This is a genomic window from Shewanella sp. Koi 1 (genome assembly GCF_052907445.1).
Map to the genome: position 1 here is coordinate 3,109,273 of NZ_JBREJM010000001.1, position 115,343 is coordinate 3,224,615.

Sequence of the window (115,343 nt, forward strand, 5' to 3'; positions counted from 1 at the left end):
TCGAGCGCGCTATCATTCAGCACCCTGCGGGTCCGCTGGATTTTAGTTTTCTGGCGCCCAAAAGCCTCGAAGCCGTTAAAACCCCGTCCAATCAAACCGTGATTATCGATCCAAGTCATGCCAGCGATAAGTTGGTGCCACTGGAGGTGATGACCAAAAAATATATCAGCCATGCCTTAAGGATCACGGGCGGTAAACTCTATGGCCCGGGCGGCGCAGCCGAATTGCTGGATATCAATGCCAATACTCTACGCAGTAAAATGAAGAAGCTAGGGATTGTTTAACGCATTGATAAGAAATGGATAGTCATGAAAAAGGCCACAATACTGTGGCCTTTGATGAATGCACTTTTTAACGCACTCCCTCGTCAGACTTAGAAGAAATAACGAATACCAACGGCATAGTTATTATCTTGCAGATCTTCGTAGGCTTTATCGTCCATATCGCTGAAATCGATTTTGGCTTCGGCATACATGATGGTGTCGCGGCTATAGCGATAATGCAGGCCTAGCACGGCAAACTGACGCGTCCATTTGCCTTGGATAGCGGTGTTTTCATCGGTGTCCAAATCCTGATAAGTCAGCAATAGGCTAGGTACGAATCCGTTGTCATAGTGGTAAGCGACAATAAATTCGGCGCCAGTTGAGTCGTAAAGCTCCCCACCCACTAACTCGTTTTGCTCACTCTTATGGGCGTTAAACCCCACATACAGGCCGTCGGCATCACGACCCGGCGCATATTGATAAAAGCTGCCGTATTGGGCACCGATACCGATGATTTGGTTGGTATTATCGACGTCTTTACCCGCAAGATTGCCGGTGAAGTCACCACGGTTAAAGCCCGCTAACACCTTAAATTTATCGGTGAAGTAGTAAGTGGCACTCGCCCCATAGCTAGGATCGAAGCTCAGCTCAGAACCATCGTTTAAGGCGTTGCCTAAATTGTCATAAAGCGCCACATCGCTATTTTGCTTAGAAGCGTATTGCACCGCGATATGCAGATTGCCAAAGGTATTACGGTATTGCAGCGCCGCATCCGCACGCCCCGCGCCGGTGAGGCCGCCATCGCCGAAGGTATAAGCACCGACAGACCAACCGGTAAAGGCATTGAGTACGTCAGTGGTGTAAGCCACATCGTAATAAGCCCCCCACTGCTTACCAAAGGTGAGCGAACCCCATTTGTCGTGCGACATGCCGACATAACCTAAACGATTAAAGAGAAAATCTGAGGTTTTTGAAGCCGATAACTGACCGCCACCTTGACCTTGGGTATAGATCAGACCATCGTCACTGGTGACCATGTTAATGCCCCATTCGGTATGGGCAAAGGAGCGCCAGCCGTTTTTCTCTTGGCGGTCGAAACGAAATCCCACGCGGGAAAAGTTATCAATTACTGAGGTTTCGTGGCCATCGTTTAACGCCGCAAAGCCTAGCCAACCCATCATATTGACGCTATTGGTTTGATCGTTATACAGCTCGACCGCTTGAGTTGTACCAGTGAGCAGCACCGCGGGGATCATCACTGCAAGCAATTTCTTTTTCATATCATCTACACCTTTTAATTCAGCTAAACGATATATAATCATATGATTTAATTGGCTTATTATATTCTCCAGCCAACACACAGCAGTTTGCATGCCACGGCGCAGAAAATCTGAATTTCAGGGTGTTTTTTAGAAGTGGATCCGGCAATCACGAAATATCGTGATTGGCGGCAATTAAATATCGCGGAATATATTAAATATCGTTACTAGATCGCGAGCATTAGCGACAGTTTGATTACATTTGTGTCATCAAACTTGAGCGGGTACTTTACTCGCTCGACGTCTAGGCGTAGCGGATTTAGCGGCCGTCGATTTAGCCGCGGTAGTTTTAGCGGCCGAGCTTCCGACTGCTGCGTTTTTAGTGCCGGATTTTTTCCATCCAGCGCCTTTACCTCCAGCTTTTCGATAGCCGGGCTTTTTCGTTGCTGCACGCTTAAAGCCCTGCCCTTTTAAGCCATTGAGGGCTGAGGGTAATTGAGCGCCCGCATTTTCGATTAAGTTATTTAGCGTACCCAGCAGCGGCTGCATAAAGCCTTGATATGAGATTTCTTTATGGCAGATACCGTTTAGACTTGCCTCCCACAGCGCCGTCATATCGGGTGTCGTGGCGCTAAGGGGTAAGCTATTGATCAAGCCCTTGCCCACCTCAGTGGCCACAATCGACTTGCCCTGACGCTGAATAAAGCCCCGTTTAAACAGCAGTTCAATAATGCCTGCGCGAGTCGCTTCTGTGCCTAAGCCATCGGTTTCCTTTAAAATTTTGCGGATCTCAGGGTCAGTCACATAACGGTTAATCCCCGTCATCGCACTCAACAAGGTCGCATCGGTAAAGGCTTTGGGAGGTTGAGTTTGCTTCTCGACCAATTCACCTTGGTGACAATGAAGAACTTGTCCTAAGGTAAGAGGCGGTAACTGACCAAGATATTCCCCTTCCTCTGTGTCCTTGTCGCCTTGCGCAAAACTCGCTGCGGATGATGCGTCCTTTCGTTCGTTATCTTCTCTGGCAAACAGTTGTTTCCAGCCGAGTGACTTATCCTGTTTTGCCTTAGTTTTAAAAAGGCCACCTTCGATCGTCACCTCGACTACGGTTTCACTGTAGCAATAGGCGGGGTAAAACTGCGCCAAATACTGTCGAGCAATATGCAGATAAAGCTGCCTTTCCCGCTGGCTTAAACCAGCTAGATTGGGCTGTTTTTCCGTTGGAATAATGGCGTGGTGAGCATCAACTTTTTTATCATCCCACGCCTTAGATTTAAGCCGAGGATTGGGCGCCTCAGCGTGTGCGACTAACTCGGGCGCACCGCCCATAATGGCCGCTAATACCCCGTTTGCAAGCCCATGCTGCTCTGTGGGCAAATAACGACTGTCTGAGCGTGGATAAGTGATCAGCTTATGGCGCTCGTATAAGCTCTGGCAGGTATCGAGCACGTCCTTCGCGCTCATACCAAAGCGCTTGGCGGCGTCAATTTGCAGCGCCGATAGACTGTAGGGTAAAGGCGGATTCTGCTGCTTATCCTTAGTGCTTAACTGGGTCACTTTGGCGGGTCTATCGGTGATCCGGCGCACTACATTTTGCGCTAGGCCCTTAGCAAGCACGCGCCCTTCCTCATCCATATAAGGCAAGCAGGCTTCGCTAGGTTGCCACTTCGCCGTGAACGCCTGATCTTTGTCCGTCACTAAGTGAGCCAAAACCTCATAAAATGGTTTAGATTGGAAATTCGCGATTTCCTCATCGCGGCGCACAATAAGCCCAAGCAGCGGGGTCTGTACTCGACCGACCGATAGTACGCCCTGATAACCGACCTTTTTCCCTTGAATGGTGTAGGCCCGCGTCATATTCATGCCATAGAGCCAATCGGCGCGGCTTCTGGCAAGTGCCGAGGTCGACAAAGGAATAAACTCACGGTTACTACGAAGTTGCGACAAGGCACGCTTCACCGCCTGCGGGTTTAAGTCGCTAATAAGGAGTCGCTGCGTTTGCTGTAATTTATCGCCCGTCACGCCCAAATAGGCGATCACTTCATCAACCAATAACTGCCCTTCTCTGTCGGGATCGCCCGCATTCACTAGCGTATCGGCCTGCTTCACCAGCTTTTTAAGTACTGTGAGTTGGCTGCGGGTCGCGGCCTTAGGTTTAAGCTGCCACTTATCAGGCACTATGGGTAAATGCTCAAACTTCCACGATTTAAATTCGGGATTATAGGCATCGGGCTCGGCCTGTTCGAGCAAGTGCCCCACACACCAAGACACACAGTTACCTTGGGCGTCTTCAATAAACCCGTCACCTTTTTTGTGGGGTTTAGGCAGCACATCGGCGATTGCACGCCCAAGGCTTGGTTTTTCAGCAATATAGAGGATCATATCTACATTAAATACTGGATATAATTACAGTGTAATTTAGCCCAAAGCAGACAAGAGTGCAAACCGCCGTTTTACCTCGAGGGCCGATTTAACTCGCTCTGCGGTAACGAAACACTAAAGCTGTGTAAATTTAGTTGAGAATAATTCTCATCTAAACCTAGAATCCCTTGCATCCGTTACGAGGAATTGAGAACAAGAGATGAATACACTGACCTTGCCCTGTCATGCGAAACCCGCCTTTAAGCCAGCGCTAGTATTAAGATTCAATCAATTAATGCTCTTTAATAGCTTATTGTTATTGGCGTTAAGTCTGCTTTGTGAAATGGGACTAAAAAGCTTGGGGCTTGAGGCGTCTTTATTCTCTTGGGCTTTTATCCTGTTTCTACCTGTGGCCGTGAGCCTGTCTTTGCTATTAAAACATAGCGTTAGCCGCCGCAGTCTGGCATGGCTATTCGGACTATGGATGCTGCTATGGCTGGTGATGTAAGCCCCGGTTTAAGCCTAAACCCACACTTATATCTGCTTAGGTCAAATAAAGAGTTCTAACTCCACACTCCTTGTCTCACCTTTCTCCTACATCCCTACAGTCAAACGCAGCTCGAAACCTAGCGAATTAACGCGTCGTTAAATCCCCCATCAGTAAAGCCACCAAATAAAGAACGTTAAATTATCAATTATTTAACAACTTTAGCTATGAAGCGGCTTAAAAAGCCGTTATGTTGAAGCTCTTGGGCGTGCGCACACGTCTTAACCTTAGGCCAAATTGGCCGTTTAGTACCCAAACTTACAAGCAAATATCTTAAAAACTCTGCAAAAACAACAGAATATTGGAGTTGAATTATATGAATGAGATTGTTAATGCGGTCAACAATATCGTTTGGAGCCCCGCGCTCGTTTATCTTTGCCTCGGTGTAGGACTCTTTTTCTCCCTGCGCTCACGTTTCTTACAGTTACGCCATTTACCCGAAATGATCCGTTTAATGTTTGATGGCAAGAGCACTGATGCTGGTGTGTCTTCCTTCCAAGCCTTAGCCATGACCTTAGCGGGTCGTGTGGGAACCGGTAACATTGCCGGTGTCGCCACTGCGATTACCTTCGGCGGCCCAGGTGCATTGTTTTGGATGTGGATGGTGGCGTTTCTTGGCGCCAGCTCCGCATTCGTCGAATCCACCTTAGGCCAAGTCTACAAAGAAAAAATCAACGGAGAGTACCGCGGCGGCCCCGCCTTTTACATTGAAAAAGGCTTAGGCATGAAGTGGTACGCTTGGACATTTGCTATTGCGACCATTTTTGCCTGCGGGATTTTACTGCCAGGCGTACAAGCCAACTCGATTGGTTCGAGCCTAAAAACCGCCTTCGATATCGACCCTAACGTCACCGCCGCTATTCTCGCTATGCTGTTAGGTTTCATTATCTTTGGTGGCGTTAAACGTATTGCCCACTTCGCCAGTACCGTAGTGCCCTTTATGGCACTGGGTTATATCATCGTCGCCTGCGTGATTATTGCCCTTAACATTGGTCAGCTGCCCGATATTATTATGTTGATCCTAAAAAGCGCCTTCGGGCTCGATGCGGGCTTTGGTGCGATTCTCGGTCTTGCGATTATGTGGGGGGTAAAACGTGGTATTTACTCAAACGAAGCAGGCCAAGGAACTGGGCCACACGCCTCTTCTGCCGCAGCCGTAAGTCATCCTGCCAAACAAGGTTTAGTGCAAGCCTTCTCAGTATATGTCGATACCCTGTTCGTCTGTTCAGCCACCGGTTTTATGTTGCTGATCACAGGCCTATATAATGTGCAAGGCCCAGATGGCGCCGCGCTTTATACTGGGATTGCGGGCGTCGCAGCAGGCCCAGGTTATGTGCAAACCGCAATGGAAAGCATGATGCCAGGCTTTGGTAATATGTTCGTTGCCGTCGCGCTGTTCTTCTTCGCCTTCACCACCATTGTGGCCTACTACTATATTGCCGAAACCAACATCGCCTATATCAATCGCAAGGCGAATCGTCCTTGGCTCACAGTGGTGCTAAAAGTGGTGCTGATGGCGTCAACTGTCTATGGCACAGTGAAAACCGCCGATTTGGCCTGGGGCATGGGTGACATTGGTGTGGGCCTAATGGCGTGGCTAAACATTATCGCCATTATTCTGCTGCAACGTATCGCCTTTACTTGCCTTACGGATTACGAGTCGCAACAAAAACAAGGGGTTGAGCCGTTATTCGATCCTGAAAAGCTCGGTATTCCCCATGCAGACTATTGGGTTGAGCGCAAGAATGCGCAGGATGAGCCAGCGCAGAGTCAATCCCGCGAAACTCCTAAGATCTCCTAAGGATTGAAACTCCTAACAAAAAAGCCAGTGACTCATCACTGGCTTTTTTGTTGTGCTTTTTAAGATGTGCCCGCTTAACGCCAAGCACACTCTTTTATCTTAAGAATTTCATCTTATGGATGGCAAACGTTGTGTAACTCTAAGTTAGTGCCAATGTCTTTATTACGATCAGCTTTGGCATCGTCGTTACGTAACTGAGTTAAGTGGTCGAGGTAAGATTGGTCAACATCGTTAGTGATGTAGTGACCGTCGAACACTGAGGTTTCGAAACGTTTGATCTCTGGGTTTTCCATTCTCACCGCTTCAACCAGATCCGGCAGATTTTGGAAGATAATGCCATCGGCGCCAATCAGCTTAGCAATTTCATCGGCATCACGACCGTGGGCAATCAGCTCATTCGAGGTTGGCATATCGATGCCGTAAACGTTTGGGAAACGGATTTCCGGTGCCGCCGAGGCAAAGTACACTTTCTTCGCACCTGCTTCACGCGCCATCTCAATGATTTGCTCTGAGGTGGTACCACGAACGATAGAGTCATCCACTAACAGCACGTTCTTACCTTTAAACTCAGTGTTGATGGCATTGAGTTTACGGCGTACCGATTTTTTACGCTCCTGTTGACCAGGCATAATAAAGGTACGGCCGATATAACGGTTCTTCACAAAACCTTGGCGGTAAGGTAAGTCCATGCAGCGGGCGATTTCTAATGCGATATCGCATGAAGTTTCAGGAATCGGGATCACCACGTCGATATCATGGTCGTACCATTCTTTTTTGATCTTTTCACCCAGCTTGGCACCCATGTTCACGCGGCTGGCATAAACAGAGACATTGTCGATAGTCGAATCAGGACGCGCAAAATACACGAATTCGAAGATACAAGGTGAGTAGCTTGGCTCTTTGGCGCACTGGCGAGTGTAAAGCTGGCCATCTAAAGAGATATAAATCGCTTCGCCTGGCGCCACATCGCGCATCACTTCAAAACCCACGGCATCGAGCGCGACGCTCTCAGAGGCCACCATGTACTCAGTACCGGTTGGAGTTTCGTGCTTACCTAATACCAGTGGACGAATACCGAAAGGATCGCGGAAGGCCACCAGACCTTGGCCGATAATCATGGCCACTACCGCATAGGCGCCACGGGCTTGCTCGTGCACTTTAGCGATAGTGTCGAACACTTCGTCAGGCGTCAGCATTAAACTTGTGGTTTTTTGCAGCTCATCGGCCAGCAGGTTTAATAATACTTCGGAGTCGGATGTGGTGTTCACATGGCGACGCTTTTTGATCAGGCCTTCAGCTAATTCAACCGTGTTGGTTAAGTTACCGTTATGGGCTAATGAAATCCCAAATGGCGAGTTAACATAGAAAGGCTGCGCTTCTGACGCGCTGGAACTGCCTGCAGTAGGATAACGTACGTGGCCAATACCTGCATTACCCTGTAGGCGCTGCATGTGTTTGACTTCAAATACATCTTTGACCAGACCATTGGCTTTACGTAGTCTGAAAGCACCACGATCAACGGTCACAATACCTGCCGCATCCTGACCTCTGTGCTGAAGCACGGTCAGTGCGTCATAAATGGTCTGATTAACCGATGATTGGCCAACTATTCCGACGATACCACACATGGGTAAGCTTCCTCATTGTAAGATGTTCTATGCCCTTTCATGTTGAAATATAAGTAAAAGACGAAGTAAATCCCCAGCCATACGGCTTAAGTGCTTCATCTCAGTGTTGAGTCCGAACCTTGGGCTTTGGGCTCAACCTTACTTATCCTCCATCACTTAGGATAAATTTATTGTCTTTTTTATAGTTTGGGTACAAAGCTGGAGGTGTTTTCCAAATAGTGAAAGAACCATTGGATCACAACGCCAAATTCGGGCACTAGTACAGAGTCCTTCCACCATTGGGTGTTGGGTGAGCCTGTAAAAGCATCCATAAAAAACAGCAGCGCGCTGACGATCAGAGCGCCCCTAATGGCACCGAAACACAGACCTAAGAGTCTGTCAGTGCCTGATAATCCGGTTTTAACCACTAATTGCCCAATGATGTAATTGATGAGGGCGCCGAGTATTAAGGTGGTGATAAAAAGAATAGCAATGGAGACCCCATTGCGTAGCACCTCATCGTTCATTTGCGTGAGATAAACGGCGAGGTCTTGGTAAAATTGGCTGGCAACAAAGAAAGCCGCGAACCATACCACTAACGACATGGCTTCTTTGGCAAATCCGCGGATCAGACTGATAAGAGTCGATAACCCGATAACGAAGATGATAGCGTAATCAATCCAAACCATTGAGATGGCTTTCCAGCATAGGCTTTAAGACGGCGCGATTCTACCAGAGACTGAAACGATTCTCACCCCTAGAGAGGTAAATAAATTATTTCAGCCCCTGCTGAATAGCATTAAGATTCCAAGGGATTAAAAGGCACAATTCGGCCTTTCAAACGGGTTAGACTTTCAATTTCTTCCTGCATTTTCTTGAGCTTAGCTTCGGAAACATCCGGCCCCACAAACACTTTTGTCAATACGCCATCCTTAGGCGTGTCTGGAATTGTGTACGCCTTGTAACCACTTTTACGTAACTGCGCCACCAGCGCTTTTACGTTGGCGGCATTGCTAAATGCGCCTAGTTGCAGGGTAAGTCCAGGTTTTAATGAATCGCGGCTCACCACTTTGATGCCATCGTCTTTGGCAGGTTTTGCAGATTCTGTTTTCGCGGTTTCGACTTTAGGTTTGTCCGCTTTCGCCACGACGGTTGGCTTGGGTTCTGGCTTTTTGGTCTCAGTTTTAGCGGGAGCCGGCTTTGGCGTCTCTTTCTTCGGCTCGGCCTTAGCGGTCTCGGTTTTCACCGGCTCTTTCACTTCAGGTTTGGTTTCTGCTTTTGCCGTCTGTGGTTTGGCTTGCTCCTTCACCGCTTCCGCTTTAGGTTCGACTTTTGCTGCAGGCGTGTCTTTGACGTCAGTATTGACCGCCTGCGCTAACGCCGCCTCATCATTCGGAGAGGCCTCTTCGGGAATGGCACCTTCGCCATCCACATCCTGAGTGGACAACACCTCAAACATATCATCGGCGTTTTGCTGCGCTATCGCGGCAGGACGCAGGGGAATTTCGGCAAATTGTTCCTCTTGGCGGTCCTTCTTGCCATCTAAAATATCCGGCAGAAAAATCACTCCGAGGGCGACCAGCACCACAGTGCCGACTAATCGATTATGAAACTGGCTAGACAAAACGGTTATCCTGCTTAAAGAGAGACTTAAAACCTGCCACAGTGTAAAAGGAGCCAAACACAATTACCACATCATCGGGCTGAATTTGCGCTTTTAATGCCGTCCATGCCGCGGCGATATCGTCAAACTCATGGGCCTTAGTGTCTTGTGCTAAGGTTTGGCGCAGCAGGCTTGCATTCGCGCCGCGCTCACCCTGTAAACTCACTAAGTACCAAGTATCGATTAAGGGCGAAACCACAGGCAATACGCCTGCAATGTCCTTATCCTTTAGCATGCCACACAGGGCAAACACTCGCTTCCCCGTCACCATTGGCGTGAGCTGCTTGACTAAAAAGCGCGCCGCATGGGGATTGTGCGCCACATCGAGTAAAATCAGCGGCTGCTCGTTAACTTGCTCTAAACGCCCGGTTAAGCGCGCGCTGCTGATGCCTTTGGCAATGATATCGGCAGCAATATGCGGCCAGCCATGCTCAACAATCGCAATCACAGTCGCAGCGTTCGGTAATGGCAGTGTAGGTAAACTCAGCTGCTTAAGGGTCAATACTTGACCTTGGTAATCCCACGTCTGGCCATCTTGCTGGTAACTAAACTCCTCGCCCACACGATAGAGCTTGGCGCCAACATCTTGGGCGACATCATTGACCGTATGGGGTAAGTTAGGCTCACCAACAATCGCGGGGCGACCTTGGCGAAAAATACCCGCCTTTTCACGACCTACCAGCTCGCGGGTATTGCCCAAATACGCCTCGTGGTCTAAATCGACGGACGTCACCACGCTGATATCGGCATCAATCATGTTGGTGGCATCCAAACGACCGCCAAGACCGACTTCTAAGATCACCACATCCAACTTGGCTGCTTTAAACAGAATTAAGCCAGCCAAGGTGGCATATTCGAAGAAAGTCAGCGAAATCTCACCGCGCGCCGCCTCAATCTGTTCAAAGGCCGCGACAAAGGCTTCATCGCTGGCATCTTGACCGTTAATGCGCACCCTTTCGTTGTATTTGAGCATATGGGGCGAGCTGTAAACGCCCACCGTCAGCCCTGATAAACGCAGGATATTCTCGAGCATGGCGCAGGTGGTGCCTTTGCCATTGGTGCCCCCTACTGTGACCACTTTACTGGGGCCGAGATCCAATAAATCCAGGCGCGCGGCAACCTTTGAAACCCGGGTTAATCCCATATCGATTTCGGTTGGGTGAATCGATAATAAATAATCAAGCCATTGTGCCAATAGTGCATTCGCACTCGGCACAGTTAAGGCTGTCTGTTCAGTCGGGGCTGTGGTCATCTGTTCTTTCCTTCCTTCGATACGCACTTCACTTAATCGGCAAAGCGGCGATTAATCCAGCATAAACAATGGCCCTAAAGCCAACTTAGGCAGTTGATACTGCTCGGGATATGTCACATCGACTAAATAGAGCCCATTGGGTTTGGCAGTGGCCGCCGCTTGATTGCGATCTTTAAGCGCCAGTAAATCCGCCATCCAGGTCAATGGTTGGTTGCCTAGGCCAATTTCCAGCAAGGAGCCGACAATGTTTCGCACCATATGGTGTAAGAAGGCATTAGCAGAAATATCGACAATCACATACATGCCCTGACGGGTCACTCTAACGCTGTGCACATTGCGAAATGGGGTTTTCGATTGGCATTGAATCGCGCGAAAACTGGTAAAGTCCTGCTCACCGAGCAGCGCCTGCGCCGCAACATGCATTTTATCGGCGTCGATATCACCGTGGTAATGGCTCACGCCGTGACGCAGGATCCCGGGGCGAAAATTATGATTGTAAATCACATAGCGATAACGTCTGGCCGTGGCTGAAAAGCGGGCATGGAAACTGTCATCCACCTCTTTGGCCCAGCGAACGGCGATATTATCGGGCAAATTGGCATTCACACCTAAGGTCCAAGCGCCTTCGTTACGTATGGCATTAGTCTCGAAATGCACCACCTGCCCCGTTGCATGAACGCCGGCATCGGTTCGTCCCGCACAGAACAAGCTGATGGGTTCGTTCGCCACCTTAGATAAGGCTTGTTCTAATTGCCCTTGTACTGAATCGACTTCGGCTTGACGCTGCCAACCGAAATAACCACTGCCGTCATATTCAATACCTAATGCAATCCGCATCCACACATCCTCACAGTTAATTTAGCGGCGCATTTTATCACAGCAGCCCACAAAAAAAACGGCGCTCTGCGCGCCGTTAGTGTGAAATCAAGCCCCTTAGGGATTAGCCCATCTCTTTAAGTAAACGAGCCGCTTCTTCTTGCTGACGCTCGTTACCGTCGATTTGGACTTCCCGTAGCAATGCTTTGGCACTGTCGCTATCATCGATTTCGATATAGGCGCGGGCTAAATCGAGCTTGGCATTGACTGAGTTTTCCTCATCGTCCACGTCGATCATGGCGGCATCGCCAATCAGGGCGCCCACATCGCTCATCTCCACATCCATTTCGGGATAGAGATCTGTCTCTGTGTTGTCCTGCTCGGCATCGTTAAGCAGTTTTTCGATATCGATATAACCATGCTCGTTTTGGAAGTTAGTTAAATCATGCTCTGGAACAAACTTCTTCGACTTGCGAGATTCCTGCGCATCGAGGGCCGCTAGGGCCTCGTCGACGGTGAGCGTATGCTCGTCATCGAGGGCAAAGCTGTCCTCAGGGGTTAATATCTCTTCCTCTTCGAGCTCGGTATTGGTGCTAAAGGCGGCAAGTACGCTATCATCGCTTAAATCAACATCATCAGTATCGTCTTTTAAATCGAACTCGCGGCCTAAATCCAGCTCATCGTCGAGATTAAACTCAGTGCTCGAAGTTGTATTTTTGGCATCAACCTCTGGCTGAGTATCTGGCGCAAACTCTAGCGGTTTACGCGACGTGCCCTGCACTGGTACCGGATCTAAAGGCAAATCGGTGTCAGGTTTGACCGGCGTTTTCGCTTCAGGCGTAGGCGCAAAATTCAGTTCGGTATCCCAATCGAGAACATGGGGATCTTTAGTCTTGTTGGCCTTTAAGTCATTGAAGAAAGATGACTCTTTTTCCTTCGCACTCGCGGCGGCGGCCACGGCAGATGCGGCGACAGCGGCACCAAGAGCAGGTGCGATATCGTCAGTATCTTCATCAAAGCCTGTAAACTTAGGCTCTGTGGCTGCGTCATCGGCACTGTTATCCGAACTGTCTTGGTTATCCGCAATCTCTTCGCTCAGTTCGAAGGTATCGTCCGTGCCATCAATGGCATGGGCGGCACCAATGCCCTTGAGTAAATCTTCTTCCTCGTCTTTTTCTTCTGGCTCGACATGGGTGGTTTCTAAGTCGAAGTTAAAGTCGTCGGCATCCGCCTCGGCTTGTTCAGGCACATCGAACTCGGCTAATAAAGAATCGAGGTCGTCCTCTGCCGTCGACAAGTCTTCAGGTAATGCGGCTTCGAGTTCGGCGGCGATTTCATCGCGCTCAAGGGCGGCTTCAGCGTGAGTCATATCCTCGGCAACGGTATCGTCGACAACGGCCTCTTCGATGAGCGCTTCTTGCGTGTTAAAGCCTGCCAATAACTGGTCGAGATCTTCATCGCTCGTTGGTAAGTTTGGAGCGAGTTCATCATCCAACTCGGCGGCAATGGCCGCTGCGACTTCAGGATCGGGCTGCGCTGGAGCATCTAGGCCCGCGAGTAGCGCATCGATATCGTCGGATTCACTTACGCCAATGTCAGTTAAGTCGGCATCAAGCTCGGCGGCAATTTCATCGCTTAAATCGGGTTCGGGCGCGGCGGGTTTATCAAAATCTGCCAGTAAAGCATCAATATCATCGGTTTGCGCGACGCCCAACTCGGCTAAGTCATCGTCCAATTCGGCGGCGATTTCATCACCGAGATCATCAGCAGTTTCTGCTGGCGCCTTGTCATAATCGGTCAATAAGGCATCGAGATCCGCATCGGCAGGTTCTTTCACCTCTGGCTGATTAAAGCCTGCGAGTAACGCATCGATATCGTCGTCGGCTGGCACAGCGTCGTTTTCAAGCTCGGTGTCCAGCTCTGTGGCTAAGTCAGCGCCTAGCCCAGAATCTAACTCGGCGGCAATCGCGGCGGCTAAATCTTCATCCTCTGTATCTGGCGCAGTTTCAGCAGGTAAATCGAAACCGGCTAATTCGTCGAGTTCGTCGAGCCCTTCAGCTGTGGCTTGAGCCTCCTGCGGGGTCTCTTCTTCATCAGAGCCTAATCCGGCCAGCAGTGCATCGAGGTCTTCTTCCTCAATAATATTGCCAGATGCGACTTTCTCTTCGGCAAAGGCTTCGGCTTCCTCTTGGTCACCCATGGCCTCTGCCCAGAGATCGTCCAGAGACTGGCCTTCATCCTCTTCAAATTGTGGTTCAGGTTCAGTGCTCACACCTAGGTCAATAAACATTTCTGATGCCATGTCCATCTGTTCATGGCTATCGGTCATTTCCTGCTCGGGTTGCAGATCGACACTGCCGACATCGAGTAAGCTGTCGATCGAATCAGCATGGTCAGTATCTAGATGCACCGCCATGTCGCTGAGATCGTCATCATCCATCGCCAGCACAGACGCACTCGCCACGCCAGCCGCACCCGCGGCCATCATCGCCGCCTGCTGTGCTTCTAGCTCGCGGCGCTCTTTATTGCGTTTACGGCGTAATAGCCAGAAAACGAGCACCAGTAGCAATAATGCGGGGATCACCGCCGCCGCAACGAGGAGCAGCGGATTACTCATCAGGTTACGCCACAGATCATCGGGCTCTGCGGGCATGGCAGGCTCGTCTGTCGTCGCGGTCTCTGGCGTTTGTGCGGCCTCAACCTCGGCTTTAAGTGCAAGGTTTTGCTTCTTACTGGCCTGTAGGGTTTCTTCTAATACCGCAATCTGTTGATTTAATTCTTCAACCTTGGCTTTGAGTGTCTCAACATCGGTATTTCTCACCGCGAGTTGATCTTGCGCTCTGGCTAACTCATCGGTCAGGGATAAATTCTTGCTCTCCGCCGCTTCGAGGCGTGCATTGACATCCGAACTCACCATCTTAGGCGCGGTTGGCGTCGCAGCCACTTCGGTATTGGTCACTTTCGCCGCTTCGGGCTTCACCTCGGCCTTAGGTGGCGTCTCCACCTTAGGTTTAGGCTGTGCGACTGTCTGAGTCGGTGCAGCTGGCTTAGTCGCAGGTTTGGTTTCTGCCTTAGGCGTGGCTTTAACACCAGAACGAGCCTGCTTGTCGCTGCGCTCGGCGCGGGCAATGGCCAGACTATTGGGGATGGCGAGCATCACTTCTTTCGAAGGGATCAGCAAAATCATGCCACGTTCGAGGCTGTTATAACTGTCGGAGTTAAACGCATGGGGGTTAGCATCAAATACTGCGGCCATCACTTGATAAACGCTGACACTGGCATCGGGACGGACTTTTTGCGCAATACTCCAGAAAGTGTCCTTAGAGGTCGTTGGTCCATATTGATGATTGACCTGACGGATCTGTCCGTCTGGTCCCATGATTTTTAAAGGTTTTATTTTGGGAGTATCAGCAGCTATCGCAGGATCAATAAAAGAGGTCGTGGAAGAAACAGCTAAAACGGTGGCCATCAGGCCCACAAGATACGAAGTGCGAAATTTCATCAATCCTTCCCTTTGAAGCGCTATTTAAGTTATCTCGCTGATAACAGGCTTTAGGCAATTGTATTTATTGAGATTACTATAAACTAGAAATCCCAGCCCTGCTACTGTTCACAATTGTAAAACAAAAAAAGCCTGCTGGCAGCAGGCTTTTTCACTGGGCATCAATTGCTACTTAAGACTTAGTAATAATCTCTCACTAAAATCTCGGCAATTTGCACACTGTTTAAGGCTGCGCCTTTACGAATATTATCCGACACCACCCAAAGGTTAATACCGTGAGAATGGGAAATATCCTTACGTACACGACCCACATAAACAGGATCGGTACCCGCTGCATGGGTTACAGCCGTTGGATATTCGTCATCGGATTCGAACAATACCACTCCTTCGGTATCGCGCAGTAAAGCTTTAATATCTTCTGCATCCGCAGGTTGACGCGTCTCGATATGTACGGCTTCTGAGTGACCATAGAAGACTGGCACACGCACGGCCGTTGCGTTGACGAGGATTTCGTCATCACCGAAAATCTTCTGGGTTTCCCAGACCATTTTCATTTCTTCTTTGGTGTAGCCGTTATCCATAAATTTATCGATTTGCGGCAATACGTTAAACGCGATTTGCTTTGGATAAACTTCAGCATCAGCAGGCAGACCTTGCAGCAACTTAGTGCATTGTTTTGCCAGCTCTTCAATCGCCTTTTTACCTGTACCAGAGACTGACTGATAAGTCGCAACGTTAATACGGCTGATACCGTAAGTATCGTAAATCGGTTTTAGTGCCACCAGCATTTGGATGGTCGAGCAGTTCGGGTTAGCGATGATGTTACGATTGCGGAAATCGGCAATCGCATGGGGATTAACCTCAGGCACAACCAATGGAATATCAATGTCGTAGCGGAAGTGAGAGGTGTTATCGATCACCACACAACCCGCTTCAGCGGCGATAGGCGCCCACTTGGCCGAGACATCGCCACCAGCAGAGAAGAAGCCTAACTGTGCTTGACTCCAATCGAAGGTTTCGACGTCCAAAATGGTAACTTGTTTGCCATGGAAGCTGACCGTTTCACCGGCGCTACGGCTACTGGCTAAAGGATATAAGTTCGCAACCGGGAAGTTACGCTCTTCGAGGATCTCAATCATAGTTTGACCCACTGCGCCCGATGCACCTAAAACGACAACATTAAATTCCTGCGACATAATTACCGACCGACTCCTGAAAAACCTAAATTGGACAACCAATCTACCTCAGATTGGCCGTGATAAGCCAGCGCCAATGCACTAAATTCGCGTCTATGTTTGTGATTTTTTCTCATAGTGTCGAAGCCATTCGACCTTGCAAAGCCATTTCGGAATACGGCATCGTCATCACGCAGGTCGTAGACGAATCTTGCGAGTTGTAATAGGGCTTTTTCATCGGGAGTTTGTTCGAGCTCGACCGCCTTAAAATGAAATGGCGGCAAGAGCTCGGATAAGCGTCTGGTGGCCGGAATGGCTAACAACTCACACAACTTTTGGTACAGCATAAAAGTGCCACGGGCCTTACCTTCTAAGCTGTAACCGGCGATATGCGGGGTCGCAAACTCAGCAAAAGGCACCAGCTCCGGCATGGGATTCGGTTCCCCTTCCCATACATCGAGCACCAATTTAAGGTCATCCCTTTGCTGCTTAACCTTAATTAAGGCTTGATTATCAATCACGTCACCACGGCAGCAGTTCACCAGCCAGGTATTGGGTTTAAGACTCATCAGGCGCGCTTCATCGAATAAATGCAGCGTCTTATGCTCGCCAGTGCGAGTGATGGGCACATGTAAGCTGATGATATCCGCTTGGTGTAATAGGGTCTCAAGGCTCACGAAATGACGGGGATCGCCTTCGGCCGCTTTGATGGGGTCATTGAGTAATACCTTAATGCCGTAGGCTTCGAGGCATTTGGCCGTCGCGCTACCAGTATTGCCCGCGCCGACAATCCCTACGACTTTGCCCTTGAGCGGCGAGTTAAACCGCGCCGCCAGTTCTAACATCGCAATAAAGGCAAACTCCCCGACAGCGGTCGCATTACAGCCGGGCGCATTCGAAAAGGGAATACCACGCCCAGCAAGGTAAGCCAGATCCACATGGTCCGTCCCTATGGTGGCGCTGCCGACAAACTTAAGTTTTGGATTGGCATCTAACAATGCAGCATTGACTCGGGTGACCGAACGCACCAGTAGCACATCGGCATCTTGCACCTGCTCAGGCGTTAGCATGCGGCCATTGACTGGAATTATCTCGCCTAACGCCCCAAATAAGGGTTCGACATAGGGCATATTTTCATCGACAACAATCTTCATGGGGACCTTTCTGATAAAAATGGGCTAGAGAGTGAGTAGCCAAGGATTCTAGCAAGACTCTGATCATAAACCCAATCCCTGAGTCGCATTATGCCAATCGTATTTAAAATGTGTTCATTCAGCGGGAGCTACAAGCATTCCATTCCCTCGTTACATTGACTTAAAAGGGAATAACCATTTCTGCATCAATTCGCCTTGGATTGAGATGCCGGAGAGGCTCTGAACAGAATTAGATATTTAATGTGATTGGTATTTCTGAATTTCAACCAATAAAAAAGGAAGCCTGAGCTTCCTTTTTTAACAAAAATAATGGCTTACTTATATTTACGCATCACTAATGTTGCGTTAGTGCCACCAAAACCAAAGCTGTTGCTCATCACAGTGTTTAGCTCTGCATCGCGGTATTCACGCACGATTGGCATGTCTTTCGCGGCTTCATCTAAGTTATCGATGTTGATGCTTGGAGCAATAAAGCTGTTTTCCATCATGATCAAGCTGTAGATGGCTTCGTGTACACCCGCCGCGCCTAAGGCATGGCCAGTCATAGACTTAGTCGATGCAACTGGTGGGCACTTGTCTTTAAAGACTTCACGCAGAGCTTCTAACTCACGCACGTCACCAACTGGGGTAGAAGTACCGTGGGTGTTGATGTAATCAATTGGCGTGTCCACATCGGCCAGAGCCATTTGCATACAACGCACCGCACCTTCGCCAGACGGAGCAACCATGTCGTAACCGTCTGATGATGCGCCATAACCAATCACTTCAGCGTAAATCTTCGCGCCACGAGCCAGAGCGTGCTCTAACTCTTCAACGATTAAGATACCGCCACCGCCAGAGATCACGAAACCATCACGGTCCGCATCATAGGTACGAGAAGCTTTTTCTGGAGTCTCGTTGTATTTAGTCGACAGTGCGCCCATCGCATCGAAGCCCATAGTCAGGGTCCAATCCACTTCTTCCGAACCGCCCGCAAACACCATATCTTGCTTACCCATTTGGATAAGTTCAACGGCGTGACCGATACAGTGAGCACTGGTCGCACAGGCAGAACTGATTGAGTAGTTCATGCCTTTGATTTTGAAGGGGGTTGCCAAACACGCGCTGGCCGTGCTCGACATAATGCGTGGCACGATATAAGGACCCACGCGTTTTACGCCTTTTTCGCGCAGAATATCCGCAGCTTGAACTTGGTTAGAAGACGAAGCGCCGCCTGTGCCCACAATCAAACCTACACGAGGATTTGAATACTGCTCTTCAGTTAACTGAGCATCCTTAATGGCTTCTTGCATTGCAATGTAAGCATATGCCGCAGCATCGCCCATAAAACGCAGCGCTTTACGGTCAATCAGCTCAGAAGGATCTAATTTGATATTGCCCCATACATGACTGCGTAGTTGCATTTCTTCAAACTGAGCGGAATGTGTAATACCACTACGGCCCGCTTTAAGTGACTCAGTCACTTCTTGCTTGTTATTACCGATACTTGAAACAACACCCATTCCGGTGATCACGACTCTTTTCATTTTATTGCTATCCATTGTGTACATGTCAGTACCTACTTTTTGCTGAGCCAATAGTATCTGTTTTGCTTCAATTAAGTGGTCAGCTTTCCATAAAGGCGGGTAAAATAATGCCCAATATGAGACTGAGAGTATATTTCTTTGACTGCTAAGCCCCAAAAATCTTGCCAATTTAAGCGTGATTACCCGCAATTGATCAACCTTTATCCCCCATGCGCGTTGACTACTGCACAGTCTCTGGACAATTTAACTCGCCTTCGACTCTCCCGCTTAACGACGCCATCAGCCCAACTCGGTCAGGGACTGTGCGTCATGGGACAATGGGGATTAGGCGATGGACTCGAGCTGCTCTCTCTACTACAACACTGGCAAACGCAGACTCAAAGCAACACACGGCTGTTAGTCAAAGTGTTTGAGCCCAATCCCATTAACGATTACGAACTTAAATTACTTTGGGATCAATCGCAAAGCTTAATTTCCACGCCTCATTTACAACCGATTGCCAATGCCTTACTTAAGGCAAAACCTGCACGCATTATAGGGTGCCAGAGATTAATTTTTGATGACGGCCGTATCACGGTCGATTTGCATTTTGGCGACCTGCAAACCTCACTCACCAATTTGCCCCACAGCGCTGCTCATCCCATTCGGCAATGGCTGGTTTTACCGCATTTGGCATCGCATTTAAATGGCAAGCAAGTCTGGCAAATGGCCCGTTTGAGTACCGATGATGTCCAGCTGATTGGGATCAATTTGGCTGAAACCTTGAAGCAGCTTGCCCACAGCAGTGGCTTTAGCACGCTTAACGTCAGCCAAGATGCCTTAAATGGTGATGCAAGTGACACACTGCCAAGCCAGATTATCACCGATGAGATTTTGCTCCATGAGCGCAAACTGCTACGCCAGCAAGCCGATACTGCTCAGGCATTTACCCCAAAACCCGCAGCGCTCACCGCTAAAGATCATCCTGTTGCCATCGTCGGTGGCGGACTGGCATCAGCGAACCTAATGCTATCCCTTGCCGAACGAGGCCAAAGTAGCACATTGTTTTGTAAGGATAATGAGTTAGGTCAAGGTGCATCCGGCAATCGCCAAGGGGCGATTTATCCCCTACTCACACCTGAAAATGATGAACTGAGTCGTTTTTTCCAACAGGCATTTTTGTTCAGCCGCCGCCGCATCGAGGCGCTGAGCCATGCGTCGATGATGGAGACAGACGCCGCCCCTACTGTTACCGCGATTTCCCATGACTTTTGTGGGGTATTGCAAACGGGTCATGATGAGCGCAGCCAACAACGGTTGGATAAAATCATCCAAAGTCAGGACTGGCCGGCGGAAATCGCCTACGCCGTGGATGCGAATGAAGCCAACGAAATTGCTCAAATAGGGATTGATAAGGCTGGATTTTTTTATCCCCTCGGAGGCTGGGTATGCCCATTTGAATACGCCAAAGCCGCGGTGGATAAGGCCTCGCAGCTTGCCAATGTGCAGTGCCATTTCAATACCGAGATCACCGAAATTGAATGTGATGCAAAGGCTTGGTATCTCCACAGTCAAGGCCAGCGTTTTGGACCATTCCGCCAACTCGTGCTCGCCAATGGCGCACAGCTCACCCAATTTTCGGCCAGTGAGCGATTACAGATAAGTCCGTTTCGCGGCCAAGTGAGCCACGTCCCCGCCCAATTTAAGCTGAGCCAATTGGCGACAGTGTTATGCGCCAACGGTTACCTCACGCCGAGTCATCAAGGCTTGCATTGCCTCGGCGCCAGTTATGTCAAAGCGGCAGAACACTTCGATTTTTGCCCGCAGGAGCAACGGGAAAACCTCGGAAAAATGCAAGAAAGCTACCCCAACCAAGCCTGGGTTGACGATATCGACATCAGCGGCAATAGCGCCCGTGTCGGCGTGCGGATGGTGACGCGGGATCATTTCCCCATGATGGGCTGTGCGCCCGATGTGGCTGAAATATTGGCGCGCTATGAACAGCAGCAACTCAATCAGCAGCAGGCCGAACAAAGCAAGCATTATTGGCAAACGACCCCGGCTCCGATCCTCGATGGCCTTTATATCCTGGGTGGCTTAGGGTCGCGGGGATTAAGCTCTGGTCCCTTAGCGGCCGAATGTTTGGCTGCACAATTAACCGGTGAGCCGCTGCCACTGGATTGGCCCACCTTAAATAAACTCAACCCCAATCGGATGTGGTTACGCAAATTAGTAAAGGGTAAAGCACTTTAGTAAAGAGCGCTTTAGTAAAGAGCGGATTGAGTGGAACTAGTTAATTAAAACAAAAATTTACAATAGAATACTAATCAGGCTTGTATCTTACCCCCCCATGATTGGCAGCCCAAAACAAAAAGGATTAAGCAGTGCTTAATCCTTTTTTGTATTTCAACTGAGCATTGAGCGTTAACCCTAGAGCGAAGAACCCTGCTTAGTGGTTTTTACTCTGGTGCGATTATTGTTGTCGCGGCTTTGACGGATCAAGGCATCACCATCAAACTCGGTTTGAGCTGATAGCTGCTCGCGATGGGCTTTCGCCAATCTATCGTAAAGCAGTACGTTCACCGAGGCCGCCAGATTCATGCACCCTACCGTAGGCACATACACCACGGCATCGGCTCTATCGATAATCTCTTGGCCAATGGTGCCATCCTCTGGGCCAAACACATAAAAGGCTTTCTCGGGATGCACAAACTCAGGTAAGGGTGTTGCCCCTAGGACTAAATCCACGCACACCAGCTTAGTGTCAGAGGGGAGCGCATTGAGTAAAGAGGCCACCCCAGTTAACGGAATGCGCTCGGCGGCGCTCTGCGTATCGGCATTATATTGCTGCGGCCCACGGGCGGCATACTCATAGCGTTTGCCCGTGTAGAACACCGCATCGACACCATAACAACCCGAAGCGCGCATAATGCCGCCCACATTGGTCGGGGTTTTCGGATTGACTAGACCGATATAAACCGCTTGCTTCGCCTCAGGTTTTGCCATGGCATCAACCGAAGTCGTCGTGGATGTACTCATCAATTAGGCCGCTAAATGACTAACAATCTTGCAATGCAATTGTGTCCACGCCGCTTCCACTAATGCAAAATCGGCATCATTTAATTCTTGGCGCGCGAGGGCTAAACAGTCGGTCATTTTTTCGAGCAAGGCTGCTAGCGTGCTCTCGCCTTCGTCTTCGAGTTGCGATAACACCACCGCCACATGCCCTTGCAGATAACCACAGGCAAATAAGGCGTCATCATCACCATGACTCACTACAGACTCAATCCACTGTTCTAGTGCTTCTTCATACTGCTCTAACATCGGGTCAAACTCTCCAATAACGTATTTCGCCCAAATGGCCGTTGGCCCCTCGGTGCTATAAATCTGAATAGTCGGGGTTGGCCACCTGATACATCACATAATCATGGTAACCCGTCGTCACTTTGTAATAGCCACAAAGCTCACGATCTAATTGAGGGTCGCCACTATCCACAATTAAGGGGCGTCCTTCAAGTGCTTTTAGCTTAGTTTTTGTGGCGAGGATAATAATATTGTCCTTACCGAGGCGGCGGATAAGCTCTGGCGACAACTGCTGGTTGCCACGACCGAGAATATGCCCCTGCCCGCCAATCAAGGTAATAACCAGTTTTGCCGGCTTATCTTGGGTAAAGTCGAGTAACTGCTTGGCGGTTAAATCACTCGCTACTAAGGTTTTATCTTGGATCAGATCAACCCCCAACAGGGTGTTATCGAGGCCAAGCTCTTCCATCACAAAGGCGACCGTGCTGCCCGAACCCATAATGTACAGCTCGTCTTCCATCTGCTGGATAACATCGGCGGCAATGTCGGCGAGCACAAGCTCATCGACTTCTTTTCCGCCCATCTTCACCGCTTGCACATAACGGGGTTCTGCAGGCACTAACAGCTCACCAAACCGTTTGGCTCGCACCGTGCCTTGGCGAAAGGCCACTTCATCAATATCCATCACATCGGCGCTCATCAGGCTGACTAACTCACCTTCGAGCAGCATTTTCACGACCATGCCCGCAGCATGGGGGGTGATACCGTAAACGCCCGAATGGATTTTTACCCCAGCCGGCACACCAAGCACGGGTAATTTATCGTCGATAACGGCTTGTTCAAACACGCTATACACATCGCGCGCCGTGCCATCGCCCCCCGCAAACAGTAATAAATCTAACGGTTCATCAAGCAAGGTACGCACAACGGCTTGCGTGTCTATCGCTTGAGTTTTATCCGGAGTTTGATACACCACACGGGTGTTAAAACCTAAGGCGTTGGCGGCATCCTCCCCCATCACCCCTGAGGCGGTTATGATTTCGATATCATTGGCAAAAGGGGCAATCACTTCTAAGGCTTGCATCATACGCTTTATCGCCTTGGGCTCGGCACCTAAGGCGAGTGCCTGCTCGGCCACGCCATCGCTGCCCTTAAGACCCACACTACCACCTAAACCCGCCAGTGGATTGATGACTAAGCCTAAACGAAACCGGATCACCTTAACCTCTCTTGTTAATTATTCTAGTTTTTACAATGAGTTACTTTCACAATCAATATAAGCTTATGCAGCAACTGCTTGCGCCCTATCCTTAGGGATCAAAAATACCGCTAACATGGCCGCAAAGGCACAGGCCGCCGCAAATACCCAAGACCATACAGCACCGCTACCATCACCCCAGATATAACCGCAAATCCACGTTCCGAGTGCGCCGCCAACCCCAAAGCTTAAGCTGGCATACAGGGCTTGTCCTTGACTGCGATGACTGGCATCAAAATGACGGTGCACAAACTGAATCGAGGCCGCATGGGTCAAACCGAAGGTGAACGCATGCAGCACTTGGCTTAAGCCCAGCAATAACATGCTCTCAACGCCAAAGGCGACCAGCAACCAGCGCACGGCGGTCATAGCGATACTGACGACAAGCAAGGTATTGACGCCATAACGTCCAAGCAAGCGAGGCGCAAACATAAACATCACGATTTCGGCCATTGCACCGAGGGCGACAAAAATCCCCGCGGCCGCTTCGGTGTAACCCGCCTGCTTAAGGTAGAGCACAAAGAAACCGTAAAAAGGCCCAGCGCTCATCTGTAATAACATCGCCGACACCATGAACCACAGAATGGGCTTAGTCCATTTTAGCGGCTGCCGCTCCTGCCCCTGAGGGCGGACGGCACGATTCGCAGGCAACGGCAAGGCACTGACCAGCATCCCAGTAAACAAGGCTAAACCAATATAAGGCAACACCTCAGTACCCCATTGGCCGATGGCAAAACCGGCACCGACCACTAAGCAGATATAGCCAATGCTGCCAAAGCTGCGGATTTGTCCATAGCGGCTGGCATTTTCACCTAAGGTTTCGAGGGTGATCACCTCAAGCTGTGCCAAAATCGCGTTCCAGAAAAAGGTATACAGCGCAAGGCTCAGCGCCATATACATAAAGCCACCGTGGTAGAAGAAACTCAAATACGCCAGCATCGCGGCGCCCGCGCCCATCTTCACCAATTCGGAGCGCATGCCAGTGCGATCGGCCACCTTAGCCCACACATTGGGTGCCACGATTCGGGTCGCCATTAAAATCGCCAGCAAAAAACCGATTTCTTGAGGGTTAAATCCACGGTTTTCGAAGAAGACCCCAAGGTAAGGGATCATAGTGCCGAGAATTGAAAAGAAGAAAAAATAACAGGCACATAGCCAGCGTAACTGCTGGCTTGTGCTAGAGATTGTTGGCATTAACGCATTCCATTTATTACACAGCCGCTATGCATCTTTATTCCATGCAGACTGTCTCATTCATCGCGCCTATCTCATGCCGAGAATCGGTGTATGACTGCAAACATCCTGATTTTGAGCTCTGTGTCTTAACAGATGATCCATCAACACAATCGCCAGCATAGCTTCGGCGATCGGTACCGCGCGGATCCCGACACAGGGGTCGTGACGACCTTTAGTCACCACTTCCGCCATTTCACCTTGGGCCGTCATGCTTTGGCCCGGCACACTGATACTCGAGGTCGGTTTTAATGCAATATGGGCGACAATGGGTTGGCCCGACGAAATGCCGCCAAGTATGCCACCGGCATGATTTGATTCAAAACCCAGCGGCGACATTAAATCGCGACCTTCCGAGCCCTTTTGCGTGACAACGCCAAAACCATCGCCGATTTCAACGCCTTTTACCGCGTTTATGCCCATTAAGGCATGGGCGATATCGGCATCGAGCCTATCGAACACAGGTTCGCCCAGTCCAACAGGAACGCCAGTCGCTACCACAGAGATTTTGGCGCCAATGGAATCACCGGATTTTTTCAGCTCGCGCATATATTCATCTAGCGCCTCGAGCTTACTCGCATCGGGGAAGAAAAAGGCATTCTGCTCGATTTGACTAAAATCGAGGGTCTCGGCACTAATCGGTCCAAGTTGAGACATATAGCCTTGGATATTAATGCCATGCACTTGTTTTAAATACTTTTTCGCCACAGCACCCGCAGCGACCCGCATAGCGGTTTCGCGGGCCGATGAGCGGCCACCGCCACGGTAATCACGCAGACCATACTTTTGCTGATAGGTGTAATCGGCGTGTCCTGGACGGAATAAATCTTTGATATTGGAGTAATCTTGGCTGCGCTGATCGGTGTTTTCGATCAGAAGCCCAATGGAGGTGCCTGTGGTTTTGCCTTCAAACACACCGGATAAGATCCTAACTTCATCAGGCTCACGGCGCGCGGTGGTATAACGGGATGTGCCAGGACGACGGCGGTCTAAATCATGCTGCATATCGGCTTCGGTGAGTTCGAGCCCTGGAGGGCAACCATCAATAATACAACCGAGTGCCACACCGTGACTTTCACCAAAGGTAGTCACCACAAAATTTTGACCAATACTGTTTCCAGACATCCGCTTTTTACACCTTAAATGATTTACTTATCGCTCCGCGCCCAGCAATGGCTGGACAATTCTTTTTCCCGCTGCAAGCCTAACTGGCAGCGGGAAAAGACTCAACCTAATTTATGTGCTTATTGTGATTATTGCGCGTCACGATAAATAGCAAAAAGCGATTGATGTTCGACCAGTTGATCGCGAGTCAGCACAAACACACCGTCACCGCCGTGTTCAAAACTAATCCAAGTAAAAGGCACTTCAGGGAATTGCTCCATCAGATGCACCATAGAGTTACCCACCTCAACCACTAAAATCCCTGTTGGTGTCAGGTATTGGGCTGCATTCGCTAAAATACGTTTGGTTAAATCGAGGCCGTCACGACCCGAAGCTAAACCAATCGCAGGCTCATGGTGGTATTCATCTGGCATATCGCCGATATCTTCTTCGTCAACATAGGGCGGATTAGAGACAATCAAATCATATTGTGGACCTTCTGGAATGGCTGAAAACAGATCCGATTGCATCGGGAAAACTCTGTCCATCACCCCTAAGGTTTCAACGTTGATTTGCGCCACATCGAGGGCATCTTCACTGATATCCAGCGCATCAACCTCGGCCTCATCAAATTCGTAAGCACAGGCAATCGCGATACAACCACTGCCAGTACATAAATCTAAAATACGATTAACGGGTTTGCCGTATAACCAAGGAGCAAAGCGATTGGCAATCATCTCGGCGATAGGTGAACGTGGTACCAATACGCGCTCATCCACATAGAATTCAAGCCCTGCAAAGCGCGCTTTATTGGTTAAATAAGGCACTGGCAAACGTTCACGTACGCGGCGTATGATCAGCTCGACGATTTTGTGTTTTTCGCTGCTGGTTAAGTTACTTAAAATCACCTGTTGGCCGATTTCTTCGGGCAAGTGCAGCGCATGAAACACTAGGGCGATGGCCTCATCCCACGCGTTATCCGTCCCGTGGCCATAGTACACATTGGCATCATTAAAGCGGCTCACCGCCCAACGCAACATGTCACCTATGGTGCGTAACTCTGTCACAGCTTCATCTACAAAGATCTTATCCAAAACGCTCTCCCGCTTGTTTGTTCGCAAACATTGTAACTGAACTCTATTCAGAAACCATAGGATTCAATAGAATACCCGCCATGAATAAAGACGATGATAAAGAAGGCATGGCGATGTTTTCGGCGCTGATCGAGGGGATAAAACCTATCGCCCAAGATAAGCGGCATTTTCGCACGCCCCTAAAAACCAAACAGGAAATTGAACTGAAAGAGCAGCAACTGCATGCTAACAGTTATTTCTCAGATACTTATCAACCTCTGCTGCCCGTTCAGGGGCCAATGCGTTGGCTCGATGAGGGTGTCGATAGTCTCGAGCTTAAACGCTTAAGACGCGGCGATTACCAACCGGATTTATTGCTGGACTTACACGGTTACCGCCAATCAGAGGCTAAACTCGAGCTCGCGGCGCTTATCCAAGCCTGCGTAAAACAGCAGAGCCAATGTTGTTGTGTGATGCACGGTTACGGCACTGGCATACTAAAACAGCAGGTGCCTATGTGGTTGGTGCAACATCCGATGGTAAAAGCGTTTCATCAGGCCCCAAAAGAATGGGGGGGCGATGCGGCGCTGCTGGTGCTTATCGATATTGGCGATCAACCACATCGACGTTAATGGACGTATTTATCCTCTAAAAAACAAAGGGCCCACTAATGTGAGCCCTTTGTTTTATCGAAGAAGTTAACTAATGCTGTGGGGCGCATGTTGCCAAACAATACTGGCCTGCTCGGCATGTTTATCTATCAGAGTAATTCCCGAGGTGGCAAACAAGGGCGGCTCAACACCCGCGACTAGCTCGCTAACCAAATAGCCTAAGAGTGGCATATGGGAAATCACCAGCACTTTATCGGCCTTGTACAATTCGGCATAGGCAACAATTAAAGCGGCTACATTGGCGGGATCGCCTGACGGCACTAAATCATCCACGACCAGCCATTTGCGAGGCTCGGGGAAATGTTGACTCAATTCCTGCCAGGTTTGCTGCGCACGTAAATAAGGGCTGACCAAAACAAGATCAAAATCGCTGACACTTCGGGCTAACCAGTTACTCATCAAGACAGTATGGTGTCTTCCTAAATCGGTAAGCGTCCTGTCCCTATCCGACTGAGCATTAAATCCAGCGTCACCATGTCGCATCAAAAATAGCTGCATACTTCTCTCGCTACCCACACTTGTTTTTGTTTTATCCCAATTGTAGCCCTAAAATGGATTTCAACAAACCTTGTAAGGGTTAATCTTTAGTCGATAAACACAAGAGATATTTGCCAAAAACCATTAAGACTATCAATATATAACAAGCTATCGTTACCGGAGTGTCTCTTTGCAAGCCTCTCAGTCTATTTACAAAAGTCCAAACGATCATCGTCAGTACCGTTATCTCGTGTTAGATAATGCCCTCAGGGTATTATTGGTCGAAGATTTGGACGCCAGCCAAGCCGCCGCTTCCATGGCGGTGGCCGTAGGACATTTTGATGATCCTGTGGATAGACCCGGTATGGCACATTTTTTAGAGCATATGCTCTTTTTAGGCACTGAAAAATTCCCCGACTCCGGCGAATATCATGCCTTTATCAATCAGCATGGCGGCAGTAATAATGCGTGGACCGGCACAGAGCACACCAATTTCTTTTTTACCATCAACGCCGACGTTTTTGCCGACTCCCTAGACAGATTTAGCCAATTCTTTATCGCCCCCAAGTTTGACCTCGACCTGGTCGATAGGGAGCGCCAAGCGATTGAATCTGAATTTAGTTTAAAGCTGAAGGACGACATCCGCCGCACCTATCAAGTGCTTAAAGAAACCGTCAATCAACAGCATCCGTTTTCGAAATTTTCTGTCGGCAATTTAGTCACCCTTGGCGGAGAACAGGCACAGGTCAGAAGCGAGCTATTGGCGTTTTATCAAAGCCATTACAGTGCCAATTTAATGACGCTCTGTTTAGTCGCCCCGATGCCGTTAGATGACCTTCAAGCACTTGCGGTCGAATATTTCAGTGCGGTCCGCAACTTAAACTTAGTCAAACAGTATCCTGATGTGCCGCTGTTTTCAGAAAATGAACTGCTTAAGCAAATCAATATTGTCCCTTTAAAGGAACAAAAGCGTTTAAGTATCAGTTTTAACTTCCCTGGCATCGATCACTACTACAAACGCAAGCCGCTGACCTACATTAGCCATATCCTGGGTAATGAGAGTAAGGGTAGCCTACTGTCGTATCTTAAAGAACAGGGTTTAGTGAATAATCTCTCCGCGGGCGGCGGAGTCAATGGCTATAACTTCAAGGACTACAGCATAGGTCTGCAACTGACCGACAAAGGCGTGGCCAATATTGACGATATCGTGTGCAGCTGCTTTGAATATATCGAACTGATAAAAAACCAAGGCCTTGAGGATTGGCGCTATCTAGAACGAGCAAACCTGCTCAAGATGGCATTTCGCTATCAGGAGCAGGTGAAATCCCTCGATTTAGCCAGCCACTTAAGCATCAACATGCACCACTACGAAGTGGAAGACTTAGTCTTTGGTGACTATCGCATGGATGGCTTAGATATTAGCGAAACCCTTGAGCTATTGAGCTTAATGACGCCGCAAAATATGCGCTTGCAACTCATCGCACAGTCCGTAAAGACTGACCGCAAAGCCAATTGGTACCATACGCCATATCAGGTCTTACTGATAAAACCCGAATCCCTTGCCCGTTGGCAAGTGACACAAATTCGCCCTGAGTTGCAATTGCCCGCAGCCAATCCCTTTATCGTGGCTGACTCCATTGCGCGCCCCGATAAAAGTGAAGTCGCCGTGCCTGTGATTGTCGCTGAATCAACGGGATACCGGATTTGGCATAAAAAAGACGATGAGTTTAATGTCCCGAAAGGCCATATGTATCTATCGCTTGATTCGGAACAGGCGAGTAAAACTCCAAAACATGCTGCCCTCACCCGCTTATACGTTGAGATGTTGCTCGATTACTTGACTGAGCCGACTTACCAAGCGGAAGTCGCTGGACTTAGTTATAACATTTACCCTCATCAGGGCGGGATCACACTGCATCTATCTGGCTTTACGGGTAATCAAGAAACGCTGTTAGCCCTACTGATCCAAAAGGCGAGAGAACGTAATTTCACCGAAGAAAGGTTTGCGTTAATTAAATCTCAGCTGCTGCGTAGCTGGCAAAACCTAGCACAAGCCAAACCGATTTCGCAGCTATTCACGAGCTTGACCGCCACACTGCAAAAACGCAGTTACGAGCCTGCACGTATGGCGCAGATGCTTGAAAATATCACCTTAAATGATCTGCATAACCATGTACGCGCCTTTTACGAAAAGATTTACCTTGAAGGGCTGATTTACGGCGATTGGCTAGTGTCAGAGGCGCAAGCCTTAGGAAAACGACTGGAGCATATCTTGTCCCTAGTCTCTAGCCCAAGCGCAGAGTCGACCCGTGAATTAATCAACTTAACCGGGCAAGGCACTCTCCTTCGGGAATTGGCGATAGACCATCAAGACAGTGCGATTATTGTTTATTATCAATCAGCTATAGCAACACCTGAAAAAATGGCGCTGTTTAGCTTGCTCAACCACACTATGTCTTCGACCTTCTTCCATGAGTTACGTACCGAAAAACAATTGGGCTACATGGTCGGCACAGGTTATCTGCCACTCAATCGCCATCCGGGACTCATTTTCTATATTCAATCCCCGACAACGGGACCGCTGCATTTATTAGAGGCAATCGATGAATTTATCGCGGACTTTAATTATGCCGTGATGCAAATTACCAATGAAGAATGGGAAAGCACTAAACAGGGACTCATCAATCAAGTGATGGAGCATGATGCTAACCTAAAAACCCGTGGCCAGCGTTATTGGGTGAGCGTAGGCAATCGTGATTATCAGTTTAATCAGCGTGAATTAGTGGTCGCAGAAATCAACAAACTCACTCGCCCAGATCTTATTAAGTTTATGATGCGAAAAATGCGCACTAAGCATAGCGATAGATTGGTGCTTTTTAGCACAGGTTCTGCCCATGCGGCCCAGTCAGCGCTCAAATCAGAGAATATGATTACCGATCTTAAACTCTTTAAACAAGACACTGAAAAGTTCAATTTTTAGGCTGCAGTCTCAAATTAGATCATGAATTGAGAGTTTGAACTAAACAAACAAAAGCGCTGTGTTACGGGTTTTACCTAGTCGTATCTCTTGTCTTTGTATAAAAATTTGATGCAAAACGCGGTCAATCCTCTTGATAGATGAAAAAGGATGCAAAATCCAACGCCATCTATCTGCAATCAAAAGGATTTTTTACATTCTCACTTTTGACAAAAGCAAGTATTTCTGGAAAAGTGATGTAACACAATTGTTTCATGGCATCCTCGGACAATACTAAGAACAGCACTATGCCAAAAGCACTACTACAAATTTTCCTCTTGCTTACGCTTGCATTCTTCTCTTGTGTGCAAGCACAAGAACTTCCTATTGCACTGAAAACTGAATCCTATGGTGTTCCCGAAGGCTTGTCACAAAGTACCATCACATCTGTAGTAGAAGACACCGATGGCTACATATGGATAGGAACATTAAACGGATTAAACCGATTCGATGGAGAAGAATTTAAGCACTTTTTTACAAATGACCACTCTGGTTTATCCAGCTCATTTATTCAAAGTTTGCTATTCGATAATGGAACATTATTTGTCGGTACTGATAATGGTCTGAACATATACAACTCGGACTTAGAGACCTTTGAAAAATATCCAGACATTAATGAAGCAATTTGGTCAATAAATGATAATGGCGATGTTTATACAATTAGCACTAAAGACACATTAATCGAACTAGATAAAAAAAGCCTAAAGATAGAGAAACAATATAAAAATGACACATTTAATTTTGTGAAGAAGGCTATAAAAACAACTGATGGTTACATAGTAAGAAATCATGATGGAAAAATATTTTTCACTGATAAAAACAATAAATCAGATGTTTTATCTAAAAACTCCACCGATATTGAAATATCTCCGATTGGAATACTAGAGCTTTCACCTAATGGCCAATATCGAGTAATCTCAAAGAAAGTACCATTAACAAAACAACTCAAAGATGAACTCACCTCAATTAGTCACAACCAACTGTTAAGAACAAACTCTAAAACCCTTGATGTCGAAACTATTGGGTTTACACCGGAAAATATTACTTCCGCCATTAGAAAAACATACCGAACAAACAATTACATACTAATCCCTTCATTAGGCATGGGATTCACCCTAGTAAGAGACAATAGAAACCTTGTAAAATCTTTAGTAGAACCCCATGGTAATATATGGTCTATTTCAACTTTAGATAACAACGGATTAGCCATATCTGATGATAGTTCAGAAATAAAAATATACGACAACAAGTTTAACTTAGATAAAGTTATCAAAACAAATACCAATGGGCCTAAATATATTACATCTACAAATAGTTCCATTATATATGGTGGGTATAATGGACTATTCAAATTTGACAGCGATATAACGACTAAATTAATTAATTCAAACATAACTACATTGTTAAAAACAAAGAACTCAGACAAGTTGATTGCAGTGACTGACAATGCTGAAATCTTTACATTTACATTACCAGAAACTGACAGTTATACAAAATACACATTAAAAAACAAACACCCTGTATTCCAAGCATTAAAAAATGACTCCAATGGGTTATTACTAGCTACACAAGGTGGCCTGCTCTTAATCGACAACGATGGCATAGAGAAAAATATATTTAACGAAGACTTTGTTTATTGTATTTCAGAGACGAAAAATGAATATATTTTTGGCACAAGAACAGCTATTTTTTCCACGAAGAAGAGCAATTTAGAAACACGTTTAATTTTTAGTTCAAATAAGCCTATATACTCCATTGCGACAGATGGTAACGATTTTATTGCATCATCTATTAGTGAATTAATTATAAGATACAACAATATATTTTATACATTATCGACGGCAGATGGAAGCCAAGACGAATACAATAATCAAAGTGGATTATTTAGTGATGGTATATTTTATTTTGGTGGCATTTCAGGAGTAAGCGCCATAAATAAAGATGAATTATTATCTTACCTTAAGGGAAACCCAATCGAGTCAAAAATCAGTGAATTATTAGTATTCAACAAGCCAGTAAATATTGATGGTAAAATATTAACAAAAAGCATATCAAAACTAGATAGAATAGAGTTAAAATATTCAGACTACCCATTTACAATAAAGTTCAACTCTCCAAAATCAAGCAACAAAAACATTGAATATTATTATAACTTAAAAGGTCTCAGTGACTCTTGGATGCCTGCGACAACAGGAGTTAATTCTGCAACATACACTAATCTTTCACATGGTGAATATGTATTTAATGTGTATGGTGAAAATCCAGTCACAAAGGAGAAAGGGCCAACAACATCTATTCGAATACATATAACCCCACCCTGGTGGCTTTCTAGCATAGCAAAAACAGTATACATTTCTCTTACAGTATTAATTGTTTTCTTCATTTTTAGGGCCGTTTTAAGAAAACGAGAAATCCAACGCCAAATTGCATTAAGTGAAGAACGTCTAAAGCTTTCTTTATGGGGAAGTGGCGATGAAATGTGGGACTGGGATATTGAGACCGGCAATATTTTCCGTTCGAATATTTGGGGGGCATTGGAATTCCCGAGGGATGGTCACCGTTCTGGCAACAGTGATGAAGAAAGTAATATTCACCCCATGGATCAAGAACGTGTAAGAGAAGCACTCAATAAACACTTCTACGGTGAAACCGATCATTTTGAAGCAGCATATAGAGTTAAAGGCAAAGATGATAGTTGGATCTGGATCCTAGACCGAGCGAAAATCGTAGAAAGAGACGATAAAGACAATGCGCTACGAATGACGGGGACAATTAAAAACATCAGCCAGTTCAAGCAAAAGGAAGAACAATTAAAACTGTTCGAAAAAGCCATTGAAAATATTTCCGAAGGTATGTTTATTCTCGACAGTGAATATCGATTTGTTGAGGTGAACGAAGCGTGTTGTAGAATTTCTCAGCGTAATCGAACTGATTTTATCGGTAATCTGCTTACCTTCGATTTGTATCCGGAGTCCTTTACTAATCAAATTCGTACCATGCTAAAACAACAAGGTCGTTGGGCCAGCGAAGTTGAAGCTAGCCGTGGTGACAAAAGCCATTTCCATATGGAACTCACAATTGACGCCATTTACGATGAATTAGGTGAATTATCGCATTACGTTGGGGTATTTTCTGATATATCAAGACGTAAACAACAAGAAGAAGAGCTTCGTAAACTCACCAACAATGACCTATTAACGGGTCTGCCCAATCGATCAAACTTGCAAGTCACATTAGGAAACTTAGTTAATAAAGAAATTACCCATGCCTTAATGGTACTCGACCTCGACAATTTTAAGCGTATCAATGACTCATTAGGCCATCAAATTGGTGATCAGTTACTCAAACTCGTGTCCGTCAGAATTAAGTCTGTTGTTCCTAAAAATACCAGCATCTATCGCTTAGGCGGCGATGAGTTTGCGATTGTCCTCGATAAAACATCTGACATTAGCGCCTGTGCAGCGATTGCAGGACGTGTCATTGAAGCCTTTAAAACTATGTTTGAAATCGGCCATGAGCAGCTGGTTTTGGGCGTGAGTATTGGTATTGTTTTCTACCCTGAAGATGAACAGAGTGAACAAGCACTTCTGAGAAAAGCAGATATTGCTATGTACCATGCTAAATCTGCTGGCGGTAATTGTTACCAATTCTACTCAGAATCCCTTAACCAACATGCGATTAAACAATTAGAAATTGAAAACCTAATTCGTGAAGGATTAAAAGAAGATTTATTTGAGGTGTATTATCAACCCAAAGTCGATCTTAAAAGTGGTCACGTCGCGGGAATGGAGGCCTTAGTCCGTTTAAATCATCCCACCCGGGGACTGGTCCCACCAAATGATTTTATTCCCCTTGCAGAAGAAAATGGTCTCATTATCGAAATCGGTGAAATTGTGCTGAGGAAAGCCTGTTTTGCAGCGCAGAAATGGCGTGAACAAGGGCTCTTTAAAGGAAGAGTCGCCGTCAATTTATCGTCACGTCAGTTTGCCCTACCCGACCTACAACAAAGAATAGAATCTATTTTACGCTTGACACAATTACCTGCCTCCCACTTGGAACTTGAAATCACCGAGGGGACGGTTATTAAGCAGCCAGAAATGGCCATAACCGTTATGCAGCAATTAGCGAAGATGGGGGTTAGTCTAGCGTTAGATGACTTCGGTACGGGTTATTCCTCACTGTCTTACTTAAAACGATTCCCAATTCATACGCTAAAAATCGATAAAGCCTTTGTCGATGATATTGATAAATCGGACCGAGATTTGAAGATGGTCGATTCGATCATTACCATCGCTCACAATATGGGTCTGTCGGTTGTCGGTGAAGGTGTTGAGCAAACCGCGCAGCTAAATATCCTACGAGCCCTTAATTGCGAAGAAATACAAGGTTATATCTTTAGCAAAGCGATAAATGAAACCGAATTTACTCAGTTGCTGCAAGATGATCGGAGTAAATTCATGCCCCACCACAACATTATCTGATCATTACATTATCTCTCAATCAGTAGTTTGAAACATTGGCACAACATCTGCAATGAGGTGTTCAGTGTCAAAAAATAAAACATTATCAACTACCCTGAGAGATAAAATGATGAAAGGAATTCTAACTGCTGCAGCATTACTGTCTACCATTGGCTTTACGGCACATACCCCTCAAGTTGAAACCGCGGCAGTTCCTAATGTCCGCTTTAACCCTGTAGAAGTGGCTTCTGTACCAAACGTGCGCTTTAAGCCTGTAGAAGTGGCTTCTGTACCAAACGTACGATTTAAGCCTGTAGAAGTGGCTTCTGTGCCAAACGTACGCTTTAAGCCTGTAGAAGTGGCTTCTGTGCCAAACGTGCGCTTTAAGCCTGTAGAAGTGGCTTCTGTACCAAACGTGCGCTTTAAGCCTGTAGAAGTGGCTTCTGTACCAAACGTGCGCTTTAAGCCTGTAGAAGTGGCTTCTGTGCCAAACGTGCGCTTTAAGCCTGTAGAAATGGCTTCTGTGCCAAACGTGCGCTTTAAGCCTGTGGAAGTGGCTTCTGTGCCAAACGTGCGCTTTAAGCCTGTGGAAGTGGCTTCTGTGCCAAACGTACGCTTTAAGCCTGTAGAAGTGGCTTCTGTGCCAAACGTACGCTTCTCAGAAACCACTTTGGCTTAATCGGTTTAATAAATTTTAGAGACAAGGAGCTGATCATGATTAACTCACTCAAAAAAGCACTTGGTTTCGCAAAGCCTGTTCGTAAAAAAGTGAAATTACCAGAAGGCTTAAACCACCTAGAAGTGATCCCAGCCAAAGGTTGGTGGAATTAATTCCACTTTAAGCGGAAATATGCCGTTTACAGAGCCTAGAGCCATTTTGCTAGCGCGCGGCCTAGGCCAATAAAAAAGGAGCTTAATGCTCCTTTTTTATTGGCCGCATTTACGAAAAACCATATACATTAAGCGGTTAGTCTAACGTCAGAAGTCTGGCGCATTCTGCTTAACGCAATACGTTTATGGGAAGAAAACAGTGGAAACGCTAAGGGACCAAGTATAAATCCCATTACAGCCCAATAGCTTACCGATAGTCCTGCTCTAAAAGCCGCAACACCAAAACACCAGGAACAACTCACAGACAAGGCGACAACGATATAAAACATGAATCCCACAGCAACCTCTTTATCGGCTAACTCACGATAGTGCAAATCAAAAAATAGCAGTTCTCAATACAAATAAACTCTAAGCAAGACTACTTATCTGCACTAATCAACATCTACATACACGGCGTCACGGCACAACTGCCGTAAATAGGCACGCCATAATACAAGATCCATCTGACAAATGTGAACATTTTTTAGGCAAAATTTAGCCAAGAGGCAATAAAAAAGCGGCATCGAATTGCCGCTTTTTTAACCAATACCTATTTATGTACCTAGAAGAAACGAGTCTTTTCTGCCGCCATCGCCTTAAGACGTGGACATGGCTCAAATCGGTCGCCGTATTGAGCCTGATAACGTTCCAGTATGCTCACTAAATTATCGGCCCCTAGAGTATCGATATAGTGGAATGGGCCACCCAAGAATGGTGGGAAACCAATACCGAAGATAGCGCCAATATCACCATCGCGCGGTGAAGCAATAATGCTGTCATCTAAACAACGTACCGCTTCATTGAGCATTTGCACGACACAACGTTCCGCTACCGCGCTCATTTCTTTATCGAGACCCGGTTTTATACCTAATACGCCATATACACTTTCATCTACGGCTTTCTTCTTGCTCGACGCTTTATTGCCAGCTGCATATTGATAGAAACCTTTGCCATTTTTACGGCCTTTTCTATCATCGCTCAGTAACTTATCGAAGGCAGCAGGCGCTTTAAAGCGCTCACCCAGTTCTTTTTCAAGGATTGGAGCGATTTTAGCACCGACATCAATACCCACTTCATCGAGCAGAGTGATAGGGCCAACGGGGAAACCGAACTTCACTAAGGCTTTGTCTAAGTGCTCAATACTCTGCCCTTCCAGCAGTAATTGCGCAGCTTCGTTCATGTAAAGCGCAAGGATACGGTTAACATAAAAACCCGCACCGTCTTGTACCACGATTGGCGTTTTACCCTGTTTGCGAGCAAACGCCACTGTGGTGGCAATCGTCTCAGGAGACGTTTTCGCATGGGCAATGACCTCCACCAGCGGCATTTTTTCTACGGGTGAGAAATAATGTAAGCCAATCACATTTTCAGGACGGCTGGCCGCTTGTGCAATTTGACCAATGGGTAAAGATGAGGTGTTAGATGCAAAAATCGTGTGCTCACCGCATTCACGCTCAATATCTTTAACCATCTGATGTTTGAGCGCTAAATCCTCAAATACGGCTTCAACAACAATATCAGCGTCCTTAACGCCTTTATACTCGGTCGTCGTTGTCATCAGTGCCATTAAATTGTCGCGAACGGCTGGCGTCATATGACGACGTTTAACGCCTTTATCCAATAACTTATAGGCGTAAGAAAGCGCATTGCTTAAGCCCTTTTCGTTAATGTCTTTTACCCGTGCAGGAATTTTAGCCTTAGTCGTCGTGACCGAAGCAATACCACCTCCCATCAAACCGCCACCTAAGATCACGGCTTTTTTGACTTTACGTGGTGTCGCCCCTTCGGCGCCTGTTTCTTTCTTCATCTCTGTCGTGGCAAAGAAAATACTGCGCAGCGCCTCTGATTCTTTCGACACCACCAGCTCTGCAAAATGGCTGGCTTCCACCTCAAGCCCTTTCTGCATTCCCTTAGCCATACCTTGGCGCACACAATCAATAATTTTGGCCGGCGCAGGATAGTTGCCTTGGGTTTTCTTAGCGACTTGCTTGGCGGCTTGATCGAAAATAATGTTACGACCGAATCCTGTGCCTTCGAGTAATTGATTGACCAGCGATTTTTTAACTGGTTTCGCCGTACGCTTACCCGCAAGCGCCATCTCCACTGCGGTTTGCAGTAAAATAGTCTGTGGTACTACGTCGTTAACTAAACCCATCTTTAACGCTTGTTTCGGACGAATTTGTTTACCCGTCAACATCATATCCAGTGCAGTAGTGATCCCCACTAAACGAGGCAAACGCTGAGTACCGCCGCCACCGGGTAATAAACCGAGTTGCACTTCGGGGACGCCCAGCATGGTCTTGCCATCATCACTACACACACGTTGATGACAGGCGAGCGCAAGCTCTAAACCGCCCCCCAAACAGGCGCCATGTATCGCGGCAACCACAGGGATATTCAAGGCTTCTAGCTCGTTAAACACCACATGCCCTTGCTGGGATAAGGCTTTCGCATCGCCCGCCGTTTGGCAAGCATCGAGCATAGAGATATCCGCCCCAGCGACGAAGGAGTCTTTTTTACCCGAAATCAGCACTAGGCCACGGATACTGCTATCGCGTTTTATCTCAGACAGGATCTCACTGATCTCAGGGCCAAATTCAGCCTTGAGGGTATTCATGGTTTCGCCGGGTACGTCCATTGTTAGAATGGCGATACCGTCTTCACGGCGGGTTAAATTAAATGTCTTTTCCATCGCCATTACTCCACTTCCACAATCATTGCAGCCCCTAAACCACCCGCAGCACAGGCCGTTGCCAGACCCGTTCCGCCGCCCCGACGTTTAAGCTCACGGCAAACCTGAGTGATTAAACGTGTGCCTGTGGCCGCAAATGGATGGCCGTAAGCTAAAGAACCACCAAGCACATTAAATTTGCTCATATCGATTTCACCAATAGCACGATTACGCCCTAATTTTTCTTCGGCAAATTTTTTGGAGGCAAACATCTGCATGTTGGCTAAGGTTTGTGCCGCGAAAGCTTCATGCATTTCGATAAGAGTTAAATCTTCTAATTCCATGCCGGCGCGCTTTAATGCCAATGGCGTTGCATAGGATGGCCCCATCAGCATGTCTTGCCAGACATCAATCGCGGTAAATGCGTAGCTCTTAATGTAACCAATAGGTTGATAACCTAAGGCTTTAGCACGACCTTCGCTCATCAAAATGATCGCCGAGGCACCATCGGTCAGCGGCGTACTGTTTGCGGCCGTCACGCTGCCATGCTTTTTATCGAAAGCGGGACGCAGTTTAGCGTAAGAGCTTAAATCGGAGTTTTCACGAATGTTATTATCGCGCTCGATAAACTGTTTGTAAGGGGGAACATGGGCCACCATCACTTCGTCACGTAGATGACCTGAAGCCCAGGTTTCACTCGCCAGCGTGTGGGAGCGGTGCGCCAACGCATCTTGGTCGGCGCGGCTGATATTATAGGTCTTGGCCATTTGCTCTGCGGTTTGTCCCATAGACAATCCGGTAGAATACTCAGCAACGGCAGGCGGCACAGGCAGTAAATCTTTAATGCCTAAACGGCGGAAAATTTGTAACTTTTGGCCAAAGCTGCGGGCTTTATTCAGATCGACTAAGGCATGGGCAAGTTTTTTAGATACCCCAATAGGCAATACCGATGAGGAGTCGGCGCCGCCGGCAATACCAATCTCGATATTGCCGGTCATGATTGACTCGGCCACATTCACCGCAGATTGGAAACTGGTCGCACAAGCACGGGTCACGCTGTAGGCATCGGTTGACACATCCATGCCCGTTCCTAACACAATTTCACGGGCAATGTTCGGTGCCGCAGGCATTTGTACCACCTGACCATACACCAATTGCTCAATCAACTTAGGATCCAGTTCGCTACGGGCCAGCAGCTCGTTAACCACCATTTTGCCCATATCGAGCGCCGACACACCGTGGAATGCGGTCGCCTGTTTCGCAAATGGCGTTCTTAAGCCCGCCACAATGGCGATACGCTCACCCTTTGCGTTAGTTACCTGTTGTCTATCACTCATTTGTCACCCTCTTTATGTGCGCTATCGCTGAGAGATTTCAGGCGGCGCTATCGATTTCCATGTTTGCCCTGCTGTTTGGCACCAAAAAAGCCTAATAACAGGTCTGACCATTAAAGTGTGATCTGATTCTAACTTCTTGTCAGCAAGTTTTAAACACCTGTTTGTTTTTTTAACACTAGCCAAACCCTTAGGGAATTCTTTACCATATTCGTTGTCTATAGCCCACACACGTATTTTCAATCGATATTTTCAACCTAAAAAACGAGTAGCATCATGCCTTTGAGTCGCTTCCACGCATTACGCACTTACCTAAATAAGGTTGTTTTAGGGCAGCCAGTTTTGACCGAAAACCTGCTCATTGCCCTCATTGCCAATGGCCATTTATTAGTAGAAGGCCCACCAGGTCTTGCTAAAACCCGTGCGGTTAAAGCCCTCTGCGATGGTGTTGAAGGGGATTTCCACCGGATCCAATTTACCCCTGACCTACTGCCAGCCGACCTTACGGGTACGGATATCTATCGCTCACAAACTGGTACCTTTGAATTTGAAGCGGGCCCGATTTTCCACAACCTGATCCTCGCCGATGAAATCAACCGCGCTCCAGCTAAGGTGCAGTCTGCGTTATTAGAGGCCATGGCCGAAGGTCAAGTGACCGTAGGTAAAAACAGTTATAAGTTGCCGCCACTCTTCCTCGTAATGGCAACTCAAAACCCCTTAGAAAACGAAGGCACTTATCCGCTGCCCGAAGCCCAGCTCGACCGCTTTTTAATGCACCTGAATTTAGATTATCCAAGCGGTGACACTGAAATCGAAATTCTGCGCCAATCCCGCCAAGAAGCACTCACCCATGAGTTGCCGACTGCGGAACCCATTGCCCAGGCCGATATTTTTGCCGCCCGAGATGAAGCGATGGAAATCTATCTCGCCGAACCGCTAGAGAAATACATAGTCGAAATCATTATGGCGACCCGCCAACCCGCGCGTTACAGCGACGAGCTGGCAAAATGGTTAGAGTACGGTGTGAGCCCTCGCGCGACCATTTCGCTTGAGCGCTGCGCCCGTGCCAGAGCCTGGTTACACGAGCGCGATTTTGTCTCTCCCGAGGATATTCAAGCCGTTGCGCCCAATGTGTTAAGACACAGACTGCTGCTGAGTTATCAAGCGCAGGCCGAGGGTGTCAGCCGCGACCAAGTGATCAACCATATTTTGACTCAGGTCGCAGTCCCTTAATCTCAGAACATAGTCTGGATACGCGGCTGATAAATCCTAGGTAACTGAATCGCTTTGTATGAGTAGCTTTGAATGAATAACAGTGTGCTAAACGCATCTCTACACGGTGATGGCAATCCACATGGCTTGCCATTATTTGCCGACGGGCTGCATTTAACCGAGAAAGAACTGCTCGCCTGCCAGACGATTGCGCGGGCTATTCCTGAGCGCCACAGCCGGGCACGTGCCAATATGGCGGGGCATCGCAGCAGTTTAATCAAAGGCCGCGGGATGGAATTTGCCGAAGTGCGCCATTATCAACAGGGCGACGATGTACGCACTATTGATTGGCGCGTGACCGCCCGCACTGGGCAAACCCACACTAAGCTATTTATTGAGGAGCGCGAGCGCCCTATTCTGCTGTTGCTCGATTTAAGCCAGAGCCTGTATTTTGGCTCGAGTTTGTTGCTGCAATCGGTACAAGCGGGGCATTTAGCGACCACGTTAGGTTGGAATGCAATCAATCATGGTGACAGACTCGGCGCCTTAATCGCCTGCGAGTCGGAGCATCTAGAGTTAAAACCCCGCAGTCGCCGCCAAGGGATTTTACAGCTCATTTCAGGCCTGCGCCGAGTGCACGAGCAACAACTCAATCAGCTCGGCAGTCATCCACGGGATCCAGACCATATCCTGCGCGCCTGCCAGCGCTTGCAGCGGATCGCGAAACCGGGCTCATTGATTTGGATCATCACAGATGGCAGCCATTTTACGCCGCAATGTATCGCGCCGCTGACAGAACTGAAGCGCCATTGTGATATTGGCGCTTATCTGGTGACCGACCCTCTCAGGCAGGGCAGCCTCAACTTACCCAAGCAGTTTAGTTTGCCAGTTCGCGAAGGGGACCAAGATTTAGTGCTGACTCGCGACAGTTATCAAGCATGGCTTGGGCAGCAACAACAGCAGCAAAATGACTTTATCGCCATGATGCAAAAGCTGAAGGTGCGTACCCAATTTATCGACGCGGGTTTACCCCTCGCGCAGCAGCTAGCCTTACTGCAATAACAGCACGGCAAATAAGTGAGTAATAGTAGACAGTGCAACATAAAGCATAAGTGAGTCCTAAGCGTGAACCCACAAACTCTAAATCCAGCCTTGGATAAGGCTGCCACGCCAAATCCCGCTTTGGCGGATTTACAAGATATTATTCTCCCCGACCCGATTGGGGCTTGGCCATGGGCCATAGGTTATTGGTTAGCACTCGCTATCCTGTTAGTTTTGTTGATTGCCGCAATTCTTTGGCTCAAAAAACGTGCCGCCTACTTAGCGCCTAAAAAAGCCGCCCAAGGTTTATTTGCAGCACTTGATCCTCATTCGGCCCAGTATCCCTCTGAGGTGAATCAGCTATTAAAGCGCACCGCCTTAAGTTATTTGCCAAGGGAAGTGATAGCGAAACTCGATGGCCCCGCGTGGGCAAACTGGTTAGATAGCCATTTGCCCGCAAAGCAGCGCGGCCGCATTGGGCCATTATTGGATAAACGCCACCAGGCTAAACCACTGAGCGCCGAAGAGGCCATTGAGTTACAGGCCCTCGCCCGCAGTTGGTTTGCCTCAAAAGCCAAATTAAGCGCACCGATAATGCACACTTTATCGAGCCAGTCCTCATCTTCGTCGGCAGCAGTAACACCGGCTCCAGCTAAGCCTGCGGAGGAGCAATGTTAACAGTCGCATGGCCTTTGGCATTGATTTTACTGCCTTTACCTTTTATTTTTTGGCGTCGCCAAACGGTGCAAGCCGAAGGTGGCCGCCTGCAATTGCCCGGTATTAGTCAGACGGGCAAGGCCAATATCACTAGCCACAGCCGCCAAAGCCGCAAGCGCTATTGGTTGATGTGGAGCTTGTTAGTGCTTGCTATCGCCCGCCCACAATGGCTTGGCGATCCGATTGAACTACCAAGCCAAGGGCGGGATCTGATGCTGGCGGTGGACTTATCCGGCAGTATGCAGATTGAAGATATGGTGATTAACGGCAAAGTTGTCGACCGTTTTACCCTGATCCAACACGTGGTCAGTGAGTTTATTGAGCGTCGCAAAGGCGATCGTATCGGTTTGATTTTATTTGCCGATCACGCTTATCTACAGGCGCCACTCACCCAAGATAGACGCTCTGTTGCCCAGTTCTTAAAGGAGGCGCAGATTGGCCTTGTCGGTAAACAAACGGCGATTGGCGAGTCGATTGCGCTCGCGGTCAAGCGCTTCGATAAAATGGATGAGAGTAACAGAGTCTTGATTTTATTGACTGACGGTTCAAATAACGCCGGTAATATCGATCCTGAGCAAGCGGCCCAAATCGCCGCTAATCGCAAAGTGACGATTTATACCGTGGGCGTGGGTGCCGATGTCATGGAAAGACGCACCCTGTTTGGTCGTGAGCGCGTCAATCCGTCGATGGATCTCGATGAAAACCAACTCAAGCATATTGCCGATGTTACCCATGGCCGCTATTTCCGCGCCCGCAACAGCCAAGAGCTGGAACAGATTTATCAAGAAATTGACAAACTGGAGCCCGTGAGTCGCGATCAACTCAGCTATCGTCCTCAAGCGGAGCTATTCTATTGGCCGCTCGCCCTCGCGCTGCTCACCAGCATTTGGATAGCCTTAGGTCAGTTATCACTGTTTTCGCGGACTAAAAACCCTGTTCCAGCAGCAACACCACGGGGGGATGTTCGTTAATGAGCCTGCATTTTATTCGTCCAGAATGGTTACTCGCCCTGTTGCCACTTGCCATCATCCTGTGGGCGCTATGGCGTCAACACCAGAGTAACAGTGCTTGGAATCGCTATATTGCGCCGCATTTGGCTAAAATATTGGTCACAGAGGGCACGCAAAAATCCCGTCGACCGCTGCATATCTTGGCTTTCACTTGGGTGATTGCCACCTTAGCCTTAGCTGGGCCGGCGCTCAATAAGCAAACCTTGCCGGTTTTTGCCGCCGAGCAAGGTCGAGTGTTGGTAATGGACATGTCCGTCTCCATGTTTGCCACCGATCTGGCGCCCAACCGTTTAACCCAAACCAAGTTTCGAGCGACGGATTTGCTCCGCGGCTTAAAAGAAGGCGAAACTGGCCTTATCGCCTTCGCTGGCGATGCCTTTACCATAAGCCCGCTCACCCGAGACACGGGCACGCTGCTTAATTTATTGCCCACTTTAAGCCCTGACATTATGCCCGTGTTGGGCTCAAACCTAGCGGCCGCGCTAACCCAAGCTAAAAATCTACTGGCACAGGGCGGACACCTGCGCGGCGATATTATTGTGATGACAGATGGCATCACCCCGAGGCAATTCGATGAGGCTAACTCGGCCTTAGCCGGTAGCCAATATCGGCTCGCGATTATGGGATTTGGTAGCCCCCAAGGCGCGCCCATCCGCTTACCCGATGGCCAATTACAGCGCGACAGCAGCAATGAAGTCGTTGTCGCCAAAACCGACTTTGGCTTACTGCAAAAATTAGCCGATAACCATAATGGCATCATGATCCCCAATCGTGCCGATGGTCAGGATTTAGCACAGTTGCAACATTGGTTGAGTGACAGTGGCGATGCCAAAGCCACGGATCTCGATGGAGAAACCTGGCAGGATCTCGGCCCTTACCTCGCCTTACTCTTACTCATCCCTGCCCTGCTGAGCTTTAGGCAAGGCATGCTCGCCAACTGGCTGCTGATGGGATTGGGCGGTCTATTGCTCAGTGCTGCGCCGCAAAACGCCCATGCCAGCGCATGGGACTCGCTCTGGCACACCCAAGAGCAACAGGCGATGCAGGCCTATCAAGCCGAGGATTACGCTAATGCCGCTCAAAAATTCGAGACGCCCCAATGGCAAGGCGCGGCGCAGTACAAGGCGGGCGAGTACGAACAGGCGTTAAAAAGCTTTGAGCAAGATAGCTCAGCCAATGGCCTTTACAACCAAGGCAACGCGCTGATGCAACTCGGTAAACCCGACAAAGCCAAGGAACGTTATCAGGCCGCACTCGACAAGCAGCCCGAGTTCCCACAGGCCAAAGCCAACCTTGAGTTAGCAGAGAAATTGCTGAACCAGCAGCAGTCGCAGCAAAATGCTGACAATCAAGATAAGCAGTCTCAAGGCGAGCAAAACCAACAGGGACAGAACCAGAACGATCAGATGCAGGGACAAAACCAGCAGCAGGGAGACCAACAATCCTCGCAAAACGACCAAGCTCAAGATCAGTCTCAAGAGCAGCAGTCCCAACAGCAAAATAATCCCGATCAAGCGGACGAAAAACCGTCTCAGGAGCAAAACGCCTCATCACAGCAGAATGATCCTGAGCAAGGCGCACAAGATAAACAGCAAGCGAGTGATGAAAACGCCAAGCAAGATCAGCAAGATGCACAGCAGGAACAACAGCAGGCCGAGCAACAAGCTAATCAGCAAAACGGCGCCGATAACAATGCTGAAGATAAAGAAGATCCAGCCAGCAACGAGGCCACAATGCAGGCAAAGGTCGAGGATGATAAGTCCAACGCCGAGCAAGAACAGCAACAGGCCGTAGCGCAAAAAGCGGATAAAGAGAAACAGGCGCAGGCGGATAAAAAACCAGATACCGCAATTGAGTCTGTTGAAGCGCCGCCGAGTAACAGCGAGCCTTTGCCCGCGGAGATGCAGCGAGCACTGCGGGGCGTGAGTGAAGATCCACAGGTGTTGCTGCGTAATAAGATGCAACTCGAATATCAAAAACGCCGCCAAAATGGCCAAATATCAAGGGATAACGAACAGTGGTGATCAGACAATTTTTTATCCTCCTTACGCTTTGCATCGCGGTCATTCAACCCGCCTTTGCCCTGAGCAAACTCGAGGCGTCGGTCGATCGCAATCCGGTGATGGAGGGAGAGTACTTTGTGCTCAATGTCAGTGCCGACGATGAGGTCGACACGGGTAAACTCGATACTTCCATCCTGCTCAAGGATTTTATCGTGGGTCGCACCAGCGTGAGTCGCAGCACCCAGATAATGAACTTCGATGCGGTCAAAGAAACCCGCTGGCAAGTGCTGCTTGCCCCAAAGCAAAAGGGCCAACTGACCATCCCATCCTTTAGCATTGATGGCGTCAGCTCCGCCGAAATTCCCCTCAGGGTAGTCGAAGCGGGCGCACAACCAGAGCAAGCCAAGAACCTGTTTATCGATGCCAAAGTCTCGACGGATGAGGCCTACGTCGGCCAGCTTATTACCTATAAAGTAAAGCTTTATCTTGCGGTCGAACTGCAACGCGGCGTGCTCAATGCCCCGGTTATCGAAGGCGCGCAGATTAAACAAATCGGTGAAGACAAAGATGGCTCAGAGATCATCGAAGGCCGTCGTTACCGCGTGATTGAGCGCACCTATGGCATCATTCCTGACTTACCCGGCCAAGTGAACATCAAAGGCGCGACCTTTTCTGGCGATGTATTAGTGGAATCCCAGCGCCGTGGCGGCATGTTTGGTTTTAACGAGAGCCGGCCAATGCAAGCTGGCGCGCCTTCCTTAAGCATTCAAGTCGAACCTGCGCCAACGAGCTTCCAAGGCCAATGGCTTGTGGCCGATTTAGTAGCCTTAAAAGAAAGTTTTCCTGAGGATGTAAAAGAGTTTACCGTCGGTAGCCCCATCACCCGCACGCTCACCTTATTGGCCTCCAATGCCGATGAGAATAGCCTGCCAGATATCGCGCAAAACCTGCCGCCTGAGCTCAAATCCTATCCCGAAAAGCCTCAGCGCCAGAGCTTTGTGCGCGACGCGCAGATAGTGTCACAGTACAGCATTACCTCGGCCATCGTCCCCAGTAAGGCGGGCACTTTTACCTTGCCCGAAGTGAAAGTACCTTGGTGGAATCCGCATCTTAAACGCCAAGAAATGGCGACCCTGCCCGCCCGCACCATTCAAGTAAAAGGTGGCGCCGTGGTCGATACACCCATCGAACCCAACTGGCAGGCAAATACCAGCACGAACAGTGAAAGTCATTGGAGCGCGAATCTGTTCGCCCTGCTGTGGCTGGTGACATTAGTTGCTTGGGCCGTCACTTTTGTCGCTTGGCGACGTGCGCTGAAGCGCCAAACAACAGTCAATACATCAGTAACAGCGCAACCGCTCGTTCTTAGTACTGGCCTTAAGGGCTTAGAGCAAGCCTGCGCTAAAGGTAATGTCAGTGATATTTTGCAGCAATTGCAGCAATACTATAGTGAGCAGGCCGCTCGCCCTATGACGCTCGATAAAATTGCCGCGCAGTCGAGCGAGTTAGCAGAGGCGATTCGTCAGTTGCAAGCCTTAGCCTACGGCGGCAAAGCCAATAGCGACGCCCAACTGGCAAGCGCAGTAAAAGCATTGTTAAGCGCGGTGAAAAGCGGCAAGTTACACCCCATGGCGCAGCAATCCACGCCATTACGCCCGTTGAATCCCAATGGCTAAACACGACGGATAAATCGACGCACAGCTTAATCAAATAAGTAAGGTGTAATCTTTTGAATCGTAAAATAAAAAGAAAATATCGAAAAAATGTTTGCTAACTGGCGAAAGAAATCCGTCGAGCCTGCGGTCTCTTCTGACATGCTGAGCAAACAACGACGATACAACAGCCTAGTCAAGGCGCTGCACGCCGATATCTTCCGCTATGCCTTTTGGTTATGCGGCGATAAGCAGGTGGCAGAGGACATCACCCAAGAAACCTTCTTACGGGCATGGCGCTCTTTAGATTCCCTACAGGATGATAAAGCGGCGAAGGCTTGGCTGATCACGATTTTGAGGCGCGAAAATGCCCGTCGATTCGAGCGCAAACAATTTGATTACGCCGATGTCGAACAAGACAGCTTAGAAGATCACATTGCCTCCAGCACGGAAGAGCAAACCGAGCAGTACTGGTTAAGGCGACAAATCGCTAAGCTGGATATTGAATATCGGGAGCCCCTATTGCTGCAGTTAATCGGTGGCTTTAGCGGTGATGAAATTGCCCAGCTCTTGGACTTAAACCGCAACACTGTCATGACGCGCTTATTTCGGGCGAGGAACCAATTGAAAGAACTACTTGAGAAAACCGATGTGAGAGGTCAATCCAATGGATGAGCTTAAATTTAGGCGTCAAGCTTATGAAGATCCTCATAATCAAGATCCCGAGTTTGTTGCGCAAATGCAGGAGAATGCCGAATATCAGGCGTTCGTCGCAGAGCTTAAGGGCCTCGATGCCAAAATCACTCATGCGTTAAAAGTGGATGTGCCAGAGGACTTGGCCGACAAACTTATTCTGCGCCAACAATTGCAGCAGCACCATAAACAGCGCCGTCAAACGGGCTTTTTAGTCGCCATGGCCGCGTCGATTGCCTTTATTGTGGGGATCAGTTTCAGTTTATTGCGCTTAGGTCCAGTCGATTTAGCCGAGCATGCCTTAGCCCATGTTTACCATGAAGGCGTAGCCTTGCAGGTGGACCAAAATGTCAACTTTAGCCAAGTGAACGCGCAGCTCGCCTCCTTGAAACACTTAGAGCATGCCAAATTTACCGGGCAACCAGGCAAGGTCTATTACACCTCTTACTGTGATTTTCAAGGGGTTAAGAGTCTGCACTTAGTGCTGCAAGCTGAAAAGGGTAAAGTGACTCTGTTTATTGTGCCCATCGAAAAACGCATGGTGCTGGATAACACCTTTGCCGATGGTAAATATCAAGGCATGGGCTTTGAGGCCGGTGATGCATACATTTTGCTTGTGGGTGAAGATCAGACAGACCTTAGCTTTGTAAAAGACGAAATCAAGAACACCTTTATCTAACCTATTAATAGTAAACCCTTTCTGTTATCGACCTCCGATCTTTTATCATGCTCGGAGGTCGGATTTCGATCACATCTTTATCTACTAATGGGTTCTTGCTCAAACATCTGGTAGCATGCTTGCCACTTTGAATAATAACAAAATGGGATAAAGACAATATGACGATTGAAACCCCGATTTTAATCACATTTGTTGGCTATTTAGTATTGATGATGGGCATAGGATTTTGGGCTTACCGTGCCACCGATACTGTTGATGATTATATTTTAGGCGGCCGTAAAATGGGCCCCGCCGTGACCGCGCTCAGCGTGGGCGCCTCCGATATGTCAGGCTGGTTGCTCTTAGGCTTACCTGGCGCCGTTTACTTAGGCGGCTTAGGCGAAGCATGGATTGGGATTGGCTTGGTTGTCGGCGCTTGGCTTAACTGGTTGTTTGTGGCCAAACGCCTGCGCATTTACACCCAATTAGCGGATAACGCCCTCACCCTGCCCGACTTCTTCGAGAAGCGCTTTCACGATAAACAGGGTTACCTCAAACTCGTCTCTGCGGTCACGATTCTGGTGTTTTTCACCTTCTATGCTTCCTCTGGCATGGTGGGCGGCGCCATTCTGTTCGAAAAAGTCTTCGGCCTCGATTACAACGTTGCCTTAGTGATTGGCTCAGCCATCATTGTGGGTTACACCTTTATTGGCGGTTTTTTTGCCGTGAGTTGGACCGACTTCTTTCAAGGCTGTTTAATGTTGATAGCCCTGCTGATCATCCCCTTTGCGGTGTTCTCGCACCCCGAGAGCCATGCGGGAATTGAGTCTATCGACCCAGCCATGTTGGCACTGATCAGTGACAAAACCACAGTGATTGGCTTGTTATCACTGCTCGCATGGGGACTGGGTTATTTCGGTCAACCCCATATTTTGTCGCGCTTTATGGCTATTGGCAGCGCCGATGCACTGCCGCTGTCACGCCGTATCGCCATGAGCTGGATGATGTTATCTCTCATCGGCGCGTTAGCCACAGGATTAGCGGGTTCACTGTATTTTGCCAATCAACCCTTGGCCAATGCCGAAACCGTGTTTATTCATTTAGCCCAAGCCGCCTTTAACCCTTGGATTGGCGGATTACTGATCGCCGCAATTCTGTCGGCCATTATGAGTACCATTGATTCGCAGTTGTTAGTGTGTTCGAGCGTGATCACCGAGGACTTTTATCGCAAGTGGTTACGCCCTCAAGCCGACGATCGCGAGCTGATGATGGTAGGTCGTATGGGCGTGCTGGCCATTGCCGTGATCGCGGGGATCATTGCCCTGAATCCTGAAAGCAGTGTATTAAGCCTAGTCAGTTATGCTTGGGCAGGTTTTGGTGCCGCCTTCGGTCCTGTCGTACTGCTATCACTCTTCTGGAAGCAGTACAGCCGTAACGGAGCGATTGCGACCATTATCGTCGGCGCATTAACCGTGGTAATTTGGAAACAACTGTCTGGTGGGATCTTCAACCTGTACGAAATTTTACCCGGATTTGTGTTTGCGATTATTGCTGGTGTCATCGTCAGTAAAATGTCACGCCCTGCCGAAGCCATTACCGCAGAATTTGAGCAATTTAAATCCGCGTTATAACAGATAATTTTCTGTCCCTAATTGTAAAAAGCGTACATGTGTACGCTTTTTACAAATTGTTTAAATTTATTAACCTCCTTCTCGTTACAAAACATTAACCTCAATTAAAACTTCCCTCTCCAATAAAAACCAAAGATACCAAGCATCTGGCCAGACCATTCGTTCATGCTAAAGTACGATCCCGTTTTAATTAACTGTTAATTAACAAATTTTAAATCTGGTCGGACTTGTTGAGGTTACACACAATCCCTACCATGCCGAAGATTATAAAAGGATTTGCGCCTTGTTCTGGCAACTAGGACCGAACAAAATCCAATACCAAAATAATGAGAGAATAATAATGAAATCATTCAACAAGACACTGCTTGCCGTTGCCGTTGCATTGGCGAGTTCACAAACTTTCGCATCGGGTTTCCAATTAAACAGCCAATCAGCCACAGGTATGGGCCGTGCATTTGCCGGTGACGCCGTCATCGCTGATAACGCTTCAGTGTTATCTCGTAACCCAGCAGCGATGGCGCTCTTTGATAAAGACGCAATCTCTTTAGGCTTAACCTATGCCGATATTACTGTTGACGTTAAAGACGTTAACTTTGCCGGTGGCGCTTATGATTTAGGCAGCATCGACGATGCGGGTAGCTCTAAAGTTATCCCGAATATTTTCTACATTCACCCAATCGACGATAAATTCGCCGTGGGTTTTGCCGCATTCTCTAACTTCGGTACCGGTACCGATGCCAGCTCACTTTCGAAGAATTTGCCAGCAGGCTCCGCAGCACCTTATGACCTACTGGGTGAAACTGAAGTCACTACCGTTAACTTCAACGCCAGCGTGTCATACCGCATCAACGATATGTTCAGTATCGGCGCGGGTCTGGATGCCGTCTATGGCGAAGGCCGCTTAACCCGTAATATGGGCACTACGCCTCTGGTTGACGTAGACGCTGATGGTTGGGCTTTCGGTGGTATCGTAGGTGCCACTATTGAGTTAGATAAAGATAACCGTTTCGGTATCAGCTACCGTTTCAGCCCAACCGTCAATGTTGAAGGCGATATCAATACTGTCTCGATGACAACCATTCCTAGTGTAGGTGCAGTACCAGTTACGACAAGTTTTGATAGCTTAGATGTACCGTTAGCGGATATTTTCCAAGTTGCCGGTTTCCATCAAATCACCCCTAAATTTGCCCTGCACTACACAGCCCAGCACACCCAGTGGGGTAACTTTGATCAAATCACCGCGAAAGACGGCACAGCAACAATTGCCGCTGTGGGCGTGACTAGGCCTGTAGGTGATGTAGCCCTGAAAGAATACCAATGGAAAGATTCATGGTTATTCAGCGTGGGTGGAACTTACACCATCAACGAACAATTCACCGTTCGTGCTGGTTACATGCATGACCAAGGCGTTGTGGACGAAATCAGCTCGATTTCATTCCCAGACTCTGACCGTAACTGGTTCACAGCGGGTATGAGCTACCACATCAACCCACAAAACACCGTTGACTTCGGTATCGCTTACATTAAAGGTGAAGAAGTTCACCTAATCGAAAACAGCGCAATCACAGGCCCTGTGAACGCGGTAACTGAATCAAGCGGTATGTACTACTCAGTACAGTACAGCTACCAGTTCTAAGCTGTTTCGAACTCAAAAAAGCCGCATTTTTGCGGCTTTTTTGTATCTTACGTATTTATTGCCTAAAGTTAATCCATCCCCCACTTAAACTGTCACCCTTATGGCAAAAGTCATTGGACTTGGTGGTATTTTCTTTAAAAGTACTGATCCCGTCGCGTTAGCCACTTGGTATCAAAACCATCTGCAAATACCAATTGAAAACTGGGGCGGCGCCGCCTTTTATCACAACGATAAACCGACGCCCGGTTACCATGTGTGGACCCCTTTCGACCATAACACTAGCTATTTTGCCCCGACCGACAAAAGCTTTATGTTTAATTTTATCGTTGACGATCTGGAGCAGGCCCTACAGCAAGTCACTCAGGGCGGCGGCGAACAAGTTGGGGAGATTGAAGACTCGGAATTTGGCCGTTTCGGTTGGTTTATCGACCCCGATGGCAATAAAGTCGAATTATGGCAGCCAAGCCCTATCCCTCCTGTTAACTAAGTGGCTAACACATAAGCCGCTTTTACAACCGCGTATCAATCCTGAATAGCAGCTGAGCATTTTCAATAAAGCTCAATGCTTTGTTATTTGTCTATCCCCAAAGTCACATAATTGCAGTAAGGTAGCTTCAACAATCCCATCGAGTGAGTATGTTATGCAACGCAATTATCTTCTTCCCGCCCTCGTGCTTGGCGGTTTCTTATGTGCAGGCATGGTCTATGTAGGACAAAGCGCCAACTCGGCGCTGTTAGAGATGAAAGCCCTAGAGCGCACAGTCACAGTTAAAGGGCTGGCCGAAAAGGAAGTGAAAGCCAATATCGCCATCTGGCCGATTAATTTCACCGAAGTCGACAATAACCTGCCTAAGCTCTACGACACAGTGCAGCAAAAAACCGACAGAGTGGTCGCCTACCTCAAGGAACAGGGTTTTAGCGACAGCGAAATTACAGTCTCGCTGCCGACAATAGAAGACAGACAGGCTCAAGGCTACGTTGACCCGAATGTGCGCTATCGTTACTCGGCAAAGGTGAATCTTTCTGTCTATACCCCACAAATTGATTTAATGCTCAGCACGCGTAAGCAAATGATAAACCTAGTTAAAGAAGGCATTGCCATCGGTAGCCAAGATTACGAAAACCGTACCGAGTTTTTATTTACGGCACTCAATGATGTGAAACCGACCATGGTGCAGGAAGCAACGCAAAATGCGCGGGAAGTAGCCGAAAAGTTTGCCAAGGACTCACAATCGCGTCTGGGTAAGATTAAGAGTGCCAGCCAAGGTCAGTTTACGATTTCCGATCGTGACAGCAGCACGCCTTACATAAAACAAATTCGCATTGTGTCTACGCTGACCTATTATTTAAACGACTGATATTTAAAGCTGGACAAGGACTAGAGTGATGATATGGCGATTGATGTAAGGGAAGATTCATTCGCCGTTTCCCTATATTAGTGAAATCGATTACATTAAATTTTTCTAATAAATATTGATTGCCTAATCAAAACAACTCCATTAGAATTTACTCATGAATTATTTTTGGGATGATTTGGTATGGCTGCAATCTCACGTACTCTATTCACATTATTCGTTTTTTCCCCCTTTGCCACCCAGGCTGCGCCCTTGGCGACCCTCGAGGTAATGAGCAAACCTTACGCGAATTGGGTGACCTTAGACGCCAGTATCGAGGCCGTCAAAGCGGCTACCGTCTCGGCGCAAACCTCAGGCCGAATCGTTAAGCTCAACTACGATGTTAATGATGTCGTGCCTGAAGGCGCGGCGTTACTGAGATCACCAGTAAAGAGCAAGGCGCGGAACTGGCAAGCTATGAGGCCGATCTCGCCAAAGCCACAGCTCTGAATGTGGAGGCGCAGGCCCAATACAAACGCTATAAAGAACTCTTTCCCCAAGGCGCGATTTCAAAAGGCGCCATGGATGAAGCGACCGCCAATGCCAAGGCCGCCGAGCAAGCCGTGAGTGCCGCCAAAGCTCGGGTCATTAAAGCCAGCGAATCCCTCAAATACACTGTGGTATCGGCGCCATTTAGCGGGATTGTCACCGAGCGTTTAGTCGAATTAGGCGAAACCGTGAGTGTCGGTCAGCCACTGCTATCTGGGTTTTCACCGAGCCAAATGCGCGCTATCACCCAAGTGCCACAGCGCTATATTCAGCAACTGAAAAACGCGCCTGAGTTTATGGTGCGCTTAAGTGACGGCCGTGAACTCACCTCCAAGGACCTCACTATCTTTAGCTTTGCCGATCCTGTGAGTCACAGTTATCAAGTGCGGATTAACCTGCCAAAGGATGAACCCAACCTTCAACCCGGAACCTGGGCTAAGGCGCTGTTTAAAAATGGCGAGCGGGAAAAAATCCAACTGCCGACCTCGACCCTTATCACCATGAATGAACTCAGCAGTGTCTACCTGAAAAAAGGCGAGCAATTCGTTCTCACCCAGGTGCGCGTCTCTGAGCCTGTCGATGGTGAAGTCGAAGTCCTCGCGGGGCTGCGAACTGGTGATATTGTCGCCGTGGATGCTTACCAAGTGTTGCTTGAACAAAAGCAATAAATTCCCTAGCGATATCAACTTGATGAGGTTGTTGAATGAAACACGCTACTGAATCTTCGACGTCACTTGGCATTTCGGGTCGTATTGCGGCCGCATTTCAAAACAGTGCCATTACGCCACTGCTGGCACTGCTGGGCTTGTTACTCGGCTTATTTGCCATCTTAGTGACCCCAAAGGAAGAAGAACCGCAGATTGACGTCACCTTTGCCGACGTCTTTATCCCTTTTCCCGGCGCGACCCCGACCGAAGTGGAGAACTTAGTCACCCTGCCCGCCGAACAAGTGATTTCAGAGCTCAAAGGAATAGACACACTCTATTCTTTCTCCCAGCCCGATGGCGCGATGATCATTGTGATCTTTAAGGTCGGCGTAACCCGCAACGATGCCATTGTCAGCCTCTACAACCAGATTTATTCCAATATGGATAAACTGCCGCAGGGCGCGGGTGTTGGCGAGCCATTGATTAAACCACGCGGTATCGATGATGTGCCGATTGTCAGCCTAACACTCTGGTCCAAGGACAAACAGGTCTCGGCCGAACAGTTGACCCATGTGGCATTAGGGCTAGAAACCGAAATCAAGCGGATCCCGGGTACGCGGGAGATTTACACCGTTGGCCAACATGAGATGGTGGCCAATGTTCGCATCGATCCCGCTAAGATGAACAGCTTTAATCTCACCTACGACAAGTTGAGACAAAGCCTGAATGACAATAATCACATCTCGATGCCTGCATCTTTAGTGCAAGGGAATCAAGAGATTAAGGTTCAGGCTGGCCAGTTTTTGCAAACTATAGACGATGTAAAACAGCTGGTAGTGAGTATTTCGCAGGATAAACAGGGTAAACCTATCCCCGTTTATTTGGCCGATATTGCCGATATCAGTTTAAAGAGCGATATTCCCACCCAAAGCGTTTGGCATAGCGACAAGACGGATATCTACCCCGCGGTGACTATCGCCATTGGTAAGCAGCCGGGGCAAAACGCCGTTGATATTGCCGATGCCACCCTCGCGCGCATTGCTAAGGTCAAGAATGTGTTGATCCCCAGCAATGTCGAAGTGACTGTTTCGCGCAACTATGGTGAGACGGCGGCGGATAAATCTAACACCCTTATTCTTAAGCTGATTTTTGCCACCAGCGCCGTTGTCGTATTGGTGTTTTTAACCATGGGCGCCCGCGAATCACTAGTAGTAGGTGTCGCCATTATTATCACCTTGGCGATCACCCTGTTCGCCTCTTGGGCGTGGGGATTTACCCTTAACCGAGTGTCACTCTTCGCGCTGATTTTCTCCATCGGGATCTTGGTCGACGATGCCATTGTGGTGGTGGAGAATATCCATCGGCACATGGCGCTCGGTAAAAAATCCTTTAGTGAACTCATCCCTGTTGCGGTCGATGAAGTGGGCGGCCCAACGATTCTCGCCACCTTTACCGTTATCGCAGCACTGCTGCCCATGGCATTTGTGTCGGGATTAATGGGCCCTTATATGAGCCCGATCCCCATCAACGCCAGTATGGGCATGCTGATTTCGCTTGTGGTCGCCTTTATGGTAACCCCATGGCTGAGTCGTAAACTGCTCAAACACCATAGTGGTTCAGCCACAGACGTCGCACACAGCAGCGATGCCGATGCTCAGATAAACGAGAGCAAAATGGTGCGCCTATTTACCCGTTTAATCGGTCCCTTTCTGCTAGGTAAAAGTGCCCGTAAAGCACGGATTGGGCTCGCCGCTGGGGTCTTTGTGCTTATCGGTATCGCCGTGGCCTTGCCCGTGGGTCAGCTCGTGGTGTTAAAGATGCTGCCTTTCGATAATAAATCCGAGTTCCAAGTCATGGTGGATATGCCTGAAGGCACGCCAGTGGAACAAACCCAGCGCGTACTTCAGGATTTAAGTCGCTACCTTGCCACTGTGCCCGAGGTGGAGCATTTGCAGCTGTATGCCGGCACCAATGCACCGATGAACTTTAACGGCTTAGTACGCCACTATTTTCTACGTCACAGCCAAGAGCTTGGCGATATTCAGGTCAATCTAGTCGATAAAAAGCATCGCAAGCGTGACAGTCACAGCATTGCGCTTTCGGTCCGTGAAGAATTGCAGCATATCGGCGCTAAGTATCAGGCCAATGTGAAAGTCGTCGAAGTGCCACCTGGCCCACCAGTCTGGTCACCGATTGTGGCCGAAGTCTATGGTCCAAGTCCTGTGATTCGCGAACAAGCGGCCTACGAGCTGCAGTCGCTGTTCCGTGAGACCAAAGATGTGGTCGATATTGATATTTTCTTGCCCGCAGCACAGCAAAAATGGCAAGTGATAATCGACCGCTCTAAGGCCAGCCTAATGGCGGTGCCCTATAGCAATATCGTTGATTTAATTGCAACTTCGGTTGGCGGCAAGGATGTAAGCTACCTGCATATCGCGCAGCAAAAACAACCTGTGCCTATCCGCCTGCAACTACAGGAAGGGGCAAAAATCGATTTAGAGCAAGTGCTGAATATGAAACTGCAGAGCCAAACGGGGCAATCTGTGCCCGTGTCTGAGCTGGTGACGATTAAGCGCGGAAAAATCGATGCTCCTATCATCCATAAGAATATGATCCCTATGGTGATGGTAGTTGCCGATATGGCCGGTCCGCTCGACAGTCCGCTCTATGGCATGTTCGACATGGCGGGCAAAATCGACGGCGAAAATGGCTTAGGTTTCGATCAGCATTATATCCACCAACCAACCGGGCTAGACTCAGTCGCCGTGCTCTGGGACGGGGAATGGAAGATCACCTATGAAACCTTCAGGGATATGGGTATCGCCTATGCCGTGGGGATGATAGCGATTTATTTATTGGTCGTCGCCCAATTTAGATCCTATCTGGTGCCGCTCATCATTATGGCGCCAATCCCACTGACAGTGATAGGGGTCATGCCGGGGCATGCACTGCTCGGCGCGCAATTTACCGCGACATCAATGATTGGCATGATTGCCTTAGCAGGGATTATTGTCCGTAACTCGATATTATTAGTGGATTTTATCAATCAGGAAACCGCCTCAGGGGTTCCCTTTGAGCGCGCAGTCATCCACTCGGGCGCCGTGCGGGCCAAACCGATTATGCTGACCGCTTTGGCGGCCATGATTGGCGCCTTGTTTATCTTGGACGACCCAATCTTCAACGGGCTTGCGATCAGTCTAATTTTCGGGATTTTTATCTCGACCTTACTGACCTTAATCGTCATCCCAGTGCTTTACTACGCGGCGATGAAAAATCGCATAAACTTAACTCAAACAGCCGATTAACCCACAATAGGCAGCCATAGCGCTGCCTCTAGGAGCAACCTATGTCACTCGAACGCAGCATTATGGCCTTTGCCGGATTTATGGTGTTACTGTCTTTGGTGTTAACCGCTTTTGTGCACCATAACTTTATGTGGTTAACGGCCTTCGTTGGCGCTAACCTATTCCAAAGCGCTTTCACGGTTTTTTGCCCTGCGGCCATGGTATTACGCAAATTGGGCGTCAAATCCGAAGCCGAAATCGCGAAACAAGGTTAATGCACATTTGCAAAGGAGAAAGTCAGTGTTCAACAAGTTACTGTGTCGCAGTAAAACCTTACTGGGGGTGGCTCTCTTGAGTCTGTCATCACTCGCCTTAGTCCCGAACGCGGCAAGTGCCGCCGATCAAGAGCCCCAAGTTGCGTGGCAAAAAATCGCTGCTGGCGCTATGGTGCTCGATGTACGCACCCCTGAGGAATTTGCCGCGGGCCATTTAGCCAATGCGGTTAATATTCCCTTTGAGCAAGTCGCCGCCGAGTTTGCTAAGCGCGGTATCGCCAAAGATGCGCCCGTGGTGTTGTATTGTCGTAGCGGTCGACGCAGCAGTATCGCAACCGAAGCCCTAGTCGCGGCGGGTTACACTCAAACCTATAACGGTGGCGGTTATCAGACCTTAGCCGACGCTCAGCCTAAAACAGAATAACTCGCTGTTGAAATTAACGATAAAAGCGCCTGTTGGCGCTTTTTATATTTCGGCAGATGTTTATTCAGCTTACCAAGTACGACCAGTCGATTATCCTGCCCTGACGATGCACAAAAGCCAATAAATTGGCAAATGCCAAAGCCTCGACGCACAAATGCAATAAAATCGCATAATCAATCACTTGAAATAAACTCAACATCAAGCAAAGAAAAACTCCCTGAATTTTATTACTTTTAATTCCAAAAAATTATAAATATTAATTTCAATAAATTAGACATTAACAATAATCCATCATCCGCTGTTAAGGCCGATAAAATTCGCTTTTGCTTATTCACCTTTTCCACATAAATAAACACAAATCGTGCTAAATATTCGTTACAACTTGTAACATATGATTTTTTATTCAATAAAACTGCTTATTGCCTCAAGGTAATTTACCAACCTCCATACCATTAACATTTAATTTACAAACACTTACACCAAAGATAAATTCACTAACCGAGTAGCATCTGAGTCGTAGTTATTCTTTAAAAGCACAAAATAATAATGATTAACACTAAATTGAACATGGAAGAAAAACATGACAATCAATCGAACCACTAAGATAGCCCTGAGTTTATCTAGCTTAGCTATTGCGATCTCAGCAGGTGTTAATGCTGCCCCCGATGCACCGGGTTTCGCCGCAGCGATGCAAGCACAGACCTCTCCTCTGCCAAAGCGCTATATCGTTAAATTTAAAAATGCCGATGCGCCAGCCCTGATGTCTGAAAGCAACCTGCAAAGCAGCGATCAGCTCGCCACCACCATGAACTATCAGCCTCAAGTGGCTGAAATTAGCGCCCAGCACAGTGTGCTGAACAAGGCGCAAGCCAAAGAGATGAAGCGTATCGGCCGCAGTAACAGCTACTCAGTTAAGCTGGATAACAATGGCATTAAGGCATTAAGAGCCCGCGCCGATGTGGAATATGTGGAAGAGGACATGCCACGCCACCTGCTAAGCGAAACAACGCCTTGGGGACAAACCTTTGTGGGTGCAACCCAATTGAGCGACAGCCAAGCGGGCAACCGTACCATCTGTATTATCGACTCAGGTTATGACCGTGGTCACAGCGACTTAAGCGGTAACAATGTCACTGGCACCAACAATTCAGGTACGGGCAACTGGTACGATCCAGGCAATAACAACGCCCATGGAACCCACGTTGCGGGTACTATCGCGGCGATCGCTAACAACGACGGCGTGATTGGCGTAATGCCAAATCAAAATGCCAACATCCATGTGATTAAAGTCTTTAACGAGTCTGGTTGGGGTTACTCCTCATCCCTCGTATCGGCCGTAGATACCTGTGTGGCGAATGGCGCAAACGTGGTCACCATGAGCTTAGGTGGCGCAGGTTCGAGCACTACCGAACGTAACGCGTTAGCGGCTCACTACAATAACGGCGTGCTGTTGATTGCCGCGGCCGGTAACGATGGTAACAATACCCACAGCTACCCTGCTTCGTACGATGCGGTAATGTCTGTAGCATCGGTCGATAATCATAAAGACCACTCTGCTTTCTCTCAGTACACCAACCAAGTCGAGATTTCTGGTCCTGGTGAAGCAATTCTCTCGACCGTGACTCGCGGTGAAGGTCGCTTAGCCGATATTACTATCGGTGGTCAGTCTTACTTCAACTCAGGTGTAGTGCCGCACAATCGCTTTACGCCATCGGGCACCAACTACGCGCCCAATCCATACAATGGCACGGCAACCGCAACCTTAGCCGAATGTACGGTTAGCGGCTCAACCTTCAACTGCGGCAATATGACAAACAAGGTGTGTTTAGTTGAGCGTGTGGGTAACCAAGGTACTTCCGTACCCAGAAATCAACGCAGTAAAAGCCTGTAAGAATGCGGGCGCCAGCGCAGTTATCGTGTACAGTAACAGCGCCTTACCAGGGCTACAAAACCCCTTCTTGGTCGATGCTAATAGCGAAATCAACATGGTGTCAGTGTCTGTTGACCGTGCAACCGGTTTAGCTCTGCGCAACCAATTAGGCGCAACAGTAACCGTTAGCAACCAAGGCAACAAAGACTACGAGTACTACAACGGTACGTCGATGGCGACCCCACACGTTTCTGGTGTGGCGACCTTAGTGTGGAGCTACCATCCAGAATGTAGCGCCGCTCAGGTGCGTAACGCGCTCAAACAAACCGCTGAAGACTTAGGCACTGCAGGCCGTGATGATTACTATGGCTATGGTCTGGTCAATGCCGTTGCAGCGAAAACTTTCTTAGATGCTTCCTGTAATGGTCCTACGGATCCGGTTGACCCTACACCAACTGACAGCGTGTTAGTGAACGGTGTGCCTAAAACCGGTCTAAGCGGCGCCGCCAGTGAAGAACTGCATTTCTCTTTTGAAGTGCCACAGGGTGCAACTAACCTAGGCTTTGTGATGAACGGTGGCACGGGTGATGCTGATCTGTACGTACAGTACGGCGCAGCGCCAACGACCTCAAACTACGATTGCCGTCCATACAAAGGTGGTAACAGTGAATCTTGCCCAATCAGCAACATTCAATCTGGTACTTACTACGCGATGGTGAAAGGCTATTCAGCCTTTAGCGGTGTATCGTTAACCGCAAGCTACACAGCCCAAAGCGGCGGTGGCACTCCTACCACACCAGCAAGCTACACCAACACCGATAACTACAATATTCCTGATAACAAAACCACTGGTATCACGAGCCCTATCACAGTCACTCGCACGGGTAACTCAGGCACTGTGACTGCCGTGGTGAATATTGTTCACCCTTACATTGGTGACTTAAAAGTGCAGCTCATCAGCCCTACAGGCCAAACGGCAACACTGCATAACAACACTGGTGCAGGCGCAGACAACATCAACAAGAGCTACACAGTTGATATGACTGGCGTGGAGTCAAGCGGTGTGTGGAAACTCAAAGCGGTTGATAGCGGCCGTGGCGACGTAGGCTATATCGATAGCTGGGAACTCAAATTCCAATAATCTTCGTCTAAACAAAGAGCCTGCAATTGCAGGCTCTTTTTTATTGGTCATCTTTCAGCATCTCTGGCTCGATAAGCACGCTGTGCTCATTATCCGATAACCAGACTTGCCCTTCACTGATGGACGCCTGCAGCGACATAGTGCGGCTCACTAAGGCCTCCATCGCCGTCACCGACTCTTCGGCAATATTCCACACTTTAAGATTTTTATAACGCTCTAAGGCCGCTTGATTCTGTTTCCACCAAATAGGGACACTACGTCCGCCGTAGGTAAACAGCTGTACAGCTTTTGCGCGACCGCTCGCCTTACGTAGCCATTTCTCATCGGCTTGACCAAACTCAATCCACAGGTCCACTTCACCGGAGAGACTCTTGTCCCACAGCTCAGGTTCATCGTCAACGCACAATCCCTTAGTAAAACTTAAGGTCTCGGAAGCGTTCAGGATAAAGGCCAACAAACGCACCATCATGCGGCCATCGGTCTCGGAGGGATGCTGCGCTAACGTCAGCTGATGATCTTGATAATAACCTCGGTCCATATCGGCGATCTGAAGATTGACCTTAAAAACGGTCGCTTTGAGAGCCATAGTACATCCTAAACTTAACGATAAAAAAATAACGGCGAGTCTACCTAAGACTCGCCGTCAGCTCAAACAAACTGCGATAAAGAAGACTAAATCGCGCCGGGGCGTAAATGCTTCGCCACCGGGAAATGCGCCTTAAGTTGCGCAATCTTCTGGGTATCGGCGACCAACAACATCCGCGAGCCTTGCTCATATTCCCGGCTGATATCACTCAGCGCGGGAAGCGCTGCACGATTAGCATCGCGGCGCACCAGCTCGGCCAAGTCCTCGGCTAAACCTACCTCGCTGTAAATCCAATCGAGGCGCTGTAATAACGGCATGGCCGCCAGCGGCAATAACTCGACGGGCGTAGCATCGTCCAATAACAGGATTTCCCCGCGGCTGACGATATGGTTAAAAGCATTCTGATAGTGCTCAGGGGTTCGCGCATCAAATCTATCGCCATTGGTGTCGAAAAAACGCTCCCAGAATAATCGACGCGTCGCGGTTTTGGTGAGTCTTTGCTGCACTTCGAGACGCTTGTCGGCCACAAAGTCGAACAAGGGCTTAAGCGATTGCGGCAGGCTGGTCTCTAAACGAGCTCGAATGGTGCGCGCAAACACAGGCGCTGCACCCGCAGTGCTGATCGCCACCACAAGACGTCCCCTATCGACAATCGATGGGGTAATAAAGCGGCAATAGGCGGGATTATCCACGGCATTGACCCAAATTCCCCGCTCGGTAGCTAAGGTGGCCAATTCAGCATTGAGCTTATCGTTCGCGGTCGCTAAATAAATGAGATCGTAATTTTGAATATCGGCCTGCACCACGGGCCGTTCAGACAATAAAATCCTGCCCGCATCGGCATAGGCCTTTACCTCGGGATTCACCTCGGGGGCAATCACATGGATATTGGCTTCGGTACGCGTCAGCAAGGCCAGCTTACGACTGGCAACATCCCCCGCCCCCACTAACAGGACATTTAAATTCACAGTATCAATAAACAGCGGGAAATATTGCATGCCACTCGCCTATAAAAGTAAAACCAGCCTAAATTACTCTTGCACCACGGGCAGCTGGCGTTGGATCCAGCCCTTGTAACCACCAATCAAAGAGGCGACCTTTTGGTAACCCATTAGCTGCAAACTGCTTGCCGCCAGCACTGAGCGTGCACCGCCCGCGCAGTAAAGCAACAGAGGCGTATGTTTATCGGGAAAGCGCTGTTCTATGTCGCGCTCAATAATGCCGCGGCTCATGTGCTTCGCCTGCGGCAGGTGATCCTGTAGCCATTCATTATCTTCGCGGACATCTATCAACACCCAAGCGTCATCGGCTTGATAGGCTTCAATACTCACTTCAACAACATGGGGACGAATCGATTCGACAAGGGCTGAAAAAGCACTGGATGGATGCATCAGATCCTCCTTAGATAAGGGATTGAATGACTTAGCTAATATGAATTGAAGTGTAATTCGCTACGCGGGGAGACGCAATCCTTGCGGTTAACGGTATGTGACAATCGCGGACTTTATGAGCCAAAGCGTGCGTAAGGTGGAATCACCTTCCGTCCCTTTGCCTTGCTCGGGTAGCAGACGCTTAACGCTGATAGCAAGCCGCATTGCCAGCGCTGTGAATTCAACGCTTCGCAGTGCTAGCGGTTTGAGGCCAAGTGTATGGGATAAGATTAGTTATGGCTTTCGCTGCGCTCGGCGCTGCAATGCCAACACAATTCAAAGTTGCCCTCGTTCATCTCATGGCATTGCACGCATTGCCACTGGGGACTCACGACGTCCAAGGCACTTAACTGGGCCTGTGCTTTTGCCAATTGCGACTCGCGCACCCAAAGCTCAATGTTATGCAGCCCAGCGGGCAACTCACCCACACCGCCTAATAAGGCCTCGCCACGTAACTCCACATGAATACCACAGGCTTCTAACAATCCCTTCCATGTGTGGGCCTGCAATAAGTTTCCACCAGCAACTAACGTCTTACGTTCTTCCATGCGACATCCTACAACAATACTCTCTAGATATGGGCAGCCGACATCCTACTGTGAAATAACCGAGCCTGTCGAGCGCTGTTTTTTGCAGCAGTTGTTAATAAAATTAACATTTAGGTTTTACAGCATTAGTCACTATAAAGTTGTGAGTTTGCTAGCAGATTATCGGAAAGGTCAAAATCCACCGAAAAAAAAGCCACCTTCAAGGTGGCTTTTTTTTCAACAGTCGTGATACACGACCTCGAGTCTCAATGCCCGATTAAGGCATCATCGAAGGCTGGTCAGCACCTTCTTTCTCGACTTCAACTGGCATCATATGCTCACGGCAAATGCCCAGTTTGATCGCAAGGTAACTTGCTACGTAGATAGAAGAATAGGTACCGACGAAAATACCCAACAAGAGTGCTGTCGCAAAACCGTGGATCATAGTGCCGCCCTTCAGGAACAGCGCCACAACGGTCACCAGCGTCGTACCCGTAGTGATAATGGTACGGCTCATGGTTTGCGTGATAGAGACGTTGACCACTTCTTCTGGCTCGCTCTTACGCATCTTGAGGAAGTTTTCACGGATACGGTCAAACACAACGATGGTATCGTTAAGTGAGTAACCCACAACGGTTAACACACCGGCTAATACGGTCAGGTCGAATTCCAGTTGGAACACAGAGAACACACCTAAGGTCACAATCACGTCGTGGGCAAGTGCTGCCACCGAACCGAAGGCTAAACGCCATTCGAAACGGAAAGACACGTAGATCATGATACAGATAAGCGCGACCAATACCGCTAAACCGCCCTGTTCGGCCAGTTCTTTACCCACTTGAGGACCAACGAATTCAACACGTTTCTGTTGAACGCCCGCATCCACTTGTTGAGCCGCAGCCATGACAGATTTGACCTGTACATCGCTGCTCACGCCTTCTTTCACCGACAGACGCACTAATACGTCACGGCTCGAACCGAAGTTTTGCACCACCGCACCGTCTAATTCAGGCGCAGACAGCTTAGTACGCAGCACGTTTAAATCGACGGGTTGAGTAAACTCCATCTCAACCACAGTACCGCCGGTAAAGTCTAAGCCCCAGTTAATGCCTTTGGTCGCCAGAGACACCAGCGAACCAAATACCAAAATGGCAGACATGATACTGATAGGCAGCGCATGACGGAGGAAGTTAACCGTACGTTTTAAAGATAAAATTTCTAACATTTTCGCTTCCCCTTAGATAGACAGCGTCTTCACGCGCTTACCGCCCCAAATCGCGTTCACGATTGAGCGAGTACCCACGATAGCGGTAAACATCGATGTCGCAATACCGATCATCAGGGTCACCGCGAAGCCTTTGATCGCGCCAGTACCCACGGCGAACAGGATCAGCGCTGTCAAGAAGGTAGTGATGTTAGCGTCGGCGATGGTAGAGAATGCGTTACCGTAACCTTCGTGAATCGCCTGCTGTACGCTGCGACCTGCACGTAACTCTTCACGGATACGCTCGTAAATCAGTACGTTACCGTCAACCGCCATACCCACTGTTAACACCATACCGGCAATACCTGGCAGTGTTAATACGGCGCCAGGGATCATAGACATCACCCCAACCACCATCACTAAGTTGGCCGTTAAGGCTAAGTTGGCGATCAAGCCGAAACTACGGTAGTAAACCAGCATGAAGATAAGTACGACTGCCATACCCCAAATCATGGCTTGCACACCGCTTTCGATGTTTTCTGCACCCAGGCTTGGACCGATAGTACGTTCTTCCACAATCGATACGGGCGCAATCAGAGCACCAGCACGCAGCAGCAGTGCGAGGTTTTGTGCTTCACCATGGCTTAAGCCGGTGATCACAAAGTTACGACCTAAACGCGCTTGAATGGTCGCCACAGAAATCACTTCTTGGATTTTCTGCATCTTGACGCTGCCATCGGCGTTACGCTCACCGCTGTCTTTATATTCGATGAACAAGGTCGCCATCGGTTTACCGATATTGTCCTTAGTCACGTTAGAGAAAATGGTACCGCCTTTAGCATCGAGGTTGATGCTCACCTGTGGACGGCTGTATTGGTCGAAGCTAGGTTGTGCGCCAGTGATATGATCACCCGTTAGCATCACTTCCTTCTTCAGTACCACTTGACCACCTTCACGGCGTTGATACACCTCAGAACCCGCAGGTACACGGCCAGATTGCGCCGCATTGGGGTCAGCCTTATCGTCCACCATGTGGAATTCAATCGATGCAGTTGCACCTAAGATTTCCTTGGCGCGGGCAGTGTCTTGTACACCTGGCAGCTCGACGATAATACGCTCAGCACCTTGGCGTTGAACCACAGGCTCAGCTACCCCTAACTCGTTCACACGGTTACGGATAGTGGTAATGTTTTGCTGCAGCGCTTCTTCTTTAATCTGCTTAAGATAGGTTTCGCTCATGACGGCTTGCAGGGCAAAGTCTTCACCCTTGCTCACATCGCTGAACACCATATCGTTGCTGCGAGATTTTAAGAAACGTTCTGCACTGGCTAAACTTTCGGCATCACGGAATTTAATCTCGATACCTTGCGCATTGTTGCGAATGCCCGCGTAACGGATTTTTTCTTCACGTAATTGAGAACGGAAATCGGCCACTTTGGCCTCTTCCATCTTGCGGATGGCTTCGCCCATGTCCACTTCCATTAAGAAGTGCACACCACCGCGAAGGTCCAGACCGAGTTTCATTGGGCTACCGCCCATAGACTCGAGCCACTGCGGTGTGGCAGGGGCAAGGTTGAGTGCCACGGTAAACTTGTCACCTAAATCTTCGGCGATGGTTTCCTTGGCCAGCAACTGTTGATCCGCGTTTTGTACGCGAACCAACAATTGACCTTTTTCAAGCTCAGAGCGTTTTACCGCAATGCCCTTACTGGCTAACAGCTCGTTCACTCTGGCTTGGGTAGATGCCGTGACTTCAGCACCTCGAGTCGCCACTACTTGCACCGCATGATCTTCACCGAACAGGTTAGGTACGGCATAGAAACAACCTATGGCGATGACGAGCACCACCATAATGTTTTTCCACATTGGGTATTTATTTAACACGCCTGAGCCCTCTTGGCTTACAACGACTGGATAGAGCCCTTAGGCAATACAGCTGCAATGTAATCTTTTTTAATTGTAATTTGAGTCGTGTCGTTCAAGCTCAGTAACACGTAGTCATTTTCATCGCTGATCTTTGCAATCTTACCTAAGATACCGCCGCTGGTCAGGACTTCGTCGCCCTTGGTTAAAGATGACATCAGGTTCTTGTGCTCTTTAACACGCTTAGATTGCGGACGGAAAATCATGAAATAGAAAATCAGACCGAAAATCACCAGCATGAAAATCAATTCCATGGTGCCGCCACCCTGTGGAGCGCCTGCAGCATTTGCATATGCATTTGAAATGAACATAGTTTTCTCTTCTTATTAGCAAAAAATCAATCGACTAACTCTGGTACTTCACGACCTTGACTGGTATAGAAGTCCTTTACAAAGGCGTCTAATGTACCCGTCTCAATCGCCCCGCGCAAACCTTCCATTAACATTTGATAGTATCTCAAGTTGTGAATGGTGTTTAAACGCGCACCCAGAATCTCATTACAACGATCTAAATGGTAAAGGTATGCCCGTGAATAGTTTTTACAGGTATAACAATCACACTTAGGATCGAGCGGTGAAGTGTCATCACGATGACGCGCATTGCGGATCTTAATCACACCTTCACTGGTAAACAGATGACCGTTACGGGCGTTACGGGTTGGCATCACACAGTCAAACATGTCGATACCACGACGCACACCTTCAACTAAATCCTCTGGCTTACCGACCCCCATCAGATAGCGAGGTTTGTCCGCAGGAATTTGTGGACAGACATGCTCAAGAATGCGGTGCATGTCTTCCTTAGGCTCACCTACGGCCAAACCACCGACGGCATAACCGTCGAAACCAATTTCGACTAAGCCTTTTAAGCTCTCGTCGCGTAAATCTTCATAAACACTGCCTTGGATGATCCCGAATAATGAATTGGGGTTTTCCAGACGGTCGAACTCGTCGCGTGAACGCTTAGCCCAACGCAGTGACATCTGCATTGACTTGCGCGCTTCATCTTCTGTCGCCGGATATGGAGTACATTCGTCAAAAATCATCACCACATCACTGCCCAATGCATGTTGAATTTGCATTGATTTTTCAGGATCTAAGAAGATTTTCTCGCCGTTGATTGGCGAACGGAAATGCACACCTTCTTCGGTAATTTTACGAATGTCACCCAAACTGAACACTTGGAAACCGCCCGAATCGGTCAGAATTGGACGCTGCCAGTTCATAAAATCGTGCAAGTCACCATGCTTACGCATGATTTCTTCGCCAGGACGTAACCACAGGTGGAAAGTGTTACCGAGCAGAATGTCTGCGCCAGTAGCACGCACTTCTTCAGGCGTCATGCCTTTTACCGTGCCGTAAGTACCAACAGGCATAAAGGCTGGGGTTTCCACCGTGCCGCGTTCAAAAATCAAGCGACCACGGCGCGCACGGCCGTCGGTAGTGTCGAGTTCAAATTTCATAATTCACCTCGCCAGATAAACAGTCTGACTACATTTGTAATGGCAAGCGCCATTTTGATTAACAATAGAGATAGGGGCAGATCCAAAAGGTTCAACCTTTGGCTGAAAAAAATTACCGCCCAAACTCAATGTGGGCGGCTATTTTAAAACAAAATCTTGGTCTAGTGAGCTTTTTTCGTCACAAACATGGCATCGCCATAGCTAAAGAAGCGATATTTTTGCGTGATTGCGTGTTGATACGCCGCCATAACATGATCAAAACCAGCAAAGGCACTGACCAACATAATGAGCGTCGATTCCGGCAGGTGGAAGTTAGTGATCATGGCATCGACGATTTGGAACTGATACCCAGGGTAGATAAAGATATCGGTATCACCGCTAAAGGCTTTCAGTTCGCCTTCACTTGCACGGGCCGCACTCTCCAGTGAGCGCACGGACGTCGTGCCCACAGCAACCACACGCTTGCCTGCCGCTTTAGTTTGGGCAATTAAATCCACCACATCCTGCGGCACATTGGCCCACTCGGAATGCATTTTGTGCTCGAGCACGTTATCAACGCGCACGGGCTGGAAAGTCCCTGCGCCGACGTGCAAGGTCACAAACGCGATATTCACGCCCTTGGCCTTTAAGGCGTCGAGCATTGCATCGTCAAAGTGTAATCCCGCCGTTGGAGCGGCAACCGCTCCGGGGTTTTGGTTATACACGGTTTGATAGCGCTCTTTATCGGCATCCTCATCGGGACGGTCAATATAAGGAGGCAGTGGCATATGCCCTACCGCTTCGAGCACTTCTAAAATCGTCAGGTCAGATAAGAGTTCGAGCTCAAATAAGGCGTCGTGGCGCGCAGCCATCTTCATCTCATAACCGCCATCGAGGTGGATAATGCTGTCCACCTTCGGGGATTTAGAGCTACGCACATGGGCGAGGATGCGCTTATCGTCGAGCATACGCTCAACTAAAATCTCGAGCTTGCCGCCGCTGGCCTTTTGGCCAAATAAACGCGCAGGGATAACTCGAGTATTGTTAAATACCATTAAATCGCCGGGATTAATCATCCCCAGCAGATCGGTAAACTGTTTGTCGGCGAGCGTGCCAGTATTGCCATCTAAGGTTAACAGACGTGACGCATTGCGTTGCGCCATGGGATAACGAGCGATGAGTTCGTCGGGAAGATCGAAGGAAAAGTCTGTTACGCGCATGCAAAGGCCTCTAGATAGCTTAGAACGGCGGCTAGTCTATGGTTAGAGGCCAATAAGATCAAGATTACTTGTTCGCGATATCCATATCCGCGTCTGACTCATTTAGCACATTTGAGGCTAACGCATCATCGACATCATATTTAGGCCGAGTCCGCGAAAAATGATCCATACGAAAGCTATGTTGCTCATAGGGAATATCGACAAGCACTTTTTTACGCTTAGGGCGCTCGTCTTTACCGAGCATTTTGGTAAACCAGTTCCACATCATCCATGATCCTTAACAGGTTAATTGATTGGTGCATTTTCAGTCCCGCGTCAGCATTTACCCTCCAATTGAAACGCTAACGTAAGCACTCCCTTAGAAAAGCACACGATTTTTGCCTATTTGCGCTTTCCTCAGCGCGCCCGCCCATGATACCGTGAACTAACGCGATTAACCAAGCACAAAAAATGAACATTCTTACACACTTACATCTGGCCGAGATCAGTAAAACCCACCTAGGTGCCAATCTGGCAGGCAATTTTATCACCGCGCCAATCGATTCTGCGCCGCAAGCACTTCGCCAAGGACTGTGGTTAAACCAAGAAATCAATCAGCTCTGCGCCACCCATGAACTGACCCAAGAGCTGATGGCCCTGTTCCCTGCCCAGTTAACAAGCATAGCAGCAGATTTGATGTTCGTAAGTTTCGATCATTATTTAGCCTACTACTGGGAAGAATATCATCACCTACCGCTACCCGAGTTTAGCCAAAAAGCCTATAGCGAACTGGCAGAATTTGCCGCGCAAAGCGATGAGTATCACCCACAATCCTGTCAGGACATCATCGCCGATATGCGCCGTCAAGATTGGTTAAACGCTTACGCCACACCTAAAGGCATTCAACAGGCATTAACGCAACGGGCTAAAGGTCATCCGCACAGTGCCTTATTTAACGGCGCGGATAAACTGTTAGCGAAAATGCAGATTGAGACAGAAACCGCCTTTCGTACCTTCTACCCTCAGTTGATGGCCTACACCCGTATTTGGAGTCGTAAAACCCCGAGTGACTATTTACCCAGTGGCTCAGCCGACTAAGCTCGAAGTCGAACGCCTGCATTCTGGTATCAAGCCTTGTTTAAGCCTAAGCGTTTACTCTAACGCCTTTGCGATAACGCATATTCAGTGAGGTTCCCGTCACAGTGACGTCAGCAAACTCAAGCCCTAAGCCAGCTCAACCACTCAGTTGGCGCCAAAAACTGCAAAGCCCGCGCTTTTGGCTTAAACAGCTTAGGGATCTTAGTATCATGGCGCTGGTGCTCTACGGCGTCAGCCTCTATTTGCAACGGGATATGATCACTGGCCAAGCGCCAGTATTAAGTGGTATTGCCATTGATGGCAGCCAGCTTGCGCTTAATGTCGCGAAGAGTGAGCCAACATTTGTGTATTTCTGGGGCACTTGGTGCCCGGTGTGCCGCGTCACCTCCCCTATGGTTGAGAGTATCAGCCAAGACCATAAGGTGATTTCGGTGGCCGTGGCTTCTGGCAGTGATCGCGAGATCCAGCGCTATATGGACGAGCATCAATATCACTTTCCGGTGCTAAACGATGACAATGGTGAGCGAAGTACTCAGTGGGGCGCGATGGCATTTCCGGCTATTTATATTATCGATACCCAAGGGGAAATTCGTTATATCACCTCGGGAGTCACCTCGACTTGGGGCATGAAGTTCAGATTGTGGTTGGCTCAGTTCTAGTTCAGTTTTAACAGCCTCAGCCAATGCCTGCTCGAGAATATACTGCTTAGTGACTGATATTTTGCTAGTATGGCCGCGCAAATGATGAGGATACGATGCAGATATTTGATTACCAGCCCCCTTCAGTCCCTTGGTTAGATCTTCGCTATCAAGATAGGGATTTGATCATTATTAATAAACCCTCTGGATTGTTGTCTAACCCCGGCCGAGCCGCACATACCTTCGATTGTGCCCTCACCCGACTACAACGCTTGTATCCTGACACCATTCTCGTGCATCGACTCGATTGCGCCACCTCAGGCATTATGGTGTTTGCTCGCAACAAAAAGGCCGAGTCCCAGTTAAAAACCCAGTTCCAAGATAGGCAAAACGAGAAAGTGTATATCGCCGAGGTCATGGGTTTGATTGCAAAGGATGCTGGGATAATTGATTTAGCCATCGCGCCCGATCCCGAGCACCCGCCCTATCAAAAGACTCAAACGGCAGGGACGGCTGGCGCAAAGAGTGCTCTGACCCATTACCGAGTGCTAGAAAGACGCGAAAACAGCACCTTAGTGGAATTAACGCCACAAACGGGCCGTACCCACCAGCTGAGGGTGCATATGCTCGCCTTGGGGCATCCCATTCTTGGGGATGAGTTTTATGGCGATGATGAAGTGATAAAAGCCAGACCGAGACTCTGCCTTCACGCCCAAAGTTTACGTTTTACCCATCCTTACTCGGGTAAAGCCATGCATTTTTACAGCAAGCACCCTTTCTCGGTTTAGCGCATAACCTTAATCAATAATCCTAATTAATGAATAGGCCCTAAAAAGACACGAGGTCGCCTTAAGCGACCTCGTATTTAGCCAATCGGCTTGGTATTTGCCGATTTATTGATTAGCGTATTTCGCTGCGACTCATTAAGCCACGCGCTGATTGAAATCAATATCCGCCATCAACTTATCGACTTGGAAATAACTGCCCTGCTCATTGCAAAACTGCAGTTGCATGGCAGGCGTCACCATAAAATATTCACCGAAGAAGTTGCCGCCGACATCTTCCACTTTTTGGCCCTGCGGCGTATCGGACAGATTCACTTCATCCAAACTATGGCAGCCATCGCTAAACCAGGTTTCTAAATAATATTTGTCCGCTTCTTTATAGAGGGTAATTTTGTCACCAAGCAGTGGACGCTCATCTAACCAACGACCAATAATTTCTCGATTTTGCATATCTGACTCCCGCCAATGAAGGCGACGGCGTTTTTCAATCCCAGACATCCTGATATCCTTATGCAATACCCACTCACCAAAAGTGAACGTCAGTTGTGGTAGTACATTAAGCATAGAACCCATTTACCGCTTTACTCCCCCGAGTCGCAAATTACCCCAAATCCACCATAAAATGTAATTTTTTGGTTAAATTAAATTTGCTAAACGTTTAAAAACTAAAAGATAATTTCGCCTGATTAATTAATCGGCAGTGTAGCTTAATTAGAAAATAAAAACGCGATCTTTATCACTATTTACCTATCGCTAAAGTAAAGATAAATACCTTATTTCACATCTTACGCATTCATCCCCACGAATGAGCTTGTTACATCTTTTATTATTCACTCAGCTTAGGATTCTGATATAACAAACGGGATATATATCGCCCTACAAATAATCAAAAATAATGCAGGAAGCTTATGCACAATATTCATCGCCGCCATTTTCTAAAAGCCGCGGGCGCCGTTACCGCAGGCCTGGTTACGGCCAATATTGCCCTCAATGCCAACGCCAGCAGCGTTGCCCCTAAACCCCGCGTAGGAAAATCCGTTATTGGACTTATCGCCCCGAAAATGGAGCTGGTCAGAGTCGGTTTTATCGGTGTGGGAGAGCGGGGTTTTAGCCATGTCGAACAATTCTGTCACTTAGAAGGCGTGGAACTTAAAGCCATTTGTGATACCCACCAAGCCGTTATCGATAGAGCCGTTGAGCATATCGTTAACCAAAACCGGCCCAAACCTGCGGTCTATACAGGGAATGATCTCAGCTATCGCGAACTGTTAAACCGCGATGATATCGATATTGTGATTATTTCTACCCCGTGGGAATGGCACGCTCCCATGGCCATAGATACCATGGAAAGTGGTAAACACGCCTTTGTGGAAGTGCCATTAGCACTGACAGTGGAAGAATGCTGGCAACTTGTCGACACCGCCGAACGCACTCAGAAAAACTGCATGATGATGGAGAACGTCAATTACGGCCGAGAAGAATTGATGGTGCTCAACATGGTACGCCAAGGTGTGTTTGGTGAACTGCTCCACGGTGAGGCCGCTTATATCCATGAGCTGCGCTGGCAAATGAAGGAAATCGACCATAAAACCGGTTCGTGGCGTACCTACTGGCACACCAAACGCAACGGTAACTTATATCCGACCCACGGCTTAGGGCCGATTTCTCAATATATGAACATCAACCGCGGTGACCGTTTCGATTATCTCACCTCCATGAGTTCACCCGCGCTCGGGCGCGCGCTGTATGCCAAACGAGAATTTCCCGCCGATCATGAGCGTAATCAGCTCAAGTACATCAATGGCGATATGAGCACGAGTCTGATTAAAACCGTTAAGGGCCGAACCATAATGGTTCAGCACGATACCACCACCCCGCGGCCTTACAGCCGCCATAACCTTATCCAAGGCACCAATGGCGTTTTTGCCGGGTTCCCAAACCGGATTGCCGTTGAGCACGGCGGCTTTGGTAAGAGTTACCACGAGTGGGATATGGACATGCAAAAGTGGTATGACAAATACGATCACCCACTGTGGCAACGCATCGGTAAAGAAGCCGAAATCAACGGCGGTCACGGCGGGATGGATTTTGTGATGCTCTGGCGTATGGTCTATTGCCTACGTAACGGCGAGGCGCTCGATCAGGATGTGTACGATGGCGCCGCTTGGTCTGTGGTGAATATTTTAAGTGAGCAATCGCTGAATAACCGCAGCAACTCGGTCAACTTCCCCGACTTTACCCGCGGCGCGTGGGAACATGCCACGCCCTTAGGGATTGTCGGCGCCTAGAGCACTCGAAAGCGGGCGGTTAACGTAAAGGGATAAACTCAGGTTTATCCCTTTAATAGCAACCGATCGATCTAATCTTCAACGAAAAATCACCACTTTGCTGCGCGCCAATCACCAGCCCTATGCTAGTCAAACGGCTTAAATCGATCGCAGCACGCTCAATCGGCTTACCACGGCACTGGGGATAAAACGCCGTAAAAGGAATTTCGATACGCTGCCAGTGAATAATACTGCCACCATTAACGCCAAAGGATTGATGCTTAGCATCGGGCATTGGCGCCTGATAAACCGTACTCTGCGGTGTATCGGCATCCTTAAGATTCACTTTGTAATGCTTACTCCTGTCGCGGTCGAGTTCGAGGTAAATCCCACTAAACTCCCCGACATCAAGCGGTGCAAACTCGCAGCGCACCGAGGCAAACCCACCACCATTGGCTAGCGACACATGGCCGCTAAACATCCCGTAACCTAACGGAGAGATGGTGAGCTTACTGCGTGACAGGCCGCCCATCACAGTATCATTGACGCCATACCAAGACTTAGCCGCACCTAAGTCCTTAAAATCGAAAAGGATCATAACTACTCCCATAAAAAAAGCAGCCACCGAGGTGACTGCTCTTATGATACTTTTTCTACACTAACAACAGCACACTTTATCCAAGTTTAGCTTTGTTTTCAGCGGCTTCACAAGCTGCGGCGGTAAAAATCACGTCCGTAGAGCTATTCAGTGCGGTTTCGGCCGCATCTTGGATAACCCCGATAATAAAGCCGACGGCAACCACTTGCATAGCCACATCATTGGAAATACCAAACAGGCTACAGGCCAGCGGAATAAGCAGTAACGAACCACCAGCCACACCGGATGCACCACAGGCCGAAATCGCCGCCACGACACTCAGCAGTAACGCCGTTAATAAATCCACCTGAATGCCTAAGGTATGCGCCGCGGCTAAGGTCAGCACGGTAATGGTTATCGCCGCACCGCCCATGTTAATAGTTGCGCCTAGCGGGATAGAGACAGAGTAGGTGTCTTCATGCAGCTTTAATTTTTCACACAGCGCCATATTCACTGGAATGTTCGCCGCACTTGAACGGGTGAAAAATGCAGTTACGCCACTTTCGCGCAAACAACGGATCACTAAAGGATAAGGGTTACGTTTAATTTTCACATAAACAATCAATGGGTTAACAATCAAAGCTATGATAGCCATCGCGCCGAGTAACACGGCCAACAGCTGAGCGTAACCGGCAATGGCGGCAAAACCAGTTTCGGCAAACGTCGCCGCTACCAGACCGAAAATACCGATAGGTGCTAATCGAATGATAAAACGCACCATTTGTGAAATACCGTGGCTCACATCGGCAAACACTTGTTTGGTGGAATCATTCGCATGGTGCAGGGCTAAACCTAAACCCACACCCCAAGCCAAAATGCCAATGTAGTTGCCCGTCATTAACGCATTGACTGGGTTATCAACCAGTTTGAAGAGTAAGGTATTTAATACTTCACCAATCCCCTGCGGTGGACTGGTGCCTTCAACGCCGGCAACCAACACCAGATTGGTGGGGAACAGCATGCTTAACACCACGGCGGTTAACGCAGCAGCGAAGGTACCAAATAAGTACAGCACCACAATCGGGCGCATATTGGTTTGGGTATTTTTCTTTTGATTGGCGATGGAAGACGCCACAAGGATAAACACCAGAATAGGTGCGATGGCTTTTAATGCACCTACGAAGAGACTACCTAAAAACGCGACTTGCTTTGCGGCTTCATGTGAATAACTGGCTAAACTCACACCAGCGATGATCCCCACGAGAATTTGCAGCACCAAACTGCCATTAGCCAACTTGGCTAAAAAAGATGATTCTTGTTTCATGACTTAACCTGTCGTTATTATATTTCGGCTGAGTTTCCCCACCCCACACCTTCAACATTGAGGCCAATAAGGTTTTTATAGGATGTAATGGAACTTGTCTAGCTTTGCAGGGAAATAAGCCTATTAAATTACCCTGCCCCTGCAAAACCCTTACAAAAATCCAACATAGCACCCAGTTTGACGCTTAGTTTGATGCCTAGTTTGGCGCAGAGCTTGCCCGCTTTGCCGCTAAATCGGCACCCCGTAGCATGGCTTCCACCAGCTCGTGGGCATCAAATTTAGTGAGCGCCTCATTCGCGCCAACTTGATGGGCTTGGCTGACACTAATCTCACTCGAAAGTGAGGTATGCAAAATAATATAGGCATTGGCGAGGAGTGGATTATCCCGGACTTCAAATGCCAGCTCATAACCATCGAGCCCTGGCATTTCAATATCGCTCACCAGAATATCGATAGGATGATGCTCGGCGGCGGCCTGCTCCATAATCGAGAGCGCATCTTTACCATCCGGTGTCACAAAATAAGGAATGTTAATGCTATCGAGCGCATCGGAGAGTTGTTTGCGCGCGACCTTAGAATCATCCACCAGCAAAATACGCATGGGTTTTAACTTCTCGCGCTGCACGTCAGTTAAAATGGCGCGATTAGCCTCGGGCGCATCGGGGAACACCTTCGACAGCAACAACTCAACGTCGAGTAACTGCACCAGCTGATTATCGTAACGTGTTACTCCGGTTAAAAAGGCATTGCGGCCTAAATTAGCCGAAGGCGCCTCAATATCACGCCAATTACACTCGATAATCTTATCAATCGCCCGCACCAAAAAGCCGATAATCATCCGCTGACAATCGGTAATGATGATATAGCAATGTTGGCGCTCTTCATCGCTGATGGGGCGGTAACCAATCGCTGCCGCCATATCCACCACGGGAATGGTATGGCCGCGAATCGTTGCGGCCCCCATGATAGTTGGGTGAGATTGAGGAATTTTACTCAGCGGAGTGTATGGCACTAACTCACGGATTTTTAGCGTGCCCAGAGCAAAGACCTGCGTTTGCGATAACCGAAACAGTAATAGCCCTTGCGATTGACTTGCCTTGCTTTTCATAAACCTAAATTCTCATTAACGATTCTGTTTTTATCATAGCGGTTCGCAAAATGAGTTGCGACAGCTAAAACCGCTATTTAGTCACCTTAGCTTATAACTGTGACTCTATTGGCAGTAACCCGAGGAAATCGGCAACAAAAATACGCCAAAATCCCGCGTCGGGCTCACTGTCGTAGCGCTGCTTGTTGGCATCATCCCACCACACCAACTCCCCCTCTTCTAAGGCGAGCCGATAGGTGTTGTTTGCCAGTTTTTCCTCAATTTTGTGAGCCACTTGCTGACTAAATTGCGGTTGAGTGATCAGCAATCCAAGCTCGGTATTCACCGCCGCAGAACGGGGATCAAAGTTAAATGAGCCCACAAATATCTGATTATTATCAAATACAAACGATTTGGCATGCAGGCTACTTTTTGAACTGCCATGCCAACTGTGTGAGCGCTCACCCGCCTGCGCTTTCACCTCGTAGATTTCAACGCCCGCGGCCAACAAGGCTTTTCGATACTGCTTATATCCCGCATGCACCGCCAGCACATCGGTCGCCGCCAGACTATTGGTCAGCACGCGCACCCGTTTGCCTGACTGCGCTAAGAGAGTAAGCAGATCGGTTCCCGATTGTGTCGGCACAAAATAAGGCGAAATGATGAGTAACTCGGACTCCACCTGCGTCAGGTAAGGTAATAACTGGCTGAGCAGCCAAGTGGATTTATCGCCTTGCAGCAACTTATCGGGCGGGTCAACCAACACTAGGGCTTTGCCCCAAAACCACGTCATACTATCGCTCTGCAAATTTGCCAATAACTGGCTTTGGGCTAAGCGCTTCACATATTCGCTGGACTTGGACTGTTCACGCTGCTCACTCATTTGCTGCGCTAGCGCTTCAAGCTCCGCCTGCGTGGGATTATGATCGCTCAACACTTCAATCGGATGGGTGGAGTCGGCATTCCAATATAGGTCAAATTCATCGGATACCTTAGGCACTGCATCGCCCATAGCTAACAGATCAAAATCGCCAAATTCGAGGTCACGATTCGCCGCAAAATACTCATCACCAATATTACGTCCACCGACAATGGTCATCACGTTGTCCACGGTGAACGACTTATTGTGCATCCTATGATTTAAGCGACTAAAACCAAACAACATGGCAAGGCCGCGGTAATTACGCTCGGTGCTCGGGTTAAACAGTCGAATACTGATGTTAGGGTGGCGCGCGAGGGCAATTAGCTGCTCGTCCATGTCGGCACTTGTCATATCGTCCAGCAATAAACGCACTCGCACCCCGCGATCCGCAGCATCCAATAAAAACCACGTCAGCAAGCGGCCCGTTTCATCATTACGATAAATATAATATTGCAGATCGATACTGCTGACAGCGGACTCAATCAGCAACAAGCGGGCGACGAAGGCATCGACCCCATCACCGAGGGGGAATACGCCAGTTTGCTCGGGATGCTGCGCCATGGCGGTTTTTACCGCCTGATACAGGGTGGAGTTTTCGGCTAAAGGATAGGCTGTTTCAATTGATTTTGCGGGTAATTCTGCCATTGAGCTACAACCGTTAATCAACAGGAGCAAAAGCCCCCAAAAGGGAAGCGAGAGACGAAATACCATTTGTTTGACGGGATAAATTTTGCGATTACGCCCTATCTCTTTAGCAAGATGTTGAGCGAGTTTGTTGGCGAAAACGGCGCCACAATTGCGCGATGATATCCCGAATATCGTCACTAAATGGTATTCCTTATTTTATGAATTCAGAGGGTTAATCCTGTAACGCATAGAGCACATCGAAGGCAAACTGATCCCACCCTTCGGCAGTAAACGCAATGTCGCGAATGCTGCGCACTTGGCTAACGGCATGCAAAGGCGCGGCGCCATTCACCATCAAGTAATAGGCCATAATAAGCCCTGTACGGTCTTTACCTGAGCGGCAATGGATTAGTACGGGCAAGTTATCGGCTTCACACTGCTGAATAAAGGCCAGCGCCCGCGGTAACTGGGCAACACATATAGCCACATCCCCTTCCTGCGGCGGGACATTGCGGGAAAAAGGAATGCATTCATAACGCAATCCGTGGTGCTTAAAACTGCCCGGCTCACAGCCTTCTCCGCCATTCACGGATAACACCGCACGGATCCCCAAAGACTTAAGTTCGGCTAAATCCCAAGGGTCCTTGTTGGGGCCACTTCGGCCCGCAATCTTGCCTTCAACTAACCAAAATAGATGCTGCATACTGCTCCCACAAACCAGATGCGAAGGGACATGAGATGCACTAAGCATAACTCACGCCCAAGGAATTAAGACTTTTTACCCCAAAATTCAAGGTTCGCCGCGGGTAACTGTTTACGCTTTTTCTTGCCGGTGCCTTCGGGTTTAGCCTGCGGTTTTTCCTGCGCTAACACTTCGAGTGGCATCTCGGCATTCGCTTCAAATCCTGGGATTTGTTCACGTACAAGTTTGATTTTGTTTTTCTTTTCTATCACGCCGAAGTGATGATATTCCTCATGGGAAATCAAGGTCACCGCCAAACCCGCCTCTCCCGCGCGGCCGCTACGGCCAATACGGTGCATATAATCAGCCGGACTTCTTGGTAAATCGAAGTTAATCACCACAGGGAGTTTATCAATATCAATACCACGGGCTGCGATATCGGTCGCAATCAACACACTGATTTCGCCACTTTTAAAACCATCAAGCACCCGAGTTCGCGCGCCTTGCGCCTTATCGCCATGGAAGACTTCGGCACTGATCCCACGTTTAGACAGCTTCTGTGCGAGGTGATTACAGGTGTTTTTAGCACTGACAAAAATAAGCGCCTGCGACCACTGATGCTGTTTTATCAAGTGTGCCAACAGCGCCGTTTTTTGTTCACGGTTGACTGTGATAACGCGCTGTTCAATGGTGCTTTCTTGCTCACTTTGCAGATGATATTCAAGCGGTTGATGGAGTAATTTGGCCGTGAGTGCACGTACTTCTTCAGGGAATGTCGCCGAAAACAATAAGGTTTGTTTCTTGGATGGCAGCGCCTCAAGCACTTGATTTAATTCATCAGTAAACCCAAGGCTTAGCATGCGGTCCGCTTCATCCAGCACTAAGGCCGAGACGCGATTTAACTTAAGCGCATTGCTGGCTAATAAATCCAATAAACGGCCTGGTGTTGCCACCAGCACATCGGCTCCCGCACGTAAGCTTTGCATTTGCAGATTGACAGACACGCCGCCAAACGCCGCAACTATCTTAAGTTGGCCATTGAAGTGAGAGGCATAGGATAAAAAGCTATCGGCAACTTGCTGCGCCAATTCGCGGGTTGGCACGAGTACCAAACAACGCACTTGGCCTGCCGATTTTTCCGCGGTTTTCGCCTCAAACAGGCGCTGTAATAACGGCACGGCAAAGGCGGCCGTTTTGCCAGAGCCCGTATTCGCCCCCGCTAATACGTCCCGTCCACTGAGCACGGCAGGAATTGTCGCCGCTTGTATGGGCGTAGGCGCCGCGTAGGTCAGCTCAGTGAGTCGATTACACAGGGGCGCAATAATGCCAAGTTCGGCAAAGCTGGCAACGGAGGAAGAAGCTTGGGTCATAAAAAATTACATGGCTCATCAATAACAAATATGACCGCTATTCTAACGTAAAATGCGCTCCCTTGCTTGTCGATTCCAGCATTAACAGCTGTTGTTTCATCGTAAGTCCATAGGCATAACCGGTTAATTGGCCATTTTTACCAATGATACGGTGACAGGGCACAATAATCGCGATGGGATTGGCGCCATTGGCGGCCCCCACCGCCCTAACGGCTTTTGGCCTGTCGATACGCTGGGCGATATCGCCATAACTGCAACTCTGCCCATAACCGACCTGCACCAGCGCCTGCCACACCTGCTGCTGAAATTCGGTGCCCTTAGGCGCTAAGCTTAAGTGGAACTCGGTTAGTTCACCGCGAAAATAATCTTGAAGCTGCGCCTTTGCCTGTTCAATATGGCTTTTGGCCCGCGCAAGTTCGTCATCAGTTGCAACCTTTAGCGGGATCTCCGTTCGGTTCGAGCCCACGACCGTTAAATGGCTCAATCCGTAGGCATTGGCATTGAGTTGTAGTTCGCCGACAGGGGTACTTAAGGTATCGACAGCGCAGGGCTGATAATCTTTGACCGCTGGCGCGCTAATCAGTTGGGATAAATTCTGGCTCATAATGGTTCTCGTAAACGGCTTTAGTACGATGTTTTCGTACTGTGTTGCAAATAATGTTTCTATTAGCGGCTCTCATATTGAGCTAGATACCGGCTCCATAACTTGCGGCCAGAAATACCTTATGCATCGGACCACAGCTGAAAGGTTAAATAACTCCCCCAAGGGGCGATATCCGCGCTCACCCGCTGTGCAAGCGCCGGATAATCCAGCTGTTTTACCACTTCAATATCCACGCCTTTTTGCGCGGCTACACTGGCTAACAATTGTTTTTTAACAATTAAATCCGTGTGCAAGAAGATATTCGGATCGCCAAGTCCACGCATTTTGGCGTAGGCAATGGTCCAAGGGCCGATGCCTTTTACCCCAATCCACTCATCGACTGGGGCTTCGGGCTGCTCACAGATAAACGTCGCAAGCGCATTGAGCGCCAGTTTGCGCGCGCCGGGCATTTTAAGCTCATCGAGATTCGCCTCACGAATCGCCTGCGGCGTGGGGAATAGTCGATATTCCCGCCCGTTTAAACTAAAGCGCTCACCATAGGCTTCGACCAATATATTCAGTAATTTAGTGGCCTGCACTACGCTCACCTGCTGACCTAAGACCGCTCGGCAACCCGCCTCAAACACAGTGCCTGCGCCCGGGATCCTAAGCCCGGATTTGCTACTGAGTTTAATATCGGTCAAGTGCTCTAGGTTGTGTTCAATCTGCTGCATGTCGGCATCGAGATCTAAAATGCGTCGCACTTGGGTGATGAGCTTTTGTAGGCCCGATAAAGGCGAGTCAGGCGTTAACGTCAGCGTGATTTTAAAGCGATGCAAAGGCGCCTCATGGACGATATGCACCACAGCGCGGATATCCTCAAGTTGCAGAGTGCGGCCATACTCAAGTGGCGTATTTGGGTCAATCGCCCCATGGGCGTGAGAGTCTTCTGTTTCACTGAACCATTCCATGCCAGCGACGGCGCGCAGGCGATAAAAGGCTAATTGCGCCGACCAATCGAGTGGCGGCCGGTAGTACTGATACAGACTCAAGCTGTGCGCTGGCATCTCCTGCGAACAAACGAGTTCGACACTCTCCCCGTCGTCTATTTTCGTCGTCGATTTCTGGCTGGATTTTCGTAACTGTGTGGGCGTTAATTGCAGCGCCTGCTGAAACGCCTCGTTGAAACGACGAATACTGTTAAAACCTGCGGCAAGGGCGACCTGTGTGATGGGCAACTGCGTTTGATGTAACAACTGTTTTGCGAACAATAACTGACGATAGAGGGCAAATTGTTTAGGTGAAGTACCAAATCCTGCGGTAAATAACTTATTTAAATAACGGCTGCTGATCCCTAGTTTGTCTGCCAAGGCCTCGACCGTTAATCCTTGCTCGCCAGATAAGGCGCCAGCTTCAATCAAACCTATCGCTCTATCTAGGGTTGTGTTAGTACCTTTCCACGGATTAGAGCCAAGAGCACTGTCGGGGCGGCAACGCAAACAAGGTCTAAGTCCCGCCTGCGCAGCTTTAATGGCCGAGTCAAAATAACGAACATTTTCTTCCTTCGGCGCAACTGCAGGACATACTGTTCGGCAATAAATCCCCGTACTTAACACGCCCACAAAGAACTTACCGTCAAAACGTGGATCGCGGCTCATGCGCGCTTCACGGCAAATCCCAGCGGATATTTGGCAATCCTGCGCGTCGCTTGATGTCTGCTCGAATGGCGGTTTGGGGGCTGAATTAAGGCTCACGCTTGTCTGCTTCATTTGGCTATCCGACAATCTTATTCACAATTTTGTACTTGTCGGTTACTGTACGTCACCCTATGCTAGCACACTCGCGGAAAACGGAACTGGATCATCGCGTGCTTTTAAAGTGCAAGATCCTATATGCTAGACACCTCGACGTTTTCCCCCATTCACTTTTCTCAATAAAATAGAGTCAATTCATGTTTAAACGATTTGAATCTTGGGTTGAAGCCCTGCCCGATGGCGAACCAACCAAGCCTCCCACGGGGGTGTATGCGTTCTGCCGGCATTACACTAAGGGCTATGAATTACCGCTTATCTTAATGTCTGTGCTGACAGCATTAATCGCCATGCTCGAAGTCTCGCTATTTGGCTTTATGGGGCAATTAGTCGATTGGTTAGTGAAAAAAAGCCCTGAGACACTCTTTCAAGATGAAGGCTCAACGCTGCTATTAATGGGACTGATGGTCCTAGTGGTGATGCCACTATTAGTGCTATTCCATGCGCTGATCATGCATCAAACCTTGCTGGGTAATTATCCCATGTCGATTCGTTGGCTTGCGCACCGCTATCTGCTCAAGCAAAGCGTCTCTTTCTATCAAAATGATTTTGCCGGCCGCATTGCCACTAAAGTGATGCAAACTTCCCTTGCGGTGCGTGAGACAGTGATGAAACTCCTCGATGTGCTGGTGTACATTTTAGTGTATTTCACCTCCATGCTGGTGATGGTGGCCAGTGCCGATGTGCGTCTGGTGATCCCCATGCTGATCTGGCTGGCGCTCTATATCGGTTTACAGTGGTATTTTGTGCCTAGGCTGAAAACGGTTTCAACCGAACAGGCCGATGCGCGCTCGACGATGACAGGACGTATTGTCGACAGTTACACCAATATCACCACGGTGAAGCTCTTCGCCCATACGGATAAAGAGGCCGAGTATGCCAAGGCGAGTATGCGCAGTTTCCTCGACACTGTGTACCGCCAGATGCGCCTCGTCACGGGGATAAGTGTCAGTGTGCAAGTGATTAACTATATGCTCGCCTTCAGTATTGCCGCTGTGTCTATCTTGCTCTGGAGTGACAATGCCATCTCTGTTGGAGCGATCGCAATTGCCGTGAGTTTAGCGCTACGTCTCAATGGTATGTCGCAGTGGATCATGTGGGAAATCAGTTCGTTATTTGAAAATATCGGTACAGTAACCGATGGGATGAATACCCTTTCGAAAACGACACTTATCCAAGATTCGCCCAATGCCAACACCTTAGTGGTGGAGCAAGGACGTATCGATTTTAATCAGGTGAGCTTCCATTACGGCGAAGAAACCGGTGTGATTGAAGATCTTAACCTCAATATCAAAGCGGGTGAAAAAGTCGGTCTCGTTGGCCGCTCGGGCGCGGGTAAGTCCACCCTAGTGAACCTGTTGATGCGTTTTTACGATGTTGAGAAAGGCCAAATTTGTATCGATGGTCAAGATATTAAAGCGGTCAAGCAGGACTCACTGCGCTCACAGATTGGCATGGTGACCCAAGATACGTCTCTACTGCATCGCACAATTCGGGAGAATATTCTTTACGGTAATCCCGATGCCAGCGAAACCCAACTCGAACATGCAATAAAACAGGCTCAGGCCCATGATTTTATTAATGAACTAACCGATCCGAATGGCAACCATGGCCTAGATGCACAAGTGGGTGAACGTGGGGTTAAGCTCTCAGGTGGACAGAGACAGCGTATCGCGATTGCTCGAGTACTATTGAAAAATGCGCCGATTTTACTGCTCGATGAGGCGACTTCTGCCTTGGACTCCGAAGTGGAAGCGGCAATTCAGGAAAGCTTGTACGAATTGATGCAAGGAAAGACGGTGATCGCGATTGCCCATAGATTATCTACTATCGCGGCAATGGACAGATTAATCGTGCTCGATCAAGGTCGTATCGTTGAGCAAGGAACCCATCAAGAGTTGATTGCCGCAGGCGGTATCTATGCCCAGCTTTGGGCCCATCAAACGGGTGGTTTCCTCGGGGTTGAGTAGCTTTAAGCGTTTCTTAAGCTCACCACCTTGTACTTTGATTTGAAAAATCATTGAGCTTGGATGTACAAGGCGACCTCGAGTCGCCTTTTTATTTGGCTTTATTATTTGCGTTTGCTTTATTGGCTGGGGGGAGAGGCACAAAGAGTTAGTTGCAGGTAACTATCCCCCACAATCTCCTCAATCCTCAACAGGATCCGCATCCTCAACAATATCCGCAAACTGGCCCCTTTAAGTATAGTGCTCTACTGAGAGCGCACGCTGTTTACTCTTATATAGGTACTGCGATTTGATAAGACGTAAATACCGCAGAAAGTACCTACTCCCCTACCACAACCCAAGACAAATAAACTGATACTATCTCAATAGAATTGGCTTATGGCTTATGGCTTATGGCTTATGGCTTATGGCTTATGGCTTATGGCTTATGGCTTATGGCAGGATAGCGAATTTTAGATACAAAAAAACCACCTAAAGGTGGCTTATTGTTCTCAACTAACACTAGCGATTAATCTTAGTTGAGGTGGTATCCCCTAGGGGATTCGAACCCCTGTTACCGCCGTGAAAGGGCGGTGTCCTAGGCCTCTAGACGAAGGGGACACAAGGACCGATGTTTAACCTCATCACTGAGGTCTTGCTGTTAACTCACAAATCACTCGTTAGTCATTTGTGATAGCACCCTATCTTTAAGGGATAGAGTGGTATCCCCTAGGGGATTCGAACCCCTGTTACCGCCGTGAAAGGGCGGTGTCCTAGGCCTCTAGACGAAGGGGACACAAGGACCGATGTTTAGCCTCATCACTGAGGTCTGACTGTTAACTCACAAATCACTCGCTAGTCATTTGTGATAGCACCCTATCTTTGAGGGATAGGGTGGTATCCCCTAGGGGATTCGAACCCCTGTTACCGCCGTGAAAGGGCGGTGTCCTAGGCCTCTAGACGAAGGGGACACAAGGACCGATATTTAGCCTCATCACTGAGGTCTGACTGTTAACTCACAAATCACTCGCTAGTCATTTGTGATAACACCCTATCTTTAAGGGATAGAGTGGTATCCCCTAGGGGATTCGAACCCCTGTTACCGCCGTGAAAGGGCGGTGTCCTAGGCCTCTAGACGAAGGGGACACAAGGACTGATGTTTAACCTCATCACTGAGGTCTTGCTGTTAACTCACAAATCACTCGTTAGTCATTTGTGATAGCACCCTATCTTTAAGGGATAGAGTGGTATCCCCTAGGGGATTCGAACCCCTGTTACCGCCGTGAAAGGGCGGTGTCCTAGGCCTCTAGACGAAGGGGACACAAGGACATATTAATTCGAATTTTCATCCCCGCTTAACATTGGCGGTATCCTAGGCGCACTTCTAAGAACAGAAGGAGACACAAGGACCGATATTTAGCCTCATCACTGAGGTCTTGCCGTTAACTCACAAATCACTCGCTAGTCATTTGTGATAGCACCCTATCTTTAAGGGATAGAGTGGTATCCCCTAGGGGATTCGAACCCCTGTTACCGCCGTGAAAGGGCGGTGTCCTAGGCCTCTAGACGAAGGGGACACAAGGACATATTAATTTGAAAACTATTAATGACTAACAGTGCTCTCGCTTAATACGGCGAATTTGGTGGAGCTAGACGGGATCGAACCGTCGACCTCTTGCATGCCATGCAAGCGCTCTCCCAGCTGAGCTATAGCCCCAAATTCTTTCGACATGACTGATATTCAGTATATATCGCAGAAACTGGATTTGTTCTTACCAAACGACTCGTTAGTCATTTGCTAGGAACCCTATGTGATAAACATAGTGGTATCCCCTAGGGGATTCGAACCCCTGTTACCGCCGTGAAAGGGCGGTGTCCTAGGCCTCTAGACGAAGGGGACACAAGGACATATTAATTTGACTCGCATTATTGCTAATGCTTATCCCGCTTAATATCGGCGGTAAGTTTGGTGGAGCTAGACGGGATCGAACCGTCGACCTCTTGCATGCCATGCAAGCGCTCTCCCAGCTGAGCTATAGCCCCAAACTTATCAAGCTGTATTTAAGTGCACCACAAGCATTCGCTCGTCTGTGTCTCAACTACGGGGCGCATTCTATGCAGCGCACCTAAATGTGTCAACTCGTTTTTTAGGAATTTATTCTATCTGCTACAAATTCAATCGCTTTGGATATTCTTTGCTCAGAACGCACCTTTCCTATTAAGAATAAGGTGATATCTAAGCCAGGAGACTGCCCTGCACCTGTCACAGCGACACGTAATGGCATACCCACTTTACCCATACCGACTTCTAATTCGGTCGCGGTAGCTTCAATCGCTTGATGGATAGCTTCAACAGTCCACTCAGTTAATGCAGCCAGTTTTTGTTGCACTAATTGTAATGGCTCAAGCGCGACACCACGTAAGTGCTTTTTCGCTTGTTCAGCATCGAACTCTGCGAAGTCTTCATAGAAGTAGCGGCTAGAAGCGGCTAACTCTTTTAAGGTCTTAGCGCGTTCAGCCAATGCAGTCACTACCGCAGATAAAGCAGGGCCATTTGAGGTATCAATCTTTTGATCTGCCATGTGCCACTGTAAATGGCTAGCCACATATTCAGGATCAAGCGTCTTAATATAGTGTTGGTTTAACCAAACCAGTTTTTCGGTATTAAAAGCAGAAGGCGCTTTATTGATGTCGTCTAACTTAAAGAGCTGCTTCATTTCTTCTAAAGAGAACACTTCTTGATCGCCATGTGACCAACCTAAGCGAACTAAATAGTTAAGCAGTGCTTCTGGTAGGTAACCATCATCACGGTATTGCATTACGCTTACCGCACCGTGACGCTTAGACAACTTGGCTCCGTCATCCCCTAAAATCATCGACACGTGGGCATATTCAGGAATAGGCGCGCCTAATGCTTTAAGGATGTTGATTTGACGTGGCGTGTTGTTGATATGGTCTTCACCACGAACCACACAAGTAATACCCATATCCCAATCGTCAACAACCACACAGAAGTTATAAGTCGGTACGCCATCGGTACGGGCAATGATCAGATCATCTAATGCATCGTTTGAAAACTCGATACGGCCACGAACGTGGTCATCAAATACCACTGAACCGCCGATGGGGTTTTTAAAACGCACAACAAAAGGCTCGTCAGTGTCACGCGCTGGCAAGTCACGGCAGCAACCATCGTATTTTTGGGCTTCGCCATTTGCCGCTTGTGCTTCTCTTAAAGCATCGATACGTTCACGCGAGCAATAACATTTATAAGCTGTGCCCTGCTCTAACATCTGCGCGATGATTTCGTTATAACGATCAAAACGCTTAGTTTGATAGTACGGGCCCTCATCCCACGTCAGACCTAACCAGTTCATGCCTTCTAAAATGGCATCACAGGCAGCCTGAGTAGAACGTTCAATATCCGTATCTTCGATACGTAAAACAAACTCACCATTATTGGCACGGGCTTGTAGCCAAGAATAAAGAGCTGTACGGGCACCGCCCACGTGCAAAAAGCCAGTTGGGCTTGGGGCAAAACGCGTCTTAGTTGTCATAATGGGACACTAACCTATATAAAGTCGTCTAGATAAAGACAATCACGGTAAAAAGTGGGCTTATTCTAGCAGCCTAAGTCTGCGCTGCAAATGGCACTTAGTGCAGCTATTGCAGATCCCTTCAAAGTATCTGCCCAAAGGTGAGCGCTTTAGATTGCTCTGATAAAGATGAGAATCCAGCGCCCCATATCGGAAAACAAACGCTCGAAAACCAAAGCCATATAATCGGAACGACATAAGGATGCGCACCTCTATTTAGAAACATGCCATCGAGATTGAGCAAAATAGATGAAGAGAACGTCGCTGCACCCTCTTCCTTTATCATTTAAGCCGTATAAGACAACACTTTTCAGCCTAAAAAAGCCGCACCCCCTCAAAAGAGAACGCTTAAGGATGCGATTGGCTGACTTATTTTCAAGATGAGCGCTAAAGCCTGAAAAGAAAATACCAGCTAAATTGTCCAATAAAGTAACACTTTGAATGATGACGTGATTAACATTACGGCAATCCGAGCAAAAATAGCGCGACCAATGCTTTTTTCATTAAAAAGCGTTGACACTCGATCGAACCTCCCTATAATACGGCTCCACACAGCAGAGGTCGCTTAGCTCAGCTGGGAGAGCACCTCCCTTACAAGGAGGGGGTCACTGGTTCGATCCCAGTAGCGACCACCATGTGTTAAATGCAAATTTAATCATGGTATACAAGTTGTTATATGCCCGGGTCGCTTAGCTCAGCCGGGAGAGCACCTCCCTTACAAGGAGGGGGTCACTGGTTCGATCCCAGTAGCGACCACCATATACTCCTCACTCACTGTGTAGTCATTCTCCGGTCGCTTAGCTCAGCCGGGAGAGCACCTCCCTTACAAGGAGGGGGTCACTGGTTCGATCCCAGTAGCGACCACCATATTCTTCAGTACTGATTTACCCCGGGTCGCTTAGCTCAGCCGGGAGAGCACCTCCCTTACAAGGAGGGGGTCACTGGTTCGATCCCAGTAGCGACCACCATATTCTGCAGTATTGATTTACCCCGGGTCGCTTAGCTCAGCCGGGAGAGCACCTCCCTTACAAGGAGGGGGTCACTGGTTCGATCCCAGTAGCGACCACCATATTACCCCAAAAACTTTACCCCTAGAACAACTCAACTATGCTTGATCTTAATCAGCATCTGCTTAACTGAGCCTGTAGCCCAGTATTCAATTCCATTTAAACGCTGCTGATTGTTGCCTTAGGCATATTTGGAGATCATCACTATGGCCAGCGTCAGTCAATCTGCATCCCTCACCAATATTGCAGCGTATTTAAAACATACCCATGCCTGCGATGAACAAACCGCGCTAAGGGAAGCCCGTGAAGTCATGCAAAATCTGGTCAGCATGCGCCAGAAAGGCTTTATTACTGGCTGGTACTTCGATGAACGTGGACATTTAGAGCTGCTCCCAAGCGATGAAATCCTCAAACGAATTGGCGAAGATCATGGCTGACTCCCGCATTGCTTACTCTTCGTCATCTCAGCTATCCCCTGCTTCACAGTCATTTTTCAAACAGCTTTTGATCTAAAAGCAACTTATTTTGCTCAGTTAATCATCAAGCTAAAAACCTCTGTTCATATCCCACAAAATGCAGTTTGGGTGGATTTCCACCCATAGCGAAAATCAACGTGAGCGAGATCTCACCCACAAAACTAAAAGTGTGACAAACGTCAAATGAACTACACTTTATTAACCAAACACTTACAGAGTGCATCGTAAGTTGGCGTGGTATTTGCCTTTATTAAGACAGACCTCAGGGAAATCAAGGCTGTATTCCTACTCACACTTGGTAACAAACTAACCAAGGCTGAGGACAAATCCTAACAACAGAAAAAGGAACTCAAAAATGACATTGAATCAACAGATGGGTATTACACGTCCATTAAAAACCGTCGCAAAAATGCTGGCACTGGCCTCAGTGTTTGCGACCAGCTTTAACGTGTTTGCGGCGCCCGTTGAAATCAAGTTCTCCCACGTGGTTGCTGAAAACACGCCAAAGGGTCAAATGGCGTTGAAGTTTAAAGAATTAGTTGAACAACGTTTACCTGGTGAATATACGGTCAGTGTATTCCCTAACTCACAGTTATTTGGGGATAACAACGAGTTAGCAGCACTTCTGTTAAACGACGTGCAATTTGTAGCGCCTTCTCTCTCTAAATTTGAGCGTTACACTAAGCGCCTACAGGTTTTCGACCTGCCATTCCTGTTCAATGACATGGATGCAGTAAACCGTTTCCAACAAGGTGAAGCCGGCCAAGCCCTGCTGAACTCAATGAGCCGTAAAGGGATTGTCGGTTTAGGTTATCTGCACAATGGTATGAAGCAGTTCTCTGCTAACACTCCACTCAAACAACCTTCTGATGCTAAAGGCTTAAAATTCCGCGTGATGGCATCTGACGTATTGGCTGCTCAGTTTGATGCAGTTGGCGCCATCCCAGTGAAAAAACCTTTCTCTGAAGTGTTCACTCTGCTGCAAACCCGTGCGATCGATGGTCAAGAAAATACTTGGTCAAACACCTACTCACAAAAATTCTATGAAGTTCAAAGCCATATTACTGAAAGTAACCACGGCGTTCTGGACTACATGGTCGTGACCTCTGACGCCTTCTGGAAAGGCTTACCAGCGGATAAACGTAAAGTGATCAAAGAAGCGTTAGATGAGTCTATCGCCTTAGGTAACAAGATCGCTGCTGAAAAAGATAACGAAGACAAGCAATTAATCCTTGATTCTAAACGTTCTCAACTGGTGACCTTAACACCAGAAGAACGTCAAAAATGGATTGATGTAATGAAACCTGTTTGGGCGAAATTTGAGGACCAAGTAGGTAAAGATGTGATTGAAGCCGCTGTTGCTGCAAATAAACAATAATGAAATAAACCGCTTAACCTCTATTTGGGGTTAAGCGGTATTTGAGCGAGGGGAGTACAGCTGTGATATCGCGAATTTTTGGTTACTTTGAAGAAGGGGTGCTTAACCTCTTGATCACCTTGATGACACTCTTAGTGTTCACTGAGGTCGTGGCGCGGTTTTTCTTCAATACCGGTTTTTTATGGATCCAAGAACTAACCTTAACCCTCTGTGGTTGGTTTGTGCTCTTTGGTATGTCCTATGGGGTGAAAGTCGGTGCTCACATCGGTGTTGATGCGTTTGTAAAAAATCTGCCCCCTAAGGCTAAAAAGGTCACTTCCCTAGTGACGGCATTGATTTGCTTGGCTTATTGCGGACTGTTTTTAAAAGGTAGCTGGGAATATCTGTCACAGATGTACCAAATCGGCGTACCGATGGAAGATATTCACTTTCCTAAGTTCCTGTTAAACAGCTTAGATCCCGACTTTGCTTGGAACACCTTAAAGATTGATGTCGAAGACGGCGCTGTGCCCATTTGGTTATCCCAAAGCATTCTGTTGATTGGTTTTAGCATGTTGACTTGGCGTTTCTTTGAACTGTTTATCGCCATCCTGCGCAACCAAGTCTCAGGATTCCAATTTGCCGATGAAGCGAAAGAAAGCATGCATTTAATTGATGAAGCAGCTCAGCACGCACAACAAGAAACAGACAACAAGGAAGCGAAGTAATGGCCATTGCGACCCTCTTTACTGCCCTACTCGTCTGTATGTTTTTAGGTATGCCTATCGCGATTGCGTTAGGTTTCTCAAGCATGCTGACGATTTTATTCTTCTCCAACGATTCCCTCGCCTCTGTGGCGTTAAAACTTTATGAGTCATCGTCAGAGCACTATACCCTGCTGGCGATCCCTTTCTTTATTCTTTCCTCAGCCTTCCTGTCAACCGGTGGGGTGGCACGACGGATCATCGATTTTGCGATGGACAGTATCGGCCATATCCGTGGTGGTTTAGCCATGGCCTCAGTGATGGCCTGTATGTTGTTTGCCGCGGTGTCAGGTTCATCGCCCGCGACTGTGGCCGCCATTGGCTCGATTGTTATCGTCGGCATGGTAAAAGCGGGTTATCCCGAAAAATTTGCCGCTGGCGTCATTACCACTTCTGGCACCTTAGGGATTTTGATCCCACCTTCAATCGTAATGCTAGTGTATGCGGCAGCGACGGAAGTGTCGGCAGCCAGAATGTTTATGGCGGGCTTAATCCCAGGTTTGATGATGGGCTTCCTGCTGATGATAGTGATTTATATCGTCGCCCGTTTTAAAAATCTGCCATCACGCCCCTTCCCCGGCTTTAAGCAACTGGGTATTTCCAGTGCCAAAGCCTTAGGCGGTCTGGCGCTAATTCTTATCGTGTTAGGTTCAATCTACGGCGGTGTGGCCAGTCCAACCGAAGCCTCTGCCGTAGCCTGTATGTATGCCTATTTCATTGCGGTATTTGGTTATCGCGATATCGGCCCATTGAAAAATGTGGCTTGGCGTAATCCTAATGAGCCCATCCCCAACGCGATTGCCCGTAACTTAGGCCATATGGTGCTCGGGCTGATTAAAACCCCAATCGACAAAGAAATTCGCCATGTGGTGCGCGACGGGGCAAAAGTCAGCATCATGCTGCTGTTTATCATTGCCAACGCCATGCTATTCGCCCACGTACTGACCACTGAGCGTATTCCGCATATCATTGCCGAACACATTGTTGGTATGGGCTTACCCGCTTGGGGCTTCTTAATCATTGTCAACTTACTGCTGTTAGCGGCGGGTAACTTTATGGAGCCATCAGCCATCGTGTTGATTATGGCGCCGATTTTGTTCCCAATTGCCACTCACTTAGGTATTGATCCTATTCACTTAGGTATCATTATGGTGGTGAACATGGAGATTGGTATGCTGACGCCGCCGGTGGGGCTTAACCTCTTCGTGACGGCGGGGATCACAGGCCGCAGTATCGGCTGGGTGATCCAATCTGTACTGCCGTGGTTAGCACTGATGTTGGCCTTCTTGGCACTTATCACCTATGTGCCACAAATCTCCCTGTTCTTGCCGGAATTTCTGGATAAGCTCAACGGATATTAATCTCAAGGAATAAGGATTATTCCTTGATTCTAGATAGTTTTTAAGCGAGCCTACTCAGGCTCGCTTTGTTTTATTCAGTGTGGATCAGGATCGCCTGCTATGTTGCCCATGACGCCCAAGGCCAAACAACGTCTTTTAATGACCATAGTGTTACTTGCGGGCTTATTTGCCATCTTAAAATTAACCTACTGGGTGCACTTTTATCAGGGCAAAATTGAAATCCAACAGCAATCAGAAAAACAACTTAAAGAGCTGGTCAGCTTCCTCGATGGCGCCCTGTCGCGTTACGAAAGTATCCCCCATGTTTTGTCGACCAACCCCATGCTCGCCAATGTGCTCAACGATCAACAAAACCCCAAGAAAGTACAAGAACTTAACCTGTACTTGGAAGAAATTCAGCATGTGACTGAGGCATCCGATATTTATCTTATCGACGCCCTCGGTATTGCGATTGCCGCCAGCAACTGGCAACAAAGTTTTTCATTTATCGGCAAAGACTATTCCTTCAGACCCTATTACACCGACGCGATTTCAGGCAATTTGGGCCGCTACTATGCGGTAGGCACCAGTTCGGATAAACGCGGCTTTTACTTTTCTTACCCCATTTATCAACAAGGCGCGAAGGGTATTCTGGGTGCCATTATTGTGAAAGTGGATATCGCCGATATCGAGCAGCAAAGTACCAGTATTGCGATAGCGGGCCAGTATCAGTTCCTCATCAGCGATCCCGACGATATCGTGTTTATCTCCAGTGTCGATGAATGGCGCTTAGCCTCGCTTACGCCGCTGACTCAGGCGAAACAATATGCCTTAAACGCCTCGAAACGTTACGCCGAGCGGCCGATTGGTGAATTACTGATTAAACCCCAATACCAAGAAGACAGCCTGAGTAATGGCCATATCTATCAAATTCGCTCCGGCAACAGCCAAGCGCAATACATGGATACCCATCACTTAATGACCAAAGCAGGCTGGCGAGTGCACATTCTGGCGCCGATGAAACCTTTGCTCGAGTCTATGCCCGCGCTTATGCTGTTATCGGCCTCCATCTATTTACTGCTTGCCTTAGGCTTACTCTTTAGTAGCGAGCGGCGTCGCAACCTACAGCGAATGCAACTTGCCCAGAGTTTATTAGAACAAAGGGTGGAAGAGCGCACCCAAGATCTGCAGCAGGCCAATAATCGTCTCAAAGACACTCAGGATGAACTCATTCAAGCGGCTAAGTTGACCGTGATAGGTAGCCTATCCGCCAGTATCAACCATGAGCTGAATCAACCCTTAGCCGCCCTTCGCAGCTACGCACAAAATACCCAAACCTTCCTCGCCCGCAATATGCCGGATAAAGCCTCTGATAATCTTAAAATTATTATCGAGCTGACCGACCGATTAGCCGATATTGTCGGCCAATTTAAGAGTTTTACCCGCAAGAGCCAAGGCAATGACAGTGCCACCGACCTCAAAGGCTGTATCAAGCAAGCCCTGACCATAGTCCAGCCCGAAATCGACAAACAAGGGGTTGAACTCGATGTGCTGCTCCCCGAAGGCCAATATCAGGTCTGGGGGGATAAGGTGAGGTTACAACAAGTGTTTGTGAATATTATGAGCAATGCGATTGTTGCCATGCAGCAATCCTCAAAACGAACACTGAGTATTAGGGTAAACTGTCAGGACAAGTTCTGTATCAGTATTCAGGACTCGGGCCCTGGGGTGCGCGAGAGCCAAATGGAGAAGATTTTTGAGCCCTATTTCACCACCAGCGAACGTACAGGGCTTGGACTCGGGTTATCCATTTCCCAGCGCATTATCGAGTCCATGCAGGGGCAAATTAATGTTGCCAATGCCGAGGACGGCGGCGCCATTTTCCAAATTATTTTACCGATTTATTTAGCCGAGGAACGTCAGTCATCATGAGTCTGCCCAATTCAATTCAAGACTATAGCGTACTGATCATCGACGATGAGCCCCATATAGGCACAGTGCTCGTGCAGCTTTTTGAGCTGGAAGGCATTAAAGCCTTCGCCACTACCGATCCTAAAGGAATAGCCAAATTACTCGACAGAGACTGGGCGGGCGTGGTGATTTCCGATGTGAATATGCCGCAGCTCGACGGCATCAGTTTGATGCAGCAAATTCGTCAGCAGGACCCCGATTTACCCGTGGTGCTGCTCACCGGCTTTGGCGATATCGCCATGGCGGTCAATGCGTTAAAACAAGGGGCCTACGATTTTCTCGAAAAACCCTTTAACAACGAACACATGCTAGACGTGGTGAAACGCGCCTTAGATAAACGCAGCCTCACCTTAGAGAACCGTAAATTAAAGAAAGAGTTAGAAAGCCATAACGTGCCAGGCCCAAGAATATTAGGCCACAGCGTCGGCATTTTGCGTATGCGTCACATCATAGACCAAGTGATCGACACCCCTGCCGATGTGCTTATTGAAGGTGAAACCGGTACGGGTAAGGAATTGGTCGCCCGCTATCTGCACGACCACAGCAGTCGCAATCAAGCCAACTTTGTGGCGATTAACTGCGGCGCGATTCCCGAAAACTTGATTGAGAGCGAACTTTTTGGCGCCGAAGCCGGAGCCTTTACCGGTGTAGATAAACTGCGTATCGGTAAGTTTGAGTATGCCAACGGCGGCACACTCTTTTTAGATGAAATCGAAAGCACGCCACTGTCGCTACAGGTCAAACTGCTGCGGGTACTCGAAGATCGCAAGGTCGAGCGCCTAGGCTCCAATAAGAGTATTCATTTGGATATTCGGGTGATTGCCGCCACTAAGGTGGATTTAAAGTCCCTGTGCGACACGGGAGAGTTTCGCCAAGACTTGCTCTATCGCTTAAATCTAGTGACAGTGCCCATTCCACCACTCAGGGATCGCCGCGAAGATATTCCCTTATTATTCTTACACTTTGCCCGTATGGCCTCGGCGCGTTATCACAAGGCGCTGATTGCCCTCAATGCCGAGCAGAATGCTATCCTCACCTCCCACGACTGGCCGGGGAATGTGCGCGAGCTGCGAAATCTGGCAGAACGTTATGTATTACTCGGTGGTGAAGCCGCCTTCGCCGGCAGCTTAGGTAATGCACCGAGTCTGCATACCAGCATGTCGCTGCTGCAACGGGTCGAGTTTTTTGAGCGGGTATTGATTGAAGAAGCCCTAAGTCATAACAAGGGCAGCATTAAGCAAACCATGGAGCAACTCGAACTGCCCCGTAAAACCTTGTACGACAAGATGCGTAAGTACGATTTAGACCGCAAACAATATATCAACGCTGACGAGTAAGCCTGTCGGTGCCAATAAAAACCCCGCAAACCAGTTCACGGCTGCGGGGTTTGCTTTATCTAAGGAACTTCAAACTCGCATTACAATGCTTATGTTTCAAAAACGCATATTGCAAAAGTGAGTTATTACTCATCCCGCACACACATGCCCTTCGAGGATTTCACATAGGGCGCGAGAATAGGCATCATGCCCTTCATCACTTGTAATGGCAGCGCCGAGGTAAAACTAAAATCGTCCGACTTACTGCCCGGCACAAACGCAGTTAAAGTGCCGAAATAGTTATCCCCTAAATAGAACACAAACGTCGCGGTACGGTTCATCGCCGTGGTAGCCACTTTGCGGCCCTGCTGCATCTGGGTCACGATACGGTTATCACCGGTCCCCGTTTTACCACCAATTGCCAGCATCTCGCCGTTGTCGTCGGTAAAGATACCCTTAAGACGTCGTGCAGTACCGTTTTGAACGACGTTTGCCAGCGCCGCCTTTAAGGCTTGGGCGACTTCATGGCGCATCACTCGTTCGCCTTGGGTATTTTGGTTTTCGAGCCGAACTTCATAGGGCGTCTCTTCGGCAAAGTGCAGTTGATTAATCCGCACCGTCGGTAAACGATAACCATCGTTTTGAATAATCCCCATCAATTCCGCCAGCGCTGCGGGTCTGTCACCCGAACTACCCAGCGCCGAGCCTAAAGAAGGCACCATAGATTCAAATGGATAGCCTAAACGCGCCCAACGCTGATGAATGTCGAGGAAGGCTTCCACCTCAAGCATCACTTGTACCCGCACATCCCGCGCGTTTTTATGTCGGGTTCTAAACAACCAACGGTAAACCTCTTGGCGCTCATCCTTACTGGCCTCTTTCACATCGTTGAGGTTGGCCTCAGGATGTTGATTCAAATAATCAAGCACCCAGAGTTCGAGCGGATGCACCCGCGCGATATAACCTTGGTCGGGCAGATTATATTTCTCAGGACCGTACTTGTTATACAGCTCTTTAATGCGTTTATCCGTGTAATTGTTTTGCGGTAAACGCTGCTGCAAAAAGGCTTTAAACGAGGCCATGGACTCATTAGGCTGCAAATAACGGTAAGCCGCGGTAAGCTGCTGCTCCGCTTGGGTTTGGCCATCAAAGAACAGTTCTAAACGCTCATTGGGCGCCACTTTCTTATATTTACGGTAGAACTTATTGACGAAGGTATTGCCTTCGCGATCAGCAAATACGCGTAAATATTCCTCACGGCGCGGGTCCTTATCGTTGCGCAGCAAACGCGCCATATTGCCTTCGTTTTGCATGCTGCTGCTGTAGTTGACTATGTCCCGCATTAAGCGCACGAAGGGCAAGTTGATCGAGTCTTGCAGTGCTTGGTACATGGTCGGAACCTTAAGATCTTCTGTTTTCTTAAAGTTATTAAATACATGCAAACCACCACCCGTGAAGAATTGCTCATTCGGTGAGGCAGAATATTCCCGTTGTAGCGCCGCATCCAACATGCGGTCAAGGCGTCTATCCGGATTCACAATTAAGTAATCAATCGCCCAGCGCGTGAGATGATCGCGGGGCTCAATCTCAATCGACTCTAACTCAATACCGTGTTTCTTCGAGTATTTGTCGTGGATTTCGGCAATGATCTCCAAGTAAGTTGCCAGCACTCTCAGTTTAGCCGTCGAGCCCAGCTCTAACTTACTGCCTTCGTTAATATCAAAAGGCTGGTCGGTACTGTCGGTTTGCACCCGCACTCGGTTAGCCGTCTCGGTTTTTTCGTAGAGGGTAAAACTGTAGAGCACATTTTGCAGCTGGCTGGGCTCGAGTAAGCGCTCACCTAAGAGACCTACTTTTTCGGCCGTTGATACTTGCCCAAGGCTACGTAAGTAATGACTTACCTGCTGTTGCAATTCACTGTGCAAGCTGCTGTTTACGGTCAAATCGAGCCTGTCTAAATCATATAAACCGACATTTAGCATGCCCGCGGTACGAATGCGTATGGTATTAACGCCTTTATCCGCTCCCGACTGAGTATTACGCTGGGGTTTAACGACCTTAAACTGTAATTTTTGAGCCAATGCCGCATCCCGCAGTTTACGGTCAATCAAATAATACTGGCCGAGTAAACGGATATGGCTGTCGACGAGGTTTTCTAAATCCTCATGTCCCTGTAACAAATAATAGGAAGGACGACGCTGGGCAATCATTAACGCCACCACTTGACGGAACACTTGGCCACGCTTAGCCGCATTAGCCTTAACTTGCGGCGAAGCAAGTAGTTTATTAGCGGTATCAAAATCGGTACCAAACCACGCCCACAGGCCATCGCCTATTCCATGCACTTCACCGTGGTTAGGCGCAGAGGATAAAGGCACAGTATTTAAATAATCTTGGATAATGCGTTTACGGGCAGGCTCGGTAATTTCCCCCTGCTGATAAACGCGCACTGTGGCCGAGCCAATTTGCAGCAGTTTATCCTTGATGCTTAAGGTTAACCCTTGGGAGGAATGGCGGAACTTCTCGATTTGTGTCGCCAGCGTACTGCCACCGGCGGTAGAGACATTCATCCCCACCATTTCAGCGATTTGACTCATCCCCGCCACAATAAAACGTGGCCAGTCGATCACTGGATTCAGTTTTGGCTCTGTAGTCCATAACTCGCGGTTTTCAATAAACAGCAAAGTATTGACGATTTCATTAGGGATTTTATCGTCATCCTGATACACACGTTTTGGATAAGTGAACTCGTAGAGATCGGTATTGCGACAGTCAAGCAAAGTCAAACCCGATTGTGCTTTCTCATGGTAAGGCGGGAAAAAGCCTATCTGGGCGTATTCCTGCAACGCAGGAGAAAACTCAACCTGCTGTGTCACTTGGAAATTACGTTGCAATAAGCGATCAATATATTGTGGCAACTTACTGTAGCCATGACGCTCATCGAAGGGGCCATAACTTGGATAGATAATCGACTGAGTAGGCTCGTTTTTCAGCTCATAGGTCAGAGTTTTAGCGTATTGGTGAATATACTTAGACTGGTAATAAGAGGTTTTGACCTCCTGACCAATCAAAATCGCTAAACAAAAAACCAGAATAAATAATAGAAACCAAGCACGCCCTTTAGATCTAGGCTTACGCTCACGCTTTGCCTTAGGCTCGGGTTGTGGCGGACGAGGACGATAGTTTTCAAATTGCATTTCTTGCGTAGAATTAGGCAAAACGGCTCCAAAAAATCACTTAACACATCCTTTCTACGTGGGATTTTTCCCAACTTATGCTTAATACATCAACATGAAGTACAACGGCAAAACTCACACTTATGCTTATCTGAGTGTATCGCCGCGATACATTCTTATTACCTTGCTCGAACAAGATCTAACTGCTCTTGGATGATGGATTATATGTGTTATATCTCACCATATTTTAATGACTTGGCAGCAAGCCTCAAAGTGGTTAGCACAAAAATTCTTATATTTTGGTTAAGTGCTAACCGAGCTTAGGTTAATCCCAAATAAACTCACGAAAATGTTTACGGCATACCGATTCGTAACTTTCATTACCGCCAATTGCGACCTGCTCACCTTCGCGCATGACTTTTCCTTCACCATCTAGCCGCACCACCATATTCGCTTTGCGACCACAGTGACAAATGGTTTTTAGCTCAATTAATTTATCTGCCCAAGCTAATAAATAATGGCTACCACTAAAAAGCTCACCTTGAAAGTCAGTCCTCAACCCATAGCACAATACAGGGATATCTATATTATCAACAATATATGTAAGTTGTTTGACTTGTTCTTTAGTTAAAAACTGGCATTCGTCTACCAACACACAACTCAAATGATTCACTTGATGGGCAGCGGTAATCATTTCAATCAAGTTGTCATCACGGCTAAAAACCTGCGCCTCGGTCTCAATACCAATCCGCGAAGCTACTTTGCCCTTACCGTATCGATCATCGATAGAAGCCGTCATCACTAACGTATTCATACCGCGCTCACGGTAGTTATAGGAAGATTGTAATAAAGAGGTAGATTTACCCGCATTCATTGCTGAATAGTAAAAGTACAATTGCGCCAAAATGAATCCCTTTTTCAAACTGATTGATCATATCTCTGTCACCAGAGTTTATGCCGCTTAGTTTAGCATTGCGCTTGACCCTAGCACACTAGGCCTTTCTCAGCTTTTATACTGAAATCTCAATCTAAATATCTAGAATGGATATTTTAGTGATTTCATGGTCAATCAACTTTGAAAATCATTGTTCGTATTTCTGTTCAACGCTCAACATATGGAAACAGATAAAGCCATAAAAGCGCAATTGTTACAACAACCTTAATTTAACCTTAAATATTGTTTTAATTAAGAAAAATCACATTAACAAAAGTTTAGAAATGCGATCTACCTCCAAAGTTATAGTCCTAAATGCGGTTTGGTTCAAAAAACAAACATATCAATAACAGTAATATTTCATCCGAGACCAAAAGTACTCAATTTAAAAAATAAAAGTATTCGATGCTTGCAAATGAAATCAGCGGTTCAAAGCACTAATCTCCCCTGCAAACGTTAGTGCTGCAATCCGTGCCTTTAAATGCGTATTGGATTAATGGAGATTATGATGAGAATATTCACCTCTAAAAAAACTGGCATACGTTGTCGCCTTAGCACTTACCGGTGCTCTCGTAGGTTGCGGCAGTGATGGTAAAGATGGTGTAGATGGCGCGCCAGGCACTCCGGGGACACCTGGCACACCGGGAACACCGGGTGAACCTTGGGTTCCACCACCAGTCACGAGTTCAACAGTCACCAATGTAAAAGTACTGAACTATAGCTTTGGTGAAGGCAATATCACCTATGAATTTAAGATCACTGACGAAAATGGCAACTTAATCAATGGACTGAAAAATGCTGAAGCCAAAGTTGCAGCATTAACCGATAAAGGCTTTATCAATAATAGAAATGAAGCCGACAAAACCGACGCAAGTGGCAATCCTGTCAAAGATAACGTCAATATCGGTGGCGCTGCAACTCAAGCAACTGAGGGCGCTTTGCTCACTTCATTAGGCGATGGTCACTATAGCTTTAAAGCCCCAATGAAAGGTGTTAACGCTGGTACCGAAGGTATTGTATGGCTCAGAGTCGGCGGTAATGCTGAAACTGGCATTGCTCGCTCAGCACCGCTGGTGGTGAACAAGCCAGAGGGAACTCATTCAACCACGACCGATAGTTGCTATTCCTGTCACGTAGACTATTCAACAAGCCCACGTCGTCACGCTAGTTATGTAGCAACCGGTATGGACAGCGAAGTTACCTTTGTTGAAGGCTGTTTAGTCTGTCACGGCTCAGTTAGCTTTGCAGCAAAAAATGCCGAAGGCTTCTCTATCGGCGGTTACGCCACCAATACACTGTCTAAAATTGGCCACATTAATCACCAGAAATTCACTAAAGATTTCAGCGTGATGAACTGTACTTCTTGCCACGTTGAAGCGCCAACCAATATCAGCGTTTCAGGCCCTGGTTGTATCGACTGCCACAACACTGGCGGCGTACCAGGTGCGATTGTGCCAAGTAACGGTGCCGATGTGCGCCCAATGCATGAAGGCAAAGAAGGCATTACCGAGCGTCAAGCTATCCGTGCTAAGTACCAAGTAACACTCTCAACCCCCGTAAAAGTGGATGATATTTCCACCTTAACCGACCACTATGCGCCCGATGGCTCAAGCGTAGCGAAAGCAGAACCCGGTTGGTGTACCACCATCACAGTGAAAGACACTGACGGCAACATCTTTAGCATTAAAGATAACTTCAACTACTCAGATCCTCTGGTATTTGATGCCAAGAAGCCGATTGTCTACGCTGGTGCCTATCTGCATGCTTATGACAACAACACCTTAGTAGGCCGTCCAGGTGACCGTACTAAGTACTACTATGGTTACAACACCGATGGTACTAAGAATATCTGTCACCTACTGACGGATATCAGCGCAGTGAATGCTAACTATGCTTACTCTGCACGGGTCACCTTCAGCACCGCAGGCTGGATGGAATACGACGGTAATCAACGCTATCAAAGCAATGGTAACCTCAGAGCCAAGGGTTATGACGGTTCAATGGGTGTTTCTTTCACCGCCTACTCAGATGCGGTAAATCCAGTAAGTGCTGAGAAAGTATCTGGTTTTGAACGTCGCACTGTGATCAGCGATAACAGCTGTACGACTTGCCACAACGATGCCACCGCTTTCCACAAAAACGGTGCTTTCGACCAAGGCGGTAACGGCTGTATTGCCTGCCACGATAACGGCATGGCGCGGACTTCGGCCACACTGGGTGCAGGTTTTGGTCCTATGATCCACAGCTGGCACTGGGGTAATGGTGCAAATGTTGGTGAGATGAAGGCCGACGGCACCCAAGCCAAGACTGCGAACGGCGCAGGCGCTATCAACCCAGTCACTAGCTGTGTTGCCTGTCACGAAACCGCTATTGATTTAAACAAAGTGCCAAATCAATACATTCTTGAACCCGGCAACAAGATGACCAGCCCTGTTACTGCTAACTGTTATGCCTGCCATACTGGCGATGCAGTCAAAGCCCACATGGTGAGCAACGGTGGCGAGATCAGCGTGCCAGCCACTGGCGATTGGTTCAAGCAACCTACGGGTGAATCTTGTGCCGTGTGCCACAACACAGGTAGCAGCTCTGGTATCGACAAGTACCATAACTTTACCCGTAAATAACTAGTCGTCCCGCTATTTTCCCTGCAAGAAAATAGTTCAAGCGCCCTACGGTTGTAGGGCGCTTTTTTGTTTACTTTTACTTACAACTTCACCCCATAGGTTTTCAGTCCTATTTAAGTTAGTAACGCTAGAGTCACAAAAAACTACAATTCTAAGGAAATCACTCAACTATGCGTAAAAGTTTTATTGCCATCGCCATTGGCGCCACTTTGATGACTGGCGCACTCGCAGGCTGCAGCACTCAAGATACTAAAGCGACGAATGTGACCGCAGTTCAAGCCCAAAATCCTCTGTTCCAAGCCAGCACGCTGCAATACCAAGCGCCTGATTTCAGTGTTATTAAAGACGAGCATTTTCAGCCCGCATTAGAGCAAGGCATTAAAGAGCATTATCAAGAGATTTTGGCCATTGCCAACAATCCTGCCGCTCCGACCTTCGACAACACGATTGTCGCCATGGAAAAAAGCGGAGCCCTGCTGACCCGTGCATCGAGCGTGTTTTACAACCTCGCGGGGTCAAACAGCAATCCAGCCCTGCGTAAAATCCAAGGTGAGATGGCCCCGAAAATGGCAGCGCACTCGGATAACATCAACCTCAATCCAGCACTATTCGCCCGTATTGAAACCATTCATAACGACCGCAATAACTTAGGCTTAACGCCTGAAGCGGTACGTTTGGTTGAGGTGTATCACCAGCGCTTTATCATGGCCGGTGCTAAGCTGACCGATGAGCAAAAAGTGAAGATCCGTGCGCTGAACGAAGAGCAATCGACGCTCACCAACGAGTTCTCACAACGTTTACTGCGCTTAACCAAAGAAATTGCCATCGTTGTCGATAACAAAGAACAACTGGCCGGCCTGACTGACAGCGAAATCACCTCGGCAGCAAACGATGCCAAGGCCGCAGGCCACGAAGGTAAGTACCTAATCAACATCACCAACACCACCCGCCAGCCGGTGCTCGCCTCTTTAGAGAACCGTGAACTGCGCCAACGCATTTGGGAAGCCTCGGCAAACCGTGGCTTAACGGGTGAAAACGAAACGGCCTCTTTAGTGTCTCGCCTTGCGCAATTACGTGCCGAGCGTGCCGCTCTATTAGGTTATGAAAACTGGGCTAGCTATCGCCTCGCACCACAAATGGCGAAAACGCCTGAAGCGGTATACAGCATGTTTGGTTCAATGGTGCCAGCCGTCGTCGCCAATACCGAAAAAGAAGCGGCCGATATCCAAGCGATGATCGACAAGACTGGCGGCAAGTTTGAACTCGCGCCATGGGACTGGGAATTCTACGCAGAGAAGGTTCGCCAAGAGAAATACGCCCTCGATGCCAATAGCATTCGCCCTTATTTCGAATTTAACCGCGTACTCGAAGACGGCGTGTTCTACACCCTCAAAGAACTCTATGGCGTCACCTTAAAGCCGCGCCCAGATTTACCCGTGTACCACCCGGATGTGAAAGCCTACGAAATGTTTGATGCCGATGGTTCAAGCATGGCGATTTTCTACGCCGACTACTTTGCCCGTGAAGGCAAACGCGGCGGCGCATGGATGAGCTCGTTCGTGGGTCAATCCTTCCTCGAAGGCACTAAGCCTGTCGTGGTCAACGTGATGAACATTAAAAAGGCGCCAGAGGGACAACCGACCTTCGTCAGCTACAACGAAGTCACCACTATGTTCCACGAAATGGGCCATGGTACCCACGGTATGTTCTCTAAGGTGACTTACCCAAGCTTGGCGGGTACTTCTGTCTCCCGTGACTTTGTGGAATTCCCATCAACCTTCGAAGAAGACTGGGCAGCGCACCCTAAAGTGTTAGCCAACTACGCCAAACACTACGAAACAGGTAAGCCAATTCCCGATGATTTGCTGCAAAAACTGCTCAAATCCGGCAGCTTTAACCAAGGCTTCGATACCTTAGAGTATATGGCTGCGGCGCTCGTCGACATGGAATGGCACTCATTAAGCCCAGATGCCCCACTGCAAGATGTGGCGACATTCGAAGCCAATGCGCTGAAAAAACACGGCTTAAATATCACTGCCGTGCCACCACGTTATAAGTCAACTTACTTTGCCCACGCCTTCCCGGGTGGTTACTCAGCAAGTTACTACGCTTACATGTGGAGTGAGATTTTAGCGGCGGATGCCTACGCTTACGTGCAAACTCAAGGTGGCTTAAACCGTGAAATCGGCATGAAATACCGCAAGACGATTCGCGAAGTGGGCAACAGCATTGCACCAATGGAAGCTTACAAAAACTTCCGTGGTCAAGAGCCTACCACCGAAGGGTTATTGAACCGCCGTGGACTCAACACCGCCCTGTAATTTGGGATGTATGATAGATAAAAAAATCAGCCAGCATAATGCTGGCTGATTTGTTTTGAGTGTTCAGTAAATTCACAATGAAGACTCGCGAATAAACCGCTTTGCTGAAGTCAGGCTTATTTCGCGTTGCTTTGGGATTTGAGTCGTAACCACACAATGCTTAAGACAAACAGCACGCCACAGGTCAGCAGTCCCGCATTCACCGATTCTGTAAAGCCAAGCACCACATAACCCACCATACTGATCAGCGCCACAATCACAGCGTAAGGCAACTGAGTCACAACGTGGTCGATATGGTGACAGCTCGCGCCAGTTGACGACAAAATCGTAGTATCCGAAATCGGTGAGCAGTGATCACCAAATACCGCGCCCGCCAAAACCGAAGCCAGCATAGGTAACATCATGGCTGTATGGCTGCCCATCGCCATATCCGCGGCAATCGGTAGCATAATACCGAACGTGCCCCAACTGGTGCCGGTAGAAAACGCCGTTAGACCCGCTAACACAAACATCAACGCAGGTAAGAAGGCAAAGGGAATGTTGCCTGTGGCGAGGCTTGCCATAAACTTACCGGTTTCAAGCTGGCCAATCACGCCGGCAATGGTCCATGCAAATAACAGGATGTAAATCGCAGGCAGCATAGAACGAGCGCCCTGCACCACGCCTTTGACGACCATCGACTTTTCAACGCCTTGCACTAGGTTTAGTACCAGCGCAACCGCTAAACCAATCAGGGCACCAAAGAATAGTGATGAGCTAACATCGGTTTTTTCAAAAGCTGAAATAATATGAAATTCAATACCTTCTTTCGCTAATACCTGGGCACCGCTGTCGATCATAAAATACAGGGTCGCAAATACCAGCACGGTAATAGGTAAGAATAAACCGAGGATTTTACCGGTTTCGGCTTCGGGTAAATCGGCATTCGCCCCGGGTGGTAATCCTTTATTCTCATCATATAAATTACCGCGCTGCGCATTTAATTCATGCTCACGCATAGGGCCAATATCTAAGCCCATAAATGCAACGCAAAGTAATAATAATAAAGAGAAAATAGCGTAGAAATTCATAGGGATCATTTGAATAAACACACTCAAATGACCAGAGTCAGCAAAACCATGGGCGGTTAATATGCCGCCGATAAGCGCAATAATATAAGCGCCCCAACTGGATACCGGCGAAATAACACAAACCGGTGCCGCCGTTGAATCTAATAAATAGGCTAACTTAGCGCGGGAAATATAATAACGGTCGGTGACGGGCCTTGCGACAGAACCAACGACTAAGCTATTGAAATAATCATCGATAAAGACTACACAGCCTAAAAACATGGTCAGTAATTTGGCATCGCGTTTATTGCGGATGTGCAAACGTGCCCAATCGGCAAATGCCCGCGCACTACCACTGACGGTAATTAATGCCGTGATCATCCCTAGCACAATTAAAAAGCCGAGGATGTATAAATTCCAAGAATTTACACCATCTTCCGACCAAAAAAGTCCTTTTACACTGTTAAATAGAAATTCACCGCTGGCCGCAGGTGAAAACTGATTGAGTAATAACACCCCAATCACAATCCCCAAACCGAGGGAAAGGAGAACGCGGCGAGTCAAAATCGCCAATACAATTGCCACCACAGGCGGCAGCAGAGAAAGCGCCGAATCGGCATAACTAACTACAGTCATTGATTATTTCTTCGTCAAAATACGAATGGAGGGCGACTGAACTGGTGGGAAAAGGCAATAGATACCCAAGATCACCTGTCCTATCAGTAGCGCTCCATAGTAACTATTTCTAATATCCGTATCAGAAAATACTATGGCAGTGTTATACCTATTTGGCACAACCCCAGCAGTTGATCGTGATAAATCAAACCACTTCGGCACCAAATCCTTTCGTGAACGATCAACGGAATCACCCTACTGATCACTACTGATATTTGGTGCGCCTCTACTTCTAAGAACGCCCATACACGGGCGTGAGGCACATAAAAACATAAGCGGCTAAGCAGTTGCCACCGCAAAGCCGCTTACTTTGACTTAGATCACGGATAAAATCAACCTAGAGTTGAAATCAACTCTGGAACGGCGTCGAACAGGTCAGCTTCGAGACCATAATCTGCCACTTGGAAAATCGGCGCTTCAGGATCTTTGTTGATTGCCACAATCACCTTCGCGTCTTTCATCCCCGCTAAATGCTGAATCGCGCCCGAAATCCCTACAGCGATGTAGAGGTTTGGTGCCACAATCTTACCGGTTTGACCCACTTGCAGATCGTTAGGCACAAAACCTGCGTCAACCGCAGCACGTGATGCACCAACCGCGGCACCGAGTTTGTCCGCCAGTTGTTCCAACATATCGAAGTTTTCACCGCTGCCCATACCACGGCCACCAGAAACGATAATGCCCGCATTCCCTAACTCTGGACGCGCCGAAACCGTCAGTGATTGAGAGACAAACTGAGTTTTGGCTTCAAACACTTTGTCTAGGGTAGTCACGGCAGCACTGTTGCCCTGGGCCGCCGCATCGAAGGCACTAGCACGGACTGTCATCACTTTAATCGCATCATGGCTTTGTACTGTCGCTAAAGCGTTACCTGCGTAAATTGGGCGAACAAAGGTATCGCCGCTCACCACTGCAATCACTTCAGAAATTTGCGCTACATCTAAAAGCGCCGCCACACGCGGTAGCGTATCTTTGCCAGCGCTCGATGCTGCTGCGAGGATATGGCTGTAGTTTGGTGCTAAGTCCACCAGCAATTTAGCCACGTTTTCGGCTAAATGCGCTTCATAGGCACTATTATCGGCGACCAATACTTGAGCGACGCCTTGCAGGGCTTGCGCGGCTTGCGTCACGGCGCCACATTGGTGCCCCACTACCAATACATGGACATCTTCACCAATTGCACGCGCTGCGGTGACAACCTTTGCGGTATCCAGTTTCAGTGCCGCATTATCGTGTTCTGCTAATACTAAAATGGCCATGTTAGATCACCTTCGCTTCATTTTTTAACTTTTCAACCAGCTCAGCTACCGACGCAACCATAATGCCTGCTTTACGCTCGGCAGGTGGCGTCACCTTCACCACAGTTTGATGGGCTTTTAACGTCACACCTAAATCCGCAACAGTGAGCACATCTAATGGCTTACGCTTGGCTTTCATGATGTTAGGCAATGAAGCATAACGAGGCTCGTTTAAGCGTAAATCGGCGGTCACCACTGCTGGCAGCGGCAGGCTTAAGGTTTGCATCCCGCCATCGATCTCACGAGTCACTTGCACTGAATTGCCTTCTACTTTGATTTCAGAGGCAAAAGTGGCTTGTGGCATATCCGTTAAGGCAGCAAACATTTGACCAGTTTGGTTATTATCGCCATCAATAGATTGCTTACCAAACAGCACTAATTGCGCTTGTTCTTTTTCTTGTACGGCTTTGAGTAATTTAGCAATCGATACAGGCGTTAACTCTTCTTCAGTATCAATGTGAATCGCACGGTCAGCACCTAATGCTAACGCGGTGCGTAATTGTTCTTGAACGGCTTTATTGCCGATACTGACGACCACAACTTCAGTAGCGCTGCCCGCTTCTTTTAAACGAACCGCTTCTTCTACTGCAATTTCACAAAAAGGGTTCAACGCCATTTTGAGGTTTGCGGTATCAACGCTGGTGTTGTCAGCTTTTACCCTGACCTTCACATTGGCATCAACTACACGCTTAACAGGCACCAATACTTTCATAGGGTTTCCTTCCTACACTTTCATGTACATGGACAAAACATTGGTCATCACCAATGCAGGATAAAGCCACTTTACGTCCTGTTAACGTTAACGTCAACCAAAGTCAAACACCTGTTTGCATTTTTTAAGACTGTGGTATTGGCCACATTTTTGAACAGTTATTTGCCACATATAAAAAGTTCAAAATTTAAATAATATTTAATTTCTGTTTTTTGCATAATTTTATTTGATTCGAGCAATATTAGTTTCTATCATTTAGCTGTTGTTCACCATTATCCTGTAATAAAAATAGAGTGGGACGAAAATAGATATGAGCGAATTTTTAGAAATATTAACTCACGGTCGTCGTTTTAAAGCTGCTGTTAAAGATTTGAGCCTCGAAGAATTGCGTGATTTAGCTGCAAAACTCGATAAGATTCTCACTGAGCGTGAATCTATGGCTGAAGAAGAACAGCAAGCTATCGCTGCTCGTAATGCGAAGATAGAAGAAATCCGTCAACAAATGGAAGCCGTTGGTTTATCAATCGACGATTTAGGCGGTGTTACGGTTAAAGCTGCAAGCAAAAAACGCGCTCCTCGTCCAGCAAAATACCAAATCGAAGTTAACGGCGAAGTGATCCAGTGGACAGGTCAAGGTCGTATGCCAACGGTATTTAAGAACGAAGTCAATAAGGGCCGTTCTATGGATGATTTCTTAATCTAATCCAATATCGTGTGTGTAATAGCGATGCGCTATTAACACTGAGTAACATAAAAAAGCTCGCGCCCTGCGAGCTTTTTTATGCCCAGCAGAATCCCCCTTTTGCATTCAAGCCAATGCTAAAATTGCGTTACAATTCGGCTTTAGTAATTACATCTACTTTAGGTTACTCTTTATTCACCCTCCACCTAAGTAAATGAAAAATGCTGATAAACAACAAGATAATAATAAGCTGCGGCATAATAAGTAGTTTGGTATCCCATAACATTTTAGCCGATGCCAATCCCATTCCCCCCGTCAATAAGCTAACGGCATTCACCAATGCCGAATTAATCCTCGCGCCGGGGAAACGACTCACAAACGCCACATTATTAGTGGAAAATAATCGGATCAAAGCCATTATTGAAAAAGGGGATATCCCAGCAGCGGCATTAAAGGTTGATCTCAGTGGTTATACTATCTATCCCGGTTTTATCGATCCCTTTACCGATTATGGTATCGAGTTTGAATATCCCAAATTGGGGCTGACTCGTCCGGTATATGATATTAAACGTATCGGCGGTAATGCAGAAAATGGCGCAATTCACGCTGAAAAAGAATGGTTTAATTACGTTTACCCAAATAAGGAACGCGCAAGAGATTGGATCAATAACGGCTTCACCAGCGTACAAAGCAGTAAACTCGACGGTATTTTCCGCGGTACGGGTGTTAACCTTTCATTAGCCGATAAAACCGCCAACGAGGTGATTTATCGTGCACGCAGCCAACCTTTTATGGCCTTCGATAAAGGGACGTCTGAACAAGACTATCCCAATTCTCTGATGGGCAGTATCGCACTTATCAGGCAAACCTTTGCCGATGCTAACTGGTATAACCAAAATAAACACAAATCAGTTAATAGTTCAGCAAATGCTCAAATTGAATTTAATATCGCCTTCGAACGCTTAGATAACTTAGCCGAGAAACAAATCGTCTTTGAGACAAAAAATCTCAATGATTTGCTCCGCGCCGCTAATCTACTCAAAGAACACCAGCAGCCCGCCAACTTAGTCGCAAGTGGTCAGGAATATGCGCGCATCAATGAATTAAAAGCCCTGAATTACCCTTTAATTATTCCACTTAATTACCCGCAGGCACCCGATGTAGGCACCGATGATGCCGACCGCGAAGTCTCCCTTGCAGAACTCAGACATTGGGAACGCGCGCCCACAAACCCTGCTGCAGTAGCCAGTGCGGGTATCCCTTTTGCTTTTACCCAATTTGGCATTAAGACCGAGGCGTTTTGGCCTCGCCTGCGCCAAGCCATCGCCCAGGGACTGAGTGAGGACAATGCCCTCGCTGCACTGACAACTCAAGCCGCCGAGATGGCGGGTACGGCCGACTTCGCCGGTAAACTTGCCCCCGGCTATATGGCCGACTTTGTGATTACTAAGGGCAATATCTTTAAGGATGGCCAGATTTACAGTGTCTGGCTGCAAGGCAAAGAGCAGTCCATTCGCTCACTCCCACAGGCCAAACTCTTGGGCGATTATCAGCTCACGCTGAATAATCTCACCTTAGATCTAAACCTTGAAGAAACGGGCAAAGCGGGCAAAACCGCCTTCCAAGGTCAACTGAGTAGTGGTGAGAAGAGCATTACACTCACCAATCTTCAGCTTGAAGACGACGGCCGCGTAAGCTTTAACGCCGATTTAAGCGATGCGGGCATACATGGCATCAGCCGTTTTACCCTCTGGCTCGCTAAAGATGGTATTCAAGGCCGCATGGTGGACGCCCAAAGTCGCAGTATTAATGTGGCGGGTATTGCTATCGCTTCGAGTCTAAATACAAAGCCTACCGATACGCCCAAAACCGAGGCTGCAGCGACTTTAGTGAGTAAACTCACCTACCCTAACGTTGCCTATGGTTTGAGCGAGGCGCCAAAAGCCGAAAAACTCCATATTAAAAATGCCACCCTGTGGACCTCGGATAAACAGGGCATTTTGGAACATGCGGATCTGTTAATGGCCAATGGCCGAATTGAAAAAATCGGTCAGCAACTCAGCACACCTTCGGGTTATCAAGTTCTCGATGCCACGGGTAAGCACTTAACTGCGGGTATCGTCGATGAGCATTCCCATATTGCTATCAATGGTGGCACCAATGAAGGTACAGATGCAGTCACCTCTGAGGTGCGGATTGGCGATGTGATCAATTCCGAAGATATCTCCATCTACCGTGCACTCGCGGGCGGTGTCACCAGCGCACAATTACTCCATGGCAGCGCTAACCCAATTGGTGGCCAATCCCAGTTAATAAAGATGAAATGGGGTGAGAGTGCTGAGCAGCTTAAATTTGCCAATGCCCCTGCCAGTATCAAATTCGCCCTTGGCGAAAACGTCAAACAGAGTAACTGGGGCGAGAAATTTGTTCAGCGCTTCCCGCAGACTCGCATGGGCGTAAAAGCTTTATTTGAAGAAACCTTCGATGCCGCAATCGCCTATGAGAAAGCGCTGAAGGACTATGATGACTTACGCAGCAGTGAGAAGAAGAAAACCATTGCGCCGCGCCCAAGCTATCGCCTACAGGCGGTCGCCGAAGTGTTAAAGCAGCAGCGCGATGTGCATATTCACTCCTACGTGCAGTCAGAAATCTTAATGTTCCTGCGATTAGCCGAAGCCTATCACTTTAAGGTGCAAACCTTTACCCACGTGCTCGAAGGTTACAAGGTTGCCAGTGAACTTGCCGCCCATGGCGCAAGCGCCTCGACCTTTGCCGATTGGTGGGCCTATAAGTTCGAAGTCTATGATGCGATTCCACAAAACGCCTGCCTGATGCAAAAACAGGGCGTGCTTACCAGCATCAACTCTGACGACTACGAAATGCAGCGCAGACTTAACCAAGAAGCGGCTAAGTCAATGATGTATTGCGATATGTCTAAAGAAGATGCCTGGAATATGGTGACCATCAACCCGGCGAAACAGCTCAGAGTCGATGAGTATGTTGGCTCACTCACCCCAGGCAAAATGGCCGATATCGTGCTTTGGAACGCCGAGCCGCTGTCGATTTACGCCAAGGTGACCCAGGCTTGGGTCGAAGGCAAACGCTACTTCGATCGCGACCAAGACCAGCTTGCCCAGCAGCAGGTCGTCGCAGAGCGCGCCGCCCTTATCCAAAAAATTCTCAGTAGTGATGATAACGCCAAGGCGGGTGAGAAAGTCACTCCGCTTAAGGAACCGCAATGGCACTGCGATACCCATTATCAGGCTTGGGGCCAACATCATCAGGGAGCAAAATAATGAAGCACTTACCCACTAGCTTGCTGCTGTCGACACTGGCGATCACGCTGTCAGCCCAGGCACATAATCTCGTCCCTGCGGTCAAGCAAACCCAGAGCGTGTTGATTAAAAACGCCACAGTGCATACCGTCAGTCAAGGGACATTAACCAATACCGATGTGTTGATTGAGCAAGGTAAAATCAGCGCCATCGGGCCACAGCTAAGCATCAACGGCGCTGATGGCCAAGCGCAGGTCATCGATGCCACGGGCAAACACTTATACCCCGGCCTTATCGCGCTCGATACCAGTCTTGGTTTAGTAGAAATCGAGATGGTGCGCCCAACAGTCGATAATGCAGAAGTCGGTGATTTTAATCCGCAAATCAGCGCGGCAACGGCTTACAACCCGGATTCAGAGCTGCTGCCAACCATTCGCTACAATGGCATCACCCATGCACAAATCGTCCCCAGTGGCGACGGACTCGCGGGCCAATCTGTAGTCGTCGACCTCGATGCTTGGACGATTGAGGACGCCCTGCAACCAAGCGAAGGCCAATTCCATGTTTACTGGCCGCAAATCAAGCGTATGC

General features: G+C 48.3%; 83 protein-coding genes, 14 tRNA genes, 3 pseudogenes and 1 riboswitch (2 of these 101 only partly in view). Of the genes and pseudogenes, 46 read left to right on the forward strand and 54 right to left on the reverse strand.

Annotated elements, in window-relative coordinates:
• Positions 1-284 carry the 3' portion of a sigma-54 interaction domain-containing protein gene (locus ACUZ8J_RS13665; RefSeq protein ID WP_279767866.1) on the forward strand. Its footprint begins 1,243 nt before the window's first position, so 284 of the gene's 1,527 nt are visible here — the last part of the coding sequence; its start codon lies beyond the left edge, outside the window; it ends in the stop codon at positions 282-284.
• A gap of 89 nt (positions 285-373) precedes the next feature.
• Here the strand turns inward: ACUZ8J_RS13665 and ACUZ8J_RS13670 are convergent, their stop codons facing one another.
• Both ACUZ8J_RS13670 and ACUZ8J_RS13675 read right to left on the reverse strand, forming a co-directional pair.
• Positions 374-1,543, reverse strand: coding sequence for a porin (locus tag ACUZ8J_RS13670; protein ID WP_446694136.1), 1,170 nt, complete (start codon positions 1,541-1,543; stop codon positions 374-376).
• 249 nt (positions 1,544-1,792) lie between these two features.
• Positions 1,793-3,904 (reverse strand): DNA topoisomerase III, encoded by a 2,112-nt coding sequence (locus ACUZ8J_RS13675; RefSeq protein ID WP_446694137.1) that lies wholly within the window; start codon positions 3,902-3,904, stop codon positions 1,793-1,795.
• Positions 3,905-4,103: 199 nt separating this feature from the next.
• Between ACUZ8J_RS13675 and ACUZ8J_RS13680 the strand changes: the two genes are divergently transcribed.
• Together ACUZ8J_RS13680 and ACUZ8J_RS13685 are read left to right on the forward strand one after the other, a co-directional pair.
• Entirely contained in the window at positions 4,104-4,391 is a 288-nt protein-coding gene (locus tag ACUZ8J_RS13680; RefSeq protein ID WP_446694138.1) for a hypothetical protein, read from the forward strand.
• Positions 4,392-4,746: 355 nt separating this feature from the next.
• Positions 4,747-6,231, forward strand: coding sequence for an alanine/glycine:cation symporter family protein (locus ACUZ8J_RS13685; protein WP_446694139.1), 1,485 nt, complete (start codon positions 4,747-4,749; stop codon positions 6,229-6,231).
• Positions 6,232-6,344: 113 nt separating this feature from the next.
• On the opposite strand, the gene purF is transcribed toward ACUZ8J_RS13685, so the two are convergent.
• The 9 genes from purF to fabB all read right to left on the reverse strand — a co-directional run bounded on the left by purF (position 6,345) and on the right by fabB (position 18,926).
• The gene (gene purF, locus ACUZ8J_RS13690) at positions 6,345-7,859 is read right to left on the reverse strand and encodes an amidophosphoribosyltransferase (protein WP_011716540.1); all 1,515 of its coding nucleotides are present in this window, start codon (positions 7,857-7,859) and stop codon (positions 6,345-6,347) included.
• A gap of 179 nt (positions 7,860-8,038) precedes the next feature.
• Positions 8,039-8,527 carry a CvpA family protein gene (locus ACUZ8J_RS13695; protein ID WP_011716539.1) on the reverse strand — a complete coding sequence of 163 codons (489 nt, stop codon included), beginning with the start codon at positions 8,525-8,527 and terminating at the stop codon, positions 8,039-8,041.
• A gap of 110 nt (positions 8,528-8,637) precedes the next feature.
• Complete coding sequence (locus tag ACUZ8J_RS13700; RefSeq protein WP_446694140.1) at positions 8,638-9,462, reverse strand: SPOR domain-containing protein; 825 nt, start codon at positions 9,460-9,462, stop codon at positions 8,638-8,640.
• Entirely contained in the window at positions 9,455-10,753 is a 1,299-nt protein-coding gene (folC, locus tag ACUZ8J_RS13705) for a bifunctional tetrahydrofolate synthase/dihydrofolate synthase (protein ID WP_446694141.1), read from the reverse strand. The genes ACUZ8J_RS13700 and folC overlap by 8 nt, the downstream gene beginning before the upstream one ends.
• Positions 10,754-10,804: 51 nt before the next feature.
• On the reverse strand, positions 10,805-11,590 hold the full coding sequence (gene truA / locus ACUZ8J_RS13710) for a tRNA pseudouridine(38-40) synthase TruA (protein WP_220057763.1): 786 nt from the start codon (positions 11,588-11,590) through the stop codon (positions 10,805-10,807).
• Between the two features lie 103 nt (positions 11,591-11,693).
• The gene (locus ACUZ8J_RS13715; RefSeq protein WP_446694142.1) at positions 11,694-15,071 is read right to left on the reverse strand and encodes a FimV/HubP family polar landmark protein; all 3,378 of its coding nucleotides are present in this window, start codon (positions 15,069-15,071) and stop codon (positions 11,694-11,696) included.
• Between the two features lie 179 nt (positions 15,072-15,250).
• Positions 15,251-16,267 carry an aspartate-semialdehyde dehydrogenase gene (locus ACUZ8J_RS13720; protein ID WP_446694143.1) on the reverse strand — a complete coding sequence of 339 codons (1,017 nt, stop codon included), beginning with the start codon at positions 16,265-16,267 and terminating at the stop codon, positions 15,251-15,253.
• Positions 16,268-16,269: 2 nt separating this feature from the next.
• Positions 16,270-17,400 (reverse strand): 4-phosphoerythronate dehydrogenase, encoded by a 1,131-nt coding sequence (locus tag ACUZ8J_RS13725; RefSeq protein WP_446694144.1) that lies wholly within the window; start codon positions 17,398-17,400, stop codon positions 16,270-16,272.
• A gap of 314 nt (positions 17,401-17,714) precedes the next feature.
• Positions 17,715-18,926: a beta-ketoacyl-ACP synthase I gene (gene fabB / locus ACUZ8J_RS13730; RefSeq protein WP_167373641.1), complete on the reverse strand. Its 1,212-nt coding sequence runs from the start codon at positions 18,924-18,926 to the stop codon at positions 17,715-17,717.
• Positions 18,927-19,064: 138 nt separating this feature from the next.
• Here fabB and mnmC point away from each other — a divergent pair, with 138 nt between their 5' ends.
• Positions 19,065-21,158: an FAD-dependent 5-carboxymethylaminomethyl-2-thiouridine(34) oxidoreductase MnmC gene (gene mnmC, locus ACUZ8J_RS13735; protein WP_446694145.1), complete on the forward strand. Its 2,094-nt coding sequence runs from the start codon at positions 19,065-19,067 to the stop codon at positions 21,156-21,158.
• Between the two features lie 177 nt (positions 21,159-21,335).
• On the opposite strand, the gene ACUZ8J_RS13740 is transcribed toward mnmC, so the two are convergent.
• The 6 genes from ACUZ8J_RS13740 to prmB form a co-directional block, all read right to left on the reverse strand.
• Positions 21,336-21,944 (reverse strand): RNA methyltransferase, encoded by a 609-nt coding sequence (locus ACUZ8J_RS13740; RefSeq protein WP_446694146.1) that lies wholly within the window; start codon positions 21,942-21,944, stop codon positions 21,336-21,338.
• Positions 21,945-21,947: 3 nt separating this feature from the next.
• Positions 21,948-22,229 carry a YfcL family protein gene (locus ACUZ8J_RS13745; protein ID WP_446694147.1) on the reverse strand — a complete coding sequence of 94 codons (282 nt, stop codon included), beginning with the start codon at positions 22,227-22,229 and terminating at the stop codon, positions 21,948-21,950.
• A gap of 55 nt (positions 22,230-22,284) precedes the next feature.
• Positions 22,285-23,427, reverse strand: a complete 1,143-nt coding sequence (locus tag ACUZ8J_RS13750) for an ATP-NAD kinase family protein (protein ID WP_446694148.1) — start codon at positions 23,425-23,427, stop codon at positions 22,285-22,287.
• Between the two features lie 63 nt (positions 23,428-23,490).
• Positions 23,491-24,660 carry an MFS transporter gene (locus ACUZ8J_RS13755; RefSeq protein WP_446694149.1) on the reverse strand — a complete coding sequence of 390 codons (1,170 nt, stop codon included), beginning with the start codon at positions 24,658-24,660 and terminating at the stop codon, positions 23,491-23,493.
• A gap of 69 nt (positions 24,661-24,729) precedes the next feature.
• Positions 24,730-25,824 carry a chorismate synthase gene (aroC, locus tag ACUZ8J_RS13760; RefSeq protein ID WP_011622199.1) on the reverse strand — a complete coding sequence of 365 codons (1,095 nt, stop codon included), beginning with the start codon at positions 25,822-25,824 and terminating at the stop codon, positions 24,730-24,732.
• Between the two features lie 128 nt (positions 25,825-25,952).
• Positions 25,953-26,897 (reverse strand): 50S ribosomal protein L3 N(5)-glutamine methyltransferase, encoded by a 945-nt coding sequence (gene prmB / locus ACUZ8J_RS13765; protein ID WP_446694150.1) that lies wholly within the window; start codon positions 26,895-26,897, stop codon positions 25,953-25,955.
• Between the two features lie 80 nt (positions 26,898-26,977).
• Between prmB and smrB the strand changes: the two genes are divergently transcribed.
• On the forward strand, positions 26,978-27,508 hold the full coding sequence (gene smrB / locus ACUZ8J_RS13770) for an endonuclease SmrB (protein WP_011622197.1): 531 nt from the start codon (positions 26,978-26,980) through the stop codon (positions 27,506-27,508).
• Positions 27,509-27,574: 66 nt separating this feature from the next.
• Here the strand turns inward: smrB and sixA are convergent, their stop codons facing one another.
• Positions 27,575-28,045, reverse strand: a complete 471-nt coding sequence (sixA, locus tag ACUZ8J_RS13775) for a phosphohistidine phosphatase SixA (RefSeq protein ID WP_011622196.1) — start codon at positions 28,043-28,045, stop codon at positions 27,575-27,577.
• A gap of 169 nt (positions 28,046-28,214) precedes the next feature.
• Here sixA and ACUZ8J_RS13780 point away from each other — a divergent pair, with 169 nt between their 5' ends.
• The 3 genes from ACUZ8J_RS13780 to ACUZ8J_RS13790 all read left to right on the forward strand — a co-directional run bounded on the left by ACUZ8J_RS13780 (position 28,215) and on the right by ACUZ8J_RS13790 (position 36,179).
• Positions 28,215-31,004, forward strand: coding sequence for an insulinase family protein (locus ACUZ8J_RS13780; RefSeq protein ID WP_446694151.1), 2,790 nt, complete (start codon positions 28,215-28,217; stop codon positions 31,002-31,004).
• Between the two features lie 284 nt (positions 31,005-31,288).
• Entirely contained in the window at positions 31,289-35,521 is a 4,233-nt protein-coding gene (locus tag ACUZ8J_RS13785; protein ID WP_446694152.1) for an EAL domain-containing protein, read from the forward strand.
• A 106-nt stretch (positions 35,522-35,627) separates the two neighbouring features.
• A complete protein-coding gene (locus tag ACUZ8J_RS13790) occupies positions 35,628-36,179 on the forward strand; it encodes a hypothetical protein (protein ID WP_446694153.1) in 552 nt (183 codons plus the stop codon).
• A gap of 753 nt (positions 36,180-36,932) precedes the next feature.
• Here ACUZ8J_RS13790 and fadJ read toward each other — a convergent pair.
• Positions 36,933-39,062 (reverse strand): fatty acid oxidation complex subunit alpha FadJ, encoded by a 2,130-nt coding sequence (fadJ, locus tag ACUZ8J_RS13795; RefSeq protein WP_446694154.1) that lies wholly within the window; start codon positions 39,060-39,062, stop codon positions 36,933-36,935.
• 5 nt (positions 39,063-39,067) lie between these two features.
• Positions 39,068-40,378 (reverse strand): acetyl-CoA C-acyltransferase FadI, encoded by a 1,311-nt coding sequence (gene fadI, locus ACUZ8J_RS13800; RefSeq protein ID WP_011622190.1) that lies wholly within the window; start codon positions 40,376-40,378, stop codon positions 39,068-39,070.
• A 273-nt stretch (positions 40,379-40,651) separates the two neighbouring features.
• Between fadI and ACUZ8J_RS13805 the strand changes: the two genes are divergently transcribed.
• The 17 genes and pseudogenes from ACUZ8J_RS13805 to ACUZ8J_RS13885 all read left to right on the forward strand — a co-directional run bounded on the left by ACUZ8J_RS13805 (position 40,652) and on the right by ACUZ8J_RS13885 (position 62,152).
• Positions 40,652-41,608 carry an AAA family ATPase gene (locus ACUZ8J_RS13805; RefSeq protein WP_011622189.1) on the forward strand — a complete coding sequence of 319 codons (957 nt, stop codon included), beginning with the start codon at positions 40,652-40,654 and terminating at the stop codon, positions 41,606-41,608.
• 72 nt (positions 41,609-41,680) lie between these two features.
• The gene (locus tag ACUZ8J_RS13810; RefSeq protein ID WP_446694155.1) at positions 41,681-42,649 is read left to right on the forward strand and encodes a DUF58 domain-containing protein; all 969 of its coding nucleotides are present in this window, start codon (positions 41,681-41,683) and stop codon (positions 42,647-42,649) included.
• A gap of 63 nt (positions 42,650-42,712) precedes the next feature.
• Positions 42,713-43,306, forward strand: a complete 594-nt coding sequence (locus tag ACUZ8J_RS13815; RefSeq protein WP_446694156.1) for a DUF4381 domain-containing protein — start codon at positions 42,713-42,715, stop codon at positions 43,304-43,306.
• Positions 43,300-44,316, forward strand: a complete 1,017-nt coding sequence (locus tag ACUZ8J_RS13820) for a vWA domain-containing protein (protein ID WP_446694157.1) — start codon at positions 43,300-43,302, stop codon at positions 44,314-44,316. Before ACUZ8J_RS13815 ends, ACUZ8J_RS13820 begins: the two co-directional genes overlap by 7 nt.
• Positions 44,316-46,379 carry a vWA domain-containing protein gene (locus ACUZ8J_RS13825; protein ID WP_446694158.1) on the forward strand — a complete coding sequence of 688 codons (2,064 nt, stop codon included), beginning with the start codon at positions 44,316-44,318 and terminating at the stop codon, positions 46,377-46,379. The genes ACUZ8J_RS13820 and ACUZ8J_RS13825 overlap by 1 nt, the downstream gene beginning before the upstream one ends.
• Positions 46,373-48,034 (forward strand): BatD family protein, encoded by a 1,662-nt coding sequence (locus ACUZ8J_RS13830; protein WP_446694159.1) that lies wholly within the window; start codon positions 46,373-46,375, stop codon positions 48,032-48,034. The genes ACUZ8J_RS13825 and ACUZ8J_RS13830 overlap by 7 nt, the downstream gene beginning before the upstream one ends.
• 87 nt (positions 48,035-48,121) lie before the next feature.
• Positions 48,122-48,685, forward strand: coding sequence for a sigma-70 family RNA polymerase sigma factor (locus ACUZ8J_RS13835; RefSeq protein WP_088212196.1), 564 nt, complete (start codon positions 48,122-48,124; stop codon positions 48,683-48,685).
• Positions 48,678-49,382 (forward strand): DUF3379 domain-containing protein, encoded by a 705-nt coding sequence (locus ACUZ8J_RS13840; RefSeq protein ID WP_248969020.1) that lies wholly within the window; start codon positions 48,678-48,680, stop codon positions 49,380-49,382. Before ACUZ8J_RS13835 ends, ACUZ8J_RS13840 begins: the two co-directional genes overlap by 8 nt.
• Positions 49,383-49,540: 158 nt before the next feature.
• Complete coding sequence (gene putP / locus ACUZ8J_RS13845; RefSeq protein ID WP_126512905.1) at positions 49,541-50,992, forward strand: sodium/proline symporter PutP; 1,452 nt, start codon at positions 49,541-49,543, stop codon at positions 50,990-50,992.
• Positions 50,993-51,332: 340 nt separating this feature from the next.
• Positions 51,333-52,628, forward strand: a complete 1,296-nt coding sequence (locus ACUZ8J_RS13850) for an OmpP1/FadL family transporter (protein ID WP_446694160.1) — start codon at positions 51,333-51,335, stop codon at positions 52,626-52,628.
• A gap of 100 nt (positions 52,629-52,728) precedes the next feature.
• The gene (locus ACUZ8J_RS13855) at positions 52,729-53,115 is read left to right on the forward strand and encodes a VOC family protein (protein ID WP_446694161.1); all 387 of its coding nucleotides are present in this window, start codon (positions 52,729-52,731) and stop codon (positions 53,113-53,115) included.
• Positions 53,116-53,269: 154 nt separating this feature from the next.
• On the forward strand, positions 53,270-53,986 hold the full coding sequence (locus ACUZ8J_RS13860) for an SIMPL domain-containing protein (RefSeq protein ID WP_446694162.1): 717 nt from the start codon (positions 53,270-53,272) through the stop codon (positions 53,984-53,986).
• Positions 53,987-54,166: 180 nt separating this feature from the next.
• A pseudogene (locus ACUZ8J_RS13865) lies at positions 54,167-55,179 on the forward strand (efflux RND transporter periplasmic adaptor subunit).
• Between the two features lie 35 nt (positions 55,180-55,214).
• The gene (locus ACUZ8J_RS13870; protein ID WP_446694163.1) at positions 55,215-58,463 is read left to right on the forward strand and encodes an efflux RND transporter permease subunit; all 3,249 of its coding nucleotides are present in this window, start codon (positions 55,215-55,217) and stop codon (positions 58,461-58,463) included.
• Between the two features lie 41 nt (positions 58,464-58,504).
• The gene (locus ACUZ8J_RS13875; RefSeq protein WP_446694164.1) at positions 58,505-58,717 is read left to right on the forward strand and encodes a YgaP family membrane protein; all 213 of its coding nucleotides are present in this window, start codon (positions 58,505-58,507) and stop codon (positions 58,715-58,717) included.
• Positions 58,718-58,742: 25 nt separating this feature from the next.
• The gene (locus ACUZ8J_RS13880) at positions 58,743-59,141 is read left to right on the forward strand and encodes a rhodanese-like domain-containing protein (RefSeq protein ID WP_086904146.1); all 399 of its coding nucleotides are present in this window, start codon (positions 58,743-58,745) and stop codon (positions 59,139-59,141) included.
• 580 nt (positions 59,142-59,721) lie between these two features.
• Positions 59,722-62,152: pseudogene (locus ACUZ8J_RS13885) on the forward strand (S8 family serine peptidase).
• 40 nt (positions 62,153-62,192) lie between these two features.
• On the opposite strand, the gene ACUZ8J_RS13890 reads toward ACUZ8J_RS13885, so the two are convergent.
• The 10 genes from ACUZ8J_RS13890 to ACUZ8J_RS13935 all read right to left on the reverse strand — a co-directional run bounded on the left by ACUZ8J_RS13890 (position 62,193) and on the right by ACUZ8J_RS13935 (position 70,751).
• Positions 62,193-62,738, reverse strand: coding sequence for a YaeQ family protein (locus ACUZ8J_RS13890; RefSeq protein WP_011622172.1), 546 nt, complete (start codon positions 62,736-62,738; stop codon positions 62,193-62,195).
• An 86-nt stretch (positions 62,739-62,824) separates the two neighbouring features.
• Entirely contained in the window at positions 62,825-63,736 is a 912-nt protein-coding gene (locus ACUZ8J_RS13895; RefSeq protein ID WP_109287755.1) for a precorrin-2 dehydrogenase/sirohydrochlorin ferrochelatase family protein, read from the reverse strand.
• Positions 63,737-63,769: 33 nt separating this feature from the next.
• Positions 63,770-64,129, reverse strand: coding sequence for a rhodanese-like domain-containing protein (locus tag ACUZ8J_RS13900; protein ID WP_011716501.1), 360 nt, complete (start codon positions 64,127-64,129; stop codon positions 63,770-63,772).
• A gap of 269 nt (positions 64,130-64,398) precedes the next feature.
• Complete coding sequence (locus tag ACUZ8J_RS13905; protein ID WP_011622169.1) at positions 64,399-64,716, reverse strand: putative signal transducing protein; 318 nt, start codon at positions 64,714-64,716, stop codon at positions 64,399-64,401.
• A 256-nt stretch (positions 64,717-64,972) separates the two neighbouring features.
• Complete coding sequence (gene secF, locus ACUZ8J_RS13910) at positions 64,973-65,920, reverse strand: protein translocase subunit SecF (RefSeq protein ID WP_011622168.1); 948 nt, start codon at positions 65,918-65,920, stop codon at positions 64,973-64,975.
• A 12-nt stretch (positions 65,921-65,932) separates the two neighbouring features.
• Positions 65,933-67,783 (reverse strand): protein translocase subunit SecD, encoded by a 1,851-nt coding sequence (gene secD, locus ACUZ8J_RS13915; protein ID WP_011625762.1) that lies wholly within the window; start codon positions 67,781-67,783, stop codon positions 65,933-65,935.
• A 17-nt stretch (positions 67,784-67,800) separates the two neighbouring features.
• Complete coding sequence (gene yajC, locus ACUZ8J_RS13920) at positions 67,801-68,133, reverse strand: preprotein translocase subunit YajC (protein WP_011622166.1); 333 nt, start codon at positions 68,131-68,133, stop codon at positions 67,801-67,803.
• A gap of 26 nt (positions 68,134-68,159) precedes the next feature.
• Positions 68,160-69,284 carry a tRNA guanosine(34) transglycosylase Tgt gene (gene tgt, locus ACUZ8J_RS13925; protein WP_011622165.1) on the reverse strand — a complete coding sequence of 375 codons (1,125 nt, stop codon included), beginning with the start codon at positions 69,282-69,284 and terminating at the stop codon, positions 68,160-68,162.
• 161 nt (positions 69,285-69,445) lie between these two features.
• Entirely contained in the window at positions 69,446-70,483 is a 1,038-nt protein-coding gene (gene queA / locus ACUZ8J_RS13930; protein ID WP_011622164.1) for a tRNA preQ1(34) S-adenosylmethionine ribosyltransferase-isomerase QueA, read from the reverse strand.
• A gap of 64 nt (positions 70,484-70,547) precedes the next feature.
• Positions 70,548-70,751, reverse strand: a complete 204-nt coding sequence (locus ACUZ8J_RS13935; RefSeq protein WP_011622163.1) for a hypothetical protein — start codon at positions 70,749-70,751, stop codon at positions 70,548-70,550.
• Positions 70,752-70,933: 182 nt separating this feature from the next.
• Between ACUZ8J_RS13935 and ACUZ8J_RS13940 the strand changes: the two genes are divergently transcribed.
• The 3 genes from ACUZ8J_RS13940 (at position 70,934) to ACUZ8J_RS13950 (ending at position 72,986) form a co-directional block, all read left to right on the forward strand.
• Complete coding sequence (locus ACUZ8J_RS13940) at positions 70,934-71,560, forward strand: acyl carrier protein phosphodiesterase (RefSeq protein WP_011622162.1); 627 nt, start codon at positions 70,934-70,936, stop codon at positions 71,558-71,560.
• 104 nt (positions 71,561-71,664) lie between these two features.
• Positions 71,665-72,219 (forward strand): protein disulfide oxidoreductase, encoded by a 555-nt coding sequence (locus ACUZ8J_RS13945; RefSeq protein WP_446694165.1) that lies wholly within the window; start codon positions 71,665-71,667, stop codon positions 72,217-72,219.
• A gap of 95 nt (positions 72,220-72,314) precedes the next feature.
• Positions 72,315-72,986, forward strand: a complete 672-nt coding sequence (locus ACUZ8J_RS13950; RefSeq protein WP_446694166.1) for an RluA family pseudouridine synthase — start codon at positions 72,315-72,317, stop codon at positions 72,984-72,986.
• Positions 72,987-73,121: 135 nt separating this feature from the next.
• Here ACUZ8J_RS13950 and ACUZ8J_RS13955 read toward each other — a convergent pair whose 3' ends face one another.
• Positions 73,122-73,556 (reverse strand): hypothetical protein, encoded by a 435-nt coding sequence (locus ACUZ8J_RS13955; protein WP_374920179.1) that lies wholly within the window; start codon positions 73,554-73,556, stop codon positions 73,122-73,124.
• Between the two features lie 335 nt (positions 73,557-73,891).
• Here ACUZ8J_RS13955 and ACUZ8J_RS13960 point away from each other — a divergent pair, with 335 nt between their 5' ends.
• On the forward strand, positions 73,892-75,271 hold the full coding sequence (locus ACUZ8J_RS13960; RefSeq protein WP_011625755.1) for a Gfo/Idh/MocA family oxidoreductase: 1,380 nt from the start codon (positions 73,892-73,894) through the stop codon (positions 75,269-75,271).
• Between the two features lie 52 nt (positions 75,272-75,323).
• On the opposite strand, the gene ACUZ8J_RS13965 is transcribed toward ACUZ8J_RS13960, so the two are convergent.
• The 8 genes from ACUZ8J_RS13965 to ACUZ8J_RS14000 all read right to left on the reverse strand — a co-directional run bounded on the left by ACUZ8J_RS13965 (position 75,324) and on the right by ACUZ8J_RS14000 (position 84,080).
• Positions 75,324-75,848: a CIA30 family protein gene (locus ACUZ8J_RS13965; RefSeq protein ID WP_446694167.1), complete on the reverse strand. Its 525-nt coding sequence runs from the start codon at positions 75,846-75,848 to the stop codon at positions 75,324-75,326.
• 76 nt (positions 75,849-75,924) lie between these two features.
• Positions 75,925-77,151 (reverse strand): serine/threonine transporter SstT, encoded by a 1,227-nt coding sequence (sstT, locus tag ACUZ8J_RS13970; protein ID WP_109287765.1) that lies wholly within the window; start codon positions 77,149-77,151, stop codon positions 75,925-75,927.
• A 196-nt stretch (positions 77,152-77,347) separates the two neighbouring features.
• A complete protein-coding gene (locus tag ACUZ8J_RS13975; RefSeq protein WP_249554631.1) occupies positions 77,348-78,259 on the reverse strand; it encodes a chemotaxis protein CheV in 912 nt (303 codons plus the stop codon).
• A 91-nt stretch (positions 78,260-78,350) separates the two neighbouring features.
• On the reverse strand, positions 78,351-79,871 hold the full coding sequence (locus ACUZ8J_RS13980) for a phospholipase D family protein (RefSeq protein ID WP_446694939.1): 1,521 nt from the start codon (positions 79,869-79,871) through the stop codon (positions 78,351-78,353).
• Between the two features lie 148 nt (positions 79,872-80,019).
• A complete protein-coding gene (locus tag ACUZ8J_RS13985) occupies positions 80,020-80,490 on the reverse strand; it encodes a phosphatase domain-containing protein (RefSeq protein ID WP_109287768.1) in 471 nt (156 codons plus the stop codon).
• Between the two features lie 65 nt (positions 80,491-80,555).
• Positions 80,556-81,839, reverse strand: a complete 1,284-nt coding sequence (locus ACUZ8J_RS13990) for a DEAD/DEAH box helicase (protein WP_446694168.1) — start codon at positions 81,837-81,839, stop codon at positions 80,556-80,558.
• Positions 81,840-81,876: 37 nt separating this feature from the next.
• On the reverse strand, positions 81,877-82,443 hold the full coding sequence (locus ACUZ8J_RS13995; protein WP_446694169.1) for a methylated-DNA--[protein]-cysteine S-methyltransferase: 567 nt from the start codon (positions 82,441-82,443) through the stop codon (positions 81,877-81,879).
• A gap of 119 nt (positions 82,444-82,562) precedes the next feature.
• Positions 82,563-84,080 carry a DNA-3-methyladenine glycosylase 2 family protein gene (locus ACUZ8J_RS14000; RefSeq protein ID WP_446694940.1) on the reverse strand — a complete coding sequence of 506 codons (1,518 nt, stop codon included), beginning with the start codon at positions 84,078-84,080 and terminating at the stop codon, positions 82,563-82,565.
• A gap of 293 nt (positions 84,081-84,373) precedes the next feature.
• On the opposite strand from ACUZ8J_RS14000, the gene ACUZ8J_RS14005 reads away from it, so the two are divergent.
• On the forward strand, positions 84,374-86,203 hold the full coding sequence (locus ACUZ8J_RS14005; RefSeq protein WP_109287771.1) for an ABC transporter ATP-binding protein: 1,830 nt from the start codon (positions 84,374-84,376) through the stop codon (positions 86,201-86,203).
• 521 nt (positions 86,204-86,724) lie between these two features.
• Here the strand turns inward: ACUZ8J_RS14005 and ACUZ8J_RS14010 are convergent.
• The 10 genes from ACUZ8J_RS14010 to gltX all read right to left on the reverse strand — a co-directional run bounded on the left by ACUZ8J_RS14010 (position 86,725) and on the right by gltX (position 89,736).
• Positions 86,725-86,800: transfer RNA gene (locus ACUZ8J_RS14010), tRNA-Glu, on the reverse strand.
• Positions 86,801-86,899: 99 nt separating this feature from the next.
• Positions 86,900-86,975: transfer RNA gene (locus ACUZ8J_RS14015), tRNA-Glu, on the reverse strand.
• A gap of 99 nt (positions 86,976-87,074) precedes the next feature.
• Positions 87,075-87,150: transfer RNA gene (locus ACUZ8J_RS14020), tRNA-Glu, on the reverse strand.
• 99 nt (positions 87,151-87,249) lie between these two features.
• Positions 87,250-87,325, reverse strand: a tRNA-Glu gene (locus ACUZ8J_RS14025).
• 99 nt (positions 87,326-87,424) lie between these two features.
• Positions 87,425-87,500, reverse strand: a tRNA-Glu gene (locus ACUZ8J_RS14030).
• 180 nt (positions 87,501-87,680) lie between these two features.
• Positions 87,681-87,756: transfer RNA gene (locus ACUZ8J_RS14035), tRNA-Glu, on the reverse strand.
• A 64-nt stretch (positions 87,757-87,820) separates the two neighbouring features.
• A tRNA-Ala gene (locus tag ACUZ8J_RS14040) sits at positions 87,821-87,896 on the reverse strand.
• Between the two features lie 107 nt (positions 87,897-88,003).
• Positions 88,004-88,079 (reverse strand) — tRNA-Glu (locus tag ACUZ8J_RS14045).
• A gap of 67 nt (positions 88,080-88,146) precedes the next feature.
• A tRNA-Ala gene (locus tag ACUZ8J_RS14050) sits at positions 88,147-88,222 on the reverse strand.
• Positions 88,223-88,326: 104 nt separating this feature from the next.
• Complete coding sequence (gene gltX, locus ACUZ8J_RS14055) at positions 88,327-89,736, reverse strand: glutamate--tRNA ligase (RefSeq protein WP_446694170.1); 1,410 nt, start codon at positions 89,734-89,736, stop codon at positions 88,327-88,329.
• Between the two features lie 598 nt (positions 89,737-90,334).
• Here gltX and ACUZ8J_RS14060 point away from each other — a divergent pair.
• From ACUZ8J_RS14060 to ACUZ8J_RS14110, 11 genes are all read left to right on the forward strand, one after another.
• Positions 90,335-90,410 (forward strand) — tRNA-Val (locus ACUZ8J_RS14060).
• A gap of 48 nt (positions 90,411-90,458) precedes the next feature.
• Positions 90,459-90,534: transfer RNA gene (locus ACUZ8J_RS14065), tRNA-Val, on the forward strand.
• 32 nt (positions 90,535-90,566) lie between these two features.
• A tRNA-Val gene (locus tag ACUZ8J_RS14070) sits at positions 90,567-90,642 on the forward strand.
• A 25-nt stretch (positions 90,643-90,667) separates the two neighbouring features.
• Positions 90,668-90,743: transfer RNA gene (locus ACUZ8J_RS14075), tRNA-Val, on the forward strand.
• A gap of 25 nt (positions 90,744-90,768) precedes the next feature.
• Positions 90,769-90,844: transfer RNA gene (locus tag ACUZ8J_RS14080), tRNA-Val, on the forward strand.
• A gap of 144 nt (positions 90,845-90,988) precedes the next feature.
• Positions 90,989-91,219 carry a hypothetical protein gene (locus tag ACUZ8J_RS14085; protein ID WP_011073026.1) on the forward strand — a complete coding sequence of 77 codons (231 nt, stop codon included), beginning with the start codon at positions 90,989-90,991 and terminating at the stop codon, positions 91,217-91,219.
• A gap of 394 nt (positions 91,220-91,613) precedes the next feature.
• The gene (locus ACUZ8J_RS14090; RefSeq protein WP_109286437.1) at positions 91,614-92,636 is read left to right on the forward strand and encodes a TRAP transporter substrate-binding protein; all 1,023 of its coding nucleotides are present in this window, start codon (positions 91,614-91,616) and stop codon (positions 92,634-92,636) included.
• 62 nt (positions 92,637-92,698) lie between these two features.
• Positions 92,699-93,343 carry a TRAP transporter small permease gene (locus ACUZ8J_RS14095; RefSeq protein ID WP_011622146.1) on the forward strand — a complete coding sequence of 215 codons (645 nt, stop codon included), beginning with the start codon at positions 92,699-92,701 and terminating at the stop codon, positions 93,341-93,343.
• On the forward strand, positions 93,343-94,740 hold the full coding sequence (locus ACUZ8J_RS14100) for a TRAP transporter large permease (RefSeq protein WP_248967223.1): 1,398 nt from the start codon (positions 93,343-93,345) through the stop codon (positions 94,738-94,740). Before ACUZ8J_RS14095 ends, ACUZ8J_RS14100 begins: the two co-directional genes overlap by 1 nt.
• Before the next feature lie 99 nt (positions 94,741-94,839).
• A complete protein-coding gene (locus ACUZ8J_RS14105) occupies positions 94,840-96,651 on the forward strand; it encodes a sensor histidine kinase (RefSeq protein ID WP_109286435.1) in 1,812 nt (603 codons plus the stop codon).
• On the forward strand, positions 96,648-98,027 hold the full coding sequence (locus tag ACUZ8J_RS14110; RefSeq protein WP_011716480.1) for a sigma-54-dependent transcriptional regulator: 1,380 nt from the start codon (positions 96,648-96,650) through the stop codon (positions 98,025-98,027). The genes ACUZ8J_RS14105 and ACUZ8J_RS14110 overlap by 4 nt, the downstream gene beginning before the upstream one ends.
• Positions 98,028-98,152: 125 nt before the next feature.
• On the opposite strand, the gene ACUZ8J_RS14115 is transcribed toward ACUZ8J_RS14110, so the two are convergent.
• Entirely contained in the window at positions 98,153-101,224 is a 3,072-nt protein-coding gene (locus tag ACUZ8J_RS14115; protein ID WP_446694171.1) for a transglycosylase domain-containing protein, read from the reverse strand.
• A 283-nt stretch (positions 101,225-101,507) separates the two neighbouring features.
• Positions 101,508-102,086, reverse strand: coding sequence for a thymidine kinase (locus ACUZ8J_RS14120; protein WP_037420539.1), 579 nt, complete (start codon positions 102,084-102,086; stop codon positions 101,508-101,510).
• A 538-nt stretch (positions 102,087-102,624) separates the two neighbouring features.
• On the opposite strand from ACUZ8J_RS14120, the pseudogene ACUZ8J_RS14125 reads away from it, so the two are divergent.
• Together ACUZ8J_RS14125 and ACUZ8J_RS14130 are read left to right on the forward strand one after the other, a co-directional pair.
• Positions 102,625-104,740, forward strand: a pseudogene (locus ACUZ8J_RS14125) (multiheme c-type cytochrome).
• A gap of 170 nt (positions 104,741-104,910) precedes the next feature.
• Positions 104,911-107,061 (forward strand): M3 family metallopeptidase, encoded by a 2,151-nt coding sequence (locus tag ACUZ8J_RS14130; protein ID WP_446694172.1) that lies wholly within the window; start codon positions 104,911-104,913, stop codon positions 107,059-107,061.
• A 116-nt stretch (positions 107,062-107,177) separates the two neighbouring features.
• Here the strand turns inward: ACUZ8J_RS14130 and ACUZ8J_RS14135 are convergent, their stop codons facing one another.
• The 3 genes from ACUZ8J_RS14135 to ACUZ8J_RS14145 form a co-directional block, all read right to left on the reverse strand.
• On the reverse strand, positions 107,178-108,746 hold the full coding sequence (locus ACUZ8J_RS14135; protein WP_446694173.1) for a Na+/H+ antiporter NhaC family protein: 1,569 nt from the start codon (positions 108,744-108,746) through the stop codon (positions 107,178-107,180).
• 79 nt (positions 108,747-108,825) lie between these two features.
• Positions 108,826-109,022: riboswitch (Lysine riboswitch) on the reverse strand.
• 95 nt (positions 109,023-109,117) lie between these two features.
• Positions 109,118-110,044 (reverse strand): electron transfer flavoprotein subunit alpha/FixB family protein, encoded by a 927-nt coding sequence (locus ACUZ8J_RS14140; protein ID WP_446694174.1) that lies wholly within the window; start codon positions 110,042-110,044, stop codon positions 109,118-109,120.
• A 1-nt stretch (position 110,045) separates the two neighbouring features.
• On the reverse strand, positions 110,046-110,795 hold the full coding sequence (locus ACUZ8J_RS14145; protein ID WP_446694175.1) for an electron transfer flavoprotein subunit beta/FixA family protein: 750 nt from the start codon (positions 110,793-110,795) through the stop codon (positions 110,046-110,048).
• Between the two features lie 310 nt (positions 110,796-111,105).
• Here ACUZ8J_RS14145 and ACUZ8J_RS14150 point away from each other — a divergent pair, with 310 nt between their 5' ends.
• The 3 genes from ACUZ8J_RS14150 to ACUZ8J_RS14160 form a co-directional block, all read left to right on the forward strand.
• On the forward strand, positions 111,106-111,498 hold the full coding sequence (locus ACUZ8J_RS14150) for an H-NS histone family protein (protein WP_446694176.1): 393 nt from the start codon (positions 111,106-111,108) through the stop codon (positions 111,496-111,498).
• Between the two features lie 200 nt (positions 111,499-111,698).
• Positions 111,699-114,773, forward strand: a complete 3,075-nt coding sequence (locus tag ACUZ8J_RS14155) for an amidohydrolase family protein (RefSeq protein WP_446694177.1) — start codon at positions 111,699-111,701, stop codon at positions 114,771-114,773.
• On the forward strand, positions 114,773-115,343 hold the start of the coding sequence (locus ACUZ8J_RS14160) for an amidohydrolase (RefSeq protein ID WP_446694178.1). 719 nt of this gene lie beyond the right edge of the window; the window shows 571 of its 1,290 coding nt (coding positions 1-571); its start codon is at positions 114,773-114,775; its stop codon lies beyond the right edge, outside the window. The genes ACUZ8J_RS14155 and ACUZ8J_RS14160 overlap by 1 nt, the downstream gene beginning before the upstream one ends.

Excerpts from the sequence above, each read along its gene's own strand:
- ACUZ8J_RS13670 (WP_446694136.1), bottom strand. The coding sequence starts at position 1,543 with ATGAAAAAGAAATTGCTTGCAGTGATGATCCCCGCGGTGCTGCTCACT.
- ACUZ8J_RS13675 (WP_446694137.1), bottom strand. The coding sequence starts at position 3,904 with ATGATCCTCTATATTGCTGAAAAACCAAGCCTTGGGCGTGCAATCGCC.
- ACUZ8J_RS13680 (WP_446694138.1), top strand. The coding sequence starts at position 4,104 with ATGAATACACTGACCTTGCCCTGTCATGCGAAACCCGCCTTTAAGCCA.
- ACUZ8J_RS13685 (WP_446694139.1), top strand. The coding sequence starts at position 4,747 with ATGAATGAGATTGTTAATGCGGTCAACAATATCGTTTGGAGCCCCGCG.
- purF (WP_011716540.1), bottom strand. The coding sequence starts at position 7,859 with ATGTGTGGTATCGTCGGAATAGTTGGCCAATCATCGGTTAATCAGACC.
- ACUZ8J_RS13695 (WP_011716539.1), bottom strand. The coding sequence starts at position 8,527 with ATGGTTTGGATTGATTACGCTATCATCTTCGTTATCGGGTTATCGACT.
- folC (WP_446694141.1), bottom strand. The coding sequence starts at position 10,753 with ATGACCACAGCCCCGACTGAACAGACAGCCTTAACTGTGCCGAGTGCG.
- truA (WP_220057763.1), bottom strand. The coding sequence starts at position 11,590 with ATGCGGATTGCATTAGGTATTGAATATGACGGCAGTGGTTATTTCGGT.
- ACUZ8J_RS13715 (WP_446694142.1), bottom strand. The coding sequence starts at position 15,071 with ATGAAATTTCGCACTTCGTATCTTGTGGGCCTGATGGCCACCGTTTTA.
- ACUZ8J_RS13720 (WP_446694143.1), bottom strand. The coding sequence starts at position 16,267 with ATGTCGCAGGAATTTAATGTTGTCGTTTTAGGTGCATCGGGCGCAGTG.
- ACUZ8J_RS13725 (WP_446694144.1), bottom strand. The coding sequence starts at position 17,400 with ATGAAGATTGTTGTCGATGAAAATATGCCCTATGTCGAACCCTTATTT.
- fabB (WP_167373641.1), bottom strand. The coding sequence starts at position 18,926 with ATGAAAAGAGTCGTGATCACCGGAATGGGTGTTGTTTCAAGTATCGGT.
- ACUZ8J_RS13740 (WP_446694146.1), bottom strand. The coding sequence starts at position 21,944 with ATGAGTACATCCACGACGACTTCGGTTGATGCCATGGCAAAACCTGAG.
- ACUZ8J_RS13745 (WP_446694147.1), bottom strand. The coding sequence starts at position 22,229 with ATGTTAGAGCAGTATGAAGAAGCACTAGAACAGTGGATTGAGTCTGTA.
- ACUZ8J_RS13755 (WP_446694149.1), bottom strand. The coding sequence starts at position 24,660 with ATGCCAACAATCTCTAGCACAAGCCAGCAGTTACGCTGGCTATGTGCC.
- aroC (WP_011622199.1), bottom strand. The coding sequence starts at position 25,824 with ATGTCTGGAAACAGTATTGGTCAAAATTTTGTGGTGACTACCTTTGGT.
- smrB (WP_011622197.1), top strand. The coding sequence starts at position 26,978 with ATGAATAAAGACGATGATAAAGAAGGCATGGCGATGTTTTCGGCGCTG.
- sixA (WP_011622196.1), bottom strand. The coding sequence starts at position 28,045 with ATGCAGCTATTTTTGATGCGACATGGTGACGCTGGATTTAATGCTCAG.
- ACUZ8J_RS13785 (WP_446694152.1), top strand. The coding sequence starts at position 31,289 with ATGCCAAAAGCACTACTACAAATTTTCCTCTTGCTTACGCTTGCATTC.
- ACUZ8J_RS13790 (WP_446694153.1), top strand. The coding sequence starts at position 35,628 with ATGATGAAAGGAATTCTAACTGCTGCAGCATTACTGTCTACCATTGGC.
- fadJ (WP_446694154.1), bottom strand. The coding sequence starts at position 39,062 with ATGGAAAAGACATTTAATTTAACCCGCCGTGAAGACGGTATCGCCATT.
- fadI (WP_011622190.1), bottom strand. The coding sequence starts at position 40,378 with ATGAGTGATAGACAACAGGTAACTAACGCAAAGGGTGAGCGTATCGCC.
- ACUZ8J_RS13805 (WP_011622189.1), top strand. The coding sequence starts at position 40,652 with ATGCCTTTGAGTCGCTTCCACGCATTACGCACTTACCTAAATAAGGTT.
- ACUZ8J_RS13810 (WP_446694155.1), top strand. The coding sequence starts at position 41,681 with ATGAATAACAGTGTGCTAAACGCATCTCTACACGGTGATGGCAATCCA.
- ACUZ8J_RS13820 (WP_446694157.1), top strand. The coding sequence starts at position 43,300 with ATGTTAACAGTCGCATGGCCTTTGGCATTGATTTTACTGCCTTTACCT.
- ACUZ8J_RS13825 (WP_446694158.1), top strand. The coding sequence starts at position 44,316 with ATGAGCCTGCATTTTATTCGTCCAGAATGGTTACTCGCCCTGTTGCCA.
- ACUZ8J_RS13835 (WP_088212196.1), top strand. The coding sequence starts at position 48,122 with ATGTTTGCTAACTGGCGAAAGAAATCCGTCGAGCCTGCGGTCTCTTCT.
- ACUZ8J_RS13840 (WP_248969020.1), top strand. The coding sequence starts at position 48,678 with ATGGATGAGCTTAAATTTAGGCGTCAAGCTTATGAAGATCCTCATAAT.
- putP (WP_126512905.1), top strand. The coding sequence starts at position 49,541 with ATGACGATTGAAACCCCGATTTTAATCACATTTGTTGGCTATTTAGTA.
- ACUZ8J_RS13850 (WP_446694160.1), top strand. The coding sequence starts at position 51,333 with ATGAAATCATTCAACAAGACACTGCTTGCCGTTGCCGTTGCATTGGCG.
- ACUZ8J_RS13855 (WP_446694161.1), top strand. The coding sequence starts at position 52,729 with ATGGCAAAAGTCATTGGACTTGGTGGTATTTTCTTTAAAAGTACTGAT.
- ACUZ8J_RS13860 (WP_446694162.1), top strand. The coding sequence starts at position 53,270 with ATGCAACGCAATTATCTTCTTCCCGCCCTCGTGCTTGGCGGTTTCTTA.
- ACUZ8J_RS13870 (WP_446694163.1), top strand. The coding sequence starts at position 55,215 with ATGAAACACGCTACTGAATCTTCGACGTCACTTGGCATTTCGGGTCGT.
- ACUZ8J_RS13875 (WP_446694164.1), top strand. The coding sequence starts at position 58,505 with ATGTCACTCGAACGCAGCATTATGGCCTTTGCCGGATTTATGGTGTTA.
- ACUZ8J_RS13890 (WP_011622172.1), bottom strand. The coding sequence starts at position 62,738 with ATGGCTCTCAAAGCGACCGTTTTTAAGGTCAATCTTCAGATCGCCGAT.
- ACUZ8J_RS13895 (WP_109287755.1), bottom strand. The coding sequence starts at position 63,736 with ATGCAATATTTCCCGCTGTTTATTGATACTGTGAATTTAAATGTCCTG.
- ACUZ8J_RS13900 (WP_011716501.1), bottom strand. The coding sequence starts at position 64,129 with ATGCATCCATCCAGTGCTTTTTCAGCCCTTGTCGAATCGATTCGTCCC.
- ACUZ8J_RS13905 (WP_011622169.1), bottom strand. The coding sequence starts at position 64,716 with ATGGAAGAACGTAAGACGTTAGTTGCTGGTGGAAACTTATTGCAGGCC.
- secF (WP_011622168.1), bottom strand. The coding sequence starts at position 65,920 with ATGTTAGAAATTTTATCTTTAAAACGTACGGTTAACTTCCTCCGTCAT.
- yajC (WP_011622166.1), bottom strand. The coding sequence starts at position 68,133 with ATGTTCATTTCAAATGCATATGCAAATGCTGCAGGCGCTCCACAGGGT.
- tgt (WP_011622165.1), bottom strand. The coding sequence starts at position 69,284 with ATGAAATTTGAACTCGACACTACCGACGGCCGTGCGCGCCGTGGTCGC.
- queA (WP_011622164.1), bottom strand. The coding sequence starts at position 70,483 with ATGCGCGTAACAGACTTTTCCTTCGATCTTCCCGACGAACTCATCGCT.
- ACUZ8J_RS13935 (WP_011622163.1), bottom strand. The coding sequence starts at position 70,751 with ATGATGTGGAACTGGTTTACCAAAATGCTCGGTAAAGACGAGCGCCCT.
- ACUZ8J_RS13940 (WP_011622162.1), top strand. The coding sequence starts at position 70,934 with ATGAACATTCTTACACACTTACATCTGGCCGAGATCAGTAAAACCCAC.
- ACUZ8J_RS13950 (WP_446694166.1), top strand. The coding sequence starts at position 72,315 with ATGCAGATATTTGATTACCAGCCCCCTTCAGTCCCTTGGTTAGATCTT.
- ACUZ8J_RS13955 (WP_374920179.1), bottom strand. The coding sequence starts at position 73,556 with ATGGGTTCTATGCTTAATGTACTACCACAACTGACGTTCACTTTTGGT.
- ACUZ8J_RS13960 (WP_011625755.1), top strand. The coding sequence starts at position 73,892 with ATGCACAATATTCATCGCCGCCATTTTCTAAAAGCCGCGGGCGCCGTT.
- ACUZ8J_RS13965 (WP_446694167.1), bottom strand. The coding sequence starts at position 75,848 with ATGATCCTTTTCGATTTTAAGGACTTAGGTGCGGCTAAGTCTTGGTAT.
- sstT (WP_109287765.1), bottom strand. The coding sequence starts at position 77,151 with ATGAAACAAGAATCATCTTTTTTAGCCAAGTTGGCTAATGGCAGTTTG.
- ACUZ8J_RS13975 (WP_249554631.1), bottom strand. The coding sequence starts at position 78,259 with ATGAAAAGCAAGGCAAGTCAATCGCAAGGGCTATTACTGTTTCGGTTA.
- ACUZ8J_RS13980 (WP_446694939.1), bottom strand. The coding sequence starts at position 79,871 with ATGGTATTTCGTCTCTCGCTTCCCTTTTGGGGGCTTTTGCTCCTGTTG.
- ACUZ8J_RS13985 (WP_109287768.1), bottom strand. The coding sequence starts at position 80,490 with ATGCAGCATCTATTTTGGTTAGTTGAAGGCAAGATTGCGGGCCGAAGT.
- ACUZ8J_RS13990 (WP_446694168.1), bottom strand. The coding sequence starts at position 81,839 with ATGACCCAAGCTTCTTCCTCCGTTGCCAGCTTTGCCGAACTTGGCATT.
- ACUZ8J_RS13995 (WP_446694169.1), bottom strand. The coding sequence starts at position 82,443 with ATGAGCCAGAATTTATCCCAACTGATTAGCGCGCCAGCGGTCAAAGAT.
- ACUZ8J_RS14000 (WP_446694940.1), bottom strand. The coding sequence starts at position 84,080 with ATGAGCCGCGATCCACGTTTTGACGGTAAGTTCTTTGTGGGCGTGTTA.
- ACUZ8J_RS14005 (WP_109287771.1), top strand. The coding sequence starts at position 84,374 with ATGTTTAAACGATTTGAATCTTGGGTTGAAGCCCTGCCCGATGGCGAA.
- gltX (WP_446694170.1), bottom strand. The coding sequence starts at position 89,736 with ATGACAACTAAGACGCGTTTTGCCCCAAGCCCAACTGGCTTTTTGCAC.
- ACUZ8J_RS14085 (WP_011073026.1), top strand. The coding sequence starts at position 90,989 with ATGGCCAGCGTCAGTCAATCTGCATCCCTCACCAATATTGCAGCGTAT.
- ACUZ8J_RS14090 (WP_109286437.1), top strand. The coding sequence starts at position 91,614 with ATGACATTGAATCAACAGATGGGTATTACACGTCCATTAAAAACCGTC.
- ACUZ8J_RS14100 (WP_248967223.1), top strand. The coding sequence starts at position 93,343 with ATGGCCATTGCGACCCTCTTTACTGCCCTACTCGTCTGTATGTTTTTA.
- ACUZ8J_RS14105 (WP_109286435.1), top strand. The coding sequence starts at position 94,840 with ATGTTGCCCATGACGCCCAAGGCCAAACAACGTCTTTTAATGACCATA.
- ACUZ8J_RS14110 (WP_011716480.1), top strand. The coding sequence starts at position 96,648 with ATGAGTCTGCCCAATTCAATTCAAGACTATAGCGTACTGATCATCGAC.
- ACUZ8J_RS14130 (WP_446694172.1), top strand. The coding sequence starts at position 104,911 with ATGCGTAAAAGTTTTATTGCCATCGCCATTGGCGCCACTTTGATGACT.
- ACUZ8J_RS14135 (WP_446694173.1), bottom strand. The coding sequence starts at position 108,746 with ATGACTGTAGTTAGTTATGCCGATTCGGCGCTTTCTCTGCTGCCGCCT.
- ACUZ8J_RS14140 (WP_446694174.1), bottom strand. The coding sequence starts at position 110,044 with ATGGCCATTTTAGTATTAGCAGAACACGATAATGCGGCACTGAAACTG.
- ACUZ8J_RS14145 (WP_446694175.1), bottom strand. The coding sequence starts at position 110,795 with ATGAAAGTATTGGTGCCTGTTAAGCGTGTAGTTGATGCCAATGTGAAG.
- ACUZ8J_RS14150 (WP_446694176.1), top strand. The coding sequence starts at position 111,106 with ATGAGCGAATTTTTAGAAATATTAACTCACGGTCGTCGTTTTAAAGCT.
- ACUZ8J_RS14155 (WP_446694177.1), top strand. The coding sequence starts at position 111,699 with ATGCTGATAAACAACAAGATAATAATAAGCTGCGGCATAATAAGTAGT.